Source organism: Neopararhizobium haloflavum, assembly GCF_002750855.1.
Taxonomy (GTDB): Bacteria; Pseudomonadota; Alphaproteobacteria; order Rhizobiales; family Rhizobiaceae; genus Georhizobium; species Georhizobium haloflavum.
Window position 1 is genome coordinate 449,033 of sequence record NZ_NWUC01000001.1, and the last position, 113,607, is coordinate 562,639.

At 63.0% G+C, this 113,607-nt stretch carries 103 protein-coding genes and 2 other RNA genes (2 of these 105 only partly in view); 71 read left to right on the plus strand and 34 right to left on the minus strand.

Going from position 1 to position 113,607, the window contains the following annotated elements:
* The 4 genes from CN673_RS02290 to phnN all read left to right on the plus strand — a co-directional run.
* Window positions 1-1,282, plus strand: partial view of a protein adenylyltransferase SelO gene (locus CN673_RS02290; protein ID WP_099864601.1) — the 3' portion only. It extends 152 nt beyond the left edge of the window; 1,282 of the gene's 1,434 nt are visible here — the last part of the coding sequence; its start codon lies off the left edge, out of view; it ends in the stop codon at window positions 1,280-1,282.
* 131 nt (window positions 1,283-1,413) lie between these two features.
* Window positions 1,414-2,133: a DUF1045 domain-containing protein gene (locus CN673_RS02295; protein WP_099864602.1), complete on the plus strand. Its 720-nt coding sequence runs from the start codon at window positions 1,414-1,416 to the stop codon at window positions 2,131-2,133.
* 14 nt (window positions 2,134-2,147) lie between these two features.
* Window positions 2,148-3,302, plus strand: a complete 1,155-nt coding sequence (locus CN673_RS02300; RefSeq protein ID WP_099865019.1) for an alpha-D-ribose 1-methylphosphonate 5-triphosphate diphosphatase — start codon at window positions 2,148-2,150, stop codon at window positions 3,300-3,302.
* Window positions 3,302-3,889 (plus strand): phosphonate metabolism protein/1,5-bisphosphokinase (PRPP-forming) PhnN, encoded by a 588-nt coding sequence (phnN, locus tag CN673_RS02305; RefSeq protein WP_099864603.1) that lies wholly within the window; start codon window positions 3,302-3,304, stop codon window positions 3,887-3,889. The genes CN673_RS02300 and phnN overlap by 1 nt, the downstream gene beginning before the upstream one ends.
* On the opposite strand, the gene choV is transcribed toward phnN, so the two are convergent.
* The 3 genes from choV to CN673_RS02320 all read right to left on the minus strand — a co-directional run bounded on the left by choV (window position 3,879) and on the right by CN673_RS02320 (window position 6,814).
* Complete coding sequence (gene choV / locus CN673_RS02310) at window positions 3,879-4,922, minus strand: choline ABC transporter ATP-binding protein (protein ID WP_099865020.1); 1,044 nt, start codon at window positions 4,920-4,922, stop codon at window positions 3,879-3,881. The genes phnN and choV overlap by 11 nt on opposite strands.
* A 2-nt stretch (window positions 4,923-4,924) precedes the next feature.
* The gene (gene choW, locus CN673_RS02315) at window positions 4,925-5,761 is read right to left on the minus strand and encodes a choline ABC transporter permease subunit (RefSeq protein WP_099864604.1); all 837 of its coding nucleotides are present in this window, start codon (window positions 5,759-5,761) and stop codon (window positions 4,925-4,927) included.
* 114 nt (window positions 5,762-5,875) lie between these two features.
* Window positions 5,876-6,814 carry a choline ABC transporter substrate-binding protein gene (locus CN673_RS02320; protein ID WP_198585863.1) on the minus strand — a complete coding sequence of 313 codons (939 nt, stop codon included), beginning with the start codon at window positions 6,812-6,814 and terminating at the stop codon, window positions 5,876-5,878.
* Between the two features lie 169 nt (window positions 6,815-6,983).
* Between CN673_RS02320 and betI the strand changes: the two genes are divergently transcribed.
* Genes betI through betA form a run of 4 tightly spaced genes read left to right on the plus strand, consistent with a single transcriptional unit; the run spans window position 6,984 to window position 12,221 of the window.
* Window positions 6,984-7,565 (plus strand): transcriptional regulator BetI, encoded by a 582-nt coding sequence (gene betI, locus CN673_RS02325; protein ID WP_099864606.1) that lies wholly within the window; start codon window positions 6,984-6,986, stop codon window positions 7,563-7,565.
* Entirely contained in the window at window positions 7,562-9,070 is a 1,509-nt protein-coding gene (betC, locus tag CN673_RS02330) for a choline-sulfatase (RefSeq protein ID WP_099864607.1), read from the plus strand. Before betI ends, betC begins: the two co-directional genes overlap by 4 nt.
* Window positions 9,070-10,533, plus strand: coding sequence for a betaine-aldehyde dehydrogenase (gene betB / locus CN673_RS02335; RefSeq protein ID WP_099864608.1), 1,464 nt, complete (start codon window positions 9,070-9,072; stop codon window positions 10,531-10,533). Before betC ends, betB begins: the two co-directional genes overlap by 1 nt.
* Window positions 10,534-10,544: 11 nt before the next feature.
* Window positions 10,545-12,221: a choline dehydrogenase gene (betA, locus tag CN673_RS02340; RefSeq protein ID WP_099864609.1), complete on the plus strand. Its 1,677-nt coding sequence runs from the start codon at window positions 10,545-10,547 to the stop codon at window positions 12,219-12,221.
* Window positions 12,222-12,234: 13 nt separating this feature from the next.
* Here the strand turns inward: betA and CN673_RS02345 are convergent, their stop codons facing one another.
* A complete protein-coding gene (locus tag CN673_RS02345) occupies window positions 12,235-12,681 on the minus strand; it encodes an RbsD/FucU family protein (RefSeq protein WP_099864610.1) in 447 nt (148 codons plus the stop codon).
* Between the two features lie 136 nt (window positions 12,682-12,817).
* Between CN673_RS02345 and CN673_RS02350 the strand changes: the two genes are divergently transcribed.
* Window positions 12,818-13,156 (plus strand): protein tyrosine phosphatase family protein, encoded by a 339-nt coding sequence (locus tag CN673_RS02350; RefSeq protein ID WP_099864611.1) that lies wholly within the window; start codon window positions 12,818-12,820, stop codon window positions 13,154-13,156.
* Between the two features lie 14 nt (window positions 13,157-13,170).
* Here CN673_RS02350 and CN673_RS02355 read toward each other — a convergent pair whose 3' ends face one another.
* Window positions 13,171-14,820, minus strand: a complete 1,650-nt coding sequence (locus tag CN673_RS02355) for a thiamine pyrophosphate-binding protein (RefSeq protein ID WP_099864612.1) — start codon at window positions 14,818-14,820, stop codon at window positions 13,171-13,173.
* Window positions 14,817-15,776, minus strand: a complete 960-nt coding sequence (locus CN673_RS02360; RefSeq protein ID WP_099864613.1) for an alpha/beta fold hydrolase — start codon at window positions 15,774-15,776, stop codon at window positions 14,817-14,819. The genes CN673_RS02355 and CN673_RS02360 overlap by 4 nt, the downstream gene beginning before the upstream one ends.
* A 122-nt stretch (window positions 15,777-15,898) precedes the next feature.
* On the opposite strand from CN673_RS02360, the gene ettA reads away from it, so the two are divergent.
* Complete coding sequence (gene ettA / locus CN673_RS02365) at window positions 15,899-17,548, plus strand: energy-dependent translational throttle protein EttA (RefSeq protein WP_099864614.1); 1,650 nt, start codon at window positions 15,899-15,901, stop codon at window positions 17,546-17,548.
* A 58-nt stretch (window positions 17,549-17,606) separates the two neighbouring features.
* Here the strand turns inward: ettA and CN673_RS02370 are convergent, their stop codons facing one another.
* Window positions 17,607-18,020 (minus strand): hypothetical protein, encoded by a 414-nt coding sequence (locus CN673_RS02370; protein WP_099864615.1) that lies wholly within the window; start codon window positions 18,018-18,020, stop codon window positions 17,607-17,609.
* A gap of 176 nt (window positions 18,021-18,196) precedes the next feature.
* On the opposite strand from CN673_RS02370, the gene CN673_RS02375 reads away from it, so the two are divergent.
* The 4 genes from CN673_RS02375 (at window position 18,197) to CN673_RS02390 (ending at window position 22,522) form a co-directional block, all read left to right on the plus strand.
* Complete coding sequence (locus CN673_RS02375) at window positions 18,197-18,811, plus strand: MOSC domain-containing protein (protein ID WP_099864616.1); 615 nt, start codon at window positions 18,197-18,199, stop codon at window positions 18,809-18,811.
* Between the two features lie 65 nt (window positions 18,812-18,876).
* Complete coding sequence (locus CN673_RS02380; protein ID WP_099864617.1) at window positions 18,877-19,887, plus strand: ArsR/SmtB family transcription factor; 1,011 nt, start codon at window positions 18,877-18,879, stop codon at window positions 19,885-19,887.
* Window positions 19,888-19,890: 3 nt separating this feature from the next.
* On the plus strand, window positions 19,891-20,814 hold the full coding sequence (gene metF, locus CN673_RS02385; protein WP_099864618.1) for a methylenetetrahydrofolate reductase [NAD(P)H]: 924 nt from the start codon (window positions 19,891-19,893) through the stop codon (window positions 20,812-20,814).
* Between the two features lie 487 nt (window positions 20,815-21,301).
* Window positions 21,302-22,522 carry an alanine racemase gene (locus CN673_RS02390; protein ID WP_099864619.1) on the plus strand — a complete coding sequence of 407 codons (1,221 nt, stop codon included), beginning with the start codon at window positions 21,302-21,304 and terminating at the stop codon, window positions 22,520-22,522.
* 13 nt (window positions 22,523-22,535) lie between these two features.
* Here the strand turns inward: CN673_RS02390 and CN673_RS02395 are convergent, their stop codons facing one another.
* The 4 genes from CN673_RS02395 to CN673_RS02410 all read right to left on the minus strand — a co-directional run bounded on the left by CN673_RS02395 (window position 22,536) and on the right by CN673_RS02410 (window position 26,653).
* Complete coding sequence (locus CN673_RS02395; protein WP_099864620.1) at window positions 22,536-23,735, minus strand: lytic murein transglycosylase; 1,200 nt, start codon at window positions 23,733-23,735, stop codon at window positions 22,536-22,538.
* A 119-nt stretch (window positions 23,736-23,854) separates the two neighbouring features.
* Window positions 23,855-24,637 carry a glycoside hydrolase family 25 protein gene (locus CN673_RS02400; protein WP_099864621.1) on the minus strand — a complete coding sequence of 261 codons (783 nt, stop codon included), beginning with the start codon at window positions 24,635-24,637 and terminating at the stop codon, window positions 23,855-23,857.
* A 37-nt stretch (window positions 24,638-24,674) separates the two neighbouring features.
* On the minus strand, window positions 24,675-25,403 hold the full coding sequence (locus CN673_RS02405) for a class I SAM-dependent methyltransferase (protein WP_370852996.1): 729 nt from the start codon (window positions 25,401-25,403) through the stop codon (window positions 24,675-24,677).
* Window positions 25,404-25,405: 2 nt separating this feature from the next.
* Window positions 25,406-26,653 carry a BtaA family protein gene (locus tag CN673_RS02410; protein ID WP_099865022.1) on the minus strand — a complete coding sequence of 416 codons (1,248 nt, stop codon included), beginning with the start codon at window positions 26,651-26,653 and terminating at the stop codon, window positions 25,406-25,408.
* Between the two features lie 202 nt (window positions 26,654-26,855).
* Here CN673_RS02410 and CN673_RS02415 point away from each other — a divergent pair, with 202 nt between their 5' ends.
* The 5 genes from CN673_RS02415 (at window position 26,856) to CN673_RS02430 (ending at window position 31,289) form a co-directional block, all read left to right on the plus strand.
* Entirely contained in the window at window positions 26,856-28,454 is a 1,599-nt protein-coding gene (locus tag CN673_RS02415; protein WP_198585864.1) for a putative bifunctional diguanylate cyclase/phosphodiesterase, read from the plus strand.
* Window positions 28,455-28,615: 161 nt separating this feature from the next.
* A complete protein-coding gene (locus CN673_RS21035; RefSeq protein ID WP_198585865.1) occupies window positions 28,616-28,780 on the plus strand; it encodes a hypothetical protein in 165 nt (54 codons plus the stop codon).
* A 170-nt stretch (window positions 28,781-28,950) separates the two neighbouring features.
* Entirely contained in the window at window positions 28,951-29,661 is a 711-nt protein-coding gene (locus CN673_RS02420; protein WP_099864623.1) for a J domain-containing protein, read from the plus strand.
* Window positions 29,658-30,425 (plus strand): N-acetylmuramoyl-L-alanine amidase, encoded by a 768-nt coding sequence (locus tag CN673_RS02425; protein ID WP_099864624.1) that lies wholly within the window; start codon window positions 29,658-29,660, stop codon window positions 30,423-30,425. The genes CN673_RS02420 and CN673_RS02425 overlap by 4 nt, the downstream gene beginning before the upstream one ends.
* Before the next feature lie 240 nt (window positions 30,426-30,665).
* Window positions 30,666-31,289: a lytic transglycosylase domain-containing protein gene (locus CN673_RS02430; RefSeq protein ID WP_099864625.1), complete on the plus strand. Its 624-nt coding sequence runs from the start codon at window positions 30,666-30,668 to the stop codon at window positions 31,287-31,289.
* Between the two features lie 169 nt (window positions 31,290-31,458).
* Here the strand turns inward: CN673_RS02430 and CN673_RS02435 are convergent, their stop codons facing one another.
* Window positions 31,459-32,085: a class I SAM-dependent methyltransferase gene (locus CN673_RS02435; RefSeq protein ID WP_099864626.1), complete on the minus strand. Its 627-nt coding sequence runs from the start codon at window positions 32,083-32,085 to the stop codon at window positions 31,459-31,461.
* Between the two features lie 98 nt (window positions 32,086-32,183).
* Between CN673_RS02435 and rnpB the strand changes: the two genes are divergently transcribed.
* From rnpB to CN673_RS02550, 23 genes are all read left to right on the plus strand, one after another.
* Window positions 32,184-32,584: RNase P RNA component class A (gene rnpB / locus CN673_RS02440), an RNA gene on the plus strand.
* 360 nt (window positions 32,585-32,944) lie between these two features.
* Window positions 32,945-33,403: a division/cell wall cluster transcriptional repressor MraZ gene (gene mraZ, locus CN673_RS21240; RefSeq protein ID WP_099864627.1), complete on the plus strand. Its 459-nt coding sequence runs from the start codon at window positions 32,945-32,947 to the stop codon at window positions 33,401-33,403.
* Complete coding sequence (rsmH, locus tag CN673_RS02450) at window positions 33,400-34,440, plus strand: 16S rRNA (cytosine(1402)-N(4))-methyltransferase RsmH (RefSeq protein WP_370852997.1); 1,041 nt, start codon at window positions 33,400-33,402, stop codon at window positions 34,438-34,440. The genes mraZ and rsmH overlap by 4 nt, the downstream gene beginning before the upstream one ends.
* A gap of 2 nt (window positions 34,441-34,442) precedes the next feature.
* Window positions 34,443-34,805: a cell division protein FtsL gene (gene ftsL / locus CN673_RS02455; protein ID WP_099864629.1), complete on the plus strand. Its 363-nt coding sequence runs from the start codon at window positions 34,443-34,445 to the stop codon at window positions 34,803-34,805.
* Complete coding sequence (locus tag CN673_RS02460; protein WP_099864630.1) at window positions 34,805-36,508, plus strand: peptidoglycan D,D-transpeptidase FtsI family protein; 1,704 nt, start codon at window positions 34,805-34,807, stop codon at window positions 36,506-36,508. The genes ftsL and CN673_RS02460 overlap by 1 nt, the downstream gene beginning before the upstream one ends.
* Before the next feature lie 76 nt (window positions 36,509-36,584).
* On the plus strand, window positions 36,585-38,048 hold the full coding sequence (locus CN673_RS02465; RefSeq protein ID WP_099864631.1) for a UDP-N-acetylmuramoyl-L-alanyl-D-glutamate--2,6-diaminopimelate ligase: 1,464 nt from the start codon (window positions 36,585-36,587) through the stop codon (window positions 38,046-38,048).
* Window positions 38,045-39,478 carry a UDP-N-acetylmuramoylalanyl-D-glutamyl-2,6-diaminopimelate--D-alanyl-D-alanine ligase gene (locus CN673_RS02470; protein WP_099864632.1) on the plus strand — a complete coding sequence of 478 codons (1,434 nt, stop codon included), beginning with the start codon at window positions 38,045-38,047 and terminating at the stop codon, window positions 39,476-39,478. Before CN673_RS02465 ends, CN673_RS02470 begins: the two co-directional genes overlap by 4 nt.
* Before the next feature lie 22 nt (window positions 39,479-39,500).
* Window positions 39,501-40,604: a phospho-N-acetylmuramoyl-pentapeptide-transferase gene (mraY, locus tag CN673_RS02475; RefSeq protein ID WP_099864633.1), complete on the plus strand. Its 1,104-nt coding sequence runs from the start codon at window positions 39,501-39,503 to the stop codon at window positions 40,602-40,604.
* A gap of 4 nt (window positions 40,605-40,608) precedes the next feature.
* Complete coding sequence (gene murD / locus CN673_RS02480; protein WP_099864634.1) at window positions 40,609-42,015, plus strand: UDP-N-acetylmuramoyl-L-alanine--D-glutamate ligase; 1,407 nt, start codon at window positions 40,609-40,611, stop codon at window positions 42,013-42,015.
* 3 nt (window positions 42,016-42,018) lie between these two features.
* On the plus strand, window positions 42,019-43,170 hold the full coding sequence (ftsW, locus tag CN673_RS02485; RefSeq protein WP_099864635.1) for a putative lipid II flippase FtsW: 1,152 nt from the start codon (window positions 42,019-42,021) through the stop codon (window positions 43,168-43,170).
* A gap of 18 nt (window positions 43,171-43,188) precedes the next feature.
* On the plus strand, window positions 43,189-44,310 hold the full coding sequence (murG, locus tag CN673_RS02490; protein WP_099864636.1) for an undecaprenyldiphospho-muramoylpentapeptide beta-N-acetylglucosaminyltransferase: 1,122 nt from the start codon (window positions 43,189-43,191) through the stop codon (window positions 44,308-44,310).
* Window positions 44,307-45,719 (plus strand): UDP-N-acetylmuramate--L-alanine ligase, encoded by a 1,413-nt coding sequence (gene murC, locus CN673_RS02495; RefSeq protein ID WP_099864637.1) that lies wholly within the window; start codon window positions 44,307-44,309, stop codon window positions 45,717-45,719. Before murG ends, murC begins: the two co-directional genes overlap by 4 nt.
* Complete coding sequence (gene murB / locus CN673_RS02500) at window positions 45,719-46,690, plus strand: UDP-N-acetylmuramate dehydrogenase (RefSeq protein WP_099864638.1); 972 nt, start codon at window positions 45,719-45,721, stop codon at window positions 46,688-46,690. The genes murC and murB overlap by 1 nt, the downstream gene beginning before the upstream one ends.
* A gap of 237 nt (window positions 46,691-46,927) precedes the next feature.
* Window positions 46,928-47,854 (plus strand): D-alanine--D-alanine ligase, encoded by a 927-nt coding sequence (locus CN673_RS02505; protein ID WP_099864639.1) that lies wholly within the window; start codon window positions 46,928-46,930, stop codon window positions 47,852-47,854.
* Window positions 47,842-48,774, plus strand: coding sequence for a cell division protein FtsQ/DivIB (locus CN673_RS02510; RefSeq protein WP_245409742.1), 933 nt, complete (start codon window positions 47,842-47,844; stop codon window positions 48,772-48,774). Before CN673_RS02505 ends, CN673_RS02510 begins: the two co-directional genes overlap by 13 nt.
* A complete protein-coding gene (gene ftsA, locus CN673_RS02515) occupies window positions 48,771-50,102 on the plus strand; it encodes a cell division protein FtsA (RefSeq protein ID WP_099864640.1) in 1,332 nt (443 codons plus the stop codon). Before CN673_RS02510 ends, ftsA begins: the two co-directional genes overlap by 4 nt.
* Before the next feature lie 56 nt (window positions 50,103-50,158).
* Window positions 50,159-51,862 (plus strand): cell division protein FtsZ, encoded by a 1,704-nt coding sequence (ftsZ, locus tag CN673_RS02520; RefSeq protein WP_099864641.1) that lies wholly within the window; start codon window positions 50,159-50,161, stop codon window positions 51,860-51,862.
* Between the two features lie 278 nt (window positions 51,863-52,140).
* On the plus strand, window positions 52,141-53,094 hold the full coding sequence (gene lpxC / locus CN673_RS02525; RefSeq protein ID WP_099864642.1) for a UDP-3-O-acyl-N-acetylglucosamine deacetylase: 954 nt from the start codon (window positions 52,141-52,143) through the stop codon (window positions 53,092-53,094).
* A gap of 150 nt (window positions 53,095-53,244) precedes the next feature.
* Complete coding sequence (locus CN673_RS02530; protein ID WP_099864643.1) at window positions 53,245-54,111, plus strand: outer membrane protein assembly factor BamD; 867 nt, start codon at window positions 53,245-53,247, stop codon at window positions 54,109-54,111.
* Between the two features lie 90 nt (window positions 54,112-54,201).
* On the plus strand, window positions 54,202-55,872 hold the full coding sequence (gene recN, locus CN673_RS02535) for a DNA repair protein RecN (RefSeq protein WP_099864644.1): 1,671 nt from the start codon (window positions 54,202-54,204) through the stop codon (window positions 55,870-55,872).
* Between the two features lie 67 nt (window positions 55,873-55,939).
* Entirely contained in the window at window positions 55,940-58,069 is a 2,130-nt protein-coding gene (gene ligA, locus CN673_RS02540) for an NAD-dependent DNA ligase LigA (RefSeq protein ID WP_099865024.1), read from the plus strand.
* Between the two features lie 144 nt (window positions 58,070-58,213).
* Window positions 58,214-58,954, plus strand: coding sequence for an AzlC family ABC transporter permease (locus tag CN673_RS02545; RefSeq protein WP_245409743.1), 741 nt, complete (start codon window positions 58,214-58,216; stop codon window positions 58,952-58,954).
* Window positions 58,951-59,259 (plus strand): AzlD family protein, encoded by a 309-nt coding sequence (locus CN673_RS02550; RefSeq protein WP_099864645.1) that lies wholly within the window; start codon window positions 58,951-58,953, stop codon window positions 59,257-59,259. Before CN673_RS02545 ends, CN673_RS02550 begins: the two co-directional genes overlap by 4 nt.
* Before the next feature lie 7 nt (window positions 59,260-59,266).
* On the opposite strand, the gene CN673_RS02555 is transcribed toward CN673_RS02550, so the two are convergent.
* Window positions 59,267-61,099 (minus strand): aminopeptidase P family protein, encoded by a 1,833-nt coding sequence (locus tag CN673_RS02555; protein ID WP_099864646.1) that lies wholly within the window; start codon window positions 61,097-61,099, stop codon window positions 59,267-59,269.
* Window positions 61,100-61,314: 215 nt separating this feature from the next.
* On the opposite strand from CN673_RS02555, the gene CN673_RS21040 reads away from it, so the two are divergent.
* A complete protein-coding gene (locus CN673_RS21040) occupies window positions 61,315-61,488 on the plus strand; it encodes a hypothetical protein (RefSeq protein ID WP_198585867.1) in 174 nt (57 codons plus the stop codon).
* 25 nt (window positions 61,489-61,513) lie between these two features.
* Here CN673_RS21040 and CN673_RS02565 read toward each other — a convergent pair whose 3' ends face one another.
* The gene (locus CN673_RS02565) at window positions 61,514-62,392 is read right to left on the minus strand and encodes a 50S ribosomal protein L11 methyltransferase (protein ID WP_099864648.1); all 879 of its coding nucleotides are present in this window, start codon (window positions 62,390-62,392) and stop codon (window positions 61,514-61,516) included.
* A gap of 27 nt (window positions 62,393-62,419) precedes the next feature.
* Entirely contained in the window at window positions 62,420-63,019 is a 600-nt protein-coding gene (locus tag CN673_RS02570) for an SCO family protein (protein WP_099864649.1), read from the minus strand.
* A 352-nt stretch (window positions 63,020-63,371) separates the two neighbouring features.
* On the opposite strand from CN673_RS02570, the gene CN673_RS02580 reads away from it, so the two are divergent.
* Window positions 63,372-64,058 (plus strand): DapH/DapD/GlmU-related protein, encoded by a 687-nt coding sequence (locus tag CN673_RS02580; RefSeq protein WP_099864651.1) that lies wholly within the window; start codon window positions 63,372-63,374, stop codon window positions 64,056-64,058.
* Between the two features lie 12 nt (window positions 64,059-64,070).
* Here the strand turns inward: CN673_RS02580 and CN673_RS02585 are convergent, their stop codons facing one another.
* The 4 genes from CN673_RS02585 to CN673_RS02600 all read right to left on the minus strand — a co-directional run bounded on the left by CN673_RS02585 (window position 64,071) and on the right by CN673_RS02600 (window position 67,741).
* Window positions 64,071-65,570 carry an NAD-dependent succinate-semialdehyde dehydrogenase gene (locus CN673_RS02585; protein ID WP_099864652.1) on the minus strand — a complete coding sequence of 500 codons (1,500 nt, stop codon included), beginning with the start codon at window positions 65,568-65,570 and terminating at the stop codon, window positions 64,071-64,073.
* Between the two features lie 111 nt (window positions 65,571-65,681).
* The gene (locus CN673_RS02590; protein ID WP_099864653.1) at window positions 65,682-65,993 is read right to left on the minus strand and encodes a polyhydroxyalkanoic acid system family protein; all 312 of its coding nucleotides are present in this window, start codon (window positions 65,991-65,993) and stop codon (window positions 65,682-65,684) included.
* An 86-nt stretch (window positions 65,994-66,079) separates the two neighbouring features.
* Window positions 66,080-66,412 carry a c-type cytochrome gene (locus CN673_RS02595; RefSeq protein WP_099864654.1) on the minus strand — a complete coding sequence of 111 codons (333 nt, stop codon included), beginning with the start codon at window positions 66,410-66,412 and terminating at the stop codon, window positions 66,080-66,082.
* Between the two features lie 63 nt (window positions 66,413-66,475).
* Window positions 66,476-67,741, minus strand: a complete 1,266-nt coding sequence (locus CN673_RS02600; RefSeq protein ID WP_099864655.1) for a PQQ-dependent sugar dehydrogenase — start codon at window positions 67,739-67,741, stop codon at window positions 66,476-66,478.
* Window positions 67,742-68,042: 301 nt separating this feature from the next.
* Here CN673_RS02600 and CN673_RS02605 point away from each other — a divergent pair, with 301 nt between their 5' ends.
* On the plus strand, window positions 68,043-68,477 hold the full coding sequence (locus tag CN673_RS02605) for a Ros/MucR family transcriptional regulator (RefSeq protein WP_198585868.1): 435 nt from the start codon (window positions 68,043-68,045) through the stop codon (window positions 68,475-68,477).
* Window positions 68,474-69,088: a glutathione S-transferase family protein gene (locus CN673_RS02610; protein WP_099864656.1), complete on the plus strand. Its 615-nt coding sequence runs from the start codon at window positions 68,474-68,476 to the stop codon at window positions 69,086-69,088. Before CN673_RS02605 ends, CN673_RS02610 begins: the two co-directional genes overlap by 4 nt.
* A 75-nt stretch (window positions 69,089-69,163) precedes the next feature.
* Here the strand turns inward: CN673_RS02610 and CN673_RS02615 are convergent, their stop codons facing one another.
* The 4 genes from CN673_RS02615 to CN673_RS02630 all read right to left on the minus strand — a co-directional run bounded on the left by CN673_RS02615 (window position 69,164) and on the right by CN673_RS02630 (window position 74,214).
* Window positions 69,164-69,523: a hypothetical protein gene (locus tag CN673_RS02615; RefSeq protein WP_099864657.1), complete on the minus strand. Its 360-nt coding sequence runs from the start codon at window positions 69,521-69,523 to the stop codon at window positions 69,164-69,166.
* An 85-nt stretch (window positions 69,524-69,608) separates the two neighbouring features.
* Window positions 69,609-72,143, minus strand: a complete 2,535-nt coding sequence (locus CN673_RS02620) for an ATP-dependent helicase (RefSeq protein WP_099864658.1) — start codon at window positions 72,141-72,143, stop codon at window positions 69,609-69,611.
* A 133-nt stretch (window positions 72,144-72,276) separates the two neighbouring features.
* Window positions 72,277-73,164 carry a PRC-barrel domain-containing protein gene (locus CN673_RS21245; RefSeq protein ID WP_245409744.1) on the minus strand — a complete coding sequence of 296 codons (888 nt, stop codon included), beginning with the start codon at window positions 73,162-73,164 and terminating at the stop codon, window positions 72,277-72,279.
* A gap of 204 nt (window positions 73,165-73,368) precedes the next feature.
* Window positions 73,369-74,214 carry an AraC family transcriptional regulator gene (locus tag CN673_RS02630; RefSeq protein WP_245409745.1) on the minus strand — a complete coding sequence of 282 codons (846 nt, stop codon included), beginning with the start codon at window positions 74,212-74,214 and terminating at the stop codon, window positions 73,369-73,371.
* Window positions 74,215-74,380: 166 nt separating this feature from the next.
* Here CN673_RS02630 and CN673_RS02635 point away from each other — a divergent pair, with 166 nt between their 5' ends.
* From CN673_RS02635 to CN673_RS02655, 5 genes are all read left to right on the plus strand, one after another.
* Entirely contained in the window at window positions 74,381-75,577 is a 1,197-nt protein-coding gene (locus tag CN673_RS02635; protein WP_099865029.1) for an MFS transporter, read from the plus strand.
* Between the two features lie 86 nt (window positions 75,578-75,663).
* Window positions 75,664-76,068: a hypothetical protein gene (locus tag CN673_RS02640; RefSeq protein ID WP_099864659.1), complete on the plus strand. Its 405-nt coding sequence runs from the start codon at window positions 75,664-75,666 to the stop codon at window positions 76,066-76,068.
* Window positions 76,069-76,140: 72 nt separating this feature from the next.
* Window positions 76,141-77,373 (plus strand): S8 family serine peptidase, encoded by a 1,233-nt coding sequence (locus CN673_RS02645; RefSeq protein WP_099864660.1) that lies wholly within the window; start codon window positions 76,141-76,143, stop codon window positions 77,371-77,373.
* A gap of 99 nt (window positions 77,374-77,472) precedes the next feature.
* Window positions 77,473-77,733, plus strand: a complete 261-nt coding sequence (locus tag CN673_RS02650) for a hypothetical protein (protein WP_157928766.1) — start codon at window positions 77,473-77,475, stop codon at window positions 77,731-77,733.
* A 60-nt stretch (window positions 77,734-77,793) separates the two neighbouring features.
* Window positions 77,794-78,981, plus strand: a complete 1,188-nt coding sequence (locus CN673_RS02655; protein ID WP_157928767.1) for a PqqD family protein — start codon at window positions 77,794-77,796, stop codon at window positions 78,979-78,981.
* 6 nt (window positions 78,982-78,987) lie between these two features.
* Here the strand turns inward: CN673_RS02655 and CN673_RS02660 are convergent, their stop codons facing one another.
* Window positions 78,988-80,058 (minus strand): DNA topoisomerase IB, encoded by a 1,071-nt coding sequence (locus tag CN673_RS02660; RefSeq protein ID WP_099864663.1) that lies wholly within the window; start codon window positions 80,056-80,058, stop codon window positions 78,988-78,990.
* A gap of 1 nt (window position 80,059) precedes the next feature.
* Window positions 80,060-80,539 (minus strand): MgtC/SapB family protein, encoded by a 480-nt coding sequence (locus tag CN673_RS02665; protein ID WP_099865030.1) that lies wholly within the window; start codon window positions 80,537-80,539, stop codon window positions 80,060-80,062.
* A gap of 102 nt (window positions 80,540-80,641) precedes the next feature.
* Between CN673_RS02665 and CN673_RS02670 the strand changes: the two genes are divergently transcribed.
* From CN673_RS02670 to CN673_RS02695, 6 genes are all read left to right on the plus strand, one after another.
* Window positions 80,642-80,827, plus strand: a complete 186-nt coding sequence (locus CN673_RS02670) for a DUF3008 family protein (RefSeq protein WP_099865031.1) — start codon at window positions 80,642-80,644, stop codon at window positions 80,825-80,827.
* An 11-nt stretch (window positions 80,828-80,838) separates the two neighbouring features.
* The gene (locus tag CN673_RS02675; RefSeq protein ID WP_099864664.1) at window positions 80,839-81,192 is read left to right on the plus strand and encodes a hypothetical protein; all 354 of its coding nucleotides are present in this window, start codon (window positions 80,839-80,841) and stop codon (window positions 81,190-81,192) included.
* Window positions 81,193-81,277: 85 nt separating this feature from the next.
* Window positions 81,278-82,168 (plus strand): non-homologous end joining protein Ku, encoded by an 891-nt coding sequence (gene ku / locus CN673_RS02680; RefSeq protein ID WP_099864665.1) that lies wholly within the window; start codon window positions 81,278-81,280, stop codon window positions 82,166-82,168.
* 12 nt (window positions 82,169-82,180) lie between these two features.
* Window positions 82,181-84,757 carry a DNA ligase D gene (gene ligD / locus CN673_RS02685; protein ID WP_099864666.1) on the plus strand — a complete coding sequence of 859 codons (2,577 nt, stop codon included), beginning with the start codon at window positions 82,181-82,183 and terminating at the stop codon, window positions 84,755-84,757.
* Window positions 84,758-85,067: 310 nt separating this feature from the next.
* Window positions 85,068-86,315 carry an efflux RND transporter periplasmic adaptor subunit gene (locus tag CN673_RS02690; protein WP_099864667.1) on the plus strand — a complete coding sequence of 416 codons (1,248 nt, stop codon included), beginning with the start codon at window positions 85,068-85,070 and terminating at the stop codon, window positions 86,313-86,315.
* 59 nt (window positions 86,316-86,374) lie between these two features.
* Window positions 86,375-89,566 carry an efflux RND transporter permease subunit gene (locus CN673_RS02695; protein ID WP_099864668.1) on the plus strand — a complete coding sequence of 1,064 codons (3,192 nt, stop codon included), beginning with the start codon at window positions 86,375-86,377 and terminating at the stop codon, window positions 89,564-89,566.
* 57 nt (window positions 89,567-89,623) lie between these two features.
* On the opposite strand, the gene CN673_RS02700 is transcribed toward CN673_RS02695, so the two are convergent.
* Window positions 89,624-91,255, minus strand: a complete 1,632-nt coding sequence (locus CN673_RS02700; protein ID WP_099864669.1) for a chloride channel protein — start codon at window positions 91,253-91,255, stop codon at window positions 89,624-89,626.
* A gap of 26 nt (window positions 91,256-91,281) precedes the next feature.
* A complete protein-coding gene (locus CN673_RS02705; protein WP_099864670.1) occupies window positions 91,282-91,767 on the minus strand; it encodes a thioesterase family protein in 486 nt (161 codons plus the stop codon).
* 102 nt (window positions 91,768-91,869) lie between these two features.
* Between CN673_RS02705 and CN673_RS02710 the strand changes: the two genes are divergently transcribed.
* Both CN673_RS02710 and CN673_RS02715 read left to right on the plus strand, forming a co-directional pair.
* Window positions 91,870-93,282, plus strand: a complete 1,413-nt coding sequence (locus CN673_RS02710) for an FAD-binding oxidoreductase (protein WP_099864671.1) — start codon at window positions 91,870-91,872, stop codon at window positions 93,280-93,282.
* Window positions 93,283-93,418: 136 nt separating this feature from the next.
* On the plus strand, window positions 93,419-97,309 hold the full coding sequence (locus CN673_RS02715; protein ID WP_099864672.1) for an AsmA family protein: 3,891 nt from the start codon (window positions 93,419-93,421) through the stop codon (window positions 97,307-97,309).
* Here CN673_RS02715 and CN673_RS02720 read toward each other — a convergent pair.
* From CN673_RS02720 to ssrA, 4 genes are all read right to left on the minus strand, one after another.
* Window positions 97,304-97,528, minus strand: a complete 225-nt coding sequence (locus tag CN673_RS02720; protein WP_099864673.1) for a ribbon-helix-helix domain-containing protein — start codon at window positions 97,526-97,528, stop codon at window positions 97,304-97,306. The genes CN673_RS02715 and CN673_RS02720 overlap by 6 nt on opposite strands.
* 38 nt (window positions 97,529-97,566) lie before the next feature.
* On the minus strand, window positions 97,567-97,758 hold the full coding sequence (locus tag CN673_RS02725; RefSeq protein WP_099864674.1) for a DUF4169 family protein: 192 nt from the start codon (window positions 97,756-97,758) through the stop codon (window positions 97,567-97,569).
* A gap of 14 nt (window positions 97,759-97,772) precedes the next feature.
* Window positions 97,773-98,336 (minus strand): SspB family protein, encoded by a 564-nt coding sequence (locus CN673_RS02730; RefSeq protein ID WP_099864675.1) that lies wholly within the window; start codon window positions 98,334-98,336, stop codon window positions 97,773-97,775.
* Window positions 98,337-98,417: 81 nt separating this feature from the next.
* Window positions 98,418-98,786, minus strand: a transfer-messenger RNA (tmRNA) gene (ssrA, locus tag CN673_RS02735).
* A gap of 128 nt (window positions 98,787-98,914) precedes the next feature.
* Between ssrA and CN673_RS02740 the strand changes: the two genes are divergently transcribed.
* The 6 genes from CN673_RS02740 to CN673_RS02765 all read left to right on the plus strand — a co-directional run bounded on the left by CN673_RS02740 (window position 98,915) and on the right by CN673_RS02765 (window position 104,418).
* Window positions 98,915-99,709 (plus strand): thymidylate synthase, encoded by a 795-nt coding sequence (locus tag CN673_RS02740; protein ID WP_099864676.1) that lies wholly within the window; start codon window positions 98,915-98,917, stop codon window positions 99,707-99,709.
* Window positions 99,706-100,224 carry a dihydrofolate reductase gene (locus tag CN673_RS02745; protein ID WP_099864677.1) on the plus strand — a complete coding sequence of 173 codons (519 nt, stop codon included), beginning with the start codon at window positions 99,706-99,708 and terminating at the stop codon, window positions 100,222-100,224. Before CN673_RS02740 ends, CN673_RS02745 begins: the two co-directional genes overlap by 4 nt.
* Before the next feature lie 172 nt (window positions 100,225-100,396).
* Entirely contained in the window at window positions 100,397-101,524 is a 1,128-nt protein-coding gene (gene hflK / locus CN673_RS02750) for an FtsH protease activity modulator HflK (protein ID WP_099864678.1), read from the plus strand.
* On the plus strand, window positions 101,524-102,567 hold the full coding sequence (hflC, locus tag CN673_RS02755; RefSeq protein ID WP_099864679.1) for a protease modulator HflC: 1,044 nt from the start codon (window positions 101,524-101,526) through the stop codon (window positions 102,565-102,567). Before hflK ends, hflC begins: the two co-directional genes overlap by 1 nt.
* 10 nt (window positions 102,568-102,577) lie before the next feature.
* Window positions 102,578-102,763, plus strand: a complete 186-nt coding sequence (locus tag CN673_RS02760) for a DUF2065 domain-containing protein (RefSeq protein WP_099864680.1) — start codon at window positions 102,578-102,580, stop codon at window positions 102,761-102,763.
* A 131-nt stretch (window positions 102,764-102,894) separates the two neighbouring features.
* Window positions 102,895-104,418 carry a DegQ family serine endoprotease gene (locus CN673_RS02765; RefSeq protein ID WP_370853002.1) on the plus strand — a complete coding sequence of 508 codons (1,524 nt, stop codon included), beginning with the start codon at window positions 102,895-102,897 and terminating at the stop codon, window positions 104,416-104,418.
* 35 nt (window positions 104,419-104,453) lie between these two features.
* Here CN673_RS02765 and CN673_RS02770 read toward each other — a convergent pair whose 3' ends face one another.
* The gene (locus CN673_RS02770) at window positions 104,454-105,035 is read right to left on the minus strand and encodes a GNAT family N-acetyltransferase (protein ID WP_099864682.1); all 582 of its coding nucleotides are present in this window, start codon (window positions 105,033-105,035) and stop codon (window positions 104,454-104,456) included.
* Window positions 105,032-105,919 (minus strand): phosphoserine phosphatase SerB, encoded by an 888-nt coding sequence (gene serB / locus CN673_RS02775; protein WP_099864683.1) that lies wholly within the window; start codon window positions 105,917-105,919, stop codon window positions 105,032-105,034. The genes CN673_RS02770 and serB overlap by 4 nt, the downstream gene beginning before the upstream one ends.
* Window positions 105,920-105,943: 24 nt before the next feature.
* Between serB and miaA the strand changes: the two genes are divergently transcribed.
* Both miaA and CN673_RS02785 read left to right on the plus strand, forming a co-directional pair.
* On the plus strand, window positions 105,944-106,831 hold the full coding sequence (miaA, locus tag CN673_RS02780; protein ID WP_099864684.1) for a tRNA (adenosine(37)-N6)-dimethylallyltransferase MiaA: 888 nt from the start codon (window positions 105,944-105,946) through the stop codon (window positions 106,829-106,831).
* 84 nt (window positions 106,832-106,915) lie between these two features.
* On the plus strand, window positions 106,916-107,695 hold the full coding sequence (locus CN673_RS02785; RefSeq protein ID WP_099865032.1) for a GGDEF domain-containing protein: 780 nt from the start codon (window positions 106,916-106,918) through the stop codon (window positions 107,693-107,695).
* Between the two features lie 42 nt (window positions 107,696-107,737).
* On the opposite strand, the gene CN673_RS02790 is transcribed toward CN673_RS02785, so the two are convergent.
* Complete coding sequence (locus tag CN673_RS02790; protein WP_099864685.1) at window positions 107,738-109,648, minus strand: ATP-binding protein; 1,911 nt, start codon at window positions 109,646-109,648, stop codon at window positions 107,738-107,740.
* 366 nt (window positions 109,649-110,014) lie between these two features.
* Here CN673_RS02790 and CN673_RS02795 point away from each other — a divergent pair, with 366 nt between their 5' ends.
* The 4 genes from CN673_RS02795 to CN673_RS02810 form a co-directional block, all read left to right on the plus strand.
* Complete coding sequence (locus CN673_RS02795) at window positions 110,015-111,787, plus strand: acetolactate synthase 3 large subunit (RefSeq protein WP_099865033.1); 1,773 nt, start codon at window positions 110,015-110,017, stop codon at window positions 111,785-111,787.
* A gap of 34 nt (window positions 111,788-111,821) precedes the next feature.
* Window positions 111,822-112,787 carry a DMT family transporter gene (locus tag CN673_RS02800; RefSeq protein WP_099864686.1) on the plus strand — a complete coding sequence of 322 codons (966 nt, stop codon included), beginning with the start codon at window positions 111,822-111,824 and terminating at the stop codon, window positions 112,785-112,787.
* Window positions 112,784-113,353 (plus strand): acetolactate synthase small subunit, encoded by a 570-nt coding sequence (ilvN, locus tag CN673_RS02805; RefSeq protein WP_099864687.1) that lies wholly within the window; start codon window positions 112,784-112,786, stop codon window positions 113,351-113,353. The genes CN673_RS02800 and ilvN overlap by 4 nt, the downstream gene beginning before the upstream one ends.
* Window positions 113,354-113,474: 121 nt before the next feature.
* Window positions 113,475-113,607, plus strand: the 5' portion of a protein-coding gene (locus CN673_RS02810) for a LysE family translocator (RefSeq protein WP_099864688.1). The gene runs 461 nt beyond the window's last position; only the first 133 of its 594 coding nucleotides appear in the window; the start codon lies at window positions 113,475-113,477; its stop codon lies off the right edge, out of view.

Genomic DNA, 113,607 nt, shown 5'->3' on the forward strand with positions numbered 1-113,607 from the left:
CGATGCTGAATGGATAGAGCACTTCGCTCGCTTCACGCCTTTGGAGGGGTCGCTGGCACAGCCACTGGCACTGCGCTATCACGGCCACCAGTTCCGCCAATACAATCCCGATCTCGGAGACGGGCGCGGATTTCTGTTCGCGCAGCTGCACGACGACACCGGCCGCTTGCTGGACCTCGGCACGAAAGGTTCCGGACAAACGCCGTGGTCGCGCCAGGGCGATGGCCGGCTGACGCTCAAGGGTGGTGTGCGTGAGGTCCTGGCCACCGAGATGCTCGAGGCACTCGGGGTCAACACGTCCCGATCCTTCAGCCTGATCGAGACCGGCGAGGCGTTGATGCGCGGTGATGAGCCATCTCCGACGCGCTCCAGCGTGCTCGTCCGGCTCAGCCACTCTCATATCAGGATCGGAACGTTCCAGCGTCTGGCCTATCTTCAGGACAAGGAAAAGCTGGTTAAACTGCTCGACTATGCGGTTGCGACATACATGCCGGATTGCGAGCGGCCGGACCAAGCCGCAAAGGCTCTGGCATTCCTGGAAACCGTGTGCCGGCAGGTCGCACGCACCGGGGCGCAATGGATGGCGGCCGGCTTTGTTCACGGCGTGCTCAATACCGACAACATCAATATCACCGGCGAGAGCTTCGACTACGGCCCGTGGCGCTTTCTGCCGGTTCTCGATCCGAGCTTCACCGCCGCCTATTTCGACCAGACAGGGCTCTATGCCTTTGGCCGACAACCCGAAACGCTGTTCTGGAACCTTGCGCGCCTTGCCGAATGTCTGCTGCCCTTGGTCGGTCAACCGGAGCTGGAGCGCGTCCTGTCCGATTTCCCGGACATGTACCGCCGTGCCTTCGACCGGCAATTGCTCGCCCGTCTCGGGCTTGTCGCCACGGACGGGCAATGCGACCGGGATCTCGCCGAAGCATTCTGGCGCTTTCTGGCGGCAAGTGCGCTGCCATTCGAGCGTGTCTTCTTCGACTGGCATGGCGGCGAGGCGAGCGCGGCGCGTGCCGAGCGAAGCCCTCATGCCGACATCTATGCGGGCGCAGAATTTTCCGAGGTGCGGCGGCTGATGGCGCAGTTCGCGACGCGCTCGGTGCCCGACGCTGCGAGCGACTATTTCGACGGCAGTGCGCCCTGCACGATGCTGGTCGATGAAGTCGAGCGCATATGGAGTTTCATTGACGAGAACGACGACTGGACGGCATTCCACGAAAAATGTTCCCAAATCGCCGCGATGCGGAAAGCACTTGGTCTTGAAGGAGAGGCGCTGGGCTAAGACCTCGATTCACATCGTAGCCGGATCATTCTGTTAATGAACGGCTTTTCGATCATTTCGGGGAGGTCGGGCCGGTCTTCAATCTGTCACGCAAATCGACTAGGCCGGGGTTGAAACGGCGGAGATGCCCGATGCGATACGCCCTCTATTTCACCCCGCCCGCGCGACATCCGCTGACCATGGCGGCGGCGCGCTGGCTTGGGCGTGACGCTTTCTCCGGCAAGGCGATCGAGTCGCCAGCAGTGGCCGGCCTGACATCGGATGACATCTGGCATCATACCGCAGCACCGCGGCGATACGGATTTCACGCCACGATCAAGGCGCCGTTCCAACTTGCCGCCGATCGATCCGAATCAGAGCTTCTTGCCGATCTCATGCAATTCTGCGGCAGGCTCGAACCATTCGCAGTGCCACTGGCGATTAACCGCATCGGTCCCTTCTTCGCGCTCACGCCCGAGGTGCCAAGCCCGGCGCTTCAAGATCTTGCCGATGCCGTCGTCCGGCGGTTCGAGCCTTACCGCGCTGCGCTGAGCGAGGCGGATCTGGAGCGACGATCGAGCGGATCGCTGACCTGCCGGCAGTTGGAGTATCTGCAACGGTGGGGATACCCGTTTGTCTTCGACATGTTCCGCTTCCACATGACCCTGACGGGGCCGATCGCGAAGGAGGAGGCACCGCAGGTGGAGCAGGCGCTGGCCGCCTATTTCGAGCCGCTGCTGGGTGAGCCGCTTGACGTTGCGAGCCTGGCGCTTTTCATCGAGCCGGAAAGCGGTGCGCCGTTCATTGTCGATTCGCTCCATCCGATGGGGCGGGTCGATGGCCGAAAGGGGCTTGGTGCAAGGGCGAAATGATAGAGGCGATCGACATGCAAGGCGAGGCGGACGAACGCGTCTATCGAAATGCGCGGCTTGTTCTGGCCGATGAGGTGGTGGACGGGCACCTGGTTCTTCGCGGTGGGTCGATCGTGGAGATCGGCGCGGGCGCCACCAACATCGACGGTGTCGATCTTGAAGGCGATTATCTCGTTCCCGGCCTCGTCGAACTGCATACCGATCACCTTGAGGGACACTACGCGCCGCGGCCGCGCGTGCGTTGGGATCCGAAAGTGGCCCTGCTGGCCCACGACGCGCAGATCGCGGCGGCCGGCATCACCACGGTTTTCGATGCGCTGCGCGTCGGCATGGACGAGGATGCCGAACTTGGCATCGACGACATGATGCGACTTGAAGCCGCCATCTGCGAGGGTGTGGACCGTAACCGGCTGCGCGCGGAGCATTTCATCCATCTCCGCTGCGAGGTGTCCGCGCCAGACTGTCTCGATGCATTCCGCCAGTTCGAGAACCATGGCGGTGTCGGACTGGTCTCCCTGATGGATCATGCGCCGGGTCAGCGTCAGTTCCGACATATCGAAGCCTATCGTGCCTATTATCAGGGCAAGCTGAAGATGCCGGACGACGTGTTCGACCGGTTCTGCGCCAGACGCATCGCCCAATCGGAAGCAAACTCACCGGCCAATCGCAGCGCCATCGCGCGCCACTGCGCCGAGCGCGGCATCGTGCTCGCCAGCCACGACGACGCGACCGATGCTCATGTCGACGACGCGGTGAAGCAGGGCGTGCACATCGCCGAGTTTCCGACCACGCTCGAAGCGGCGAGAGGGTCGCATGAGGCAGGCATGGCGGTGTTGATGGGGGCACCCAATCTGGTGCGCGGCGGCTCCCACTCCGGCAATGTCTCTGCGCGCGAACTTGCCGAAGCCAATTTGCTCGACATTCTCTCATCGGACTACATTCCGTTCAGCCTCATCCAGGCGGCTTTCGTTCTCGGCGACGGGCTCGTTGCCTCTATCGATCTTGCCGCCGCGATCCGCATGGTGACGCTGACGCCGGCAAATCGTGTCGGCCTTACCGATCGCGGCGAACTCGCCATCGGCAAACGCGGTGATCTGGTGCGGGTCCGGCTCGATGGAAACCTGCCCGTCGTGCGCACGGTCTGGCGGCAGGGCAGGCGGGTCATTTGATGACCGATTCCCCCCGAACCCGGAGAGGAGCGTTCATCGTCATTGTCGGTGCAAGCGGTTCGGGCAAGGATACGCTGATTGATTTTGCGCGAACGCGCCTTGCCGAGGCGCCCGATGTTCTTTTCGTGCGCCGGATCGTGACGCGAAGGCCGGATGCGCAGTCGGAAGACCATATCGGCATGGATGAGACCGCATTCGACGCGGCCCGCGATCAGGGGCAATTCGCGTTCGCCTGGCAGGCCCACGGACTGAACTATGCCTTTCCGGCTGCGGTCGATCATCATCTCGAACGCGGTGGGGTCGCTGTCGCCAACGGTTCACGGGCGACATTGTCCGAACTCGATGCCCGCTATCAGGCGTTGCAGGTCGTCCACGTGACGGTCAGTCCACCTGTCCGGGCAGAAAGGCTGCGCCGACGCGGGCGCGAAAGCGAGGCCGAGATCACCGCGCGACTGGCGCGGGCGACCGGCTTCGAGATCAAGGCTCGTAGTTGCCTCACCCTGTCCAACGATGGCCCGATCGAGGAAGCCGGCGAAGCGCTTGTTTCCTGCATCCAGCGCTTTCGGATAGCCGGCGCTAACGTTTGACGAGCGCTGAGAGGATATCGGCCGGATTGACAGCCCCGACGACCTCGCCCTTCTCGATCACCGCGACCGAACTTGGATAGTTCTTCGTCATGAGGCCGATCATCTCGGTCACGGGCGTTTGGCGCTTTACAGACGCGCTAACGGTCTCGTTCGTCCCACCCTTGTCGGTGCGCATGACGTCTTCCGCGCAAAGGACGCTCAGTGGATTGAGGTGGGCGACGAACTCGGCGACATAATCGTTGGCCGGACGCAGAACGATATCTTCCGGCCGGCCGGCCTGGACGATGCGACCGCCTTCCATGATGGCGATCTTGTCACCGATCTTCACGGCTTCCTCGAGATCATGGCTGACGAACAGGATGGTGCAGCGCATCTTTTCCTGAAGCGCGATCAGTTCGTCCTGCAATTTCGTGCGTATCAGCGGGTCGAGCGCCGAGAACGGCTCGTCCATCAAGAGGATCGGCGCGCCCGTGGCGAAGGCCCGTGCAAGGCCGACACGCTGCTGCATGCCGCCCGACAGTTCCTGCACCTTTCGCCCGGCCCATTCGCGAAGGCCGACCGTTTCCAGTTGTGCGGCGACTCGATCCTTTCGCTGCGACGCCGGGACGCCTGCCAGTTCGAGGCCGAAGCCGACATTTTCCTCTACCGTGCGCCACGGCAGGAGACCAAAGTGTTGAAAGACCATCGATACGCGTTCGGTGCGCAACTGGCGCAGCGCCTTGCGGTCGGCGCGCGTCACGTCCACCATCCGGCCGTCGCCGGCATCGACCATCACGGCGCCGCGAACGACCCGGTTCAGGCCGTTGACGGCGCGCAGAAGCGTCGACTTGCCCGAGCCCGACAGGCCCATCAGCACTGCGATCTCGCCCTCCGCGACATCCAGCGAGCAATCGTGAACGCCGAGGACCTGGTCGGTGCGTTTCTGGATCTCGCCGCGCGTGAGGCCATCGTCCATCAACGGCAGCGCCGCCTTTGGATCGTCGCCGAAGACGATGGAAACATTGTCGAAACGAATGAGGGGCTGCTTGTCCATGGTCATGCGCCGCGCTCCCGGCGGAACATGCGGTCGAGGATGATCGCGACGACGACAATGACGAGGCCCGACTCGAAGCCGAGACCGGTGTTGACGGTGTTGAGCGCCCGAACGACCGGAACGCCCAGGCCGCTTGCGCCGACCAGAGCGGCGATCACCACCATGGAGAGTGAAAGCATGATCGTCTGCGTCAGGCCGGCCATGATCTGCGGCAGGGCGTAGGGCAGCTCGATCTTCCACAACATCTGGCGCGGCGTCGCTCCGAAGGCGCGTCCGGCCTCGACAAGGGCCGAGGGCGTCGATGAGATGCCGAGATGGGTCAGGCGGATGGGGGCGGGGATGACGAAGATCGCCGTCGCGATCAGCCCCGGCACCATGCCAATCCCGAAAAAGACAATAGCCGGAATCAGATAGACGAATGTCGGCAGGGTCTGCATGAGGTCAAGGATCGGACGCAATGCCGCATAGAGCTTCGGCCGGTGGGCGGACGCTATGCCGATCGGGACGCCGACGCCCATGCACAATGCGCAGGCCGAAAGAACGAGGGTCAGTGTTTCGGTGGTTTCTTCCCAGTAGCCCTGGTTGATGACAAAGAGCAGACCGACAAGCGTCAGCGCGCCCGCCTTCCATGATTTCTGGAGCCAGAAAGCAAGAAGCGAGAAGACCACCACCACGACCAGCGGGTGCGGTGTTTGCAGCACCCATAAAATGCCATCGATGATCGCTTCCATGACGGTGGCGACCATGTCGAAAAACCAGGCGGCGTTCTGCGTCAGCCATGCCACGGCATCGCTGGCGGTGGCGCCGACGGGTATCTTGTTGTCTTCAAGCCAGTCCATGTGAGTTCCCGCAGGGCTTCGGTGGGAGAGTGCTTCGACTTCACGGCCTGATCGGACCATGTGTCCAGAGCAGAGGCGCCGCCGGCACCGAATGTCCGGCGGCGCGCGTTGCCGTTATTGAATTGCAGACTGAACGGCTTCCAGACCATTGCCGCCGTCAAGCGTCTCGACGCCGTCGAGCCAGCTTTCCAGCACGTCGGGATTGTCCTTGAGCCAGGCGGTCGCCGCTTCTTCCGGCTCGGTACCGTCGTTGAGGATCGCACCCATGATCTCGTTTTCCATCTCCAGAGAGAATTCGAGATTTTCAAGCAATGCGCCAACGTTCGGGCATTCTTCGGCGTAGCCGGCCCGCGTGTTCGTCAGGACGGTCGCGCCGCCGTAGTTGGGGCCGAAGACGTCATCGCCGCCATCGAGATAGGCGATGTCGAAATTGGCGTTCATCGGGTGCGGCTCCCAGCCGAGGAAGACGATGTGGTCTTCCGCGTTAACCGCCCGGCCAACCTGCGCGAGCATGCCTTGTTCGGAGCTTTCGACGATCTCGAATTCGCTGAGGCCGAACTGATCGTTCTCGATCATGTCGAGGATCAGCCTGTTGCCGTCGTTGCCGGGCTCGATGCCGTAGATCTGGCTGTCGAGTTCTTCGGCGAATTCGGCGATGTCGTCGAAGGATTGCAGGCCGGCATCATAGGTGTATTGCGGAACGGCCAGCGTATATTTCGCGCCTTCCAGATTGGTGCGAACCGTCTCGACCGTGCCTTCGTCGGCATAGGGGCGAATGTCGGCCTCCATCGTCGGCATCCAGTTGCCGAGGAAGACGTCGATATCGCCGTTCGCCAGCGAGGTGTAGGTGACCGGGACGGACAGGACGGTGACTTCGGTCTCGTAGCCGAGCGCCTTGAGGATGACGGAAGCTGTCGCGGTGGTGGCGGTGATGTCGGTCCAGCCGACATCGGAGAACCTGACGGTTTCGCATTCTGCCTGCGCGAACGCGGGCGTTGCCAGGGTGGAGGCAAGAAGCGTCGCGCTGAGGAGTGTGTTCATTCGGCGTGTCATGTAATCTCCCTGTTTCGGTTCGTCCCATCAGCGCCGTTTGCGACGTCTGAGGGCTCAAACTATCACCGTCACGCCTCGTGAAGAAGCGCAGGATTTTTGTTGATTGACGCGTCAATCAAAATAAAATAGCCCGAGATTGCAAGTATTTTTTGGTTCTCGGGATTGCGCGATGCCCAAAATCGGCATGGAACCGATCCGTCGACAGGCTCTGATCGACGCTGCCGTCGAGGAGATCGGCGTTCGCGGCGGGCTCGACGTGACCGTCGGGCAGATCGCGCGGCGTGCCGGTGTGTCCGCGGCGCTCGCACACCACTATTTCGGCAACAAGGAGCAGATCCTCATCGCGACCATGCGCCATCTGTTGCGTGAATTCGGCAACGTGACGAAGGGGCGCCTTTCTTCCGATCAGTCGCCGCGCGAGCGGTTGTCGACGATCATATCGTCGAGCTTCGGCAGCGAGCAGTTCCGCGATGCGGCCGTCTCCGCCTGGCTCGCCTTTTACGTCGAGGCGCGCCGGTCCGATGCAGCCTTCCAGTTGCTCCAGGTCTACACCAAGCGCTTGAAGAGTAATCTGGTCTACGCCCTGCGCCCGCTCAGCGACAGGCCAACGGACATCGCCGAGACGATCGGCGCGCTGATCGACGGGCTCTATATTCGCCACGCGCTGAAGAAGGGCCGCCCGGAACCGCGCGAGGCCGTGGCACTGATCGAGGCCTACATCGATACGCAATTGACGGAGAAATCGGTTTGACGCAGCCCAACATCCTCGTGCTGATGGTGGACCAGCTGAACGGTACGCTGTTTCCGGACGGGCCGGCCCCCTGGCTGCATGCGCCGAACCTCAAGGCGCTGGCAGCCCGCTCGGCGCGTTTCGTCAACAGCTATACGGCCTCGCCGCTCTGTGCGCCCGGCCGCGCCAGCTTCATGTCCGGGCAGCTGCCGCGCCGAACCCGTGTCTATGACAATGCCGCCGAGTTCGCGTCCGATATTCCGACCTTCGCCCATCATCTGCGCCGGGCCGGCTATCAGACCGCGCTGTCGGGCAAGATGCATTTTGTTGGCCCGGATCAGTTGCACGGCTTTGAAAGCCGGTTGACGACGGACATCTACCCCGCCGATTTCGGCTGGACGCCCGACTACCGCAAGCCCGGCGAACGGATCGACTGGTGGTATCACAACATGGGCTCGGTTACCGGCGCGGGTGTCGGCGAGATCACCAACCAGCTCGAATATGACGACGACGTCGCGCACCACGCGGTCGCAAAAATCTATGACTACGCTCGCGGCAAGGATCAGCGTCCCTGGCACCTGACGGTGAGCTTCACCCACCCGCACGACCCCTACGTTGCCCGGCGGAAATACTGGGACCTCTACGCCGATTGCGATCATCTGCTGCCGCAGGTGCCGGCCATCCCCTATGCGGAACACGATCCGCATTCAAAGCGCATCTTCGATGCCAATGACTGGCGCAGCTACACCATCACCGACGAGCATATCCGCAATGCGCGGCGTGCCTATTTCGCCAACATCTCCTACCTCGATGAAAAGATCGGCGAGATCTTCTCGGCAATGGCAGCGACGGATCAGGAGGCCATCATCGTCTTCGTTTCCGATCATGGCGACATGCTCGGCGAGCGGGGCCTTTGGTACAAGATGAATTTCTTCGAGGGATCGGCGCGGGTGCCGCTGATGATCGCGGCCCCGGGTATCGCTTCCGCACGCATAGTCGAGCCGGTCTCGACGCTGGACGTCACGCCGACGCTCGCCGCGCTCGCCGGCATTCCGCTCGACGAGGTCGCGCCCTGGACGGATGGCGAAAGCCTTGTCGCGCTGGCCAGCGGCACTGGCAGCCGCGGGCCGGTGCCTTTCGAATACGCGGCGGAAGCGTCGGTCGCGCCGCTGGTCGGCATCCGTGACGGTCGCTGGAAATATGTCCACTGTGAAATCGATCCGCCGCAACTCTACGACCTTGAGTCCGATCCGGGCGAAATGACCAACCTTGCGGCCGACCCCGACCATCGCGATGAGGCCGACCGAATGGCGCAGATGGTCGAGGCGCGATGGGACATGGCCGCCTTCGACGCCGAGGTGCGCGAGAGCCAGGCCCGACGCATCGTCGTCTATGACGCGCTTCGCAACGGCAGCTACTACCCCTGGGACTATCAGCCGCTGCAACGGGCCTCAGAGCGCTACATGCGCAACCACATGGACCTGAACGTGGTCGAATCCGCAAACCGTTATCCGAAGGGCGAGTGATGCGCGCGCAACCCGAAGCTTCTCATTTCATCGATGGCGCCTATGTCGAAGACCCTGCCGGCGCGGCGCTCGACGTCGTTTATTCGGCAACGGGTGAGACGATCGCGCGCCTTCATTCGGCGACCCCGGCGATCATCGACAGTGCCGTGAAATCCGGTCGGCGCGCGCAGCGGGAATGGGCCGCGCTGGCGCCGGTGGAGCGCGGGCGCGTGCTGCGCCGCGCCGCGGACATCATCCGCGCGCGCAACCGGGAGCTTTCCGAACTCGAGACGCTCGACACCGGCAAACCGATCCAGGAAACGCTGGTGGCTGACGCAACCTCGGGCGCGGATTGCCTGGAATTCTTCGGCGGCATCGCAACGACCATCAATGGCGAAACGATTCCGCTCGGACGCGACTGGGCCTATACGCGCCGCGAGGCACTCGGCCTCTGCGTCGGTATCGGCGCCTGGAACTATCCTACGCAGATCGCCTGCTGGAAGGCTGCGCCTGCGCTTGCCTGCGGCAACGCAATGATCTTCAAGCCATCCGAAGTGACGCCGCTTTGCGCACTGAAAGTGGCGGAAATCCTGATCGAAGCGGGCGCGCCAAAGGGGCTGTTCAACGTCGTTCAGGGCTTCGGAGATGTCGGCGCGGCACTGGTCGAACATCCGCTGGTCGACAAGGTGTCGCTGACAGGGTCGGTGCCGACCGGGGCCAAGGTCTATGCCGCCGCAGCCAAGGGCATCAAGCATGTGACGATGGAACTTGGCGGCAAGTCGCCGCTGATCGTCTTCGACGATGCCGACGTCGAGAATGCCATTTCGGGAGCGATGCTCGGCAATTTCTATTCGTCGGGCCAGATCTGCTCGAACGGGACGCGCGTCTTCGTGCACAAGGCGATCAAGGAGCGCTTTCTTGAGCGGCTGGGCGAGCGCACGCGCACCATCGTCATCGGCGACCCGATGGATGAGGCGACGCAAATGGGTCCGCTCGTCTCGCACGACCATCGCGAAAAGGTCGCTGCCTATCTGGAAGCAGGCACCAGGGACGGGGCCCGGCTCGTTGTGGGCGGATCGACGCTCTCTCTGCCGGGACTCGAAACCGGCGCCTATGTCGAACCGACCATCTTCGCGGACGTTTCGGACGACATGACGATCGCGCGCGAAGAGATATTCGGACCGGTCATGTGCGTGCTCGACTTTACCGATGAGGAGGACGTCGTGGAGCGTGCCAACGGCACGGAGTTCGGTCTCTCCGCGGCCGTCTATACCAGCGATCTTGAGCGCGCGCACCGCGTCATCGGAAAGCTGGCGGCCGGGACGTGCTGGATCAACGCCTACAATCTGACCCCGGTCGAGATGCCGTTCGGCGGCGTCAAGCGGTCTGGTGTCGGCCGCGAGAATGCCCGTGCGGCTGTCGATTTCTATACCCAGGTCAAAAGCGTCTATGTGGCCATGGGGCCCCAGGAAACGCCTTATTGAGGCAAGACAGGATGGAAGCGGATTTCATCATTATCGGGTCCGGCTCGGCAGGGGCGGCCATGGCGCACCGTCTCTCCGAGGATGGCCGGCACTCCGTGCTGGTGCTCGAATACGGTGGCAGCGATGTCGGCCCCTTCATTCAGATGCCGGCCGCACTGTCCTATCCCATGAATATGGGCATTTACGACTGGGGCTTTTCGAGCGAGCCGGAGCCCCATCTTGGCAACCGCCGTCTTGCAACCCCGCGCGGCAAGGTGATCGGCGGCTCTTCCTCGATCAATGGCATGGTTTATGTGCGCGGCCATGCGCGCGACTTCGATCATTGGGAGGAGAGCGGGGCTGCGGGTTGGGGGTATGCCGATGTGCTCCCCTATTTCAAGCGCATGGAGCACTGGCACGCCGGTGGGCCATTCGCCGACAGCGGTGCCGGCGATCCGTCGTGGCGCGGCAAGGACGGACCGCTTCACGTCACGCGGGGGCCGCGCAAGAACCCGCTCTATCGCGCCTTCGTCGACGCGGGTCGGCAAGCGGGGTTCGAGGTCACGGACGACTACAACGGCCGCAAGCAGGAAGGCTTCGGCCCGATGGAGCAGACGGTCTGGATGGGTCGACGCTGGTCGACGGCCAATGCCTATCTGCGGCCGGCCATGAAGCGGAAGAACCTCACCTTGTTGCGCTGCTTCGCACGGCGGATCGTGATCGAGCACGGTGCGGCGACGGGCGTCGAGATCGAGCGGGGCGGGAATATCGAGACCGTCACGGCGCGGCGTGAGGTTATCATCGCCGCATCGTCGATCAATTCACCAAAACTGTTGATGCTGTCGGGGATCGGGCCCGGCCGGCATCTTGGCGAACACGGCATCAGCGTTGTCGCCGACAGGCCGGGCGTGGGCCAGAACCTGCAGGATCATCTGGAGCTTTATATCCAGCAGGCGTCCCTGCAACCGATCACGCTCTACAAGCACTACAATCTCCTCGGCAAGGCGCTGGTGGGGCTGCAATGGCTGTTGTTCAAGTCCGGCCTCGGTGCGTCGAACCAGTTCGAGAGTGCGGCCTTCCTGCGCTCGTCGGCAGGCGTCGAATATCCCGACATCCAATACCATTTTCTGCCGATGGCCGTGCGCTACGACGGGAAGGCGGCGGCAGAAGGGCATGGCTTTCAAGCGCATGTCGGTCCCATGCGCTCAGCGTCGCGCGGCTCGGTATCTTTGAGAAGCGCCGAGGCGATGGACAAACCCGTCATCCGCTTCAACTACATGAGCACCGAGCAGGATTGGATCGATTTCCGCCGCTGCATTCGGCTGACGCGCGAGATCTTCAGCCAGGATGCCTTCAAGGAATTCGCGGGCAAGGAAATCCAGCCGGGCGCCGATCTGCAGAGCGATGATGATCTTGACGGTTTCATCCGCGACCATGCCGAAAGCGCCTACCATCCTTGCGGCACCTGCCGCATGGGCCGCGCCGACGATTCGCATGCTGTCGTCGATCCGGAATGCCGCGTGATCGGCGTCGACCGGCTGCGCCTTGCCGACAGTTCCATCTTTCCGCGCATCACGAACGGCAATCTCAACGCGCCGTCGATCATGGTCGGCGAGAAGGCGGCAGATCATATTCTCGGCAAGACGCCGCTTGCGCCGGAAAACCTGGAACCCTGGATCAATCCAAGGTGGCGCGAGAGCGATCGCTGACGAAGGCCGAGGCTCAGTCGAAAACGACGCCTTTCGTCACGATGAAACACCCATACGGCCTGGCTTCGCCTGTCTGAACGACGGCATAGCTCCGGCGCGCGGCTTCATAGAAAGCGTGGCGCTCGATCGACGTCATGGCGACATCGCGTGCTTCGGCCCTGTCGGCCGCCGCCTTGAAGGCGTGATGCACCTCGAGACGGCTGTCAGGTGCATCGACAACCTGCATGTGGGCGATCGGCGCATCGATAAAGGTGTCGAGCGGGAAAAGGGCGAAGATCGCCTCGGCCAGCGCGGTGGTGTCGTGGCCCGCGACCCGTACCAGCCGCTTGCTCGTCGTATGCAGCGCGACCGAAGTTGCCGGGAAGTTGTTGTCGCAGATCGTCAGCGTGTCGCCGTGACCCATCGAGCGAAGCACCCACAGCAGTTCCGCATCGATCATTGACGGTATGGTCTTCAGCATCGCAATGGTCCCGGTTCATGTTCGCTGCACCGTTCTCTCTGGCCGCGGTGCGCGTCAAGACGCGGCGTGCTTGATTTTTGCCGGCAAGCCCGCCTATCACTGGCGACAGTGATTTCAGGCTTGAAAAAGGTGACGCATGGACATCCGCCGGATCAACGACGAGTACTCGGTTTCCTCCCAGATCGCGGTGGAGGACGTGAAAACGGTGAAGGACCAGGGGTTCAAGTCCATCGTCTGCCACCGCCCGGATGGCGAAGCGCCGGAACAGACCGGTTTTGCCGATATCAAGGCGGAAGCGGAGCGCCTCGGACTGGAAATCCGCCAGGTGCCGTTCGGCGCGGAAGGCGTGAGCGCCGATCAGGTCCACGCCTTCGTCGATTGTCTCGACGAAATGCCGCGCCCGATGCTTGGCTACTGCCGCTCCGGTGCGCGGTCGACCAAAATCTACGAGATGACGCGTCACATCCGAAACTAGGTTTTCGCGGCGTTTCAAGAGCCGCCGCGAATATCGCTCAAGGTGCGCGTCGGCGTGATCGCTTCGGGATCGAGCGTGATTTCGATGATCGCCGGCTTGCCGCTTGCACGCGCTCGCTCGAATGCCGGCGCGAAGTCCTCGGTCTGCGCCACGCTCTCGCCATGGCCGCCATAGGCACGGGCGAGCGCGGCGAAATCGGGATTGGTGAGGTCCGTGGCGCTGACGCGGGAGGGATAGTCGCGTTCCTGGTGCATGCGGATCGTGCCGTACATCTGATTGTTGACCACAACAACGATGATGGGAAGGCCGTATTTGACGGCCGTCGCGAACTCCTGGCCATGCATCATGAAGCAGCCGTCACCGGCGAAGCAGATGACGTCGCGTTCCGGGAAAAGCTGTTTGGCCGCGACGGCCGCGGGGAGCCCGTACCCCATCGAGCCGGATGTGGGCGCGGCCTGAGTGGCAAAGCCGCGGAAACGGTGGAAGCGGTGAACCCATGTCGCGTAGTTGCCGGCCCCGTTGGTGATGATCGCGTCCTCGGCGAGGTTGTCCTCCAGCCACGTCATCACCTGGCCCATCTGGACTTGGCCGGGTCCGGAGGAGGGCGGCTTCGACCATTGACGATACCCGGCATGAAGACGCGCTGCGCGGTCGGCACCGGCTGGCGGCGGGTTGTGATCACCCTTTGGCAAGGCAGCGCAGAAGGCGTTCGGGCTGGCGTTGATCGCAAGGTCCGGACGGTAGACCCGTCCGAGTTCGCTGGCATCGGGATGAACGTGAATGAGCGTCTGGCGCGGATAGGGACTTTCCAGCAGTGTGTAGTTCGATGACGGCATTTCCGACATCCGGCCGCCGACGAGCAGGATCAGGTCGGCGTTCCTGATCTCTTCGGCGAGCGCCGGATTGATGCCGATGCCCACATCGCCGGCATAGCAGGGATGGAGATGATCGAAGAGCATCTGGCGGCGGAAAGAGCAGCCAACGGGCAGTTCGTGCCTTTCGGCGAAGCTCGCGAAGCTGCTGACGGCCTGTTCGCTCCAGCGTGAGCCGCCGAGAATGGCGAAGGGGCGCTTGGCTTCAAGCAGCCGGCGTTCCATTTCCTCCATCTGCGCCGCGCCCGGATAGGTCTCCACCCTGGTGTATGCTTTCGGCGCCGGCGCGTCGACGCGGTCACGCAGCACGTCCTCGGGAAGCGTCAGGACGACCGGTCCGGGGCGGCCGGACGTCGCCACCGAAAAGGCGCGCGTGACGAATTCGGGAATGCGCCGCGCGTCGTCGATCTCGCCGACCCACTTGGCGAATTCGGTGAAGGCGCGGCGGTACTCCACTTCCTGGAAGGCTTCTCGCTCGCGCGCCTCGCGCTGCACCTGGCCGATGAACAGGATCATCGGCGTGGAGTCCTGCCGGGCGATGTGGAGCCCGGCCGAAGCATTGGTGGCGCCAGGCCCGCGCGTTACGAAGCAGATGCCTGGCTCGCCGGTCAGCCGGCCCCAGCAGTCCGCCATCATTGCCGCGCCGCCTTCCTGCCGGCAGACTGTGACGCCGATATCGGCGTCGACCAGAGCATCGAGCACGGCGAGGTAGCTTTCGCCCGGTACGCAGAACAGGCGCTTCGTTCCGTTCGCCACCAGGGCGTCGACGATCAGTTCTCCGCCAGTTCTCATGCTCGATTTCCTCGTGATGTCTGTCCTGGAACCGCCTGGTCAAGCCAGGTGGCAAAGTCTGCGATCGCGCGCTCGGCGCCAACCTCGTTCAGCGTCTCGTGCCGCATCGCCGGCTCTATCGTCAAGCTCACGTCAGTGAACCCGGCTTTCCTCAGCCGGGTGGCCAGCCATGCGACGGCCTTTCCGTAGTCCGTGCCGGGGTCTTCGCCGCCACCGCGCAGGTGGATGGGCAGCGCTTTCGGCAAGGCCTGCCAATTGGCTGGATCGCCGCCGCGATAAACGAGTGCGAAGACGTCGCGCCACATGGAGACGCTGGCGTCGAAGCCGCAGCGCGGATCGGCGATGTAGGCATCAACGACAGCGGGATCGTGCGACAGCCAATCGAACATCGTGCGGTGGTTGTTCACCGCGTTGCCCCATGCCTCGAACGTCAGGCGCGGTATGATGGTGCTTGGCACGTCGGAGCCCTTGAAGGCGCGTTCGACCGCGAGAATAGCCTGTGCGGCGCGGCCGGCGATCCCGGCCTTGAAATTGGCGTTCCATATTGCCAGCGCGGCATAGGCGTCAGGCCGCGAAATCGCCGTGTTGAGCGCGATGAGACCGCCCATGGAATGGCCGAAGAGGATCACTGGCAGGCCGGGGTGGCGGTCTGCGGCCAATTGCCGGACGAAGAGGACGTCGCTCACCACTTTTTCCAAGCCGCCGCTCTTGGCGAACTGGCCGAGCGGGGCGCCAGGTGCCCGGGTTTCCCCGTGACCGCGATGATCGTGGGCGAAGACGGCATAACCCTCCTTCGCCATGCGCTCGGAGAATTTGCCATAGCGGCCGGCGTGCTCGGCCAGCCCGTGGCATATCTGGATAACGGCTCTGCAATCGCCTGCCGGTGGGGCATGATGAACGTTCAACACGGCGCCATCGGGCGCAGCAAACGAGCTGGCTGAAAACGTCTCTGTCATCAAATTCCGATGCTGTAAGTGTCCGCAATGGCGATTGCCCCGACTGGCAACATTGCCTACAAGCGGGGCCGACCACACATATCCGGCAAATCCACACTCGATTTCAAGGAAGATCGCGCGCTATGGCACGCCAGTTCATCTATCATATGGCCGGGCTCAATAAGGCCTACGGCAACAAGAAGATCCTCGAGAACATTCACCTGTCATTCTATCCCGATGCCAAGATCGGCATTCTGGGCCCCAACGGCGCCGGCAAGTCGACCGTGCTGCGCGTGATGGCCGGGCTGGACAAGGAGTTCACGGGCGAAGCCTGGCTCGCAGATGGCGCGAAGCTTGGCTATCTGCCGCAGGAACCGCAACTGGACGAGACCAAGACGGTTCTTGAAAACGTGATGGAGGGCGTTGCCGAGAAGCAGGCGATCCTCGACCGCTACAACGAACTGATGATGAACTATTCCGACGAGACGGCGGAAGAAGGCGCCAAGCTTCAGGACGTCATCGATGCCCAGAACCTTTGGGATCTCGACAGCCAGGTCGAGATGGCGATGGATGCGCTGCGCTGCCCGCCCGGCGAAGCGTCGGTCGACAACCTGTCCGGTGGTGAAAAGCGCCGCGTCGCGCTGTGCAAGCTGCTGCTGTCGCAGCCCGACCTGCTGCTGCTCGACGAGCCGACGAACCACCTCGATGCCGAAACCATCGCCTGGCTGGAAAAGCACCTGCGGGAATATCCCGGCGCCGTTCTCATGGTCACCCACGATCGCTACTTCCTCGACAACGTCACCGGCTGGATTCTCGAGCTCGATCGTGGCCGGGGCATTCCCTATGAGGGCAACTACACGGCCTATCTTGAGAAGAAGGCCAAGCGCATGCAGCAGGAAGGCCGCGAAGAGGCGTCCCGACAGAAAGCGCTTGCGCGCGAGGCCGAGTGGATGGCTTCCAGCCCCAAGGCGAGACAGGCGAAATCCAAGGCCCGTATCCGCGCCTATGACGAACTCGTGCAGTCGGCGAGCGACCGCAAGCCGGGCGATGGCGCCATCACGATTCCCGCCGGCGAACGTCTCGGCCAGGTTGTGATCGAAGCCGAGGACATCACCAAGGCCTACGGCGACAAGGTTCTCATCGATGGACTTTCGTTCAAATTGCCGCCCGGCGGCATCGTCGGCGTGATCGGTCCGAACGGCGCCGGCAAGACGACGCTGTTCCGCATGATCACCGGCCAAGAACAGCCCGACAGCGGCGATTTTCGCGTCGGCGATACAGTCCACCTCGGTTATGTCGATCAAAGCCGCGACGCCTTGGCCGGCGACAAGACGGTCTGGGAGGAAATCTCCGGCGGCAACGACATCATCAAGCTCGGCAAGCATGAAGTGAACAGCCGCGCCTATGTCGGCGCCTTCAACTTCAAGGGCGGCGATCAGCAGCAGAAGGTCGGCACGCTTTCGGGCGGTCAGCGCAACCGCGTGCATATGGCCAAGATGCTCAAGTCCGGTGGCAACGTCATCCTGCTCGACGAACCAACCAACGACCTCGATACCGAGACGCTGGCCGCGCTGGAGGATGCGCTTGAGAATTTCGCCGGCTGCGCCGTCATCATCAGCCACGACCGGATGTTCCTTGACCGGCTGGCGACCCATATCCTCGCCTTCGAGGGCGACAGCCACGTCGAGTGGTTCGAAGGCAACTTCGAGGACTATGAAAAGGATAAGATCCGTCGCCTCGGTCCGGACAGTGTCAATCCAAAGCGCGTGACCTACAAAAGGCTGACGCGCTAGGCAAACGCGTGCCTATCCTGGCTGGGGCTCTCCGATCCCGTCAGGATATGGCCCGCGGCTAACGGTTGCTCTCAATCCTGCAGCAGATATCCGGGATCGATCCTGGGAAATCCGGCTGCGCCGTGGTTGTCAGGGTGAAATCGAAGAACCGATCGCTCTCGTCCTGGCACTGACCCGGGGTGAAGGCGATCGTGCCTTCGATGCCGTGGCTGGTGGAGAAGCTCCACGGGTCTTGCGATGTGACCGAGGCGTTGCCTGGAGTCTCGGTTATTTCGTCGCCGCTGAAAGCGTTGATATAGTTCGACGACATGACCGGCTCTTCGCAGATCAGTTCCACGGCCCAGTTGGGTTCGAAGCCGGGGCAGATCATGCGCGACCCCGCCGGCACGAGATTGTTGCAGGAATAATCGGCGGCATTTGCGGGGAGGACACAGCCGCTGGCGAGCAGCAAGACGATCGAGAACCGCGTCATGACGACACTCCTTGGTCGAAGTCGGTCCCAACCCGCCCGGAAACTCTACGTCCATATCATCGATCGGTAAAGTTCGCCGGACTTCAACGTCGTGAACGGCTGGCATGATTTTTTCGAACTGGTCATAACCCCAATTCGTGCGGCACAGTCGCCGGTAAATCGGACAAGGGGGATTGATGAGCCAGACGACATTTCTCGACACCGTCACGGATATTGTGCCCGGCCGCAGGTTGAAGGCAAAGGTCGGCAGTCTGTTCGCGGCTGTCGGCACTGATTTCATCAGCAGTCGCGTCGACAGGCTCACCTTGACGCTGGCCGGCATCGAAGGGGACTTCCACGCCGGGATCAGCCGGCGTTCGGGCGGCCGCGAGCCCTGGTATCCGCGCGGAACCGAGATGCGCAACGAGCGCCAGGTCTCGATCGTCTCCTCGGAGGAACTGGCCGGGGTGGCGCTCGATATGGATATCGACCGGGTGCGCGCGGAATGGATCGGGGCCAATATCGACCTTGTCGGCGTTCCCGCTCTTTCGATGTTGCCGCCACGCACGCTGTTGTTCTTCGAGAACGGCGTCACGCTCAAGGTCGATGGACAAAATGCCCCGTGCCGTCTCTCCGGCAGCGCCATCGCCGACCAGTATCCCGAGCGCGATCACACCACGCTCGCGCTGTCGTTCAAGGACGGGGCCAAGCGCCGTAGGGGCCTTGTCGCATGGGTCGAGAAAGCCGGTACGATCAAGGCCGGGGAGACGGTGAAGGTTCAGATCCCGGAGCAATGGGTCTATCGCGGCTGAGTGTCACGCCTTGACATGCGTCGAAAATGACATAAACATATCTTTATATCATTTTCGAGGTCGTCATGTTGGACCATTACAAACTCGGGCTGGACGAACTGGTCGACCTCTTGAAGGCCGCGGGTGAACACACGCGCATGCGCCTTCTTGCTCTTTTGAGCAGCAGCGACCTGACCGTCACCGATCTGACGGAAATCCTCGGCCAGTCCCAGCCTCGAATCTCGCGCCATCTCAAGCTGCTCGGAGAAGCCGGGCTGATCGAGCGCTATCAGGAGGGGGCCTGGGCCTTCTTTCGACTGACCAGTGAAGGCAGCGGCTCCCATCTGGCAAGGCTTCTGATCGATGCGGCATCGCGCAAGGACCAGATCCTGGCCCGCGATGCAGAGCGCCTGGACGGCGTCAAGCATGCGAGAGCGGAAAGGGCCCAGTCCTATTTCTCGCGCAACGCTGCCTCATGGGATCAGTTGCGCTCGCTGCATGTCAGCGACGACAAGGTCGAAGGCGCTCTGCTCGATCTCATCGGGCAGACGCCGTTCGACTCCATGCTCGACCTTGGAACGGGCACAGGGCGTATCCTGCAGTTGTTCGAGGGGCTCTATCGTCGCGGGATCGGCGTTGACGCGAGCCGCGACATGCTGGCCGTCGCCCGGTCCAATCTCGATCGCAGCGGGCTCAGCCACGCCTCGGTGCGCCACGGCGACATCTTCAATCTGCCGCTTGATCGCGACAGTTTCGATCTCGTGACGATCCATCAGGTGCTGCATTATCTCCAGTCGCCGGATGCGGCAATCGCCGAAGCTGCGCGCATGCTGCGTCCCTCCGGCCGGCTCGCCATCGTCGACTTCGCCCCGCACGTGCTGGATCGTCTTCGCGAGGACCATGCACATATGCGCCTTGGATTCTCTCATGAAACGATCGTCGACGCACTGGAAGCCTGCGGTCTGGACGTCGAGAAGGTCGTCGACCTCAAGCCGGATGATGCGTCCGGCGAAAAACTCACGGTCACCATCTGGCTCGCACGCGATCCCCGTCTTCTCATCGCCGATGACCAGACGGCTCAAACAGGATTGGCTTAACCCATGTCGCTGCTCAGACGCTCCAGCCCCTCGCTCACGGCCGACCGCATCAACGTCTCTTTCGAATTCTTCCCGCCGAAGTCGGGAGACATGGAGACGCAACTGTTTGAAAGCGTTTCGCGGCTCGCCCCGTTCAATCCGGATTTTGTATCGGTGACCTACGGCGCCGGCGGCTCGACCAAGCAGCCGACGCTCAACACCGTGCGGCGCATCCACGAGGAAACAACCCTTTCGACGGCGGCTCATCTGACCTGCGTCGACGCGAGCCGGGATGACGTCGACGCCGTGGTGCGGGAATTCTGGTCAGCCGGAGTTCGCCATTTCGTTGCATTGCGCGGCGACCCCTCCGGCGGCATCGGTACACGCTTCAAGCCGCATCAGGACGGCTATGCCAACGCGGCCGAACTCGTTGCCGGTCTCAAGGCATTCGCCGATTTCGAGATTTCCGTGTCCGCCTATCCCGAAAAGCATCCTGAAAGCCCGGATTTCATGACCGATATCGACATGCTGAAACGCAAGGTCGACAATGGCGCGACGCGGGCGATCACCCAGTTCTTCTTCGATAACGACAGTTACGAGCGCTATGTGGAGCGGGTACGCCGCGCCGGCATCTATGTGCCGATCGTCCCGGGCATCCTGCCGATCCATAATTTCAAACAGGTCTCTCGGTTCGCCGGCATGTGCGGCGCCTCGATCCCTGGCTGGCTCGCCGAGCGCTTCGATGGGTTGGATGACGATCCACAGACCCGGTCTCTCGTCGCCGCCGCCCTTGCCGCCGATCAGGTGATGGACCTCGTGGAGCGCGGCGTCCACGACTTCCACTTCTACACGATGAACCGGGCCCAACTGGTCTACGCGATCTGCCATCTGCTCGGGCTGCGGCGCCGGGGTCATGCCGCCGACGAGGCTCAGGTGGCGGCAGCCTGAGCGGTGCCATGGACCTGACCGTCATCAAACCGACAAAGAGAAAGGGGATGGTCCGAAAACCATCCCCTTTCCGATTCTTGCTGGGGGTCTTTGTTGTTAAAGTCTACGCCCTTACGGGTGCCATTCAGATGAACAGCATGCTCCCGACGAAGGCGAACGCTGCACAGATCATGAGAACGTTGAGCTGCTGCGTCAGTCTCATGGTCACCTCCTTGCAGTTAACCTCTTGATAATAGGTGTTAACGCGAAAGGCGGAAAGCAAATTCGTTGTTGCAGTGCGAAAACGATGCGCAAGTTTTGACCCGGACTCACCCCTTAAGAAACTGTTTTGTTTCTCGCTTCGGCCAGCGGCGCGCGTTGGACGAACAGTGGAAAAATACCCCTTTTGGTGGACGCGGCCATTGCACTCCCGCGGCTGCCTCGCCGGCAAAGGCTTTACCGCGCCGGCCAAGCTGATAGCGTCGCCAATCCATTCAAGGAGCGTGGAATGCAGCGATTCGCCACTGGTACGGAAGCCGCTCTGGCCCTGAGGCCCGACGCACCGCTCTACTGTTTCCGTCCGCAGGTGCTTCGTGAGGATGCGCAGCGCTTCATGCGGCTCTTCGCAGGCGAAACGGCTTACGCGGTCAAGACCAATGGCGAGCCCATGGTCCTGTCGGCGCTGGTCGAGGCCGGCATCGAGACGTTCGATGTCGCCTCGCCAGCCGAATTCGCCGCCGTGCGGGAGGCGAGCGGGACCGCGCGGATGCTCTACATGCATCCCGTCAAGGCACAGTCCGACATCCGGCTCGCCCTTGAGACATACGGTATTCGGATACTCTCGCTCGACCACGAGGACGAAATCGCCAAGCTGCTGCGCATCGTGCGCGCGCTCGATCTCGACCCGGCTGATTTCACCATATTTGTCCGCCTGCAGACCAAGGGTCACGCGGCATACGAATTGTCCAAGAAATTCGGCGCAGCGCCAGGCCATGCCGTCGAACTCGTCCAGCGGCTGGACCGCATCGGCTTCAAGGTGGGACTATGCTTCCATGTTGGAAGTCAGATTGCCGAATCGGAATCCTATGAGCGTGCGCTCGCCTCGGCCGACTGGATCCGCAACCGGGCCGGGGTGCAACTTGCGGGCCTGGATGTCGGCGGCGGATTTCCCGCCGAGTATGGGCATGATCCCAACCGCAAGAAGCCGGATGTGCCCTCGCTCGATGTCCTGATGGCCAAGCTCGATGCCAATCTGGACGAATGGGACTTCAAGGGGTTGCCGCTGGTTGCCGAGCCGGGGCGCGCCATCGTCGCGCGTGCTTTCTCGCTGGTGGTCCGCGTTCTGCTGCGCAAGGGCAGGCGGCTTTACATCAACGACGGAATATGGGCATCGCTGTCGGACTCGTGGACCGGCAAGATCACCCTGCCGGCCCGCTTCATCCCGGACCCGGCCCGCAAGAGCCGCAATGGCGATGCGGACAAGATCGTGCCATTCAAGGTCTGCGGCGCGACCTGCGATTCCGTCGACATTCTGTCTCGGCCGTTCTGGCTGCCCGAGACCGTTGACACCGGCGATTGGATCGAGATCGGCCATATCGGCGCGTACTCATTGTCCCTGAGGACGCGCTTCAACGGCTTCTATCCGAACGATTTCGTCGAGGTCACGACCGCATTCGGCGAGGAAGGCGCGCCGGAAGGCTTCGCCAGCCTCGAAACGATGGCCTCCTGAAGGCCGCCGCGGCTCAGAGTTGGCTGAGCAGCGACGGTGTCGGCCAACCATCTGCGGGAAGACCGAGACGCATCTGTTCGGCCCGCACGGCAGCGCGGGTGCCGCCGCCGAGGATTCCATCGATCTTGCCGACGTCGTGACCGCGCGCCTGCAGTCGCTGCTGCAGCGCCATCATCTGGTCGTCCGACAGACCGGGATCGGGATTGCCGGCGCTATAGCGGTCGGCACCGGCCAGGCGCGTCGCAAAATAGGCCGCCGATGTCGTGTAGATGAAGGACTGGTTCCACTCCAGATAGACGTCGTAATTCGGGTAGGCGAGGAAGACGGGGCCGTTGCGTCCCTGCGGCATGATCAGGCGTGCTTCCAGGCCCGGATTGGGAAAGCTGCCATTGCGTGGCTGTACGCCCATCTGCTGCCATTCTCCGACGGTCGTTCCTGGCTGTAGGCCGGTTCGCTCCCAGGGAAGGGTCTGCGGGATCGTGACTTCCTGCAGCCACGGTTCGCCAGCCCGCCAGCCGAGGCCGCGAATGAAGTTGGCCGCTGTCATGATCGCGTCGGGGGCGCTGTTCTTCATGTCGACATGGCCATCGCCATCACCGTCGACGCCATATTCGATGATGTCGGCGGGCAGCATCTGCACCTGGCCGATCTCGCCGGCCCAGGCGCCGGTCATGCTCGCCGGCTCGAGATCGCCGCGTTCAGCCATTGCGATGGCGCCGATGAGGTGGGGGCGGAACAACTCCGGGCGCCGGCAGTCATGGGCGAGCGTCGCCAGCGCGTTGACCGTGTTGATGTTGCCCTGCACGGCACCGAAATCGGTTTCAAGCCCCCAGAAAGCGGTGATGACGGCAGCGGGCACGCCATATTGCTGCTCGGCGCGCGCAAAGGTGTCGGCGTAGCGCTGCATGTTCGCCTGTCCGTTCTGCATCCGGTTGGCGCTGATCATGCGTTGCGAGAATTCAAGGAAATCCTGTTTGAAGACGCTCTGGCCGCGATCATGAGCAAGGATCTGCTGATCCTGTCGTGCAGCCCCCAGAACGCGGTCGGCCGCCTGTTGCGACAGTCCCTGCGCGAGCGCTTCCTGACGGACGCCGTCCAGGAACTGGCCGAAATCACCGCCGCATTGCTGGGCGAGCGCGGCCGGCGCGGTGGCCGTTGCCACAATCGCCGTCAACGAGAGTGCACGCAGGCGGGCCTTCAGATGTCCAGTCATGGTTTTGCTTCCCCTTGGATTCGCAGAAAATCGTCCGCTCCGGTGTGGCGGTCGCTGTGGTCCGGCTTTGCCGGTCGATCATGTCCGTCTTGTGGCACCTCGACGCGCGGAGCCGCCGGTCAGCTCGTCAGATCTTCCACCCAAGCGCGCCATTGATCGGCCGTGCCGCGAAAGACGTTGATGTCCGTGTTGCCGTCGATGCCGGGAACGATGCCGGTTCCGGTATATTGCCAGAAATGCCAGTCATGGCCCGGATAGAGTGTGTCCGGGTGTTCCGCCACGGCCCGCAGCCACATCGGGTAGTCGGTGAAGTGGCCTTCGATGTTCTGACGATGAAAGTCGATGGTCGTGTAGATGATCGGCCGCTTGCCGTAGTGGCGCTCGATCGCGCCGAGGAAGATTCGCATTTCCCGGCGCACCGTTTCCGGTGAAGGACGGAGCTGGCAGGTGGGCGAATGGTGATTCCATTCCATGTCGAGAACCGGCGGAAGCGTATCGCTCTCACGGGGCACATTGCGGATGTACCATTGCGCCTGCTCGATTGCCGGACGGCAGAAATAGTAGAAGTGATATCCGCTGCGGGGAATGCCGGCTTCGCGGCTCGCCCGCCAGTATTCGTGGAACCGGTCATCGACACGGTCGCCGCCTTCCGTCGCCTTGATGAAGGCGAAGGAGACGCCGGCCGCGCGCGCCTCGGCCCAGTCGATGTCGCCCTGATACTTGGACACGTCTATGCCGTGCACGGGATAGGTGGACGGGCTGCGTGCGAAATCCTGGGGGTCGCGATCGCCGAAACGGGGTGGCGGGATGGCCCCGACATTGAGGACATCGTAGGTCGTCGCGCTGCAGGCGCCAAGTGCCATCGTCAATGCCGTCATGAGCGCGAAGACGGTCGCCCGCATGCATCCCCCTGCCAATCCGAATCGTCAGGCACCATGCTTACGCGGGCAGGGGATCGCGGCCAATGTCATTTTGCATTCGGGCTGCATCGGCGGGCGGCTGTGGTGGCAAGGTCACTATGATGTGCAATGCATAGTCGCGATAGAGACTTCGGGCGACAAGGTGCCCCTTGTGCGCATGGGCGAGAGCGCCGGCGACATCGATCAGATCCACGCGCGGCGTGACGTGAAACCGGGCGAGCCAAGCCCGCAAGGTCCTGCCGAAAAGATCAGGAAATCCCGACTGGTCCGCGAAGTCGACGATGTGCAGCGATCCGCCCGGTGCCAGGTTGGCCAGAGACGTGCAAAGCGCCGCCTGCCAGTCGGGGATCATTGAAAGCGTGTAGGAGAGGAATATCCGATCCACCTTCGACATGCCGAACAATGCCCGACACTCGAACCGGGTCGCATCGCCCCTTGCTAGGCGCACGCGATCGTCGAGGTTGGCGCGCGCGACGGAACGAGCGGCCGTTTCCAGCATCCTTCGAGAGATATCCAGACCGAAACAATGCGCGTGAGGGTAGCGCTTTGCTGCGAGCGTCAGATTGCGACCGGTGCCACAGCCGACTTCCAGGACGCTGCCGCCTTCGGGCACGTCGAGCGCTGCGATCAATGGGTCGCGGCCGAGCAGGAAATATTTGCGCGTTGCGTCATAGAAGTGTCGTTGATGGCGATAGACGCCATCCATCAGGCCGCCGTGATCGCCTGTCAGTCTGTTCTGACCCGCCACGTTCAATCCCGCCTTTCGTAGACATGGAACCCGCCGTAGATCGCCGAGCGGTCCAGTCGGGTGCCGCGCTCGCTTTCCTCGGTGTCGTAGCGCCACTGGTCAAGCAGGGAAGGTGCAAGTCGCGCCGGCAGGATCGTCTGCGTCCCCGCGGTGCGGAAGATGACGCGAGCGCCGCGGTCGGCGGTGCGGCTGATTTCCGTCCAGAGCGCGTTCAACTGCGCATCGCTCATCCAGTCCTGGGCGTCGAGCAGCACGTAGCGATCGATCGATCGTGCAGGTTTGGCGGCGAGAAGTCCGGTGATGTTCTGATGGTGAAGATGAACCTTTCCGGCGTCTTCGCGCATGTGCTGGAAGTGCTCGGCGCGAAGGTAGAGCGGCAATGCGCCGTTCTCGGTGATCGGATATCGACGTGCAAAGGCCTGCCAGGCGAAATAGTTTTCGTTGATCGGGAAATGGCACGCCAGCTTCTCCAGGCGCGCCTTGAGCACCTTTGCGACCTGACGCTCGCGATCTTCGGCTGCCAGTTCATCATATTGCGCCGGCGGAATACCGAGCCCGAACAGAGAGGCGCGGCGCGCCAGCATGAAACGGATGGTGGGCCGGTCGAAAAGTGGCGCCAGACGCTCGTCAAAGAAGCGACGCTGTTCGCGCAGCGACTTCGAGTGGACGATGGCGCGCGGATCGACCCCGTGCAGGCGGGCGACCAGGTGGGCCGTGGCTATGAACCAGCCGAGCAGACCCTGTCGGCGGAAATTGCCGTTGAACGCGGCGATCCGGCGTCGCCCGTTCGCCATGCGCGCGTTCCAGTAGCGGCGTGTCGGCTCGTCGAGAGATGCTGCAAGAAAGATGTCGTAGGCCAGCGTGTTGTGAACCTGATCGTCTTCGGCAAAGAACCTTCGGAAATCGGCGTGGCCCGGCAGACGGGCAAGGCCTGCGAGCTTCAGCCGGTTCAATGCGATATGAGCCTCGTTCAGATCGACGGCGTCGATCCGCGCCGGCCGGGCGGTCAGATAGGACAGGACGTTGCAGCCGCCGGACGCGATCGTGACGACGCGGTGTCCGGGCGAAAGTCGCATCGCGGCGACGTCGACCTCGGGGTCCTCCCATATCTGCGGATAGACGAGCCCGGAAAACAGCCAGGCGAAAAGTCGCTCCGACACCCCGGCGCTGGACAGTGCCCCGTGTTGCAGCACAGCGTCCCGAATCTTTGCGTTCTTCCGGGACCGCAGCCCCGCAGCCAAACCCGCCATCGACATTCTCCGTCAGAACGATATTTCGATCGGGATAGCGAAACCGGGTAACAGGCGGATGACATTGCGGCGCCGCCGACAAGCGTCAGATTTGAGCGCCGGTGGTAACGGAATATTAACTTCAGCGCTTCGATGCTGCTAAGGAATGCTTAAGCCGGCAATGGTATCGCTATCATCAGCGGAACCATCAGGGCTGGCGTTAATGCTATCCAATGTCATCACCAGCATCAGGATGCGGTACGCCTTTGCCGGTGCCGCTTTCGGCTCGGTGTTCACGTCCTGCGCGCTGGCCTACGACGCCGCCTTCGTCAATCCGCAGATCCAGTCGCTCACCGGTCTCGTCCAGAACAATCCCGCTCATGTTGCCATGGCACTGATGCCGGCGATTCTCGGGTTCACCTTCTATAAGGTCGGGGAATCGCGAACCAAGCTTGTCGAGGAACTGGAGCGACGCGAGACCGCCGAACGCTCGCTTGAGCACAACGCATTCCACGATTCGCTGACGGGCCTGAAGAATCGGCACGCGCTGGAGCGCGACGTCGCAGCCCTAATCGCACGCGGCATCGATGGCGATAGCCGGCCGGCGATGATGCTGCTCGATCTCGACAAGTTCAAGTTCATCAATGACACGATGGGCCACAATGTCGGCGACGAGATTCTGCTGGCCTTGTCGCGCCGCCTGGTAGAGGCGATTGGGCGCCGGCAGACGGTCTACCGGCTCGGCGGCGACGAATTCGTCATCTTGTGGTCCGGCGCGCCTTCAAGCGAGGTCATCTGCGAATTCTGCCACGCGCTCGTCAAACTGATCTCCTTTCCGTTCGAATTGGCGAAGATTCGCCTGACCTCGGGCGGCAGCGTCGGGGTTACTTGGATCGAGGACGGCGACACGTCCATGTCGGATGCGCTCAGACGCGCCGATCTGGCTCTCTACCGCGCGAAGGAAGTGCCGGGGAGCCACTTCATGCTTTACGACCGTGCGGTGGCGCACGAGGCCGAGCAACGCATGCAGATGGAAAGCGATCTGCGTCTGGCGATCGAGGAAGACCGGTTCTTTCTGGAATACCAGCCGATCGTTCATCTCGCGACCGATCGGATCAAGGGCTTCGAAGCCCTGGTGCGATGGCGCATGGGCGATCGGGTGATCCGGCCCGACATGTTCATTCCCATCGCCGAGAAGTCGGGATTGATCATACCGCTCGGCAAATGGGTGCTGACCGAAGCCTGCCGGCAGGCTGTCACCTGGCCTGATGACATCGGCATTTCGGTCAACATCGCCGGAGAGCAGTTCAAGGACGGCGACTTCGTGCCGTTCGTGCGCAATCTCCTGGAAACGTCCGGTATCGCGCCGCAACGGGTGACACTGGAGGTGACTGAATCGCTTTTCAGCGTCGATGTGGCGGTCGTGCGCAAGAGCCTGACACGGTTGCGCGAGCTCGGCGTCCATCTCGCGCTCGACGATTTCGGAACGGGCTTCTCATCGATCAACCATCTGCGCACCTTTCCTATCGACACGCTCAAGATCGACCGGTCCTTCACCGAGATGATGCTGGAGAACGAGCGCGAAGCCGAGTTGGTGGGTGTCATCATGAAACTCAGCAAGGCCTTTGGCATGGCGACGACGGTTGAAGGCGTGGAGACGCACTCACAGCTCGACTTCATTCGCCGTGCCGGCGCTGGCAACGTTCAGGGCTTTCTGATCTCTCGCCCGGTACAAGAGGCGATGGTGCCGGTGCTGCTACGCGAGCAATCGCGGCTTGGCGGCGGCACGCCTGAGAAGATCGTCCATCGGCTTCGCGCCTGAAGACGGCCCGGACGTCATGTATATTCCGTGTTCACGCTGAGTTAAACGTTCGAAATATTTCGTATAGTAACGCCTGTTGTTTGCTCCCTTCTTCAATCGGAGGAACCGACATCCCAATTACCCGTTGTAGCGATGTCGAATTTATAGAAGGAGCAAGAACAATGCGTAAGTTTCTGATCTCTGCAGCCCTCGTTGTTTCCACTCTGGGCCTTGCCGCCTGCAGCGACAACGTCGATGAGAACGCGACCGGCTCGGTCGAAGAGCCCGCAGCACCGGCAGGTGATCCGATGGCTGCTCCGGAGCCCGCACCGGCCCCGGCTGAATAAGTCAGTAGCCTTATCGCCCGCTGATCGCGGGCGAGTGGAAAGGCCAGTCCCTTGGGGCTGGCCTTTTCTGCGTTTAAATCGCGCAAGCGGAGCACGACAGTTCTGTGCTGCGCGCATTTCACGCAACAAACGCTCTCGCCATGCCCTTTGAAATCGCATAGCGTTTTTCCATGTCATTTCTCGCCCGGATATTCGAGCTCGTCGGTGAAACGGCTTCGGACGCGTTCTCGCGCATCATTGAGGCCATTCGCACCGTGTTCGAAGGCGACCCGGCAACGCGCCGCAAGGTTGCGTTCTCCGTTGCGATGATCGCGTTGTCAGCCAAGATGGCCAAGGCCGATGGCATCGTCAGTGACGCCGAGGTCAGAGCGTTCCGCCAGATTTTTGCGATCCCGCCCGAAGAGAGCGAAAATGTCGCCCGGCTCTATAACCTTGCGAAACAGGATGTTGCGGGCTTCGAATTCTACGCGAGCAAACTGGCCTCGCTCTGCGGTTCCGGCGAAAACAATTGTCTGCTGCTGGAGGATATCCTCGACGGACTTTTTCATATCGCAAAGGCTGACGGCGCCATCCACCGCAGCGAGATGGCATTCCTGGAGGCCATCGCGCGGATCTTCCGGATAGACGAAAGTCATTTCGAACAGATCATGGCGCGGCACGTTCATATCGGCGGCTTCGATCCCTACAAGGTCCTCGGCGTCAGCCGCGACGCAGATTTTCAGGACATCAAGCGTCGGTATCGCCAGGCCGTTGCCGCCAATCATCCCGACCGGCTGATCGCCCGTGGTGTGCCGCAGGAATTCCTGGCTATCGCGACCGATCGGACGGCACGGCTCAACGCCGCCTATGAGGCGATCGAGAGGGACCGCATCGCGGCATGACAGCGTCCGGTTCCGAGGACTTTTCACCCGATTTCGCCGGTGCAGACGAAATTCGGCCTGCGGTGAACCGCGACGAGCGTGCGGCGGGGACGTCGATCGATATCCTGCTTCTGCACTACACCGGAATGGAGAGCGAGCGCGCCGCGCTGGACTGGCTGACGTCGGCGGAAAGCCGCGTGTCGTGCCACTATTTCGTACGCGAAAACGGGCAAGTCGTTCAATTGCTGCCGGAACGGGCGAGGGCATGGCATGCCGGTGCTGGCTCCTGGCAGGGCGCAAGCGACATCAACAGTCGCTCCATCGGCGTCGAGATCGCCAATCCCGGCCATGACAATGGCTATCGCGACTTCACCGAGCGCCAGATCGAGGCGGTTATCAGCTTGTGTCTCGATTGTGGCGAACGCCGCCTTATTCCAGCTGCCCGTATTCTTGCGCACAGCGATGTGGCACCTGGTCGCAAGCAGGACCCGGGGGAGCTTTTTCCCTGGGCGCGCCTTGCAAATCATGGCGTCGGGCATTTCGTCGAGCCAACGCCGATCCGCAGTGGCCGCTTCTTTCAGTTCGGTGATCGAGGGCAGCCGGTTGAAGCCTTGCAGTCCATGCTGAAGCTTTACGGCTATGGAATTGAGATAACGGGCGAATTCTGTGAGACGACGCGCAGCAATGTTGTCGCATTCCAGCGACATTTTCGCCCGCAACGTGTCGATGGTGTGGCTGATGTTTCGACAATTGACACGTTGTATCGTCTGCTATCGCAACTATAGGGACGTTGCCCGATCACACGATCGGAATTTGCTAATACTTAGCTGTAACATATCGTAACTTTTCTTTATTTCGCTGCCTTAAACTAGCCTTTCGAAATCCTATACCTCACCAGCCATGTCACTGGCCGCGCCGATCGCTCGGGGCACGTTGCGACGGACCGGTCACTATCAAGGGTGTTTCGAGGGGGCCTCCCGATCCGCGCGGTCGTTGGCTCCTCCAACTGGTGGAGTGGATTTCTGATGCATATTGGAATGACCGCCGCGTCGGCGGTTTTGTTCAGCCTTGCCGTGACCTTCGGCGGAACGGCATTCGCGAAAACGAGTGCGCTTGATTTCGTCCAGGCGAAGGTTTCGGAATCGGCCAAGGAGGATGAGAAAGCCTCCAAGGAAGAGGTTGAGGGTTCAGGCGAGAAAGCCGAAGAGGCTTCTGCCGGCGATGACGCGCCGAAAAAGCATGAAAAGGAACTCGAGGTTGAAGAGCGGGTGAGCGGTTATGCTGCCAATCCGTATAGCTCTCTGATTTCGGCCTACGCAGAGGCTAATGGCGTTCCTGAAGGTCTGGCGCATGCCGTCGTGCGTGTGGAAAGCAATTTCCGGCCCGGCGCCACTGGCGCGGCCGGCGAAATCGGCCTGATGCAGCTCAAGCTCTCGACCGCACGGCTGATGGGCTATGAGGGCAGCGCCAAGGCTCTTTACGATCCGGAAACCAATATCAAGTATGGAATGAAGTATCTTGGTCAGGCGCGGTCACTCGGCGATGGGTCGACCTGCGGAACGATCCTGAAATACAATGCCGGGCACGGGGCAACGAGCATGAACCCGATCTCGGCGAACTACTGCAACAAGGTGGCCGCGCTGCTCTGAGCGGCGCATCCCCAGCAAGCAATCCTCGATCCCGGCCGGCGGTTTAGCCACCATCGGTCCGGATGTCTGAGGCGACCGGGCCGGGCTCTTCGCAAGAAGGGCCCGGTCTTGCTTTATCTGCTTGGTCAACTGGGCGACGAACCATCGGCCCGTCATTTCACATGATGCCTCAGCCTGCCGACGGACGACGGTGGAGGACGATCTTCCTCCAGCGCGGCTTTATTCCCGGCACCAGGCTTTGCGCGTTGCGGAAGCTGTAAACTGGCTCGGCTGCCATGCTGAAGGGTTCCAGGCGCAGATCGACCGGCCGGAAGTCGCCGTCTGCGATATCGGAATTCTGGCTCAACCCGTCAGGTGTCACGCAATTGGTGATAAGGGCGTGGCGATATCGCTGCAGCACCGGCAGGAAGTCGAGAATGGACGCGTTCGACCAGTGCTGAAGGACATCCTTCGCGATGATGAGGTCGGCTTGCGGGAGGTTCTCGAAGTCTGGTGCAAGCTCGAACCTGATGGTGTCGGAGCCGTAACGCCGTTGGTTCGCCTCGACGACCATTGGGACCACGTCGAAGCCCTGATAATCGATGCCGCGCCAGTCGATGCGCCGTGAAAACTGCCAATCACCGCAGCCGAGATCGACCACCGAACGGATGGCGTTCTCGCGAAGAAACCGGCCGAGGAAGCGCCTGTACCCGAATGTGTGAACCGGATGCGAGCCTTCGCCCGAGCCGCCGCCTTCCCATTCGGCGGTGCGATAGATCTCTTCGAAGCGGTCGCGCATCGTCTTGGTCTGGGTCATGCCGGTTTCATACGACAAAGCCGCTTCGCCGCCAAGGACGTGTGCAGCAGCCGGCGTATCTATGGACCTCGGCCTTCCCGCGCGCTAATGGAAGCCCGCCAGTCGGCCGGGCAGCCGCGCTCCGCACTCGCCGAAAGGCCGCGGGGTGAGGAAAGTCCGGGCTCCACGGAAACACGGTGCCGGATAACGTCCGGCGGGGGCGACCCTAGGGAAAGTGCCACAGAAAGCAAACCGCCCCTTCTCGAAGGGGTAAGGGTGAAAGGGTGGGGTAAGAGCCCACCGCGCGACCGGCAACGGAAGCGGCACGGTAAACCCCACCGGGAGCAAGACCGAATAGGGATGACGTGGCTTCGCGCAAGCGGGCCGGTCCGTTTCCGGATCAGTCATCCGGGTGGGTTGCGCGAGGCAAGGCGCAAGTCTTGCCCAAGATGAATGGCTGCCGCGTCAGGCCCTTCGGGGTCAGGCCATACAGAACCCGGCTTATAGGCCGGCTGGCACTTTTTCTCCCCGGACAAGCGCTTCGCGAGCGCTCGATGTCGTGCTCCGCAGCGCCGTGTCGGGGCGTCGGCGTAACGCTTCCTTAAGCATAATCCACGATGCTCTGAGGCTGGCGAAGTGGATGCTTCGCAACCCGATTAAGGGGAGCAATCCCATTGACGCCCAAATTGTCCCATGGTATCCCAAATTCATAGATTCAGTGGGCGCGTCGTCGCCACTTTGCCGTCCCGAGTAAGCCCGGTTGATCTGTTGGGTCCGGTGGTCGATTGCGCCGCCGACGGGGGTGCGGCGTGGCTTCGGCATTCTGGTTTCGGGGGCTTGATGGCATGGGCCGGGTTGGGGAACACGGCGGTACGGCTTTATGAACCGGTTCCTTTCGAGCGCGACGAAGAAGATCGACGCCAAGGGCCGCGTGTCGGTGCCGGCCGTGTTTCGCACGGTGATGAGCCGTCAGGGGATCGAGGAGCTCTACGGGTTCCAGGACTTCGTGTTCCCCGCATTCAGTCTTGGCGGTCCGGACATTCTGGACCGCTACGAAAAGCAGATCGCGACGCTCGATCCGTTTTCGAGCGAGGCCCACAGCATGTCGCTGCTCATTCATGGCGGCGGATCATTTCTCAAGCTCGACGGAGAAGGGCGGCTGACGATCACGGACTTCATTCGGGACTATGCGAACCTGCAGGACGAGGTGGCCTTTGTCGGCCGGTCGGATCATTTCCAGCTCTGGAACCCGTCGGCCTTCGAGGAAATGCAGCGAAATGCTCGCGAGGAGCGGATGCGCGGGGCGCCGCGTCCCGCTCGCAATGGAGAAACGGGGTGATGGCGAACCCCGGTGACGCCGCCGCGAATGGCGGAGAAGGCACCGGTGGCGGACTGGTTCGCCACATCCCGGTTCTTCTTCATGAGGTTCTCGCCGCGCTCGATCCTGCGCCCGGCAAAAGCATCCTGGACGGCACATTCGGGGCGGGCGGCTATAGCCGTGCGATCCTTGAGGCCGGGGCTGCCGTCATCGCCCTTGATCGCGATCCATCGGCGATTGCGGCCGGGCAGGCGATGGTCGAGGAATTCGCAGGCCGTCTCGCGCTTCACCAGGCGCGCTTTTCCGACCTCGCCCGCTATGCGCCGGAGGGTGGGCTCGACGGCGTGGTCCTCGACATCGGCGTGTCGTCCATGCAGATCGATGAAGCGGATCGCGGCTTTTCCTTCCAGAAGGACGGCCCGCTCGACATGCGCATGGAGCGCGACGGTGTCAGCGCGGCCGACGTGGTCAATGGGCTGAAGCCCGGCGATCTTGCCCGGATCTTCGGATTTCTGGGCGAAGAGAAGCAGGCAGGACGCATTGCGCGCGCCATCGAGAAGCGGCGGGCCGAACGGCCGTTCGCCACCACGCGCGATCTGGCCGGCCTGATCGAGACGGTCGTGCCGCGCAAGGCTAAGGACAAGATCCATCCTGCGACCCGCGTCTTCCAGGCGTTGCGCATCTTCGTCAATGACGAACTCGGCGAACTGGCCGATGCGTTGAGCGCGTCGGAGCGTGCGCTCAAGCCTGGCGGGCGTCTCGTCGTCGTCACCTTCCATTCGCTCGAAGACCGCATGGTCAAGCGCTTCCTGACTGAGCGAAGCGGGCGAAAGCAGGGCTCTCGGCATCTTCCGGTTCTGGAGGAGCAGCCGGCGACCTTCGTGCCGATAGGCAAAGGCATGCAGGCGGCCAGCCCTGCCGAGGCGGAGGCCAATCCGCGCGCGCGATCCGCCAAGCTCAGGGCGGCCACGCGAACCGACTTTTCAGCCGACGGGATCGACCGTTCGATCTTCGGGCTGCCCGATCTCGCCAGTCTCGATCAAATCCGGGGACGATGACAATGCTGCGGACATTCGACATGCTTCTGATCGCGCTGATGATCGCTGCGGCGACCATCACCTATCAGATCAAGCATCACGCCGAGGAAAAGCTCGCCCATGTGCGCGACCTTCAGGCGAAAATTCGGCTGGAGGAGCAGACGATCGATCTCCTGAAGGCCGACTGGGCGCTGCTCAACCAGCCCGCCCGGTTGCAGCGCCTCACCGAGCGCTTCGAAGAGACGCTTGAGCTTGGTACGATCGATCCCGAGCAGATCGCCACGCTCGACGAACTGCCCTCCAAGCTTCTCCAGATCGAGGAACTGATCGCGCAGCCGCTTGAAGGCTTCACCGATCCCACGATCACCGGATCGGTGGTGCGCTGATGCGAATCCTCAAGCGCATTGCGGCGAAGGCCAATCGGAACGACACCCAGATCGCCGCAAAGAAGGGCGCCGGTCGTCAGGCGAAGTCGCGCATCATCATCACCATGGCGTGCTTCTGCGCCGTTTATGCCGTGATCGGTGGTCGGCTCGTTCAATACGGCATCGCCGATGACCAGGTCACCGCCAGTATTCCGCGTGGTGACGCGTTGCTTGCCTCTCGTCCCGACCTCATCGACCGCAACGGAGAGGTGCTGGCGACCGACATCCGGACGGTCTCGCTCTACGCTGAACCGCGCCGCATCGTGGATACGGACGAGGCGATCGAGCGACTGATGACGGTGCTGCCTGATCTCGATGTGCGCACCACCTATAGAAAGCTGTCTTCCAATTCCGGGTTCCAGTGGCTGCGCCGTCAGCTCACGCCCAAACAGCAGAGCGAGATCATGGCGCTTGGAATCCCAGGCATCGGATTCCGTCCCGAAAAGCGCCGCTTCTATCCAGGCGGACCAACCGCGTCGCACATCGTCGGTCACGTCAATATCGACAATCGCGGCATCGCCGGCATGGAGAAATACGTCGACAGCCAAGGGCTTTCCGACCTTTTCGAACTCGGCATGACGATCGACGAGGAGATGGAGCCGTTCAAGCTGTCGATGGACCTCAGGGTCCAGCATATCGTGCGTGACGAACTCTCCGCGGCGATGGACCGCTACAGGGCGATTGCGGCCGGCGCCGTGATCCTCGACATCCATACGGGCGAAGTGTTGGCGATGTCGTCATTGCCCGACTACAACCCCAACAACCCCGCCCAGGCGCTGGAAAAGGACCGCATGAACCGCATGTCGGCCGGCACCTACGAGATGGGGTCGACATTCAAGACCTTCACCACCGCCATGGCGCTGGACAGCGGACTGGTCGACATGGGCGACAGCTTCGACGCCTCTCGTCCGATCCGCATCGCTGGCCATACGATCAGCGATTTCCACGGCAAGCACCGCGTATTGAGCGTCCCGGAAATCTTCATCTATTCGTCCAATATCGGCACGGCCAAAATGGCCGACGTCGTCGGGATCGAAGGCCATCAGGAGTTTCTGACGCGGATGGGTCTTTTGACCCGCATGCAGACGCAACTGCCGGAAGTGGCGATGCCGCTGCAGCCGAACGAGTGGAAGAAGATCAACTCGATCACGATCTCCTTCGGCCACGGCGTCACGACGACGCCGCTGCAGACCGCTGTTGCGGCCGCAGCGCTTATGAATGGCGGCAAGCTCATCTCGCCGACATTCGTTCCGCGCACCCAGGAACAAGCGATGGCAACCGCCAAGCAGGTGGTCAGCGCAGAGACCAGCGCCGACATGCGCGAATTGTTCCGTCTCAACTCGATTGATGGATCGGGGCGCCGCGCCGATGTCCCGGGATTCCGGGTTGGCGGCAAGACCGGCACGGCGGAAAAGGTCGTCAACGGGCGCTATTCAAGCGACGTGCGATTCAACGCCTTCCTCGCTGCCTTCCCGATGGACGATCCGCAATATGTGGTGCTCGTCGTGATCGATGAGCCGAAGCCGGAAGAGGGGCAATATTCGGCAACGGCCGGTCTCAACGCCGCACCGACGGTTTCCGCCATCATCCGGCGCTCGGCCGCGCTGCTCGGCGTCGATCCGAAATTCGGGCCGGACGGCTCCGCCTTGCTCGTGTCGTATTAAGGCAGAATGAGGATGCGGGGCCGCGCGGGGGCGTGTCGGCGACGGAACGGCGACGCAGGATAATCGGACGGGGACTATGAAACTTTCACATCTCGCCGCGGTCGATGCCGGGGCGACCATATCGAACAAGGGTCATGACGATATCGAGATCGTCGGCCTTACCGCCGACAGCCGCATGGCCGCGCCGGGCTATCTGTTCGTCGCCCTGACCGGCAGCAAGGCTGACGGCGCGCACTACGTGGCGGATGCGCTGGCGCGCGGCGCCGCCGCCATCGTCGCTTCCAGAGACGCCGTTGTGGATGCCGGTCAGGCGTCTTTGATCCGGGTCGATGATCCGCGGCTGTTTCTTGCCCGCGCGGCGGCGCGCTTTCATGGGCGCCAGCCCGACACGATGGTGGCCGTGACGGGCACGGCCGGCAAGACATCGGTCGCCTCCTTCACCCGCCAGATCTGGGCCCATGCCGGGCATTCCGCGGCGATGATCGGGACGACCGGCGTTGTTGCGCCCGGACGTCAGAGCTACGGATCGTTGACGACGCCCGATCCTGTCGCACTGCACCGCCTTCTTGGTGAACTGGCGGACGAGGGCGTGACCCACGCGGCGATGGAAGCGTCCAGTCATGGCCTCGACCAGCGCCGGCTCGACGGCGTGCGGCTCGCCGCGGGCGCCTTCACCAATCTTGGCCGGGACCATATGGACTATCACCCAACCGTGGATGATTATCTCGGGGCCAAGCTGCGGCTTTTCGATACCCTTCTCGACGAGGGCGCTCCGGCGATCGTCTTTGCGGACGATGTCTATTCCGACCGCGTCATCGCAGCGGCGCGGGCCGTCCGCCTCGATGTCCGAACCGTCGGTCGCCACGGCACCTATCTCACCGTCAAGCGCGTCGAGCATCACCGTCAGCATCAAAAGGCCGAGGTGCATCACGACGGTACGATCTTCGAGATCGATCTGCCGCTGGCCGGCGACTTCCAGCTCTCCAATGCGCTGACGGCGGCCGGACTTGCGATGTCGACCGGCGTTGCGGCTGAGACGGCGATGGTCGCGCTTGCGCGGCTACAGGGTGCGTCCGGTCGTCTGGAACTGGTCGGAACGACAAGCAGCGGTGCGCCAGCCTATGTCGACTACGCCCACAAGCCGGATGCCCTGGCCAATGTGCTGGCGTCGGTTCGGCCGTTCACCACCGGGCGCATCGTCGTCGTGTTCGGCTGCGGCGGGGACCGGGATCGGGGCAAGCGCGCGATCATGGGCGAGATCGCCACGCGGCTTGCCGACGTCGTCATCGTGACCGACGACAATCCACGGTCGGAGGAGCCGGCGGCCATCCGCGGCGAGATCATGGCCGCGGCCCCGGGTGCGCGCGAAATCGCCGACCGCGGCGAGGCGATCGATACCGCCGTCGCGATGCTGGCAACGGGCGATACGCTGATCGTTGCCGGCAAGGGACACGAGGAAGGCCAGACGATCGGCGATCAGACGCTGCCCTTTTCCGATCATGAACAGGTGAGGACCGCGCTGGCGGCTTATGGACGATGAGCGATCTATGGACCATCGATGATTTCCTGGCGGCCACCGGCGGGCGCCCGCTCGAACAGCTGCCGGACGGCATTTCGGGAATTTCGATCGACAGCCGCGCGGTCAGCCAGGGCGATGCGTTCTTCGCAATCAAGGGCGATCGGTTCGACGGTCACGATTTCACCAGCGCCGCCATGGCGAACGGCGCGGCGCTGCTGGTCGTCTCCGAAGCCAAGCTGCCGGCGCTCGGCCGTGTGTCCGCCCCGATGGTGGTGGTCGACGATGTGCTTGACGCGCTCGGAAGACTGGCGGTCGCGGCGCGAGCGCGCACCAAGGCGCAGATCATCGCCGTGACGGGGTCCGTCGGCAAGACGACGACCAAGGCGATGTTGCGTCATGTGCTGTCGACTTGCGGCAAGACGCATGCCGCGGTGGCCTCGTTCAACAATCATTGGGGCGTGCCGCTGACACTTGCCCGGATGCCGGCTGACGCGAAGTATGGCGTGTTCGAGATTGGCATGAACCACCCCGGCGAGATCACGCCGCTCGTCAAGCTGGTGCGTCCCCACGTGGCGATCATCACCACCATCGCCCCCGCGCATCTCGGCAATTTCAAGAACATCGGCGAGATAGCTGCTGCAAAGGCGGAGATATTCGACGGGCTGGTCCCCGGTGGACACGCGATCCTGAACCGCGACAACGAAAAATTCGCGGTGCTGAAGAAGGCAGCCAAGGCAGCCGGCATCGAGCGCATCCACGCCTTCGGGGCACACAAGCAGGCCGATTTCCGCCTGGAAAAGCTGAAGCTTCACGGGGCTTGCTCCTGCATGACCGCGCGGGTCGATGCGGATGAAGTCGTCGTCAAGATCGGCTCGCCGGGCCGGCATATTGCCGAGAACGCGCTTGCGGTGATGGGCGCGGCTCACCTAGTGGGAGCCGATCTGGCCAAGATCACGGCCGCATTGGCGGACTTCAAGGCGGAGAAGGGGCGCGGCGCCCAGTACAAACTGAGAAACGGGTCGGGCGAGTTCGTCCTGATCGACGAAAGCTACAATGCCAACCCGGCTTCGATGCGCGCCGCGATTTCTCTTCTGTCCAATGCGCCGCTGGGCGCGTCCGGCCGGCGCATCGCCATCCTCGGCGACATGCTGGAGCTCGGCCGTTTTTCGGCCAAGCTTCATGCCGAACTGGCCGGTCCGCTGGCTGAAGCCAAGGTGGATCGCGTCTATCTTGCCGGACCGGAGATGCGCGCGCTTGAAGCGGCCCTGCCTGGTGATATCGAGCGTGAATATCGCGAATCCACGGCGGCACTCATTCCCCTGATCACGCGCAGCGTCCATGCCGGCGATGCCATCATGGTCAAGTCCTCGCTCGGCATCGGTTTCGGCGCGGTGGTTTCGGCCTTGCTTGACAAGTTTCCGGCCGTGCCCGAAGCGGAGGCGGGGGACTGATGCAAACGAAGGACGCCAACTGATGCTCATGTGGCTCGTGGGGCTTGCGGAGGAACTGCAGGTCTTCAACCTTTTCCGCTACATAACCTTTCGTACGGGCGGCGCCCTTTTCACATCCGCTCTCATCGTCTTCCTCTTCGGCCCGCGAATCATCGCTTCTCTGCGCATCCGGCAGGGGCGGGGCCAGCCGATCCGCGCCGACGGACCTCAGACGCATTTCAAGAAGGCCGGCACGCCGACGATGGGCGGATTGATGATCCTTTCAGGAATCATCGGCAGTTCCCTGCTCTGGGCCGATCTTTCGAGCATCTATGTCGTGGTGACCCTGATCGTCACGCTGAGTTTCGGTGCGATCGGATTCTACGACGATTATCTCAAGGTCACCAAGCAGTCGCATATGGGCTTTTCGGGAAAGGCCCGCCTCGGAATCGAATTCCTTATCGCCGCCATCGCGGTCTTCTTCATCATGCAGGCGACGCTGACATCGACAGCGGAGAACAGCGCCACCTTCGGTTCCTCGCTCGCCTTTCCCTTCTTCAAGGACTTCTTCATTGATCTGGGGCTTTTCTTCGTCGTTTTCGGCGCATTCGTGATTGTCGGTGCCGGCAATGCGGTGAACCTCACGGATGGACTCGACGGGCTCGCCATCGGTCCGGTGATGATCGCGGCCGCGGCTTTCGGCACGATCGCCTATCTCTCCGGCAACGCCATGTTCGCCAACTATCTGCAGATCAACTTCGTGCCGGGGACGGGTGAGCTTTCCGTGGTGCTCGGCGCCGTCATCGGGGCGGGTCTCGGTTTTCTCTGGTTCAACGCGCCGCCAGCCGCGATTTTCATGGGTGACACGGGGTCCCTCGCGCTGGGTGGCCTGATCGGTACCGTTGCAGTCGCAACCAAGCATGAGATCGTCATGGCGATCATTGGCGGACTTTTCGTCATGGAAGCGCTTTCGGTGATGATCCAGGTCGGCGTCTTCAAGATGACCGGCAAGCGCGTCTTCCTCATGGCCCCGATCCACCATCATTTCGAGAAGAAGGGCTGGACCGAGAGCCAGGTCGTGGTGCGCTTCTGGATCATTGCCATCATCCTTGCCCTTCTCGGGCTCGCGACGCTCAAGCTGCGGTAGGGCCATGATCCCGGCGACCACCTTCAAGGATCAGCGTGTCGCTCTCTTCGGCCTCGGCGGATCGGGTCTTGCAACGGCGCGTGCGCTCAAGGCGGGCGGGGCAGACCTCGTCGCCTTCGACGACAATCCCGACAGCGTGGCGCGGGCGGCGGACGAGGGGATCGAGACGGGCGACCTTCACAGTATCGACTGGCAGAAGCTTGCCGCCTTCGTCCTGTCGCCCGGCGTACCGCTGACCCATCCAAGGCCGCACTGGACCGTCGACCTGGCGCGCGCGGCCGCGGTGCCGATCATCGGCGATGTCGAGATATTCTGCCGCGAGCGGCGCGCCCATGCGCCGGACTGCCCGTTCATCGCGATCACCGGAACCAATGGCAAGTCGACCACTACGGCGCTCATCGGTCACATTCTGAAAGAGGCAGGATTGGACGTCGGCATCGGCGGCAACATCGGCACGGCGATCCTGTCTCTAGACGCACCCGCCGAAGACCGGTTCTATGTCGTCGAATGCTCGTCCTACCAGATCGATCTCTCGCCCTCTCTCGATCCGACGGCCGGCATCGTGCTCAACTTGAGCCCGGATCACCTCGACCGTCATGGAACGATGGAGGCCTATGCCGACATCAAGGCGCGGCTGGCGATCGGTGCGCAATCCGCGATCGTCGGCGTGGACGACGCCCACAGCGCCGCGATCGCCGATCGAATCGACCGCAGTGGACGGCCGCTCGTCCGCATCTCAAAGCAATTGCCCCTGGCACGAGGACTTTATCACCAGGATGGCATGATCATAGCGGCCGGCGACGAGGCGCATCGTTTCTCGCTTCATGCGGCGAGCGCGCTGCGCGGGGCGCACAATGCGCAGAATGCGGCTGCGGCGATTGCGGCCTGCCGTGCGGTCGGTGTCGATGATGATGCGATCCAGGCCGGCCTGGACAGCTTTCCGGGCCTGAAGCACCGCATGCAACCTGTTGCCCGGCGGGGGAAGGTCCTCTTCGTCAACGATTCCAAGGCAACCAATGCAGATGCGGCGGCGCCGGCATTGTCGACATTCGAGGCCATTCACTGGATCGCCGGAGGGTTGCCGAAGGAAGGTGGTATCGCGTCGCTCGCACCGCTGATGCAGCACGTGAAGAAGGCCTATCTCATCGGCGAGGCAGCGCCCGCCTTTGCGGCGACGCTTGGCGATGCCGTTCCCTATGAGATTGCCGGTACGCTGGACCGTGCCGTCGCGCACGCGGCCGCCGATGCCGGGTCAAGCGCCGCCGAAGCGCCGGTCGTCTTGCTTAGTCCGGCTTGCGCAAGCTTCGATCAGTACAGGAATTTCGAGGTGCGGGGCGACGCGTTCGTCTCAGAGGTCGCCGCACTCGCCGATATCGACATGCTCGTCCCGACACCTGCAAGGAGCGATTGAGCCATGGTAAGCCGAGCTGAACGCGGGCCAGTCGCCGAATGGTTCTGGACCATTGATCGCATCTTCCTGTTCGCCTTCGTGTTCCTGATGGGATTGGGGTTCATGATGTCGTTCGCCGCCAGCCCTTCGGTGGCCGAGCGGATCGGGCTCGAGAGCTTCTATTTCGTCAAGCGCCACGCCGTCTTCCTCTTCCCGACCCTTGCGGTCATGGTCGCCATCTCGTTCGCCTCGCCCCGGCAGGTCCGGCGCATGGCGCTGGTGATCTTCGCAGGTTCGGTCTTCCTCATGCTCGTGGCCCTGTTCTTCGGCGTCGAGGTCAAGGGATCGCGTCGATGGGTCTCGATCGCGGGCCTTTCGGTTCAGCCATCGGAATTCATGAAGCCGGCCTTCGTCATCATCTGTGCCTGGCTCTTCTCGGAACACGCCCGCCAGCCGGAGATTCCCGGCAATCTCTTCGCCATCATCCTTTTCGGCATCGTCGCTGCGCTGCTGGTCGCCCAGCCGGACCTGGGGCAGACCGTGCTGGTGACGGCAATCTGGGGCGGCATGTTCTTCATGGCCGGGATGCCGTGGCTCTGGATCATCGTTCTTGGCGGGCTCGGCGCGGCAGGGTTCGTTTCTGCCTATTTCGTCTTCCCGCACGTGGCCGGCCGCATCGATCGATTCCTGACCGGCGAGGGCGACACCTATCAGGTGGATACGGCGCGAGAGGCCATCGTTCGCGGCAATTGGTTCGGCCAGGGTCCGGGCGAGGGAACAATCAAGCGCATCCTTCCAGACAGCCACACGGACTTCATTTTCGCCGTCGCGGCAGAGGAATTCGGGATCATCTTCTGCATGGTTCTCGTCGCCATCTTCGCTTTCATCGTCCTTCGCGGGCTGTCGCATGCGAGCCGTGAGCGAGACGATTTCACCCGTCTCGCCATCGCAGGCCTCGTGCTCCTCATCGGTTTTCAGTCCATGATCAACATCGCGGTCAATCTCGAACTCATGCCGGCCAAGGGCATGACGCTGCCGCTGATCTCCTACGGCGGATCCTCGATGGTGGCGATCGCAATCTCGGTCGGGTTTCTCCTGGCCCTCACGCGTCGGCGACCGGAAAAGCGGGCGCATGAGCGCCGGCTGTTCCGAGGCAATTTCGTGCCCGCCGAATAGACTGCCGGAGTCCAATACGTGTCAGATCTGATCCTGCTATCGGCCGGCGGCACCGGCGGCCATCTGTTTCCCGCTGAAGCGCTGGCGCATGAACTGCGTCGGCGGGGCCATGCCGTCGATCTCGTGACCGACGAACGCGCGGCGCGCTATGCGCAGAGCTTTCCGGCGGACCATGTTCACGTGGTCCGTTCGGCGACGATCTCGTCGAAAAACCCGATCGCAGCTGCGCGGTCGCTGCTGACGCTCGTCTCGGGTATCCGGCAGTCCGGCAAACTGATTCGTCGTCTGCGCCCGGCAGCGGTCGTCGGCTTCGGCGGATATCCGACACTGCCGCCCGTCTATGCCGCGACCCGCGCGGGCGTGCCAACGATGATCCACGAGCAGAACGCCGTGATGGGTCGCGCCAATCGCCTTCTGGCTTCGCGGGTCGATGCCATTGCCGGCGGATTTCTGCCCGAAGGGTCCGGCGCGCACCAGGCCAAGACGGTGACGACCGGCAATCCCGTGCGCCCCGCCGTTCTTGAAGCCGCCGCTTCGCCTTATCGCGCCGCGCACGGCAGCGAGCGGTTCAATCTCGTCGTGTTCGGCGGCAGCCAGGGCGCGCGCTTCTTCTCCGAATCGATCCCCGCTGCGCTGGACCTTCTGACGGATGAGGAGCGCTCGCGCCTCGTCGTGACCCAGCAGGCCCGCCGCGAGGACGAGGCGGAGGTCACCGCGTTCTACCGCACCCGTGGCATCGAAGCGGACGTCTCGCCGTTCTTTGCCGATATGGCGGCACGAATCGGCGCGGCACAACTGGTGATCAGCCGCTCTGGTGCTTCCACCGTTTCGGAGATTTCGGTTATCGGGCGGCCAGCCATTCTCGTGCCCTATCCCCACGCCCTCGATCACGATCAGGCTGCCAACGCCGCCGCCCTGATGGCAAAGGGTGGCGCTGAAGTCATCGCCCAGAGCGCGCTTTCCAGCACACGTCTTGCCGATCTTATCGGTTCGGCAATGCGCGAGCCGGACCGGTTGGCAGAAACGGCGGGCCGGGCCAGGGCAGCGGGGAAGCCGGATGCAGCGGCCTTGCTCGCCTCGATGGTAGAAGCTATTGCGGACGGCATGAGCATCACAGCGTTCAAGGATAATCGTGCATGAAGATGCCGCAGACCATCGGCCTCGTCCATTTCGTCGGCATTGGCGGCATCGGCATGAGCGGCATTGCGGAAGCACTGCACACGCTTGGCTACAGTGTGCAGGGCTCGGATCAATCCGACAGCGCCAATGTGCAGCGACTGCGCCAGAAGGGCATCGACGTTCATGTCGGCCACCGCGCTGAAAACATCGGCGCGGCCGAGGTCGTCGTGGTTTCCACAGCGATTCGCAAGGACAATCCCGAGTTGATCGCCGCGCGCGAGAAGCTTCTTCCGATCGTGCGGCGCGCCGAGATGCTGGCCGAGCTTATGCGTTTTCGCAATGCGGTCGCGATCGGCGGCACCCATGGCAAGACGACGACCACGTCCATGGTCGCGGCGCTTCTCGATGCCGGCGACCTGGATCCGACGGTGATCAACGGCGGCATCATCAACGCCTACGGCACCAATGCGCGGATGGGCGCGGGCGACTGGATGGTCGTGGAAGCGGACGAATCAGACGGCACGTTCCTCAAGCTTCCCGCAGATGTCGCTGTCGTTACCAATATCGATCCGGAGCATCTCGACCACTACGGCTCCTTCGAGGCGGTGCGCGCAGCCTTCGCGCAGTTTGTCGAGAATGTCCCGTTCTACGGGTTCGGGGTGATGTGCCTCGACCATCCGGAAGTGCAGTCGCTTGTCGGTCGTATCGAGGATCGGCGGGTCGTGACCTATGGTGAGAATCCACAGTCGGACGTGCGTTTCATGAACCACCGCATGGACGGCCCGGTGTCGGTCTTCGACATCGCGATCCGCCGGCGCCAGCGGGACGACGGCGTGGAAATTCGCGATCTTCGATTGCCGATGCCAGGACGCCACAATGTTTCCAACGCCACCGCTGCAATTGCCGTCGCAACGGAGCTTGGCGTCAGCGCCGAGCAGATCAGGCAGGGCCTTGCATCCTTCGGCGGCGTCAAGCGCCGTTTCACGAACACGGGCACCTGGAAGGGCGTCGAGATATTCGACGATTACGGCCATCACCCGGTCGAGATAAAGGCCGTGTTGTCGGCCGCGCGCGACGCCTGCAAGGGTCGCATTCTTGCGGTCGTCCAGCCGCACCGTTTCACGCGTCTCCAGAGCTTGTTCGACGACTTCGCCGCCTGCTTCAACGATGCAGACACGGTTATCCTCGCACCGGTCTACACTGCAGGTGAACAGCCGATCGAAGGAATCGATTCGACCTCGCTCGCCGCGCGGATGCGCGCCGGGGGGCACCGGGACGTGCGCCTCGTCGAGGGACCGGAGCAGCTTGCGCCGATCATCGCCGCGAGTGCAGAGGCGGGCGACTACGTCGTCTGTCTCGGCGCCGGGTCGATCACCTACTGGGCCGCCGCGCTGCCTCAGGAACTCGCTGAACTCGGGGGAGAGACCTGATGCGCGAGGACCGAGGCGCCAGATTGCTCGAACGTCTGCAGGACCGTTTCACAGAAATCCGTGGCCGGCTGACGCCGGATGCCGGGATGGACAAGATCACCTGGTTTCGGGTCGGCGGCACGGCGGACATTCTTTTTCAGCCGGCCGATAGCGAAGACCTTTCGAGCTTCCTGCGCGCTTTGCCCGAGGATGTCCCGCTGATGGTCGTCGGCATCGGGTCGAACCTGCTGATCCGCGACGGCGGCATTCGCGGTGTCGTCGTGCGGCTGTCGGCGAAGGGCTTCGGCGAGGTTCGGCAGGCCTCCGATACCCGGCTGGTGGCCGGTGCCGCCACGCCCGACAAGCGTGTCGCTGCAGCCGCGCTTGAGGCGGGGATCGGCGGACTTCATTTCTATCATGGTATTCCCGGCGGCATCGGAGGTGCCTTGCGCATGAACGCCGGCGCAAACGGGGTCGAGACCAGAGAAAGGGTCGTCGAGGTCCATGCGATCGATCGCAAGGGCGACGGCCACGTCTTCTCCAAAGCCGATATGGGCTATGACTACCGGCACTCGTCCGCGCCGCGCGATCTCATCTTCACCCATGCCGTGTTCGAGGGTTTTGCAGCCGATCGCGACGAAATCCGCTCGCAGATGGACGCCGTGCAGCATCACCGGGAAACGGTGCAGCCGATCCGCGAAAAAACGGGTGGCTCGACCTTCAAGAATCCGCCCGGTTCATCGGCCTGGAAAGAGATCGACAAGGCCGGCTGCCGTGGCCTGACGATCGGCGGCGCGCAGATGTCGCCCATGCATTGCAATTTCATGATCAATACGGGGCAGGCGGGCGGTTACGAGCTGGAGTTTCTTGGCGAGACCGTGCGCGAGCGTGTGCTGGAGGCCTCCGGCATCAAACTCGATTGGGAGATCAAGCGTCTCGGCGAGTTCCAGCCCGGCAAGATGGTGCAGGAATTTCTCGGGCAACTGATTTGACCGGGCGAACCGGCGCATCCGCGATTTGCCAACCCCTGTGAAATCACATGTGATTCCGCGGAGTCATTGAGGGGTTGCCACCGAATCCACTCTCTGATTCTTTGGCCAAAAGCGTTTCCGTTCACTGAGTCGCGGCGTCAGGGCCGCACGGTCCGTCGGCAAGGGGCTGGCGATGAGACTCGGACTCAATCCGGCGGTTCGTTGCGGGCGACCAGTAGTGCGTGAGAGGGGATCGGGATGTCGAGAAGCCATGTGGCGGTGCTGATGGGCGGATTCTCTTCCGAGCGTCCCGTCAGTCTGTCCTCGGGCAAGGCCTGTGCGGATGCGTTGGAGGCGGCGGGCTACAGGGTCACGCGCATCGACGTCGACCGGGATGTGTCCTCCGTTCTTGCCGATCTGCGCCCCGATGTCGTTTTCAACGCGCTCCATGGTCCTTTCGGCGAAGATGGCACCATCCAGGGGGTGCTGGAATATCTGGGAATCCCCTACACGCACTCCGGCGTGCTGGCTTCGGCCCTGGCGATGGACAAGGAGCAGTCCAAGAAAGTCGCGAAGGCGGCCGGGGTTCCGGTGGCCGAATCGAAGGTCATGGACCGGTTCGAATTCGGCTCTTCCCACCCCATGCCTCCACCCTACGTCGTCAAGCCGGTCAACGAGGGGTCGAGCTTTGGCGTCGTGATCGTCCAGGAGGGGCAGTCGCATCCTTCACAGGTGATCACTTCTGACGAATGGAAGTATGGCGATCGGGTCATGGTCGAGCGATTCGTCGCCGGACGCGAATTGACCTGCGCGGTCATGGGTGACGTGGCACTTGGCGTTACCGAGATCATTCCGGTTGGCCACAGCTTCTATGATTACGATTCAAAATACGTGGCGGGACAGTCAAAACACGAACTGCCGGCAAAAATTTCACCAAATATTTACCAAAAAATACAGACACTGGCGCTCAAGGCACACAGGGCAATCGGATGCCGCGGCGTCAGTCGATCAGACTTCCGGTACGACGACCGCTTCTCCGAAGATGGCGAAATAATCTGGCTGGAAATCAATACGCAGCCGGGCATGACGCCAACCTCTCTCGTGCCGGAAATCGCCCTGCATGCCGGTCACGGCTTCGGCGAATTGTTGACCTGGATGGTGGAGGACGCTTCTTGTTCGCGTTGATCGGTAAGGGTGCGTTGAGACGGGCATCGGCCGCAGCAGCCGGTGTGGCGGCTGGCCGCGATGCTGTTGTCCTGCCGCGCCCGCTGCGCCGGGTCGCGCGCTTCCTTTCAGCGCCCGGCATCAGCGATTGGCCGATCCCGCGCCACATCGGGGCTGTCGCGGCCCTGTCATTCCTTTCGGCGACCGGGGTCTACGGCATGGTCCTCGGCGGTCACACCGATCATGTGCTGAGCATGGGGACGGCGGCTGCCGGCTTTGCGCTCGAGGACGTCGCGATCGTCGGCAACCGCGAGACATCGGAAATCGACGTACTTCAGGCGATCGGCCTTGATGGTGCCCGCTCGGTCGTGGTTCTCGATGCCGCAGCTGCACGCGAGGCGCTGCTGGCGCTGCCCTGGGTCGCGGACGTCAAGGTGCGCAAGATCTATCCAAGCAAGCTGGAGATCGACCTTCAGGAACGCGAGGCTTTCGCCATCTGGCAGAACGGCAGCGATCTCCTGCTGATCGAGAAGAACGGCAACGTCATCGCCAAGATGGACGAACGCAAGTTCATCAATTTGCCATTCTATGTCGGTCTCGGAGCCGATCAGCTGGCTTCTCGGTTTGATCGGTTGTTCGAGGGGTATCCGGAGCTGAAGCAGCGGGTCCGGGCGAATGTGCGGGTCGCTGACCGCCGCTGGGATCTTTATCTCAAGAACGGCGTCGTCGTGCGCCTTCCGGAATCCGATCCCGCGGCGGCGGTCGCAGAGCTGGCAAAGCTCGATCGCGAGCGCGACCTGCTCTCGCGTGACCTCGCTGCCGTCGACATGCGGCTTTCCGATCGCATCACGATCCAACTGACGGAGGAATCGCTGGAGCGTCACCAGGCTGCCGTCGAGCAGCGTGCGAAAGACATCAAGGCGATGGAGCGGCGCATATGAGCTTGTTCGGTTCATCTTCTTTCGGGGTGCCCCGCATGCGGCCGCTCTCCTCCAAGCGGGCCAGCGTCGTGTCGGTTCTCGACATCGGCTCCTCCAAGGTCGTCTGCATGATCGGCCGACTGACGCCGCGTGAGGAAAGCCAGCTCCTGCCGGGACGGACCCACCGCATTGAGATCATCGGCATCGGCCACCAGAAATCACGCGGGATGAAGGCCGGCGTCATCGCCGATCTCGACGCTGTGGAAGGGGCCGTTCGCCTCGCCGTCGAGGCGGCAGAGCGCATGGCGGGGCTGACCGTCGAATCGCTGATCGTCAACGTTTCGGCCGGTCGGCTGAAAAGCGACATCTATTCTGGCACGATCGAGCTCGGCGGGCACGAGGTGGACGCCTCGGACCTGAAGCGGGTTCTCGCTTCGGCCAGCCAGCAGTCGATGGCGTCGGACCGGGCGATCATTCATTCGCTGCCGACAGCCTTCACGCTGGACGGCGAACGCGGCATAGCCGACCCGACCGGCATGTATGGCGACGATCTGGGCGTCGACATGCACGTGCTGTCGGCCGAACGCGCGCCGCTGAAGAACCTGGAACTGTGCATCAACCGCGCGCATCTGTCGGTCGAGGCGATGGTTGCAACGCCCTATGCAAGCGGGCTTGCGGCTCTGGTCGACGATGAAGCGGAGATGGGCTGCGCGGCCATCGACCTTGGCGGTGGCACCACGACGATCTCGCTCTTTTCGGAAGGCAAGCTCGTGCATGTCGATGCGATCGCGCTCGGCGGCCATCACGTGACGATGGATCTTGCACGCGGACTTTCGACGCGCGTCGAGGATGCCGAGCGGCTGAAGGTCGTTCACGGCTCGGCGTTGGCAAGCGGCTCGGACGACCGCGACGTGATCTCGATTCCGCCGATCGGCGAGGACGAACGGGACCTGCCGACGCAGGTGCCGCGTGCTCTCGTGGTGCGCATCGTGCGTGCACGGGTAGAGGAGACTCTGGAAATGATCCGCGACCGGCTGAACAAGTCCGGGCACGGCGGCTCGATCGGCAAACGCATCGTCCTGACCGGAGGTGCCAGCCAACTGACGGGGTTGTCGGAAGTCGCGCGGCGGGTTCTCGCCCGCAACGTGCGCGTCGGCCGCCCGATGGGCGTGGCCGGACTTCCGGCCGCGGCGAAGGGCCCGGCCTTTTCGACGGCCGTGGGGCTGATGATCTACCCGCAGGTCGCGGGAATGGAAAACCATGGCGGCGGACTGAGTGTCTTCGGCGCCGCGGGTGGAGCGGGTGGCCGGATCGCCCGCATGGGCCAGTGGCTCAAGGAAAGTTTTTGAACAGCGAAGCTCAGGCCGAGGCGGCAATCGGCCGAAACTGAAAGGGAACGGGTGCCATGACTATTAAACTTCAAAAGCCGGACATCACCGAGCTTAAGCCACGGATCACCGTTTTCGGTGTTGGTGGCGGCGGCGGTAATGCCGTCAACAACATGATCAATGCCGGCCTCGAGGGCGTCGACTTCGTCGTCGCCAACACTGATGCCCAGGCTCTTTCGATGACCAAGGCAACGCGTGTCATCCAGATGGGTGTCGCCGTGACCGAAGGTCTCGGTGCGGGCTCGCGGCCGGAAGTCGGCCGTGCGGCGGCGGAAGAGTGCATCGACGAGATCGTCGATCATCTCTCCGGCACGCACATGTGCTTCGTCACTGCCGGCATGGGCGGTGGCACCGGAACGGGCGCTGCTCCCGTCGTCGCCCAGGCGGCGCGCGAAAAGGGCATTCTGACCGTCGGCGTCGTCACCAAGCCCTTCCATTTCGAGGGCGGCCGGCGCATGCGCGTCGCCGATGCGGGCATTGAAGAACTTCAGGCCTGCGTCGACACGCTGATCGTCATCCCGAACCAGAATCTCTTCCGCATCGCCAACGAGAAGACGACCTTCGCCGATGCCTTCGGCATGGCCGACCAGGTGCTTTATTCGGGTGTTGCCTGCATCACCGACCTGATGGTCAAGGAAGGCCTGATCAACCTCGATTTCGCCGACGTCCGTTCGGTCATGCGCGAAATGGGCAAGGCGATGATGGGCACCGGCGAAGCCTCGGGCGAGGGCCGCGCAATGGCCGCTGCCGAAGCCGCAATCGCCAATCCTCTGCTCGATGAAACGTCGATGAAGGGCGCGCAGGGCCTCCTCATCTCGATCACCGGCGGGCGTGACATGACGCTCTTCGAAGTCGACGAGGCAGCAACCCGCATCCGCGAGGAAGTCGATCCGGACGCCAACATCATTCTCGGCGCAACCTTCGACGAGGAGCTGGAAGGCCTCATCCGCGTTTCGGTCGTGGCCACGGGCATCGACAAGTCGGCCGCCGAGATTGGCGGCAACGCGGCCCAGGCACGGGTCAGCGAACAGCGCGCCCAGCCGGCTCAGCCAAAGCCCGCCCAGCGTGAAGTTGCGGCCGCGCGCCCCGCCGTTTCGGCTCAGCCTGCGCCGCAGCAACCGTCAGCCGATCGCCTGGCCGAGACGGTCCGTCGTGCGGAAGCTGATATCGAACGTGAACTGGCAATCGCACCGAAGACCCAGGCCCCGGCGGACGACTTCATGCCGCAGAGCCGTCTCTTCGCTGCCGCCCAGCCTGTCGAAGCCCAGCAGCAGCGTCCAATGGCTGGCTACCATGTGCCGCCATCCCGTCCTGCGCCTCAGCCGGAGGCTGTTGTGACACAGCCGGAACCTGCTGCGGAAGGCATGGAGCCGATGGAGCCCGTGCGCATGCCTCGCGTTGAGGATTTCCCGCCGGTCGTTCAGGCGGAGATCGAGCACCGCCACGCGCGCCAGGAACCGAGCCACGAAGAGCGTGGACCGATGGGCCTTCTGAAGCGCTTGTCGAGCAGCCTTGGCCGGCGCGATGAAGAAGAGGCTCCGCGTCAGCAGGCCGAACGGCCCGCGCAGGCGGAACGCCGGCAGCTCTCGCCGGAAGCCAGCCTCTATGCGCCGCGCCGCGGACAGCTGGATGACCAGGGCCGTCAGGCACCAGCAAAGCGTATGCCGGGAGAGGACGAGCAGCTGGAAATTCCGGCCTTCCTGCGTCGCCAGGCAAACTGACCCGAAGCGGTCACAATTGATGCAACGCGCACAGAATACGTGCGCGTTGCTATACGTCCAAATTGCTGAATTCATTAATTTAATTATTGTTTCTCCGTTTGCTCATTTATTAATATTTCGAAAAGAACCGTGATTTTGCGATGCGCAACGGCGCACGTATCTTGCGGAAATACCGCGGGGGGAGCGGGGCCGCAGAGACGCACGTATTGCGCGTTGCCCTTGATTGACCGCAGGGCGTGACCAGCGTCGCGCCGCTTCGAAGAATTGGGCAGCTGTTGATGACATCATCATGGAACGTGTTTCAGACCACTATCGCGCGACCGGTGTCGCTCGCCGGGATCGGCGTTCATAGCGGCAAGGATGTTCACGCGACCTTCCTGCCGGCAGATCCCGATAGTGGGGTCGTGCTGCGGCGGGTGTTCGACAATGGACGCACACACGATATTCGGGCCGTCTCGGCTCAGGTCGCCTCCACCGACCTTTCGACCGTTCTTTCGCGCGACGGCATTACGATCGGAACGGTTGAGCATCTCATGGCCGCATTCGCCGGGCTTGGCGTCGACAATGTCGTCGTCGAACTGGATGGCGGCGAGGTGCCGATCATGGACGGGTCGGCCGAGGCCTTCGTCGAAGCGATCGATTCCGTTGGTCTCAGCGAACAGGACGTGAAGCGCCGTTTCATTCGTGTGCGCAAGCCGGTGCGCGTGGAGATGGGCGGCTCGTGGGGCGAGTTCGTGCCCCATGACGGGCAGCGCTTCGAGATCGAGATCGATTTCGACAGCCCGGTGATCGGCCGCCAGAATTTCGAGAGCGATCTCGATCCGGCAACATTTCGCAGCGCGCTGGCTCGCTCGCGCACATTCGGCTTCATGCGCGATGTGGAGCGGCTTTGGGCCGCCGGCTATGCGCTTGGCGCGTCGCTGGAAAATTCGGTGGTGGTCGCCGATGATGACCGTGTCATCAATGTCGAAGGTCTTCGTTTCAAGGATGAATTCGTTCGCCACAAGGCGCTGGATGCGGTGGGGGATCTCGCCTTGGCCGGCGCTCCGTTCATCGGCTGTTTTCGATCCTACCGCGGCGGCCACAAGCTGAATGCGCTTGCGCTCAAGGCATTGCTGGACGACCTGTCCGCCTACGATGTCGTCGAAGCACCGGGGCGACGGGACGTTCGCCGGCGGCGCGGCGACGTGGTTGCGATCAATGCACCGGCTTTCGCTCCCTGGACTCTTTGACCTCATGGGACGAACCGGTCGGTAAAACGACGGTCGGTCATAAAAAAGCGCCATTGGCTGATGATTACGCCCCCTGGACATTGCGGGGCCCCCGCATTTGCGGCTAGAAGGCGCAGGTGCGAGGCAGAACGGCACACGAGGTTATTGCATATGACAGGCGCAGTTCGGCAATTGCAGCGTAAGCGCGCGCGCAACGTTCTTGTTGCCATCGGTATCGGCTTGGCCGGTGCCGGGCTTGCCGGTTGCCAGACCGATCCGGACATTGATATCAGCGCTTACGCTGCCGAGACCGATCCGCCGGACGTGCTCTACAATCAGGGGCTCGCCAATCTGCAGGGTGGCCGCCTGCAGGAAGCGGCCCGCAAGTTCGAGGCCATCGACAAGCAGCACCCCTATTCGGAATTTGCCCGGCGCGGCATGGTCATGGGCGCGTTCGCGCGTTATCGCAGCGGCGACTACGAAGAAGCGATCTCGGCAGCCAACCGCTATCTCAGCCTTTATCCCGGCGAAGAAGATGCGGCTTACGCGCAATATATCGTCGGCCTGTCCTATTTCCGTCAAATCCGCGACGTGACACAGGACCAGCGCGAATCAGCGCGGGCGATCCAGGCGATGCAGGAAGTCGTCGATCGCTATCCCGACAGTGAATATGTCGAGGATGCACAGGCCAAGGTGCGCTTCGCCCGCGACCAGCTCGCCGGCAAGGAAATGCAGGTAGGGCGCTATTACCTGGAGCGCCGGGAGTATGTGGCGGCGATCAACCGCTTCCGCAACGTTATCGAGCGCTATCCCCAGACCCGGCAGGTCGAAGAAGCGCTGGCCCGTCTCGTCGAGGCCAACTACGCGATGGGCCTGACGGATGAGGCCCAGACGGCAGCCGCCGTGCTTGGACACAACTTCCCTGACAGCCAGTGGTATGCGGATTCCTTCACGCTCCTCCAGTCTGGCGGACTCGAGCCGCGCGAGAATCGCGGGTCGTGGATTTCGCGTGCCGGTGCACGCATCCTCGGTGCTTGATCTGACGGCTGGCCTGTTCCAAACATGGAAAGGTTTGGGTTCCGGCGCGACGAGTCGTCGGCTGGCGCGGGGCGTTAGGCTCTAGGATCAATGCTTTCACAGCTTTCCATCCGCGATATCGTGCTGATCGAGCGGCTGGACCTCGTATTTGATGCGGGCATGTCCGTGCTGACCGGCGAAACGGGCGCCGGCAAATCCATCCTCCTCGATGCGCTTTCCCTTGCGCTTGGTGCGCGCGGCGACGGCTCGCTCGTGCGCCAGGGCGCCGAGCGCGGCCAGGTGACGGCCGTGTTCGACGTTCCGGTGGCCCATCCGGCTCGTCAGTTCGTTCGCGACAGCGGCCTTGATGACGAGGGCGACCTCATCTTGCGCCGCGTTCAATCCGCTGACGGGCGTACCCGAGTCTTCCTCAACGATCAGCCGACCAGCGTGGCGACGATGCGCGAGCTGGGCCGTCATCTCGTGGAGATTCACGGACAGCACGACGATCGCGCGCTCATCGAGACCGACATGCACCGTATCCTGCTCGATGCGTTCGGTGGCATGGGCGAGGAGGCGCGGTCGGTCGCGGGCCTTCATGCGGCCTGGCGGCAAGCATTGCGGGCGCGCGATGCGCACCGCGCCAAAGTGGAGGAGGCGGCGCGGGAGGCCGACTATCTTCGCTCGTCCTTTGCCGAACTCGACCAACTCAGTCCACTCGACGGTGAAGAGGACGAGCTGGCCGGGCGCCGCGCAGACATGATGCGGGCGGAAAGGCTGGCCAGCGACATCAAGGAAGCCGAGGAGGTGCTTGCCGGCCCTGGGTCGCCTGTGCCGCTCATCAGTTCGCTCGTCCGCAAGCTGGAGCGCAAATCGGCGGAAGCGCCGGGCCTTCTGGAAGAGACGGTCGAGGCGCTGGACGGCGCGCTGCGGCAGCTCGGCGATGCGCAGATGGCCGTGGAAGCGGCGATGCGCAAGGCCGACTTCGACCCACACGAATTGGAACGGACCGAAGAACGCCTTTTCGCGCTGCGCGGGGCCTCCCGGAAGTTCAACGTGCCTGTCAGCGAACTGCCGGCGCTCGCCCAGCGGATGATGGACGACCTTTCCGACCTCGATGCAGGCGAGGAGAAGCTGAAAGCGCATGAGATCGCTGTCGGCGAAACGCTTGCCGCCTTCAATGCCGCGGCCCGTGCCCTGTCGGACAAGCGTCATCACACAGCGAACGCCTTGACAGAAGCGGTGATGACGGAGCTCCCCGCGCTCAAGCTGGAGCGGGCCGCTTTCATGGTCCATATCGAGACCGATCAGGATCGCCCATCGCCGGACGGCATCGACAAGGTCGAGTTTCATGTGCGAACCAATCCGGGGACGCGCGCCGGACCCATAATGAAGGTCGCTTCCGGGGGCGAACTTTCCCGTTTCCTGCTGGCGCTCAAGGTCGCGCTCGCCGATCGCGGTTCGGCCCCGACCCTCGTCTTCGATGAGATCGACACAGGTGTCGGTGGCGCGGTGGCCGATGCGATCGGACAGCGTCTCAAGCGACTTTCGGACAGGGTACAGGTGCTCTCCGTCACCCATGCGCCGCAGGTTGCTGCGCGCGCCGCCACCCATTTCCTGATCGCCAAGGGTCCCAACGATGCCGATGCGATCGCGACGAAGGTGACGGCTATCGACGCTGCGGGACGCCGCGAGGAAATCGCAAGGATGCTGGCCGGTGCCACGGTCACCAGCGAGGCACGGGCGGCAGCCGACAGACTGCTTTCGGAAAATGCGCGTTGATGCGGTGATTTTCGCCGCGCCCTGACGTATCAAGGTGCAATTGCCGACGCGAACCCCGGACATCATCATGGCCCTTGAAAAGCCACGCCCCGTGCGCGAAACGCCTGTCAAGGAAATGGACGACGCTGAAGCGGGCGAGGTTCTGCAAACGCTCGCCGCCGAGATCGCGGAACACGACAAGCGCTATCACCAGCAGGACGCGCCGGTCATCTCGGATGCCGACTACGATCGGATAAAGCAGCGCTATCTCGCGATCGAGGCGCGTTTCCCGCATCTGAAGCCTGTTGATGCACCGTCGGACAAGGTGGGGGCCGAGGTCGCATCCGGTTTCGGAAAGGTCGTGCACCGCGTTGGCATGCTGTCGCTCGACAACGCCTTTACCGATGAGGATTTCGTCGATTTCGTCGAGCGCGTCCGCCGGTTCCTGCGCATACCGGGCGGCGATGAACTGGCGTTTACGGCAGAGCCCAAGATAGATGGTCTTTCGCTGTCGCTGCGCTATGAAAAAGGCGCGCTGGTAACGGCGGCGACGCGCGGCAACGGCGCGGTCGGCGAGAACGTCACGGCGAATGCGCTGACCATCCGGGATATTCCCCACACACTGCCAGCGCATGCGCCCGAGGTGCTGGAAGTGCGGGGCGAGGTTTATATGACGCGCGAGGATTTCGTCGCGCTGAATGAACGCCAGGCCCAGCTCGGAAAACAGACCTACGTCAACCCACGCAACACCGCCGCAGGCTCTTTGCGCCAGCTCGATGCCGCGCTGACCGCAGAGCGGTCGCTCAAGTTCTTTGCCTATGCCTGGGGCGAAGTCTTGCCCGAATTGCCTGCGGACACACAGAGCGAGATGGTGGATCGGCTGGGTGAGTACGGCTTCAAGACCAACGACCTGATGCGACGCCTGACCACGGTGGAGGCGCTTCTGGCGCACTATCGCGAGATCGAACGCGTGCGCGCCGAACTGCCCTATGACATCGATGGCGTCGTCTACAAGGTCGATGATCTGCGGCTGCAGCAGCGGCTCGGATTCGTCTCGCGCTCGCCGCGCTGGGCCATTGCCCACAAATTCCCCGCGGAAAAGGCGTTCACGATCCTGAATGCCATCGATATCCAGGTGGGGCGCACCGGCGCTCTGACGCCGGTCGCCCGGCTAGAGCCGGTCACCGTGGGCGGCGTCGTGGTGACGAACGCCACGCTTCACAATGCCGAGGAGATCGAGCGGCTCGGCGTCAGGATCGGCGATACGGTCGAAATCCAGCGTGCCGGAGATGTCATTCCGCAGGTGCTGCGTGTCGAAAAAAGCCCGCCGGACGCCATTGCATTCGTCTTTCCGAGCATCTGCCCCTGCCACTTGAAGACCCCGATCGTGCGCGACGAGACGGCCGGCGGTGCGGAGGGCGTCGTGCGCCGCTGTTCGGGCGAATTCGCCTGTCCCTATCAGCGCAAGGAACACCTGAAGCATTTCGTTTCGCGCAAGGCGTTCGATATCGACGGCCTCGGCGACAAGCAGATCGAGTATTTCTACGACGACGCCACGCTGGCCATCCGTCAGCCGGCCGACATCTTCACCCTGAAGTCGCGCGACGATGCCCAGGACCTGCAAAAGCTCAAGAACCGCGATGGCTACGGCGACACGTCAGCCAGCAAGTTGTTTGATGCGATCGAGGCCAGGCGGACGATCACCCTGGACCGCCTGATATTTGCACTTGGCATTCGCCATGTCGGCGAGACGACGGCGAAGACCCTCGCACGGGCTTATGGCAACTGGGCGGCATTCGACGAGGCGGCGAAAGCGGTCGCAAAGGGGAATGAAGCGGCGCGGGAGGAAATGGATGCGCTGGATGATATCGGCCCGGCTGTGATCGAGGCGGTCGGACGTTTCTTCGGAGAGGCGCACAATCTGGAAATGGTCGAAGCCCTCGTGTCGCAACTGACGGTCATGGATATGGAGCGGCCCACCTCGGATTCGCCGGTTGCCGGCAAGACTGTCGTGTTTACGGGCTCGCTTGAGCGAATGACCCGCGAAGAGGCCAAGGCCATGGCGGAAAGGCTCGGCGCCAAGGTAGCCGGCTCCGTGTCGAAAAAGACCGATCTGCTCGTTGCCGGACCGGGCGCCGGATCGAAATTGAAGAAGGCGGCCGAACTCGGCGTGGAAACGATGGATGAAGACGGCTGGTTCGAGCTCGTCGGAACGTGACGCGTGCTGCGAGCCAAGGATCAGCACCGCTGACTGTCCGTTCACCCGTTTTCATTTGACTGGTCAGCAGTGCTGACCGAAATTGGCTGAGCGCGCATCTCGCGTTTCGCAAAGCCGCCAGCGTGGGTCGCACCGACGGGCGGGATGATCCTTCCGATTGGGTTCTTCATGGCAAGCTCTTCCAGGAGCGACTTCCTGTCCGGCATCAGAGACAGCGTACCCGTCATCGTCGCGGCGGCGCCATTCGGCGTTCTTTTCGGCGCGCTGGCAGTCGATAACGGGTTGAGCCTTTTCGAGACCGTACTGATGAGTGCCTCGATATACGCCGGTGCCAGCCAGATGGTCGGGATCGAGCTTTTCGGCGGCACCGTCGCCCCCTGGCTGGTCGTGCTGTCGATCTTCGCCGTCAACTTTCGCCACGTCCTCTATTCGGCCGCTGTCGGGCGGCGCATCACGCATTTCACGCCGCTGCAGAAGGCATGTGCGTTCTTCTTCCTCATCGATCCGCAATATGCCGAGACGGAACGCCGGGCCGAACAGGAAAAGCCGATCACTGTCGCATGGTATTTCGGCATGGGCGTGCCGGTATATCTCTTCTGGGTACTGGAAGGGTTCCTCGGCGGGGTCTTCGGGGGGCTGATCAGCGAGCCGGAGACCTACGGGATCGATTTCCTGCTGCCGCTCTACTTTCTCGGCCTGGTGCTCGGCTTTCGCACGCGTCGCAACTGGACGCCGGTCGTCATCGCCAGCGCGATCGGATCGATCATCGCGTTCCATTTCATCGGATCGCCGTGGCATGTGAGCGTCGGTGCGCTCACCGGCATCGCCCTTGCCGCCGTGATCGCGCCTCCGGTTCGGCCGGGCAGGGAGAGGGCATCACAATGACCGATCCCTTCACCGTCAATGTCTGGATCATCCTGTTCGGCGCGCTGGCCACCTACGCCACGCGTTTCGGCGGCCATGTCGTGCTGTCGCGCTTCGAGAAGATACACCCGCGCGTGGAGGCCGCTCTCAATGCCGTGCCGGCCGCGGTCCTGACGACCCTCGTCGCACCGGCCGCCGTCTTCAACGGTCCGGCCGAGGCCATCACCATGGCGCTCGCGCTCATCGTCGGTTGGCGCGCACCGATGCTCGTCGTTGTCTTCCTCGGTGCGGCCACCGTTGCACTGCTGCGCAGCCTGATCGGCTGATCGTCGGCTAGACGAGCGGCGCCGTCGCGGCCTTCATCCATGCCCGTGTCGCGTCGTTATCGAGCAGGGGCGTGATCTCCTGCGCCACTCGCTGATGGTACGCGTCGAGCCAGGCAAGCTCGTCGGCAGCAAGAAGCGAGGTTTCGACGAGGCGGCGGTCGATCGGGCAGAGCGTCAGCGTGTCAAAGCCCATCATCTCCTTGTCGCCGCCTTCGATCGTTTGAGGCGGCGTCACGACAATCAGGTTTTCGATGCGTATGCCGAACGCGCCCTCGCGGTAATAACCCGGCTCGTTGGAGAGGATCATGCCCGGTTCCAGCGTCTGCTGGCCACGTCGGGAAATGCTTTGCGGCCCTTCGTGCACGGAGAGGTACGAGCCGACGCCGTGTCCCGTGCCATGGCCGAAATCGGCGCCAGCCTTCCAAAGGGCTATGCGGGCGAGGGGGTCGAGTTCGCTCCCACGGGTGCCAGCGGGAAAACGCGCCGTCGATATGGCGATCATGCCCTTCAGCACGAGCGTGAAAAAGCGGCGCATCTCCTCGGTCGGTGAGCCGATGGCGACGGTGCGGGTGATGTCCGTCGTCCCGGACACGTATTGCCCACCCGAGTCGATCAGAAACAACTCGCCCGCACCGAGTTTGCGATTGGTTTGCTCGTTGACACGGTAGTGAATGATCGCACCGTTCGGACCGGCACCGGAGATCGTTTCGAAGGACACATCCTTCAAGGGAAGCTGATGCTTGCGCCCGGTCTCCGAACGCACCGCTTCCAGTCTGGTCGCAACCGTGATCTCATCGACCGAGCCGGGTTGCTGCGCGTCGAGCCAGGCGAGAAACGCCACCATAGCAGCACCGTCGACATGGTGGGCATGCGCCGCACCTTTCAGTTCGGTCTCATTCTTGATCGCTCGAGCAAGCCGGGCCGGATCCTCGGCCTCGACCAGCTTCGCTCCGCCAGAGGTCAATTGCGCGGCAATGGCATGCGGGGTGAGCGCAGGGTCGATCATCACCGCTTCACCGGTGCCGGCGAGCGCCTGAAGCGCGGCATCGAAGGTCTCGGGTTCGGCTAGGTCGGTCAGCTGCGCCAGGTAGGCCTTCTCTTCAATGCCCAGCTTCTCGCTGTGGATGAAAAGCGTCGGCAGTCCCTCGGACCGCAGGACGGCGCGCGCCAGCGGATGGGGCGTGTGCGGCACGTCGCTGCCACGAATATTGAAAGTCCATGCCACGGAGGAGGGATCCGTCATGACAAAGGCGGATGCCTTGTTGTTGCCGATGGTCCCGGCGATCGATGCGATCTTGTCGCTGGCGAGCCGTCCGGCGTGGGAGTGGCCCTGGATAGCCACCTTGCCGCGCGGTTCGGCGGGCCGATCATGCCAGATCGCATCGATCGGATTGGCCGCCAGCAGAACGATTTGGGCGCCGACCTTCGATGCCGCCTTTTCCATGCGGGCGACCTCGCCCATCGTGTGCAGCCAGGGATCGACACCAATCCGCATGCCGTCGCGCCCGTTCTCTGCGATCCAGTGCGAGGGGGGCGTCTCGATGAGATCGACAGGCGTGAAAACCGTCATGTCGCTCTGGGCGCGCACCTGCGTCTTGTAGCGGCCATCGACGAAGATATAGGCCGCCTCACGCGTCACCAACGCCGCCCCCGCCGAGCCCGTGAAGCCGGACACCCACGCCAGGCGCGTTGCCGACGCCGGCACATATTCGCCCTGAAATTCGTCGGCGCGCGGAACGAGGACCGCATCGACACCAAGCGCATCGAAGGTGGCGCGCAGATCTGCGACGCGTGCCTTGCCGGTTTCGGGCGAAGAGAGAACAGCGAAACTCTGGAACATCGACAATGCCTTTCGTGAATCGTGCGCAAGCTACCTGAAGAGCACGACCAGTGAAATCGCCTTTGCCCTTTCGTTAATTTTGCGTTGCAACATAACTGTTCGCGTGTGCAACAATTGCATTGCTCCCATGCGCTTGCCCCTCTGCCACAAGCGGCACGAATCTCTATCTTCGAGATCAAGGGAGGGCCAACACTGACAGGACAAGGATGACCGTCATGGCCAAGAACATTTTCCGCACTGCTTTCGACCGCGTGATTGAAGCCCGCGAACGCCAGGTTCGCCGCTATGTCAACGGCGCTCTGCTGTCGTTCGACGACACCACGCTGAAGTCGCTCGGCCGTCGCCGCGAAGACATGATCAAGGAAGGCGCTTCGACGTTCCCGTTCTAAGGACGTCGATGACCGTCGGGTGGCGCTATCCCAGACAAAGCGTCACCCATCCGTTGCGCCAGAGTGTGCGGCGGTGATGCAGACCCGCTGCATTGAAGGCTGACAGCACCTTCCATCGCTGCTCGGCCAGAATGCCGGAAAGAATGACGCCGCCACCGGCTCGCCGATGTCTGGCGATGTCGGGTGCCATCGCCATCAGTGGACGCGCCAGAATGTTGGCGACGATCAGGTCGAAAGGCCCATTCGCTGCGAACGTATCGGAGTGAAAGCCGGCGGCGACCGCCAGCTTTATCCGGCCCGGAAAGCCGTTCGAGGCGACATTGGTTCGCGCAACGGCGATGGCGACCGGATCGATATCCGTCGCGAGAACACGCGCCGGCGCGAGCTTTGCCGCCGCAATCGCCAGGACGCCACTTCCCGTGCCGAGGTCGAGGACCCGGGCAGGGCGCCGGCGCCGCATGACCCATTCCAGCATCTCCAGGCAGCCCGCCGTCGTGCCGTGATGGCCGGTGCCGAATGCTTGTCCCGCATCGATCTCGATCGCGAGGTCATTTGCGCGCACCTTGTCGCGGTCGTGTGAGCCGTGCACCAGGAACCGCCCCGCGCGCACCGGCTTCAGTCCTTCCAGGGACTTCGAGACCCAGTCGATATCCGGCAGCTCCTCGATGTCGATCGTGAGCGTGCCGAATTCGGCCGCCAAGGCCTCTTCCATGCGCGCTCTGACCGCATCGACCGCATCGTTGTCGGTATAGACCGACGCTTCCCATCGATCGGCCTTCTCATCGATTTCCATCGTTGCGAGCGCGAGGCCGTCGTCTTCAAAAACGTCGCCGAGCAGTTCCAGCACCCGCGCGCATGCGCGCTCGGTTCCGGTAATGAAAAGACGCGTTTGTTGTGTGGCCATGCCCTGATTGTCCGAGAAGCGGAAAGCTCAGCCTTCGATCAGGTTCTTGAGCTTTTGTACAGCCGTATCCCCGTTTTCGCCGTAGGCGATCGTCGAGCGGAACTGTCCGTCTTCATCGAGCAGGAACACCGAGGCGGTGTGGTCCATCGTGTAGTCGCCCTCCGGATCGTTCTCATCCAGGGGCACCTTGCGGGCGTAGATGTTGAAGCCCTTGACCATGTCCGCCACGGCCTGCGGGTCTCCGGTGATGCCATGGATGCGGTCGGAGACGTTGGAGACGTAGGTGTCGAGAACATTCGGCGTGTCGCGTTCCGGGTCAACGGAAACCATATAGGCGGCCATGTCGTCACCGTCCGGATCCACTTCCGCCATCCACCGGTCGAGCTCGTAGAGGGTGGTCGGACAAACGTCGGGGCAGTGGGTAAAGCCGAAAAAGAGGGCGGTTGGCCGTCCCTGGAACGCAGCCTGCGTGATGACTTCGCCATTCTCGTCGACCAACTCGAACGGCACGCCATAGGGGCCATTAGAGCCCGCCGGGTCGTTTCGGGTGAATTCGTATGTCAGGAATGCGAGCACGCCGGCGAAGACGACGACAAGAACCCACAATGCTCCGCGAAAAAAAGCCATCCCGATATCTCGCTCCAAAGCGTGTACCGTTGCGACATAGGCGGCTTGGCGCGGCGTGTCATCGTGATAAATGCGCGCAGCCCGATTTCGGGAGGGTTGATGTCAAAGACACCAGGCAAGACCGGTGGCGGCCATGCTCACGAACATGTCGACGCCATGGTTGGCCCACCCTGCGAAGGCGGCTCCGGTTGCCAGCCCGCCGGCGACCAGCGCGACAATCATGAGCCACGCGGGACGCTGCTTTCCTGGAGTTTGTGCGCTGGGTGAAGACATGAGCTGATTCTAGCGGCAACCGCACGGCCGCGCCAGTTGCAATGTTGCGGTCGCTTCGCCGCCGGCCTATTGCGATCTTATGGACGATCCATTCGACCCCGACACGAGACTGACCGATCCGACGCCAAGGGTTCATGGCAGCGCGCTCGTGCAGAATTGCCAGCTCGGCGGCCATGTCGCCGTGGCCGAGAGGGTCGTGCTGCGCGAGGTGACCGTCGGCGCCTTCTCCTATTTCGAGCGGCACGGCGAAGCGATCTATGCCGATATCGGCAAGTTCTGCTCGATCGCGGCCAATGTGCGGATCAATGCGCTCGAACACCCGATGGAACGGGTGACGACGCACAAGATCAGCTATCGGCCCAACGAATATTTCCGCTATCTGGGCATCGATCAGTCTCTTCGCGAGCGCAGGCGGTCGCGGCGCGTCACGATCGGCAACGATGTGTGGATCGGCCACGGTGCCGTCGTTCTGCCGGGCGTCATGATCGGCAATGGCGCCGTGATCGGTGCCAATGCCGTGGTCAGCCGAGACGTCGCCGCTTATGCGGTCGTTGCCGGCGTGCCGGCCCGGCGGCTGAGGATGCGCTTTTCGCAGGCTGTGGTGGACCGGCTTCAGGCACTCATGTGGTGGGACTGGCCCCTTGGCGTGCTCCACGAGGCGATCGCGGACATGCAGTCCTTGTCGGCCGAAGCGTTCCTCGACAAATGGGAACGGCTTCGACCGGTCAGTCGTCCGCAAGAAGGGTCGGAGGGCGACGGACTTTAGGCTCCGGACATCTCAGGACCAATCGCGGCAGACATATTTGACGTCGGAAAAGGCCTCGATGCCGTGGCGCGAGCCCTCGCGGCCAAGGCCGGATTGTTTCATGCCGCCAAACGGAATAGGCGCGCCGGTCACCTTGGTGCGATTGACCCCGATCATGCCGTATTGCAGCGCCCGAGACAGCCGATAGATCCGTGCCGGCTTGATCGTGTGCAGATAGGCGATAAGGCCGTATTCGGAGTCATTGGCAGCCTTCAGCACCTCTTCCTCCGTATCGAACGGCACGATGGCGGCGACGGGGCCGAAGGTCTCCTCGTGCATGATCTTCGCGTCGAGCGGGACATCGCCGAGCACCGTCGGCTCGAAGAACAGTTCGCCCATCGCGTGACGCTTGCCCCCGGTTAGGACGCGTGCGCCTCGCTCGACGGCGTCGGCGACCTGTTCTTCCTGCTTTCTGACCGCATTTGCGTTCATCAACGGCCCGATGTCCGGGTCGTCCATGCCGTCGCCGACCGTCAGCGCCGCGGTTTTCTGCGCGAACCTTTCGCAGAACGTCTCATAGATGCTCCGCTCCACATAGAAGCGATTGGCGCCCAGACAATCCTGACCAGACGTCGCGAATTTCGCCTTGATCGCCTCGTCGACGGCGGTGTCGAGGTCGGCGTCGGCAAAAACGATGAAGGGCGCATGCCCGCCAAGCTCGAGGCTGAGTCGCTTTATCGTGGGCGCGCATTGTTCATAGAGCAGGCGCCCGATTTCGGTTGAACCGGTGAAGGAAAGCGCACGGACACGATTGTCTTTCGTCCATTCTCCGACGATCGGCGCCGGTTCTCCGACGGCGACGTTGAATACGCCCTTGGGGAAGCCTGCGCGCTCGGCAAGCACGGCGAGAGCGAGCGCGGAAATCGGCGTTTCCTTGGAGGGGTGGACGACCACCGTGCAGCCGACGGCGAGGGCCGCCGCCGCCTTGCGCGTGATCATCGCGATCGGGAAGTTCCATGGCGTGACCAGCGCGGCGACGCCGACAGGTTCGCGCCAGACCTCGACTTCCGCGGAGGGCAGATGCGAGGTGACGCTCATGATGTCGGGCCGGCGTGCCTCCTCGGCAAAGAATTCGATGAAGGAGGCGCCATAGTCGATCTCGCCGCGGGCCTCCGAAATGGGCTTGCCCTGTTCCAGCACCATGATGCGCGCAAGATCTTCCTTCGCCTCGACCACGAGATCGTACCAGCGCCTCAGGATATCCGTGCGTTCCTGGGGAAGCAGCGCGCTCCAGCCATCAAAGGCCTTGTCGGCGGCATCCACCGCCTTGCGGGCGCCTTCAGGGCCAAGCACGGAGAAAGTCGCGATCACCTGGCCATCGGCGGGATTCTTTACCTCAAGACGGTCGCTGCCGGTGCCGTCGATCCATTCGCCGCCAATGAAGGAGCTGTCGTGATAGAGCGCCGGATCGGAGAGCGTGAAACCCTTGGGGGTGATGTCGTGCGTGCCGGTCGCGGCCGAAGCGGTCGTCATGGTCTACCTCGTCTCATCAGAATTGGATGAATGGCGTCTCTTGCCCGACAACCTGACGGAAGCACCTGTGCCGTTCAACCCCGGATGGACGCAGTGCGAGGGAACCGGAGGCTACTTCTTTTCCAGAAGCAGCGTGCCTTCCTTCTTGAGGCGGCCCTTGAGCGAGTTCGCGATGGAGGCGAGAAGCCAGGGCAGGTCGAGTTCGAGACGCACGACGCTGTCCTCGATGTCCAGTCGTCCAGTGATGGTCTGACCCATCATGCCGGCCTTGAAATCGAGATGGTCGCCGCTCCATTGCTGCTCCAGTGACACGGCTCGGCCTGCGACCTGTTCGTGGACACGCTGCAGGCCGCCTTCCAGGCGCTGGCGCGCTTCCAGGCGGGTCAGGCGATGGGGGATCTCGACGTTGATGGTCTCGGCCATGCGGGATGCTCGCGTCTTTCGCTCGTCAGTAGCCGCCATGTGGCCATCCAGTGCCCCAAAAGCAAGACGTGTCTGGAAATCCCAGTCTATTCGGGAACTTCTACGGTGACCTTGATCGATTCGTACCAGGCGGCGACATCCGATATCTGCTCGTCGGTGAGGTTGGCCGCAACGACGCTCATCATTTCATTCTCGCGTTCCCCGCTGCGAAATGCCTTGAGCTGGGTCTCCAGATAGATGCGGCTCTCGCCGGCAAGGTTGGGCGCGATCGGTATCTTGGCGATGCCGTCGATGCCATGGCATGTCTGGCACTGGCCGGCGATCTGGCGTCCGGCCGTCGCGTCCTGGGCATGAACCGCGCCGGCCCAGCCGATCACGACACCGGCCATGATGGTTCCAACCGTCAAAAGCACCTGCATTGCCTGTCCTCGTCAAAGCGGCCGGGGCCGGTCAGCAGGCCCCGGCTCCGGCCATTCTCGATGTTACTGAGCCTGCGGTTCGTCGTAGGAGATGCGATAGATCGCCCCGGCCAGATCGTCGGAGACGAGGATCGAGCCGTCGCGAAGTTGCGCGACATCGACGGGACGGCCGAGATATTCGCCGTTCTCGTCGAGCCAGCCTTCCGCGAACGCAACGGTCTCACCCACCGTTCCGTCTTCGCCCACGGGTGTGAACATCACCCGGGCGCCAACCGGTTCCGTGCGGTTCCAGGATCCGTGCTGGGCGGAGAAGATCCCGTTGCGATACTCGTCAGGGAACATGTCTCCAGAATAGAAGACCATGCCGAGATCGGCAGCGTGCGCCTCCATCTCGACCGCCGGCATCACGACGTCGGCCGGTACCTCTTCGTCCTTGTACTCGTTGGTGCGGATCGAACCACCACCGTACCAGGGGAAGCCGAAATTCTGGCCTGCCTCGGTCTGGTGGTTGATCTCGCCAGGGGGAATGTCGTCGCCCATGCCGTCCACCTGGTTGTCGGTGAACCACAGATCGCCCGTCTCCGGGTGAAAGTCCTGTCCAACGGAGTTTCGCACGCCGTAGGTGTAGACCTCGCGATCGCTACCATCCTGGTTGACCCGGATAATCCCGCCAATGCCCTGCTCTTCATAAAGGTCACGCTTTTCGGCCGGCGGCACGTTGTAGGGCTGACCGAGCGAAATGTAGAGCTTGCCGTCCGGGCCGATGTCGCAGACGCGCGCGGTGTGGTTGTAGCTGACTTCCTCTTCCGGCACGAGTTCGCCGCCGGCGATGACGGGCACAGCCACGACGTCGGGGCTTTCATAGAAGAATTCGGCTGCCGGATACTGAAGTACGCGGTTCTGCTCGGCGATGAAAAGCACGCCTTCGGGCGAGAAGCAGGGGCCATTCGGAATGGCCTTGGCCAGCGATGGCGCGAAATTCTTCACCTCGTCGGCAACGCGGTCCTTGTCGCGGTCCGTGACGGCCCAGACCTCGGTCTTGCGTGTGCCGACAAAGACGACGATCCCCTGCGGCCCGACTGCCATGTGACGCGCATCGGGGACCAACGCGTAAAGGTCGATGGAAAAGCCGTCGGGCAGCTCGATCTGTTCCAATGTCCGGCTGATCGCCTCGGCGCTGTCGGAGTCCTGATCGATAACGGTGAACTCGGTCGTGCCGGTTGTCTGGAAGTTGCCGAGGCGTTCCAGCGCATCGTCATTCTGGGCATGCGCTGGCGCGCACAGCATCGTTCCGGCGGCAAGTGCCGCCAGTGTCAGTTTCGTCCTCATGGTTGTCCTCCCGTACTGCTGGCACTCCACCGCCAGCGGGAAGATTAAATGCAGTGCACGCTTTTGCCGTCAAGCGATTCCCTCTGTCCTTTGGTCCTAGAGCGCGTCGCCGCCTGCCACCTGTGCCGAAAAAAGACGGCATAGTTCATCCATCCTAGATTGCGTTAAATATTTGTTAACCCGTAATTTTTAACAGCTGTTCATATTCGAGGGGTGGTGCTAGATTTTCCTGCATTGGCGCTGGGGCTAAGCTAATGTCGCGACACGTTTTTTAGGGCGGCGACATATTGGGAGTCCCGGAATGACCGAGTTGCATGATGCACAGAAGCTGAAACTGACAGGCGCGATCGTGAGCGCTTATGTCAGCAAACATTCTTTGCCCGCAGGCGAATTGCCTGGCCTGATTCACAACGTCTATTCTTCGCTCGAACAACTCACGAGCGATGCGCCGGTTGAGGAGCCGCTCGTGCCCGCCGTTCCGGTCAACAAATCCGTGACGGCAGACTACATCATATCGCTTGAGGACGGGCGGCGGCTGAAATCCCTGAAGCGCCATCTTGCAGCGCAATACGGCATGTCACCCGACGATTATCGCGCCCGCTGGAACCTGCCATCCGACTATCCGATGGTCGCGCCGAACTATGCGGCGAAACGTTCTCAACTCGCGAAATCGATGGGCCTCGGTCGTGAGACGGCAAGGCCGTCAGGCACCTCGGCTCACGCAGGCGACGAATGAGCGACCGGCTGATCTTCTATTTCAATCCGAGAAGCCGCGCCGTCATGGCACGCTGGATGCTGGAAGAAGTCGGCGCCGACTATGACCTGCGATTGATCGATTTCGAAAAGGGCGACAACCGCAAGCCCGAATTCCTCGCGATCAATCCGATGGGCAAGATTCCGGCCATCGTCACAGCGGCGGGAGCCGTGATCACCGAAACGCCGGCCATCATCGCATGGCTGGCCGATGCCTATCCCGACGCCGGACTCGCGCCTCCTGTCGGAAGCGATGCGCGCGGTGCCTATTATCGCTGGCTGTTCTTCGGTGGGAGCTGCTTCGAACCGGCGCTGTCCGAACAGATGTTTCGCGGCGATGGAGAGCCGCTCAAGCGCTCGGCCGTCGGCTGGGGCAGTTATGACGACGTGATCGACACGATCGAGGCCGGTCTTGCCGGTCGCGACTATTTGCTCGGCAGCGCATTTTCGGCGGCAGACGTCTATATCGGAGCGGAGCTTTCCTGGGCCTCGTCGTTCAAGGCGCCGCGGCTTGGCGAGAGCAAGGTCATCCAGGATTTTGTGGCGCGCGTGACGTCCCGTGAAGCCTTCGGACGCGCGATGAAACCGAACTGACTTAAGCGGAAACAGGCGGCCACGCCTCAAGGCCGGCCGCCCATTTCGCTTGCCTTGCACCAGAACCGGCGGCGCTCAGCAGTTGGCTTCGATGCCTTCCTGATCCTCCGCGGCGCGGGCGGTCTGGCAGGCAGCGGTGCGGGTTGCATCATTCAGGCCTTCCTCGGCCGAATCCAGCATGTCGTCGGCGAGGTCTCCGGCGCGGTCAAGGGCGGGACCTACGGCTTCTCCAACATCTTCTGCGGCCGAACGTGCCGCTTCGCCCGTCTCGCGGGCTGCGTCACCGATGGCATCGGCAGCTTCACCGGCCTGGCGCGAGGTGTCGTTGTCCTCGACGGCCGGAGCGCCAGCTTCACCGGTCGTCGTCTCGGCGTCATCGCCGCATGCGGCGAGGCCGAGCAGGGCGGCCAGAAGAAGGGGCAGGGCGCGGTTCATGGGCATTCCTTCGAAGTTGCGTTGTTACGGACGTGCTCAACAACGAGCGAGGTCGCTCGCAGGTTCCGCTCGCCCATCATCGGCATCACACCCTCGTGACGAAACCGTCCAGCACCCGTTTCTGTCCGGCCTTGTCGAAATCGATCGTCAGTTTGTTGCCATCGATTGCCGCAACATAGCCATTGCCGAACTTCATGTGGAACACGCGCTCGCCCAGCGAGAACGCGCTCGGTGCATCGGTGCTGGATTTGGCGACCAGTTCGCCCTCGATCGTGCGGATGCCGCGGGGCCCGCTTTCGCCGTAGCCGACGCGTTCGACCTGATGGCCCGACCGGCTGCCCCAATTGGCGCGTGTCGCATCGGTCGCATTGGCCTTGGCACGCTTCCAGCCGGGGGTCTGATATGTCGAGGCGAAGACATCGGGATTGTCGAACCTCGACGCGCCGTAGGGATTGGCCCGGCCCGGTCCTGACGCCGCCCCGCCATACCGGTTGTAACCGCCATAGGACATATCCGCTTCGGCCACCTCGACATGCCCGTCAGGCAGTTCGTCGAGAAAGCGCGACGGGATCGTCGACTGCCAGAGCCCGTGAATGCGCCGGTTCGACACGAACCAGATATGGGCGAACTTCTTGGCGCGGGTGAGCCCGACATAGGCGAGGCGGCGCTCTTCCTCCAGCCCTGCGCGACCGCCTTCGTCCAGCGCGCGCTGGTGCGGAAAGAGACCTTCTTCCCAGCCGGGCAGGAAGACGGTCTCGAATTCCAGGCCCTTGGCCGAGTGCAGCGTCATGATGCTGACGGCGTCCATGTCTTCCTGCTGCTCGGCATCCATGACCAGCGCGACATGTTCCAGGAAACCGCGCATGGATTCATAGAACTCCATGGAGCGCATCAGCTCCTTGAGGTTCTCCAGCCGTCCGGGCGCCTCGGCCGACTTGTCGTTCTGCCACATCTCCGTATAGCCGGACTCTTCGAGGATGCGTTCGGCGAGTTCGGTATGCGGAGTCGATTCAAGGGCTTGCGACCACCGGGTGAAGTTCTCCACGACGTCGGTCAGCGATTTTCGCGGCTTGGGCTTCAGCTCTTCGGTGTTCACCAGATCGCGCGCGGCGGCGAGCATCGGGATGTCGCGGGCGCGGGCATAGTCGTGCAACTGCCGTATCGTCGCATCGCCTAGCCCGCGCTTGGGCACGTTGACGATGCGCTCGAACGCCAGATCGTCGGCAGGCTGACAAACGGCACGGAAATAGGCAAGCGCATCGCGGATTTCCTGGCGCTCGTAAAAGCGCGGACCGCCGATCACGCGATAATTGAGCCCCATCGTGACGAAGCGGTCCTCGAATTCGCGCATCTGAAACGATGCGCGTACAAGGATCGCCATGTCGGAAAGGTTCCGGTCGTCGCGCTGGAGGGTCTCGATCGTCTCGCCGACGGCGCGGGCTTCCTCTTCGGAATCCCATGCTGCATGAACCTTGACCTTGTCGTGCTCGGGGTCGGCCTGTTCGGTGAACAGCGTCTTGCCGAGCCGGCCTTCATTGTGGGCAATCAGATGGCCAGCGGCGCCCAGAATGTGCTCGGTCGAACGATAGTTCCGCTCCAGCCGGATGACGGTGGCTCCGGGGAAGTCCTTTTCGAAGCGCAGGATGTTGTCGACTTCGGCGCCGCGCCAGCCATAGATCGACTGGTCGTCGTCGCCGACGCAGCAGACATTGATCTCGCTCGCACCGGGTGCGGGTTCGCTGCGCCGGGGCGCCGCTTCCGCCCCGGCCTCGATGGCTTCCTTCCGTTTCGGCCTCTGCGCCAGAAGACGGAGCCACATGTACTGCGCCGTATTGGTGTCCTGGTACTCGTCGACGAGGATGTACCGAAATTTGCGGTGATAGTCGGCCAGCACGTCGGGATGGGCGCGCAGAAGGCGGATCGGGTGACACAGCAGATCGCCGAAATCGCAGGCATTCAGCGTCTTCAGCCGGTTCTGGTAGGCCTCGTAGAGTTCGCGGCCCTTGCCGTTGGCGAATGCGCGCGCATCACCCTCGGGAATTTCATGCGGTGCCAGGCCCTTGTTCTTCCAGCCATCGATCATCTGGGCGAACTGGCGTGCCGGCCAGCGCTTGTCGTCCAGCCCCTCGGCCTGGATCAGCTGCTTCAGCAGGCGGATGACGTCATCGGTATCGAGGATCGTGAAGTCGGAGCGGAGCCCGACCAGTTCGGCGTGCCGGCGCAAGAGCTTGACGCCGATGGAGTGAAACGTGCCGAGCCAGGGCATCCCTTCGACCGCGCCGCCCACCAGCACGCCGACACGTTCCTTCATCTCCCGTGCCGCCTTGTTGGTAAAGGTGACGGCGAGGATCTGCGACGGAAATGCCTTGCCGGTGGCAAGGATGTGGGCGATGCGCGTCGTCAATACGCGGGTCTTGCCCGTCCCGGCGCCAGCCAGAACCAGCAAGGGCCCCTCGGTAGTCAGTACGGCCTGGCGCTGCTCTGGATTGAGTCCGTCGAGATAGGTGGGTTGCGGTTGGGCCTTGTTGCGCGCCGCCATGGCGCGGGCAGCAAGACCGGATGGCGCTCGCGGCGGCTCGCTGTCGCCGAAGAACGGGATGTCGTCGTCGGGTTCGATCATGGGGCTCAATGTAATGATTCGGTGCGCCAAGACCAGAACCAGCCAGCGATCTCCAAGGTTAGCCGGCAAGCGAAACGCCCGGCAGGAAACTGCCGGGCGTCTCGATAGGTCGGGTGCTCAGACCCAGAGGCTATTATTCAGCCGGGGCCGGCGCTGCTGCCGGGTCCATGGCGCCGCCACCGGCCGGTGCCGTCGTTGCGGCTGGCTGGTTGGCCTGTTCCTCGGCGACCTGAGCGTCCTTGTCCATGTAGTCAGGCGCGCTTTCCAGCTCTTCGCGGGTTGCTTCGATGACCAGACGAACGTCGGCCGAGTCGGGCTGCTGTTCGATCGTGATCATGTCGAAGTTCACGCCGACCGACTTTTCGCCGATGCCAAGGAAGCCGCCGACGCCGACGATGGCCGTCGTGACGCCACCGTCTTCGGAGAACACCAGGTCGCTGATGTTGCCGATCGACTCGTCTTCCATGTTGTAGAGCGACTGGCCGATGTAGGTATTGGCCGACACTTCGTCTTCAGCCTGCATGTCGATGAACATTTCGCCTTCGCCAGCGGCGGCATCGTCGCCTGCTGCGGCATCATCGGTAGCGCCTTCTTCAGGCGTGTCCGAAAGCATCTCGTCGGCTTCTTCCTCTGCGGCGCCAGCATCCACATCGTCGCTGGTCGCGTCGTCGGTGTCGCCAGTCGTCGTCACAGGCGATTCTTCGTCGCCATCTTCGATATCGTCAGCAGATTCTTCGGCTTCAGGCGCGCCTTCGGCAGCATCGTCTGCGGTCGCGTCGTCACCTGAACCCGCATCGTCGGTCGCACCGGCGTCAGAACCAGAATCCGCGCCGGAACCGGCATCCATTTCCGCGTCAGGCGCAGCTTCGTCCGAACCTTCAGCCGGCATCTCTTCCGTCTGAGCAGGCTCTTCCTGCGCGTTGGCAGGTGTAACGAAGCCCGATGTCATGACAGGCCCGGTGAATGAGGCGCCGACCAGCATGGCACTGAAGGCGACGGATGTCATAAGAGCGCGTTTCATTGTTCGTTCTCCTGTTCTGACCACGCTTCGGGGGTTTCCTCAGAAATTCACGTTGTTGTTACCGCGCGGTCACTGGCAGAAGAACGAAAACGCACACTCATGGTTCGCCGGATGGACGATCAATTAGCAGTAACGTAATGAAACCATTTGTCATGGAACTTGACTGCCGATCGAGCGTTCGGATGCGTCGATTCCTCGGCGATATCAAAGTCCGCCCTTCGCGTATCGCCGTGGCGATACGCCGATCGTGCGGCGAAACATCGTGATGAAGGCAGGAACGCTCTCATAGCCAAGGTCCAGGGCGACACTCGTCACGCTTTCTCCGTGTGACAGCCGCGGCAGGGCCGCGAAGAGGCAGGCCTGCTGGCGCCAGCGCATCAGCCCGAGCCCGGTTTCCCGCTGAAACGCGCGCGTGAACGAACGTCGGCTCATACCCGCCCGGCGTGCGAAGTCGTCGATCGTCAGATGTGGCGATGGTGCCAGGACATAGGCCCTGCACAGCGCGGCAAGGCGCGGATCGGTGGGGAAGGGCAGCGCCAGCGGGACTTCCACCAGCTGCGGCACCTCATGCATGACGAGGTTCATCAGATGGTCGGCCCGGCTGGCCGGTTCATACACGGTTGGCAGGGACACTGCCTCGACCACCAGTGCATTCATCAGCGGGCTCATGGCGACAACACGCAGGGACGGCGGCAGGCCGGCCACCGCGCCCGGCTTGATATAGACCGAATACATGCCGACATCGCCGAACATCTCGACGGAATGGTCGATGCCGGCGGGGATCCACACCGCATGGTCGGGCGGGACCATCCATCGGCCGAGCGCAGTGGAGATCATCACGACACCCGACAGGGCGTGAAGCAGTTGTGACCGGCTGTGGCGATGCAGGGGAACAGTGAAGCCGTCGGGATAGAGCGTCGAAAGCGCCACGATCGGCCCGTCCGCGGTCTCGAGCCAGTCAAGGCGCGCGTTCAAATCCCGGGTCGTCACCGTATCGTCCGGGTGCGCTACTGGCGCCGGATGATCCGGCATGACGCTGCGGTGTTGCATGGCTTTGGCCCAGACGCGAATTTCATCGACCAAACCACGAAAGCGGGCCGCAGGCAATCGGCCTATATGGTCGGTGGAGACGCAAGGTACGTCCGCTCCATCCGGGCGGCTTGATGCGCGGCGGGGACCAATGTCACAGGCAGGCCTTTCACATACGGTCGGCACGATGGATGCGGAGAGACGTCCGACATCCGTCGAGCAGACGACCTATTCCATCATTCTGGCGGTGAGCTTCTGCCATTTTCTCAATGACATGATGCAGGCATTGCTGCCGGCCATTTACCCGATGCTCAAGGCCGATTACGGCCTTGCCTTCTGGCAGATCGGCTTGCTGACGCTGACCTTCCAGGTCACGGCGTCTATCCTTCAGCCGCTGATCGGATTCTATACCGACAAACGCCCGATGCCCTATTCGCTGCCGGTCGGCATGGCCTCGACGCTGATCGGCCTGGTTCTTCTCGCGCATGCGGCGAGCTATCCGTTTCTTCTCGTCGGCGCGGCGCTGATCGGTTTCGGGTCTGCCGTCTTCCACCCTGAATCGTCCCGCATGGCACGCTTCGCGTCCGGCGGACGTTTCGGTCTTGCGCAGTCCCTGTTCCAGGTCGGGGGAAATGTCGGGACGGCGATCGGTCCGCTGCTCGCGGCGTTCATCGTCGTGCCGCGCGGGCAGGGCAGCGTGGCCTGGTTCTCGGTCGCGGCGATCACTGCGATGGTCATCCTCTGGCAGGTCGGCAACTGGTACAGCCGGTACCGCATCGCCAACGCCGGCCGGCCGGTTGCCAGCCGCGTCATGCCGTTCTCCAGAAACAAGGTCGTCGCCGCGCTGGCCATTCTGGCGCTGCTGGTCTTCACGAAGAACATCTACATGGCGAGCATCACCAGCTACTACACCTTCTATGTCATGGCCCGATTCGGGGTCGACATCAGCCAGGCGCAGGTGCTGCTGTTCGTCTTCCTCGGTGCGGCGGCGCTCGGTACGGTGCTGGGCGGCCCGATCGGTGACCGGTACGGCTCCAAATTCGTGATCTGGTTCTCCATCCTTGGCGTCCTTCCGTTCACGCTAGCGCTGCCCTATGTCGACCTTTCCTGGACGCCGTTTCTGACAGCGGCGATCGGCCTCATTCTCGCCTCAGCGTTTCCTGCGATCGTCGTTTTCGCCCAGGAACTCCTTCCTGGACGTGTCGGCCTTGTCGCTGGCCTCTTCTTTGGCTTTGCCTTCGGCATGGGCGGCATCGCGGCGGCGGTACTCGGCGTTGTGGCGGACGCGCGCGGGGTCGAGTTCGTATTCCGGATCTGCTCCTACCTGCCGCTGCTTGGCCTCCTGACCATCTTCCTGCCGACGATGGGCGACAAGGCCGGCTGACAGCGCAGTCGTGCTTCCTTGTCCGGCCGGCATGCTCTACGGTCCGCAGCCTGACCGGCCGTTTCGGCTTCGATGATGGAGGGGGCATGGCGCGTGCGCGATCCTCGATGGGTTTTTTCGGCATGTTCGGCCGTTCCAGTGACCTCAGGCAGTTGGACAGCGCACTGCGCGCGGTCGACGTCCATCCTGCGCTGGTGCCCGAAGGCGCGAAACTTGCCGTCGTCAACCTGATGAAGGACGAGGCAGGAGGACGCATGCCACCACCGCAGGCATTCGCTCCGGTTGCCGAACTGCTCGGCTATTGCATGCTCGGGCGCGAGGCATTCGCACGCGCACACGGGGAAGCGCGCAGGCTCGCAGTGGAAACGCGGGTGGAAAGTGCCCTCGATGAACCCGCTCATCGGGATGCGCCCTATCTTCTGCTGATGATCCATTCAAAGCTCATCCAGCCAAGCGTCGTCGATGATTTCGATCTGCGTGCGGAGGAATAAGCACGTCTGTCGTGCGTTCTCCCAGGGAATGGCAGTCGACGGCAATTGCGTCAGGAGCGGGCAGAGGCGGGAATGACGAACGAAACACGGCGAAAATTTCTGACGCGGCTTGGTCTGACATCCGGCATGCTCTACGCAGCGCCGGTGCTGATGCAGCTTTCGACGGCCCGCGCCTCTGGAAGTGGCGGCAGCTTTTCGGGCAGTTTTTCGGCGCCTGCGCCATCCGCGCCGCCACCACCGCCGCCTCGACCCGAAATCGTCGTCGCGACGCCCGATGCCGGCGACCTCGATCTGATCGTTCAGCAAGGCTACACGCTGCTTGATCAGGAATCGCTTGGCATCGTCGATTTCGAGCTTGCCCGCTTCGAGGTGCCGGCAGACTTGACTATCGAGCAGGCGCGCACCGCGATACTCGATGCGGTGCCGGGCGCGCTGTTCGATCTCAATCACATCTACGAGCCTGGAGAGCTCGCCTGTTCCGACGGAACATGCGCGGCATTCGATCTCGTCGGATGGAGCCCTGAGGCGCGCAATTGTCCGGCCGGGACCCTCGTCGGCATGATCGACACCGGCGTCAATGTCGAGCACGCGGCCTTGCGGGACGTCGCGGTTGAAACTTTGGCCGTGATCGGCGAGGGCCGCGAGGCCGCATCCGCCATGCACGGCACGGCCATCGCCGTCATGCTGGCAGGTCGGGCCGATACCCGAACGCCGGGCCTCATGAGCGGCGTCGAACTTATCGCCGTCGAGGCCTTTCACCAGAGCGCCGAAGGCGTCGACATGGCCGACAGCTTCGACATCGCGCGGGCGATCGACCGGTTGGCGGGGCGTGACGTCAAGGTCATCAACATGAGCTTTGCCGGTCCCGCCAATGCGATCCTTGAGGCCGTCATCGAAGCAGCCCGTGCGCGCGACGTCATCCTGGTGGCTGCGGCAGGCAATGCCGGCCCGCAGTCCGAGCCGCTCTATCCGGCTGCATATCGAGATGTCGTAGCGGTCACGGCCGTCGACGCCAAAGCCAATGTCTATCGCCGCGCCGTCAACGGCGACCACATCGATTTTGCCGGACCAGGCGTTGATATCTGGACGGCGGCGTCGATCAGCGGCGGGCGGTTCCGTTCCGGCACATCCTATGCCGCGCCATTCGTATCAGCGGCGCTCGCCGTCGCACGCGCCCGCGCACCCGACAAGCCGGCTGCCGAGCTGGTTGCCGAACTGGCCGAGAAAGCCCTGGACCTTGGAGAAACGGGCCGCGATGGCGTCTATGGCTGGGGCCTTGTTCAGGCCGATGCCATCTGCGGCTGAAACTCGAATTTCTCTTTCCCGACGGCGGAATAAATCGGCGCTGCCATCGTTGTCCAACACGGAAGGGACGCTTCGGGACGACCGAGAAGAGGAGCCATCATGGCCAACGACAGCACCAGACCGACCAACATCTCAAGGCGTGCCATGCTGACGAAACTCGGCCTTGGCGCAGCTGCCGCCTACGCCGCGCCGGCGCTGTTGCAATTGAGTGAGGCGCGTGCCTCCGGCTATAGCGGTGGCGGCAGCTTCAGCGGCGGAGGCGGGCGCCGGCACTACCGGTACGATCGCGGCTATTGGGGTCACCGTCCGCCGCGCCATCACCGACGCATTCGCCGCTACGGCAGCGGCAGCTTCAGTTGATCATATCCCTACTCGGGCCGCATCTGCGGCCCGAGCGCTATTTCGGACAGACCGATGCGGATGGCATTTGACGACACGGGTGAAGTGGCCGAACTGCCCGATTGTCCGGAACTCCTCGCCGCGGTCGACGCGGCTTTCGGCGACTGGCCGCATGAGCGCGTCGATCGCGAACAGCGTCCCTTCGTGTCGATCCGCCGAACGGGCGCTCTTTACGCCATCACGACCGCGAGCGGCGATGAGCTGACCTTGAATGCCGTGGGAACGGCGAACCGGCTCGTCGTCGAGGTTCTTGGCGCGTCGATCGCGGCCAACCCGGAGCGCTTGTGCTTTCACTGTGCGTCCGTGCGGATTGGCGGACGCCTGGTCCTGTTCCCGAGCGAAGCGCGAGCCGGCAAGAGCACGCTCGCCGCCTATCTTGCCTCGCAGGGCCATGAGATTTTCGGCGATGACGCCCTTGCCCTGGCACCGGGCGATCGCGAGGGAGTGGCGCTTGGCCTTGCGCCGCGTCTGCGGCGTCCGCTGCCGCCAACGCTTGGCGGTGCCGCTCGCGACTATATCGAGCGCGCCGGCCGTATCGACGATCGGCGCTACAGCTATCTCGATCTGCCGGGCGGTCGCCTGGCGAAAAGGGGGGAACAGGCTCCGCTCGGCGCGCTGGTGCTGCTCGACCGCCGCGATGACGGTCCGGTCGAGTTCTTCTCGGCCGAACGGCCAGCCATGCTACGTGCATTGATCGCGCAGAACTTTGCCCGCGCCGCGCCGGCAAGCACTCTCATCGACAGGTTGCACGCCGTCGTCGAACGCCTGCCACGCTATCGGCTTTGCTACAGCGATCTCGAAGAAGCGGCCGCGGTCCTTGCTTCGGCGTTTGCATCATGGCCGCCGCGCATTGCCGTTGCCGAGAAGCCGGAAACCCTCGGCGACGGCAGTGATCGATCGATCACTTCCTCGTTCAGCTACGCGGACATACCGCCGAACCTTGCCTTTGCCCGCAGCACGGATGTCCAGTTGCGCACCGTCGACGGCGAGATGTTCCTGGCCGATGACAGCGAGTGCGCGATCTATCATCTGAATGCGGTCGGGGTGGGCATCTGGAATCTGCTGGATCAGCCAACGAGCCGCGACGAGGCGGCGTCCATCCTTGCGGAGGCATTTCCACATGTTGAACGGGCCGTCATCCGCGACGACGTTGCAGCCGTCTACGCGGCATTGCTGGATGCCGGGTTCATCGCTCCGCTTCAAAGGTGAAGGGGCTCAGCTCTTCTTGGACGCCGTCTGGACCGGCTCGGTCTCCAGCCATCGCATCAGGCGGCGCTCATCGATGTCCATCCAGTCCTCGCATGCGCCGCGGGCAGGGCGGGTTTCCGCCAGCTCGCCGCGCAGATCGCCTTCCTCGAAGGTGCTGATGATGCGGGGGTGAATATAGCAACGGCGGCACACCGCGCGGGTGTTGCCGAGGCGCGAGGCAACGGCATCGACGGCCTCGTTGATCTTGCGTCGTCCGTCGGTCTTCGATGACGGCGGCTCAAGCTCGGTAAGCGCAATTGCCGCCAGGCGCGTGCCGGCCCAGGTACGAAACAGCTTCGAACTCAGCTCCGCGCCGCTCGCCTCGCGAAGATAGGCATTGATGTCCTGCGAGCGCACCGGATGACGCGCACCGTCCTCGTCTTCATACTGAAACAGATGGTGCCCCGACAGTTCGTGGATCGAGCGGATGACGCGAGCAATGCGGCGGTCGGTATGGGTCAGGTTCCATTCCTTGCCCGATTTGCCCTTGAAGCGGAACCGCATCACCGAGCCGCTGATTTCGAGATGCTTCTTTCGCAGCGTCGTCAGCCCGAAGCTCTTGTTCTGCTGGGCATAGACGGTATTGCCGATGCGGATCAGCAGGTTGTCGAGCAGCCACACAACGGAGGCGAAGACCTTCTCGCGCGAGAGGCTGCGCCGGCGCAGATCGCGGTCGACCGCCTCGCGAATGTCCGGCAGGAGGCGGGCGAACTCGGCCAGCTCACCGTATTTGGTGTCATCGCGAAAGGCGCTCCACTGGGGATGATAGCGATATTGCTTGCGCCCGCGCTGATCGCGTCCGGTCGCCTGCAGGTGCCCGCGCGGCTCGACCGTGATCCAGACGTCCTCATAGGCAGGTGGTATCGCCAGCGATCGAATTCGGTCGATATGGTCGCCCGAGCCCAATTTCTCTCCATCGGGCGTCAGATAGTAGAAGCCGCGGCCGGCCTTGCGCCGTCGAAAACCCGGTTCTTCGTCGCTGACATAGACGAGGCGGGCGGCGCGGGCGTGGTCTTCGGCGGTCGGTGTGTCGGACATGTCATTCCTTCAGCGACGTGATCGTCTCGAACTTGCGCAACAGGGTCAGGACAAGGACGCCGAGCACCGCGGCGGGAACGGCGATCATCCAGTAGCCGAAGCCGATCGAAAGCCCGATTGCGGCTGCGAGCCATACCCCGGCGCCTGTGGTCAGGCCCTTCACCTCACCCTTGGCGAAGACGATGAAGCCGGCGGCGAGGAATGCGACGCCGGCTGTGACCGCCTCGATGACGCGCAGCGGATCGATCCGCACTTCGTTGTCGCCAAGGCTGTCGGAATGGATCACTTCGGTCGCCAGCAGCGCGAAGGCCGCCGCGGCGGTCGACACCAACGCGTGGGTGCGCAGGCCCGCCGGCCGTGATTTCATTTCCCGTTCGAATCCGATGATGGCGCCGAAGAGCAGCGCACCGAAGAGCCTAGCCCACACGACCGGAGCCGGCAGGTAGGTGGTTTGCGTGATGTCGGCAATGATACTGTCCATCGCGCGATGAAATTCTCCATGAAGACTTTTGTTCCGACGGAACATTCGCCGTCTCATCCGATTTTTTGTGAATGGGGCTGCGATTCAGTTGGAGAGATGACCATGCCTGCAAAATCGAAGGCACAGCAGAAAGCAGCCGGCGCGGCACTTTCGGTCAAACGCGGCGAGACCAGGAAATCCGAACTCAAGGGCGCATCGAAACAGATGGTCGAGTCCATGAGCGAGAAGGAGCTGGAGGACATTGCCGAAACCAAGCGCAAGAACCTCCCAAAGAAGAAGTCATCGTGAGGAGCGCAGAAATGCCGGAACTGGGAAGGACAGGAGCCGACAACGCGATTGGTCTTTATCGTCTGGTGCCGATCGCGCGAGCCGACGACCCCAATTGGGACCGCGCACCGGGCCATGGCGAAATCGTCGTGGCGGCGCGCTCGCCAGCCGATGCGCGGCTTGTCGCAGCCGAGGCGGAGGGCGACTTTCTCGGTTCGGGCGCCAAGCCGGGCGACGGCAATTCCACGCTGATGGCGAGCGCGTTCCGGGACGACAAGCTCTATACCGTTATCGAAGAAGGTGAGGCGGATGGCGACATACGCCGCGGTGTCGTGTCCGGCCGCATCGGCTCGTCCGTCATCAAGCCCGATCAACTTCGCGATTGAGTGCGGGAACGACGGACCCACATTAGCGTTCGATTGATTATGACCGCGCCGATGCTGGTGCGGTAACCAGCGTCAGGAGCTTTCAATGGCTGCGCGTGCGATGTGGAAAGGGCAGCTGAGGCTGTCGCTCGTTTCGATCCCGGTCGAACTTTACAGCGCGACCCGGACGGGAGCGAGGGTTAGCTTCCGGCAGATCCACGAACCAACCGGCAAGCCCATCCGCTACGAGAAGGTCGTTGAAGGCCATGGGCCGGTCGACGCGGACGAGATCGTGAAGGGGTTTGAATACGAAAAGGGCAACTACGTCCTGCTTGACCCCGACGAGATCGAGGCGGTGAAGCTGGAGACGCGCAAGACGCTGGAACTCGTGCAGTTTGTCGGCGCGTGCGAGATACCGCCGCTCTATTACGACAAGCCCTACTATGTCGTTCCGACCGACGAGTTGGCGGAGGACGCCTATCGGGTCGTGCGAGATGCGCTACGCAACGCCGAGAAGGTCGGGCTGGGCCAGTTGGCAATGCGCGGCCACGAGTATCTGTGCGCCATTCGCCCCTGTGGCGACGGGCTGCTTCTGGAAACGCTCCATTACGCCGACGAAATCCGCAAGGCCGATCCGCTTTTCTCGGAGATCAGCGGCAAGGCGGCGGACGAGGAATTGCTGGAAGTCGCGACGGCGCTTATCGACCGGAAGACCGCCAAGTTCGATCCCAAGACCTTCAAGGATCATTATGCGGACGCCTTGCGCGACCTGATCGACGCCAAGACGAAAAACAAGAAATCGAAGCGGGTCGAGTCGGATGCGGATGAGCGCAAGCCACGCGGCGGCGACAACGTGGTCGATCTGATGTCGGCTCTGAAGAAGAGCCTTGAAACCTCGGACGGCAAACGCAAAACAACGTCTTCTACCCGAGGAAAATCCGCCGCCAAGGGAACGGCCGGCCGGTCCAAGGCGGCGCCCCGAAAGAAATCGGCCTGAGGTCCGATTGTCATGGCGCGGGCCGACCCGCTCACCACCTACAACGCCAAGCGCGACTTTTCGAAGACACGCGAGCCGAAGGGCAAACGTGGCCGCGCGCGCAAGTCGGGTCTGATCTTTCTCGTCCAGAAGCATGACGCGACGCGGCTGCACTACGACCTGCGCCTGGAATGGGGTGGTGTCCTCAAAAGCTGGGCGGTGACCCGTGGACCCAGTGTCGATCCGGGCGACAAGCGGCTGGCTGTCATGACCGAGGACCACCCGATGTCCTACGGCGAATTCGAGGGTGTCATCCCCCGGAAGGAATATGGCGGAGGAACGGTGATGCTGTGGGACAGCGGCACCTGGGAGCCGCTCCACGACCCGGAAGAGGGGCTCAAGGAAGGCAAACTGCATTTCCGGCTGCATGGCGAACGGATGACCGGCGGCTGGGCGTTGGTCCGCATGCGCGCGCGCAAATCAGAAAAGCGCGAGAACTGGCTGCTGATCAAGGAGCGCGACGAGGTCGCCGACAGCTATGACGGCAAGGATGGCGATGTCCTGACGAAGACGAATGTCACCAGCGTCAAGACCGGGCGCGGGATGAAGGAGATCGCCGCAGAGAAGGATGCGGTCTGGTCTTCGAAGGACAAACCCGCCGCCAGGACTGCCAAGGCCGAGGCTCAAAAGCCGAAGCAAATGCCAAAGCGTTCGGCGCGCGCCGCGATGCCTGATTTCGAGAGCCCGATGCTGGCGACGCTCGTTGATGAGGCTCCCGACGGCGGCGACTGGCTCCACGAGGTGAAATTCGATGGGTATCGGCTGCTCGGAGCGATCGGCGGCAAGGGTGTTCGTCTCTACACTCGCAACGGACTGGACTGGACAGAGAAGTTCCCCGATGTGGCGGCGGCGCTCGAAACGCTCGACTGCCGGAACGCGCTTGTGGACGGCGAGGTAATGGCCGCCGCGATCGATGACGGCGCCTCCGCGTTCTCGGCGTTGCAGAAGGCGATCAAGGCGCACGATCCTATGCGCTATTACGCCTTCGACCTGTTGTCTCTCGACGGAAAGGACCTGAAGTCCAAACCGTTGAGAGAACGCAAGGAAATGCTTCGCGATCTGCTTGAACGCTCGAAGTCCTCACCGGCTCTGCAATACAGCGAGCACGTGCGCGGGAAGGGCCCGGAGGTATTCCGCTCACTCTGCGCTGCCGGGCAGGAGGGCATCATCGCCAAGCGGGCGGATGGGGCCTATCGAAGTGGGCGCGGACGCGACTGGCTGAAGATCAAATGCACCAGGCGCCAGGAATTCGTCATCGGCGGCTATGCATCCTCGGACAAGCGCGGGCGCGCCTTCGCCTCCCTGCTGCTCGGCACGATGGAGGACGGCGAACTGATCTATCGCGGCCGCGTCGGAACGGGGTTTTCGGAAGACACACTGGCCGATCTTGGCGCCAGGCTGAAGAAGCGGGCGCGCAAGTCCATGCCTTTCATCAGCGTGCCGAAGGAATTCCAGCGCGGCGCGCGCTGGGTGACGCCCGATCTCGTTGCCGAGATCGATTTTGCCGAATTCACCGATGACGGCCATGTCCGCCATGGTTCCTTTCTCGGCCTGCGCGAGGACAAGCCGGCAAAGGCGGTGACGCTCGAGACAAAAGCGAAAGAAGGGAACAGGACCGTGGCCGCGGACGAACCATCTTCTGCCAAAAAGGGCGACGCCGCCGAGGTCATCGGCGTCAGGATCAGCAGTCCCGATCGGATCGTCTTTCCCAACCAGGGCGTTACCAAGATCGCCTTGGCCCAGTACTATGCGGTGGCAGCAGAACGCATGCTGCCGTTCGTCGCAAAGCATCCGGTGTCGCTGGTGCGTTGTCCACAGGGCAGGGCAAAGCAATGCTTCTTCCAGAAGCACGCAAGCGATGGCTTCCCCGAGGCGATCAAGCGCGTGCCGATCAAGGAGAATTCGGGCGAAACGGAAGAGTATATGGTGGTCGACGATGCTGCGGGCCTCGTCGCCGCCATACAGATGGGCACGATGGAATTTCATATCTGGGGCGCGACCACCGACGATCTCGAAAAGCCCGTGCGCATGGTCTTCGATCTCGATCCCGATGAACAGCTCACCTTCGAGGACGTCAAATCCGCGGCCGTCCTGATCCGCGATCGCCTTGCCGATCTCGGACTGAAGAGCCTTCCCATGGTCACCGGCGGCAAGGGCGTGCACGTCGTGGTGCCGTTGCAGCGCCGTGCCGCCTGGCCTGAGGTAAAGGCATTCGCCAAAGCCTTTGCTTCGGCGTGTGCCGGCGCAGAGCCGGGTCGCTTCGTCGCGACGATGTCGAAGGCGAAGCGCAAGGGCAAGATATTTATCGACTGGCTACGCAACGAGCGCGGTGCGACGGCCATCGCCCCGTATTCCACCCGGTCGCGCACAGGCGCGCCGGTTTCCGTGCCGGTCTCATGGGACGAACTTTCCGATCTGGCATCGGCCGATGCCTTCCAGATTGCCGACATGCCGGAACGGCTGGAGGCGGAAGATCCCTGGTCCGATGCAAAGTCGTGGCGCCAGTCCCTGACCAAGGCGATGCTCAAACGCATCGGCGCCGACGTTTGAAGCATCGAGAATTGCGGCCATCCTCATCACGATTGCGTCAACGTGGTCCTGGCCTCACCGCGCCCGCGCGCGCCAGATCTGCGGCTTTCGAGGCGCAAATTCTGGCCTTTCCGCTCTGATGTGGCGGGTCTATGCTTGAAGTGTGGAACTGCAGCTGCGCCGGTCACGGCGATAGCGGCCTCTTTCAGCTTGCGTTCAGGTAATGTTGCGTAATTGTAATCCAATATGAGATTGGCGGCGTGTTAAGCTGCCGATCAGGGACATTCGTTTCAGCCGCTGTCCGGCAGACGCGCATAGTTTGAGGATTTCAATGTCGGCATTCAAACAGAGCGTCAGCGCGCTCGTCATACTCGGCGTCGCTGGATTTGCCTGGATCAAGCTGGACCCCAATGCGGTCGCCACGCTTGCGAGCTACAATATCGACCATCCGATGCTGACGGCTTTGGCACCGTCGAATGCCAGCGAGACCCCGCAGGAAGGCGCCGGATCGGGCGGCGGTCCCGCAGCCGCAGGCCCGGGCGAGGCGCGCATGGTGGTGGTTGCCCCAGCGGGCACGGCGGAAGTCAACGACCGGCTGACGGCGATCGGCGACGGCGAGGCCGTCAACTCGGTCAATGTCACACCGTACGTTACCGGCAATCTGGACGAAGTCCTCGTTCAATCCGGCCAGCGTGTGGAAGCAGGCGATGTTCTGGCACGCCTTGCCTCGGAAGAGCAGACGATAGCGGTCGAGCGGGCTCGTCTGGATCTTGAGAACATGGAGAACACGCTGCAGCGCAGACAGACGCTGCGCGACAGTTCGGCGGCCGCGATCTCCAATGTCGAGGTGACGGAGGCGGAGCTTGCGGTCCAGACCGCGCAGCTTGAGCTGCGCGAGGCTGAGCTCAATCTGTCGCGCCGCGCGATCACTGCGCCGATCTCGGGGGTCATCGGTATCGTGTCGGTCAATCCGGGCGACTATGTCACGACCGATGCCGAAATCGTCCGCATCGACGACCGCTCCGAATTGCTCGTCGACTTTTGGGTGCCTGAGCGCTTCGCAAGCATGATCGAGGTCGGGCAGCCGGTCTCAGCGCGCGCCATTTCCAACGCCGATCGGCAATATGACGGCGAAATCTACGCCGTCGACAACCGGATCGATCCGGAAAGCCGGACGCTGTGGGTGCGGGCGGCCATTCCCAATGAAGACGATCGGCTGCGCGCCGGCATGGCGTTCTCCGTGGCGATGACCTTTGACGGCGATACCTATCCGACCGTCGATCCTCTGTCGGTGCAATGGAGCGCGGACGGCTCGTTCGTCTGGCGTATCGACGGCGATCGCAGCGAGCGTGTGCCGGTCCGCATCGTGCAGCGCAACTCCGATTCCATTCTGGTCGATGCCGATATCGAGGCTGGCGACCGGATCATCACCGAGGGGCTGATGCAGTTGCGTGACGGTGCGACCGTCATGGTCGCCAATGAGAGCGAAGACCAGGTCGGCCAGATCCCGATGCCGGTCGCCGAGAATCTGGTGACGCGCACCGACACACTGCCTGCACGCCGGCCTTCCGGCTCCTGAGCGTCACCGCGCCGGTCTGCGTTCATTGGCCGGTCCAGAGATTTTGGGGATATTGAGCGATGAGCCCAACGGAAGTCGGACCGAAGAAGGACGGGCAGGACGCCTTGCCGCCTGACGGCCATGACGACGACGCCGTCCTCGCCGACCGTTCCACCGGCGGCATCGCGATTTTCGTGCGCCGTCCGATCTTCGCCTTCGTGCTCAACGCGCTGATCATCGTCGCCGGTCTTGCCGGCTTTTTCGGCATCGAAGTGCGCGAACTGCCGGATGTCGACCGGCCCGTCATCTCGATCCGTACCGAATTCACCGGCGCCGCACCCGAGACGATCGACCGCGAGGTCACGGAGGTCGTCGAAGGCGCCGTCGCGCGTGTCTCGGGCGTCAAGTCGATCTCGTCGTCTTCCGAATTCGGCGACAGCCGCGTCACCATCGAGTTCAACGACAATGTCGATCTGAACGTCGCCGCCTCGGATGTGCGTGACGCGATGGGGCGCGCCGCCTTCCAGTTGCCCGAAGATTCGGACGATCCGATCATCATCAAGGCGGACGCCGACGCGCAGGCCATCATGCGCCTGGCGGTGACGGCCGACAGCATGAACATCGAGGACCTGACGGTGCTCGTGGAAGACGAGGTCGTCGATCGTCTTGCGGCTGTGGAAGGGGTCGCAGACGTTCAGGTCTATGGCGACCGCGAGAAGATTTTCCAGGTCGATGTCGATCAGTCGAAGCTCGCCAGCCGCGGCCTGACCGTCGCGGATTTGCGGCAGGTGCTGGATTCGGTCTCCTATGACGTTCCGGCCGGCTCGCTCTCCAGCGCCAATCAGGATCTCGTGGTGCGGGCAACCGCCGAGGTGACGAGTCCGGCCGAATTCGAGGCGCTTTATATCGATGGCCGCGTGCGCGTTGCCGATGTCGCCGTCGTCACGCTCGAGGCCGATGACGCCGCCAGCGGTCTTCGCTCCAACGGGCGGACCGGGATCGGCATGGGCATCATCCGGCAGGCCCAGTCCAACACGCTCGACATTTCCTCCGGCGTGGAGGATGCGGTCTCGATGCTGCGCAGCGAGGTGCTGCCGGAAGGCACCGACATCCGGATCACCAGCGACGACGCCGTTTTCATCCAGGGGGCGCTGCATGAGGTCGAGATCGCGCTCGCCGTTTCGGTCGTGGCCGTGCTGATCGTGATCTTCCTCTTCCTGGGAGACTGGCGCGCAACGCTGATCCCGATGCTGACGTTGCCGGTCGCGCTGATCGGCACGCTTGCGGCGATCTACCTCGCCGGCTTCTCCCTCAACATTCTCACCATGCTCGCCATCGTCCTTGCCACGGGGCTCGTTGTGGACGACGCGATCATCGTGCTCGAAAACATCGTGCGGCGCCGCGCGCAGGGCGTCGGGCGACGTGCTGCGGCAGTCGTCGGCACGCGCGAGATGTTCTTTGCGGTCGTCACCACCACCGCAACGCTTGCTGCCGTCTTCGTTCCCATCTCCTTCCTGCCTGGCCAGACGGGGGGACTTTTCCGCGAATTCGGGTTTGTCCTGGCGTTCTCGGTCGGCCTGTCGTCGCTCGTCGCGCTCACCCTTTGCCCGATGCTCGCGTCGATCATGCTGACCAAGGATGCCGTGCGCCATCATGGACAAGGAAAGCAGTCGCTGCTCGGTCGGTTCGGTGGGGGCATCGCGTCGCTTTACGGACGTGCGCTCAGCGTATGTCTCGGCGCGCCTTTTGTCGTTGTGCTCATTGCCGGGCTTTTCCTTGTCGCCGGCTTTCTCGCGGTCGGGACCGTGCGCCAGGAACTGACGCCGCGGGAGGATCGGTCCTTCGCGCTGATGCGCATCTCCGCGCCGCAGGGTGTCAGTCTCGATTACATGAACACCCAGGTCCGCGCGATCGAGGCACAGTTGCAGCCGCTCGTCGAGAGCGGCGAGATCATCAATATCTTCACCAACACGGGCTCGGGCGGCGAGCCGAACAGCGCCTTCGTCGTCATGACGCTGGCACCGTGGGGCGAGCGCGAGCGCTCGCAGGCCGAGATCGTCGAGGATATCAATGCGGCGACGGCGCAGGTCCCCTCGGTTCGCGCCTTCGCCATCCAGCCGAACAGTCTCGGCATTCGCGGCGCGGGCAACGGGCTGCAGTTCGCCATTGTCGGCAACACCTATGAAGGCATTGCCGCTTCGGCGGAAACGATCGTCGAGCGGCTCGAAAACGATGCACGCTTCAATCAGGTGCGTCTGTCCTATGAGACGACCCAGCCGCAGCTGTTCGTCGCGATCAACCGCGAACGCGCGCATGATCTCGGTATCGACATCACCGGTCTTTCCGACACCATTCAGGCGATGGTCGACGGGCGCGAGGTCGGCGAGGTCTTCGTCGAAGGCCGTGCGGTGCCGGTCATGATCGAATCGACGACCAATCCGATCAACGATCCGACGGATCTGGAGAACATCTTCCTGCGGACCGCCGACGGGCAGAATGTGCCGATGTCGACCATCGCCACCGTCGAGGAACGCGCCATCGCGCCGGAACTTGACCGCGAGGAACAGCTGAGGTCGGTCACCATCAATGCGGCCCTCGTCGGCGAATTCGCGCTCGGCACCGCGCTCACCGAAGTCGAGGCGATGGCCGCGGAGGTGCTGACGGCCGATCAGCGCATCATCCCGCTCGCCGAAGCGGCGACGCTGGAAGAAAACGCCAGCGGCATGATCGTCACGTTCGGTTTCGCCGTCCTGATCATCTTCCTGGTGTTGTCGGCCCAGTTCGAAAGCTTCATCGGCGCTGTCATCGTCATGGCAACCGTGCCGCTCGGATTGGCCTGCGCCATATTCGCGCTGATCCTCACCGGCGGGACGCTGAACATCTACAGTCAGATCGGGCTCGTGCTCCTCGTCGGGATCATGGCCAAGAACGGCATTCTCATCGTCGAGTTCGCCGATCAGTTGCGCGATCGCGGCAAGTCCGTGCGCGAGGCAATCGAACAGGCCTGCGCCATCCGTCTGCGGCCGGTCATGATGACGATGATCGCCACCATCATCGGCGGGGTTCCGCTGGTGCTGGCATCGGGTGCTGGCGCGGAGGCGCGCATTGCACTCGGCTGGATCATCGTCGGCGGGCTTGCGCTTGCCGTTCTGGCAACGCTTTTCGTCACGCCCGTGGCCTATCTGCTCTTGGCGCGGTTCACGAAGCCGCGCGCGAGCGAGGAGGCCCGGCTGTTGCAGGAGCTGGACGAGGCGGCTGCCCTGAGATCTTAGCGCGCAAGGGCTCCGGCGAGCTGCGAGGCACAGAGGCGAAGCGCCGGGCGGCAGGTCTCAGCGGTGCTCTTCTTCACTCGCTGCGATCAGGCGGCGGTTGTAGTGCTCAAGTGCCTTGATCTGCGTCGCCCAGGCGATGATGCGCCGGCTGTCCCTGTCATCGAGAACGGGGAGGCGGGAATGTCCGCCCGTGTCGAACAGGCGCAGGGCCTTGTCCAGCGTGTCGCCGGCCTTCAGCGCAGCCTCGCCCTTTTCCTCGTCGAAGATTTCCGCCTCGCCTTCGACCGGTTCCATGAAGTCCATCACGCGGATATTGCGCTTCAAGGCGTTGTGGGGTCCGTCCTGAACGAAAAGGCCGCGCAATTCGAGTTGCCAGTGGAAATAGGAGCGGCCGTGGATCGCCTGATTCATGCCGTGGGCGATGGCGACGCTGAGCAGCAACGCGACGGACAGCGCATAGCCGCCGGTAAGTTCGAACACGATCATCGTCGTGGAAATCGGGGCGCCAAGCACGGCACCTGCGACCGCACCCATGCCGAGGATGGAATAGAGCGCCTGGCTCGAGGCGAGGTCGGGAAACAGCGATGCGGCGATGATGCCGAAAGCGCCGCCGGTCATTGCGCCGAGATAGAGCGAGGGCGAGAAGATGCCTCCACCGAACCGCGAAGCCAGCGTGATGGCGGTCGCCGCCGCCTTGACGACAATGAGCGTCAGCATTGTGACGAGCGACAGCTGTCCCCAAAGCGCCATGTCGGTGACCTCGTAGCCGACCCCGAGTATCTGCGGGAAGAAGACCGCGATCGCACCGATGATCATGCCGCCGACCACCGGGCGCAGCCACAACGGTATGGTGACGAGACGTGCCAGGTAGTCGGCGGAAAACAGGGCGAACTGGAACCCGACCGCCACGATGGCGGCCACGACGCCGAGAAGAGCGAAGGCGGGGAATTCCCAATAGGACGTCACGTTGTAGGCCGGCACGAGGAAGGCGGCCGAATCACCGAAATGCAGGCGCGACATGACGCCGGCGACGCTCGACGCGATGACGATCGGCACGAAGGAACGCATCGCGTAGTGGCCGAGAATGACCTCGTGGGCAAACAACACGCCGGCGATCGGGGCGTTGAAGCTCGCCGAGATCGCCGCAGCCACGCCGGCCCCCAGCAAGGTGCGGCGGTTCCATTCGGGCAGGGCGAGATGTCGCCCGATGCCGCTTGCAAGGGTCGCGCCGAGATGGACCACCGGGCCTTCACGGCCGGCGCTGGCGCCCGCTCCGAGCGAGATCACCGTAGCGATCGACGACAGGATGCCTTCGCGAAAGCCGATCTGGCGACCGGTGATGGCGCGCGTTTCGATGACATCCGCCACTCCCTGGGGTCGTCGGGAGGGAAGCAGGAACTGCAGCATGAGGCCGACGACGAGTCCGCCCGCGGCCGGCGCGGCCAGAATCACGTACCAGGGCACCCTGCGCGTTGCGCTGAGGACGTGCTCGGTGCTGTCGCCCAGCCATAGCAACTGGACGAGCCCGATCCCCTCGCGAAACGCGATTGCCGCAATGGCAACGCCGATGCCGACCGCAAGGGACAGGACCCAGAGCCGCATCCGCTTGTCCTGGCGGAAGGCACGAACGTTCGGTGCGATCCAGGATCGCAATAGGGCCGGAAGTTGCAGCAGATAGTGCGACGGCATTGCGCCTCTCGGGGTCGATCGGCGGATCAGGCGGTCTTGCGCGTGAGCGCGATTGAGCGTCCAGCCCGCTCGGGCATCGGCAAGGCGGCATGCGCGTCCTGCAGATCAGCGAAACGCTGTGCGACGTCCGGCGGAAAAGGCACGACCTTTGGCCCGTTCATGTCGACATGCAGCAGAACGCTCTCACTGGTCGCGGACAGCCAGCCATCGGCATGAAAAAGCTCCTGATAGAAGCGGGTCTTGCGATCGTCGTGCTCCAGAAGCTGGACGGTGGTGCGGGTCTCTGCGCCAACCTTGAGTTCGCGCAGATAGCAAATATGCGTTTCGGCCGTGAAGAAGCTGAGGCCGCGCTCCTTGACGTAGCTCGCTCCGCAGCCGAGCGCTTCGAACATATGATCGATCGCGTGATCGAACAGCACGTTGTAGTAAGCCATGTTGAGATGGCCATTATGGTCGATCCATTCCTGCCTGACGATTTCAGGCGGGGCTCGGAACGGAGCCTCGAATTGCATGGGCATTCCTTCGCATCATGGGTGGACAGCACATAGCGGTTCGTCACATTACCGGATGACGACGGGGCGGCAAGGGCGTCTCGGGAAGCAGGGAGGCGAGGAATGGCCATAGCCGACATCAGGACCGGTGAACGCAACGATGCCGGCATCCGGCAGGTGGTGGATATCCTGAAACAGCAATTCGGTGAACGGCTGCAGACCGGCGAGGCGTTTCGGGCGCAGCATGCCCACACCACGACCTATATCGCGCCGCAATTGCCCGACGCCGTGGTATTTGCCGAAACCGCCGACGAGGTGAAGGCAGTCGTGCGGCTGGCCGCCGCGCATCGCGTCCCGGTCATTCCCTTCGGCGTCGGCACCTCGCTGGAAGGCCAAGTCAATGCGCCGAGCGGCGGCATCTCGATCGACTTGTCGCGTATGGACAAGGTGCTTCAGGTCAACGCCGAGGACCTCGACTGCACGGTGGAGCCCGGCATCACGCGGGTCGCGCTGAACACCTATCTGCGCGACACCGGCCTTTTCTTTCCGATCGACCCGGGCGCCAACGCCTCGATCGGCGGCATGACCTCGACCAGAGCGTCCGGCACGAATGCGGTGCGCTACGGGACGATGCGCGACAACGTCATCGCGGTGACGGCGGTCACTGCGACGGGCGAGGAAATCCGCACGGGACACCGGGCACGAAAGTCATCGGCCGGGTACGATCTGACGCGCCTTTTCGTCGGGGCGGAGGGGACACTTGGCGTCATCACCTCGGTGACGCTCAAGCTGTCGGGCGTGCCGCAGGCGATCTCGGGAGGCGTTTGTCCGTTCGGCAGTGTGGAGGATGCCTGCAACGCCGTCATCATGACGATCCAGATGGGCATCCCCGTCGCCCGGATCGAACTGCTCGATGCGCTGCAGATGAAAGCCTGCAACGCGTATTCCGGGCTCGACTATCCTGATGCGCCGGCGCTCTTCGTCGAGTTTCACGGCACGGAAGCGTCGGTGCGCGAACAGGCGGCGACCTTCGGCGAGATCGCCGCGGAGTGCGGGGGCGGTGCGTTCTTGTGGGAGACCGACCCGGAGGCGCGCAATCGCCTCTGGAAGGCGCGCCACGACGCCTACTTCGCCGCGCTCCAATTGAGGCCGGGCGCCGGCACCTTCGCCACGGATGTGTGCGTCCCGATCTCCAGGCTTGCCGAATGCGTGCGCGAGACGCAGGAGGATATCGCCGCAAACGGACTGATGGCGCCGATCGTCGGGCATGCCGGGGACGGCAACTTCCACGTCATGGTCCTGATGGATATGGCCGATAGTGGAGAGATCGACAGAGCCGAGGCCTTCGTCGAGCGGCTGAATGCCCGCGCGCTTGCCATGGACGGCACCTGCACCGGCGAACACGGCATCGGCCAGGGTAAACAGCGCTTTCTTGGCGAGGAGATCGGCGACGGCGTTGATCTGATGCGCGCCATCAAAACAGCCCTCGACCCGCAAAACATCATGAATCCGGGTAAAATCTTTGCGCTTTCGTGATTCTGTGACTATGCCTCACGAGGGTGGGGCTCGGGGCCCATGCCGGTCTTGCCATCGCTCCGGCATCCCGACGCTTTAGAAAAGCCAAGCATCGCGGCGGCCAAAACGGTCCGTCGCCCTCATCCTGGCGGAGGATATGACGCTGGCGCGCGTATTTGTGTTTATCGGAGGGTTGGTCGTTGTCGCGCTATTTGCTGCGCTGATCGGGCCGCTCTTCATCGATTGGACGAGCTATCGCGAGGATTTCGAGCGCGAGGCCAGCCGTATTCTTGGCCAGGATGTCGTCGTGCACGGCAGCGCGGATGCGCGCCTTCTCCCGTTTCCATCGGTAACGTTCAACGACGTTGAGGTCGGCACGCGCGCAAGCGGTGATCCGATGATGCGCATCGAGCGCTTCTCCATGGACGCCGAACTGGCGCCATTCCTCAGCGGCGAAATCCGGATCTTCGACATGCGGATCGAAGAGCCTGTCCTGAATATCGAACTGGCCGAGGACGGCTCGCTCGACTGGGCGCGGCGCCCGACTGCCGGCCTGCCGGGCGGCACGGTGGTCTTCGAGCGTATCCGTGTCAGCGACGCCGTTGTCGTCATCGACGACCAGCAGAACGGCAGGACGCATCGGATCGACGATCTCGACACTGTCGTGTCGGCCTCTTCACTCGCCGGTCCGTGGCGGCTGGAAGGTACGGGCACGGTCGACGGCGAGTCCGGGGCCTTCTCGATCTCCACAGGCGCGCTCGACGCCGACGGCTCCATCCGCATCCGCAGTCGTCTGCTGCCCGACGGTCATCCGATTTCGCTGGAACTGGACGGCAGTGCCGAGATCGACGACATGAAGCCGCGCTACGCCGGCAATTTCACGGTTCAGGTGCTCGACCTGCCCGAGGAAAGCGCGCCCGATGCGACCCCTGCCGGCACGACGGTACGCGGCACCGGTCTGTTCGAGGCCGACAGCAAGCGGCTGCGCGTGAACGAGTATCGACTTGAAGTCGGTGCCAGCGCCGATCCCTATGTCGTGACCGGCGAGGCAACGATCGACACCGGCGAGCAACCGGAGTTCCTGCTGATCGCCGACGGACAGCAGATCAATGTCGACCGCCTCCAATCGGGCGCCGAGGCGACGGCCGAAGACGAATCGCAAACCGCGCCGCTTTCGGCCGCGGAGCGGATCGCGACGTTCCGCCGTATCGTGGAGCGGATTCCCATTCCCGACCTTCCCGGCCGAGTCAGCGTCGTGCTGCCGGCCGTGATCTTCGGCGAGACGACATTGCGCGAGGTCAGCATCGATGCGCGCCCGGATGGTCGCCGCTGGCGGGTCGACCGTTTCGCCGCCGCGTTGCCGGGACGCACGCAGTTGGAGGCAAGCGGCGAGCTCGGCCTTGGTGATGCCTTCGGCTTTCACGGCGATCTCGTCCTGGCGTCCAACCAGCCGAGTGGCTTTGCGGCCTGGCTCAGCGACGACGTCAATCCCGCCATTCGTGGCTTGGACGCGGCAGGTCTGGAGGCGCGTGTCGACCTGACCGAGCGCATGCAGCGCTTTCGAGATCTCGAACTGGTTGTCGGCGAAGCCACGCTCAACGGACGGTTTGAACGCGTCGTGCAGGATCGGGGACCCTCACTCAGCTTCGACATGGCAGGCGATCGCTTCGACCTGACGGCATTGAGGGCGCTTGTCGACCTCTTCGCCGGACCGGACAATGCCCGCCGGCTCGTCGGCCACGACGTGGCGGCGCGTCTGCGTGCCGAGCGCTTCTCCGCATATGGCGTTGAGATGGGCGGCGTCGACACGGCCTTTACGTTCCAGGACGGTATCCTCGATGTCGATCGTCTGGAAATCGCCGATCTTGCTGGCGCGGCGATCGACGGCGGCGGCACGTTCAGCGAGCTGATCTCCGATCCGCAGGGCGAGGCGTCCTTCACCATCACTGCTGAAGAACCGGCTGGCTTCCTCGCTCTTGTGGAGCGTCTGGGCGGATCGGGCCTCGACCTTGGCTCGCTCAGCAGCAATGCCGATCTGTTCGGCCCGGCCGCGCTCGAGGTCGCGATGCGCCTCGGCAGCGCGCGTGAGAGCGCTTCGGCATCGGCGTCGGGCTACGACCTTGTCGTCGGCGGCGAGGCCGGCGGCAGCACGATCGACTTTCGTGCCGAAAGCGATGCGCCGCTGGGTGCGTGGCGCGATGCGCCGCTGGCGCTCGATATGCGGCTCGTCAATCCGCGCACGGAGCGTTTGCTGGCACAGATGGGTCTGCCGGTGCTGCCCTTCTATGTGGGTGGGCCCGGCGAACTGTCCGCCACGTTCGATGGGCCGCTTTTCGAAATGGCCAATGTCGCGTTGAATCTGAGCACGGCAGATGCGTCGTTGTCTGCCAGCGGCCGCATGCGGATGGCGCAAGAGCGTATCGAGGAAGGTGCTTTCGACGTCGCGCTCCAAGCCGGCGACCTCGAACCCTATCTCCTGCTGGCCGGCGTGGGTCTGCCCGGTTTCGGCACCGGCCTGCCAGTCGACCTTTCTGCCGGTGTAGCGTTGGATTCCGAGCATTGGCGCTTTTCCGCCCTTGAGGGCACGCTTGCCGACAACGCCGTCTCGGCCGATCTGACGATGAGCCGGGAACCTTCCCCTGAGATTGAGGGAAACCTGGCTCTCGATACTCTCGATCTCGAATGGCTTGCCGAAAGTCTTTATGGTCAGCCCTTGCGTTCCCTTCAGGATGAAGGCTGGTCGACCCGCGAATTTCCAACGGTTGCCGCGCTGCCTTTTTCAGGTGAGATCTCCGTTCGCGCCGACCGGGCCTATTTCGGGATTGCCGAAGCGGCCGAAAGGTTTTCCGCCGATCTTGCCTATGGAGACGGCGAACTCAGATTCGCCAATCTCGCCGCCGATTGGCTCGGGGGTACCCTTGCGGGCAATCTCACCCTTGCCAACCGGGCAGGCTCCGGCGTCTTGCAGATGCAGATGCAACTCGCCGACAGCTTCCTGACGCGCCTTCTCGGCACCGGTGAGGAGCAATCGCCCGTCAGCGGCCGGGCCGATCTTGCACTTTCGCTGGAAGGCAGCGGCAAGTCTGCCGAGGCGCTCGCCGGATCGTTCACAGGCTCGGGCGCCCTGACGCTTACCCAGTTGCAGATCGCGGGCCTGCGCAGCGAAGCCTTCGCCGACATCCTTGCTGCCGCAGATGAAGAGAACTTCGAGATCGAGGCGCCGGCGATTGCCGAGCTTGCCCGCGGCGCGATTGCCGATGGTCTGTTCGCCGTCGATCAGGCGACCGTTCCCCTGACGATCGCCGGAGGCGTGGCGCGGGCCTCCAACATCGTTCTGGAAAATCCCGACCTGTCGTTGCGCGGCGGCGGCTCGGCCGACATTGCGGCGGGCACGATCGAGGCAAGCTTCACGGCGGCCTTCGATGCGGGGGAAGAGAGCCTGCCGGGCGCCACGCCGGCGCTGCGGTTGTCGTTCAGCGGACCGGTTGCGTCCCCGCAGCGAACGATCGATGCGACCGAGATGGCCAATTTCCTTTCGTTGCGCGCTTATGAGCGCGAACGCCGCCGTGTCGAGCGAGTTCAGGCAGCCGTCCTTGAAAAGCAGCGGTTGCGCCGGGAGGCGGCGGAACTGCGTGCCACTATCGAGGCGCGGGCCGAGGCACGCGCGGCAGAGGCTGCGCGGCGCGAACGCGAGGAAGCCGCGCGCCGGGCCGCCGAAGAAGCCCGCATTGCCGAAGAGGCTGCGCGCGCGGAACGGCAGGCGGCGGAAGACGCGGCGCGGGCGGCCGCCGAGGCGGCCCGCCAGGCGGCGGAGGAAGAGGCGCGGCAGCCTGTGCCACCCCCGGCGGTGGACGTTCCCATTCCCGGCCAGTTTCCCATCGCGCCCGGCGAAGCTGTGGAGGAGGGCGCTCCCCTTGCGCCTCCGCAATCGACGCCGACACCTGCCGAGCCGACGCCGGCCCCTGCGCCTCAGCCCGAGCCGCTGCCGCAGCTCAATTTCGAAGATCTTCCGGGTGTTTCGCCCGATGATGGTCTCGGCAATCTATAGCGCTTTGCCGGATCTTGCCCATTCGAGCACGTAGAGCCTGATCGCCGAGGATAGATTTCCGCCGCGTCCGATGCGCGCCTCGTCTATTTCGCGAATGAGGGCTGCAAGGCTGAGGCCGCGCTGCGTGGCGATCGACGCCGCCCCGTCCCAGAAAGCATCCTCCAGAGACAGGCTTGTGCGATGGCCGGCGATGGTAACGGAACGCTTCCTGATCACCATCTGCGCGCCTCGCTGCTTGCGTGTAGAGACGAAGGACCCTAGCGCTTGTCGTCCGTGTCGAGGCGTCCGGCTTCGTGGCGGCGTGCTTCAAGCGTGTTTTCAGCGTCGGTCCGGCGCCGTTCCGCCTTGGTCCGACCGTGGCTGATGCGGTTCTGTGCTGCCGCCGCATCGTCCTCGGCCCGCTTCTTGCGCTTGCGCATGGTCCGCAAATTGACGATCTCGGCTGCCATCGCGCCGTCGCCGCTCAGTTCTTCTTGCGGAAGGAGTCGAGAGAAACGACGTCTGCTCCGGATTTCTTGTCGCTCTTGGCGCCGTTGCCGGCGCCAGCATCGCCGGTCACCTTGTCGAGGTCGACATTGCCGTCATCCTTGAGATGATCCTCGACAAGCGCATCGATCGAATCCGAAACGGTGTCGGCGTAATCGTCCTCGCCGTCTTCGCCTTCACCCATCGCCGTGTCGAATTCGAGTTCGAAGTTCACGGAAGGGTCATAAAAGCCGCGCACTGCGGAGAAGGGGACGACCAGCTTTTCCGGCGTATCGGAGAATGACAACCCGATCTCGAAATGGGTTTCGGTGACCTTCAGTTCCCAGAATTGATGCTGGACGACGATCGTCATCTGGTCCTGGTACTTCTGGCGCAGATGCGCCGAGATGCGAACGCCCGGCGCGTTGGTCATGAATGTGATGAAGAAATGGTGGTCCCCCGGCAGCGATCCGGTGGCCGCGACTTCCGTCAAAACCTTGCGGATCACGCCGCGCAGCGCATCCTGCGCCAGAATATCGTATCGGATGTGATCCTGCACCATGGACGTCAATTCTCTCCGGTCAACGCAACTGCCGACAAACGAGTCGGTATGGAAATCGTGTATAGAGCAAATTCTGGATTAGGTGGAGGCTTCTGTTGCCAGGTGCCTCCGGACCCCGCCTAGCCGAGCATACCGACTAGGGCTTTAATTGAAACTGTCGCGCTGCCCTTAGGCGGCGAGACGAGCTTCTGCATAGTTGTCGTTTGCAACTACAAGTTTGACCCGATAACGGTGGTATCATGCCGGGCAAAAAGTCGATCTTTACACCCCCGTCGATCCTATTTCGCCCCCAGCAGCAGCCGGCCGGGACATCGCTGTCCGCGCCGGTTCCTGGTGGAGGCGCCGGGTACCGCCCCCGGGTCCGAAGAGCTTATTGCATCGCCCGTTTATTGCCATAGTCGCCGAAGCGACAGGCCAGATATAGGACGTTGCCCCGCAGAATGAAAGGGCATCGCCTTGTTCTCACGCATGGATTCGTCGCAAGTCATATCGCGATCTGTGGGGAACCGTTTCGCCTTGGTGCACTTTGCGCGCCGAAGGCCTAGGATCGCGCGGATTGAACCGAGGAATGGGCGGCGATGAAGCAGTATCAGGATTTGTTGGAACATGTGTTGGAGACCGGTGCCGACCGCTCCGACCGGACGGGCACCGGCACGCGATCGGTCTTCGGCCATCAGATGCGGTTCGACCTCGCCGACGGTTTTCCGCTGCTGACGACCAAGAAGCTGCATCTCAAATCCATCATCCATGAGCTGCTCTGGTTCTTGAAGGGTGACACCAACATCGCCTATCTCAAGGCCAATGGCGTTTCCATCTGGGATGCCTGGGCGGATGCCAACGGCGACCTTGGACCCGTCTACGGATACCAGTGGCGCTCCTGGCCCGCGCCGGACGGCGGGCATATCGACCAGATCGCCAATGTGGTCGAGCAGATCCGCATCAATCCCAATTCGCGCCGTCTGATCGTCACGGCATGGAATCCCGCGCTGGTCGACGACATGGCGTTGCCGCCATGCCACTGCCTATTCCAGTTCTACGTCGCAGACGGCCGACTGTCCTGCCAGCTCTATCAGCGCTCGGCCGACATATTCCTCGGCGTCCCGTTCAACATCGCTTCCTATGCCTTGCTGACCATGATGGTCGCGCAGGTGAGCGGCCTGAAGCCGGGGACGTTCGTCCATACCCTTGGCGACGCCCATCTCTACGCCGATCATTTCGAGCAGGCTCGCCTGCAGCTGACGCGCCCGCCACGCCCGCTGCCGAAGATGGCGATCGATCCTAAGGTCGACGATCTCTTTGCTTTCACCATCGAGGATTTCGAATTGCGCGACTACGACCCGCACCCTCACATCAAGGCGAAGGTCGCGGTATGATCGACCCAGCGGTTTCCATCATCGTGGCCGTCGCGGCCAACGGCGTGATCGGGCGGAAGGGCGACATGCCCTGGAAGCTGTCGACCGACCTGAAGCGCTTCAAGGCGCTGACGATGGGAAAGCCCATCATCATGGGGCGAAAGACCTTCGAGGCGATTGGCAAGGCGCTGCCGGGACGCAGCAATTTCGTTCTGACGCGCGATACCAGCTTCACGGCAACCGACGTCACCGTCGTCAGCGACATCCGCGAAGCGCTTCGCCGGGCCCGAGACCAAGCCCGCAGCGACGGCAAGGACGAGTATTTCATCATCGGCGGCGGCGAGATCTACCAGATGGCGCTGCCCTATGCGGACCGGCTCCACGTCACCCACGTCGAGGCGATGCCCGACGGCGACACGCATTTTCCCTCGATCGATCCGAGCGACTGGTCGCTGATGGAGGAAGTGTCGATTCCGGTCAGTGCCAAGGACAGCGAGCCGACACGGTACGCGGTCTATCGCCGCAGCGGGCCGTGAATGGGCTATTGCGACGCAAAATCATCCATGGCCGTCTCCTGCATGCGTTGAAAGGCAGGGCCGTCACACCTATAACGCAATTACGACATAACGATAAGAATGCGTGTACTGGTGACCGGTTCCGAGAGTATTTCCGGTACAGCGGCGGCGCTTCCAACAGGATGAGGACTGAATGCCCTGGAGTAACCAGAACGGCGGCGGCGGCCCTTGGGGCGGCGGTGGAGGCAACAATCCCGGCCCTTGGGGCCAGGGACCGCAGCGCCCCAGCGGCGGTGGCGGTGGCGGCAATCGGCCGCCCGATCTAGAGGAAATCATCCGGCGGGGACAGGACCGTCTGAAGAATGCATTGCCCGGCGGTGGCGGTGGCGGCAGCCCGGCCATGCTGGGTCTGATCGGCATCGCCTTGGTGGGCCTTTGGGTGTTCCAGTCCGTCTACACCATTCAGCCGGACGAGCGCGGCATCGAACTGCGCTTCGGTCAGCCGAAGGAAGAAGTCTCGATGCCGGGCCTTCATTTCCACTTCTGGCCGTTCGAGACGGTCGAGAAGGCGACGATCGTCGAGCGCCAGATCAATATCGGCGGCGGCTCGCAGCAAGGAGCCAACCAGGGCCTGATGCTGACCGGCGACCAGAACATCGTCGACGTCCAGTTCTCGCTGCTTTATTCCGTCACCGATCCCGCAGCCTATCTGTTCAACGTCCAGCGTCCGGAAGACACGCTGCGCCAGGTTGCCGAGAGCGCCATGCGCGAGGTCGTCGGTCGGCGCCCTGCGCAGGATGTGTTCCGCGACAACCGCGAGGCGATCGCCGGCGAAGTCAACGATACCATCCAGAATACGATGGACAGCTACGGGGCCGGCATCGCGATCAACACCGTCTCGATCGAGGACGCTGCGCCGCCGCGCGAAGTGGCGGATGCGTTCGACGAGGTCCAGCGCGCCGAGCAGGACGAGGACCGCTTCGTGGAAGAGGCGAACCAGTACGCCAACCAGCAACTTGGCCAGGCCAGAGGTGAGGCGGCACAGGTGCGTGAGGCGGCGGCGGCCTATCGTGACCGCGTCGTCAACACCGCAGAGGGTGAATCGCAGCGTTTCGTTTCGATCTACAACGAATATGCAGCGGCGCCCGACGTCACGCGCAAGCGCATGTTCCTGGAAACGATGGAAGGCGTCTTCCGCGATTCCAATAAATTCATCGTCGAACAGAATGGCGGGCAGGGCGTCGTGCCTTACCTGCCGCTGCCCGAGATCAATCGCCGTGCTCAGGACCAGCAGGCGCGTACCCAGGAAGGAAGCCAATAATGGGGAGCCGACTTCCAATCATCATCATCGTTCTCGTTGTTGCGATCTTCACGGTCTATTCGTCGATTTTCGTCGTCAACGAGCGCGAGCAGGCTATCGTCGTCCGCTTCGGTGAGATTCAGGACGTGAAGACCGAGCCGGGGCTCTATTTCAAGCTGCCGTTCACTTTCCTCGACGCCGACCGCGTTCAGAAGGTCGAAGACCGCAATCTGCGCTTCGATCTCGACGACATCCGGGTTCAGGTTTCGGGTGGCAAGTTCTATGACGTCGACGCCTTCGTGGTCTACCGCATCGCCGATGCGGCGCGGTTCCGCCAGGCCGTCTCCGGCGATATCGTCTCGGCCGAGGCACGGTTGCGCACACGTCTCGATTCGGCTCTGCGCCGGGTCTACGGCCTTCGCGGCTTCGAGGCCGCGCTTTCCGACGAGCGTGAATCCATGATGGCCGAGGTTGGCAACCAGTTGCGTCAGGATGCGGAAAACCTTGGTCTTCAGATCGAGGACGTGCGCATCCGCCGCACGGATCTGACGCAGGAAGTCTCGCAGCAGACCTATGAGCGCATGATCGCCGAGCGTCTGGCCGAGGCAGAACTCATTCGTGCCCGCGGTCGTGAGGGTGCGGCGCGCCTTCGCGCCGTCGCCGACCGTCAGGTCGTGGAGATCGTCTCGGAAGCGACCCGCGACGCCGAGATCATCCGAGGTGAAGGCGATGCCGAACGGAACCGCATCTATGCCGAAGCCTATTCGCGTGACGAGGAGTTCTTCGACTTCTACCGCTCGATGAGCGCCTATGCGGAAGCACTCAGCCAGTCGTCGGAAACGACGATGGTCCTGTCACCGGATTCGGAGTTCTTCCGGTTCTTCAGCAATGCGACCGGTGGCAGCATTCCGAGCGTCGTCGACAACACGCCGTCACAGCCGCAGACGGATACGGCCGACAACGGCGAGGACGTCGAAGTGGCACCTGGCGAAGAAGCAACGCCGCCGCTCGCTCCGGGCCAGCCGCCAGTGGCAAGCGAGCCGTCGACGGGCGCCACACAGTAGTCCGGGCACGATGACCGACATACTCGTCGCAATCGGACTGTTTCTGGTTATCGAGGGGCTGGTGTACGCACTGGCCCCTTATTTCGTGCGGGCGATGGCGGCGCGTCTGCCGGAACTGACCGATCAGCAGTTGCGAGGGTTCGGGCTGGCATCCGTCATGTTCGGCGTATTCCTCGTATGGCTGGTCAAGGGATAGCGTCCAGCGGCGTCGCGGCACTCGCCTTGCCGCGCGCGAGCCCTAATTCGGGTTTAGCGCTTGACGCAGATCGTATCTGCTGCTGCCCTCCGGCAGTGAGCCGGATCCAAAACGAGGGAGAACGCATGACAATGATACGCAACGGGCAACGCTTTTGTGCTTCCCGTCTGATGCTGACGGCGGCCATTGGGCTTGCGTTCGGCCTGCCGACGACACTGCCGGCCGGGGCTCAGGAAATGGCGGATCCCGCTCCGCAAACGCCGATGGCCGGACCCTCCTCGGTTGCCGACCTCGCCGAGGGCCTGCTCGATTCCGTCGTCAACATCTCGACATCGCAGCAGGTCGACCAGAGCAACAACACCCCGATGCCGCAGATACCGGAAGGCTCGCCCTTTCAGGATTTCTTCGACGAGTTCTTCGGCGAGGAAGGCGGCCCGACGCCGCCCGTGCCGCGCTCGCGGCGTGTCAATTCGCTGGGTTCCGGCTTCGTGATTTCCGAGGATGGCCTGATCGTCACGAATAATCACGTGATCGAGCAGGCCGACGAGGTGGAGGTCAATTTCGCCGATGGCTCCTCGCTCACGGCTGAAATCGTCGGCACCGACCCGAAAACCGATCTCGCCCTCTTGCAGGTCGATCCGGCGGAACCGCTCGATCATGTCGAGTTCGGCGATTCCGAAACGATGCGGATCGGTGACTGGGTGATGGCGATCGGCAACCCCTTCGGCCTCGGCGGCTCGGTATCGATCGGGATCGTCTCGGCGCGCGGGCGCAACATCAACGCGGGTCCCTACGACGACTTCATCCAGACCGACGCGGCGATCAATCGCGGCAACTCCGGTGGTCCGCTCTTCAACATGCGCGGCGAGGTCATCGGGATCAATACGGCGATCATCTCGCCCACGGGTGGCTCCATCGGCATCGGCTTTTCGGTCCCTTCGGAGCTGGCAATCAACGTCATCGATCAGCTGCGTGAATTCGGCGAGACGCGGCGCGGCTGGCTCGGCGTGCGCATCCAGCCCGTCACCGACGAAATTGCCGAAAGTCTCGACATGCAGCGGGCGCGCGGCGCGCTCGTTGCCGGCGTCATCAATGGCGGCCCGGTCGATGACGGCACGATCGAGCCCGGCGACGTCATCCTCGAATTCGACGGCACGCCGATCGACGACATGCGTGACCTGCCGCGGATCGTCGCGGAAAGTCCCGTGGGCGACGAGGTCGACGTCCTGATCCTGCGCAATGGCGAGGAAACCACGGTGAAGGTGACGCTCGGCCGGTTGGAAGACGGTGAGGACCTGGCGGAAGCCACCACATCCGATGACGGCGGCGAAGCGGGCGAGGCGCCGGAAGATTCGGCTGTCGAGCTTCTCGGCCTGTCGCTCGACGAACTCACCGAGGACCGGCGCACCGAGTTTTCCATCGGAGAGGATGTCGAGGGCGTGCTGATCGCCGAGGTCGATCCGGAGTCCGAAGCGGCGGACAAGGAGATCGCGGCCGGCGAAGTCATCGTCGAAATTGCGCAGGAAAGCGTCAGTACCCCCGATGAGGCGCAGGCGCGCATCGATGCTCTGCGCGAAGAGGGGCGCCGCAACGCGCTGTTGATGATCGCAAATGCCTCCGGCGAGCTGCGTTTCGTCACGCTGCGCATGGACTGACTGCGGCGATTTTCAGATCGGCGGCTGCGGACGGCTCACCCGTTCGCAGCCGCAGAGCCGTGGCGGTCCGCCAGCCATTGTTCACGCGTCAGTTCGTAGAAGACATGGCGCCGCAGATCGGGCCGCGCCTCGTCGACGAGAGGGTGGTCGAAGTCGAGTTCGGCCCTTGGACGCAGACCTAGCCTATGCATGACGGCGATCGACCGCGCGTTTCCGGCCACCGCGAAACAGATGACCCGCGGCAGTTTCAGGTCTTCGAAGCCCCAGCGCAGCAATTCGCGGCCGGCCTCCGTGACGTAACCCTTGCCCCAATGGCGCACTGCGAGACGCCAGCCGATCTCGATCGTTTCAGGCGGAAAGATGTCGAGGGCATCGCGGTGCAATCCGGCAAAGCCGATCGTTTCGCCAGTTTCCTTCAGTTCAAGTGCGGTGAACCCCATCCCGCGCTCTTCGATCTGGTCGCGCAGTTCATCCATCTTGGCGTCCGATGCGGACCGGTCGCGGCGGAACGGGAAATATTGCATGACCTGCGGATCGGAATTGATCTCGTGGAACAGATCCCGGTCGCCTTCCTGCCAGTTGCGTATGACCAAGCGATCGGTCTTGAGCGGGATCATGTGACGAAATCCGTCCGGCGATACCCTTGCATGTACAGCAGCGCCGTCAGGTCGCCATAGTCGATGCGAAACCCGGCACGTGCGGCAACTGCCGGTTTGGCATGCAGCGCAACGCCAGCTCCGGCGCGCTCGATCATTGCCAGGTCGTTGGCGCCGTCGCCGACGGCCATGACCTCGTCATGGGCAATGCCCCGATCGGCGCAGAGCGCGATCAGCGCGTCGAGTTTGGCCTGCTTGCCGAGGATAGGTTCCTGCACCGCGCCGGCCAGCACACCGCCCTCCGATATCAGCGTGTTCGCCCGGTGTTCGTCAAAGCCGAGCTGGTCCGCGACCTTCTCGGTAAACGCGGTGAAGCCGCCCGAGACGAGGGCGGTGTAGGCCCCTTGTTTCTTCATCGTGGCGACGAGTTCGCGCCCGCCCGGCGTCAGCGTGATGCGCTCGGCGATCACCTTGGCGATGACGGAAAGGGGAAGCCCCTTGAGAAGACCGACCCGTTCGCGAAGCGCCGGTTCGAAGGCGATCTCGCCATTCATCGCGCGTTCGGTGATCGCCGCCACGTGTGCCTTCACGCCGATCTCGTCGGCCAGTTCGTCGATGCATTCCTGGCCGATCATCGTTGAATCCATGTCCGCGATGAGCAGCCTGCGCCGCCGCGTTTCGGCCTCCTGGATCACGCAGTCGACAGGCGCCTCGCCGATGTGTTCGGCAATCTCGCGCTGCACCGCGGCCTTGTCGGTCCCGTCTTTCAGTGCGATATCGCAGGCCACGCCGTCGGCCAGCCAGGAAAGGCCGGACGCATCAAGCGCTTCCGCCGTGCCTTCGGCAAGATCGGAGGATACGGACGGATTGGCGGGATCGGCGATAAGCGTGGCGACAAGGGCCATGGGCGGCACTACTCCGGAGGTCAGATGGATGCGATCGTGATAGCGGGACCGACTGCCAGCGGCAAGTCGGGGCTTGCCGTGCGCCTGGCACACCGGCTCGGGGGCGCGGTCGTCAACGCCGATTCCATGCAGGTCTACGATACGCTCCGCATTCTGACCGCTCGACCGGCGCAAGAGGACATGGGCGGCATCGCGCATCATCTCTACGGCCATGTGTCGGCTGGCGAGGCCTATTCCACCGGGCGCTGGCTGGCCGACATGAAAACGACGCTTGACGCACTGCGGGCCGACGGCGCCCTGCCGATCATCGTCGGCGGAACAGGACTTTATTTCGAGGCGCTGTTCGGCGGCTTGTCGCAAATGCCCGCCATCCCGGATAACGTGCGGTCCGACTGGCGCGCGAGACTGGCAGCGGAAGGCGCAGCGAGCCTTCACACGCTTTTGACCGCGCGCGATCCGCAAACAGCTGCCACACTGTCGGTCAATGACGGTCAACGCATCGTGCGCGCGTTGGAGGTCCTCACGGCGACGGGTCGCTCGATCAGAAGCTTCCAGCGAACATCCGGCCAGGCGCTGCTTCAACCCGATCGCACCCGGCGCCTCCTGCTGATGCCGGAACGCAATGACCTCAACGCGGCGATCGCGGCGCGTTTTGCGGCGATGGTGGACCAGGGGGCTTTGGAGGAGGTGCGCGCCTTGCGCTCTCTCCATCTCGACCCGGCCTTGCCGGTGATGAAGGCGATCGGCGTGCGCGAGCTTGGCGATCACATCGCCGGCGTTGCCAGCCTCGCCGACGCGATCGAGCGATCGAGCGCGGCCACCAGACGCTACGCGAAGCGGCAGTCGACCTGGTTTCGCAATCGCTTCGATGCGGGTTGGGAAACGGTCCCGGGCCCGGATGCGATCAAATGAGACGGCCGGGTTAATCTGACGACAATAATATCGATCTAAACTGCCCGTACTGCAATCAGCACGCGATTACACATGACCAGATCGATGCGGCTTCATAAGGCTGAGCTGTTCTTCTTCTTGCTGGTGGTTTTCATCGGCCTGACGGGCTTTTACAGCTGGGGCGCATTTCGCGTCATCGATGCGTCGATGCAGGATGGCGGTCGCGTCGCTCTCGACGGGATCTACCGTCAGACCTTTCTCAGCGCGATGTTCGCCGGTCTCTCGATCGTGTGCAGCGTCTTTCTGGTCTATCCGATGATCTGGCGCGGTCTTCGGGAACAAGGCGAATTGCGGCGCATGACGGCGACGCTCAGCGCCCGGTCCGAAACGCTGGAATATGCGGCGGTCACCGATCCGCTGACGGGTCTGTTCAATCGCCGTTATTTCGACGATGCGCTGGCCGAGTATCTTAACGCGTTCCACCGCATCGAAAAGCCGCTCGGCATGATCCTGATCGATATCGACCACTTCAAGCAGGTCAACGACACGCATGGCCATGACATCGGCGACGAAGTCCTTCGCCAGATCGCGGCCTGTCTGGCCGAGTTCACACGATACCATGATGTCGTCGCCCGTCTTGGCGGCGAGGAGTTCGCGGTTCTCTCGCCTAATGTCTCCAATGCCCAGCTCTACGGACTGGCGGACCGGATCCGCAATGCCATCGGCACGCTGACGGTCCGGACCGGCAACGTGACGCTTCGCATCACCGTCAGTGCGGGCGTCGCATTGTGGGATGGCAAGGAGGATGGCGATCAGCTCTACAAGCGCGCCGACAGCCAGCTCTATGAGGCCAAGCGGCAGGGCCGCAACCGCGTCTGCGCTTGAGGCAGCCCATCGCCCTCGCGCCAGCGGCGGCTGCAGGGCGTCCTATTTCAAAATGCTTCCGAGGGGCTTCTTGAACAGCGAGGCACGCACGGCGGGATCGCGTGCCGGCGCCGGCGCTGTGTCGGGAAGCCTGTAGCCGGTGCGCGTCGCATGTTCGCCGGCGATCGATTGTTGCCGGTCGCTGAAGCGTCGCTGCGGCAACGGGCCATCGCCCGGCTGAGGCTGCGGCGCTGTCGGTGCCAGGGTCTCCGAGCCAGCCTGCGGCAGCGCTGTCGGGGCTGCCTCATTGGCGGCGATGTGGCGCATCTTCTGCACGATGGAGCGAAGGTCGAGATCGACATCGGCATTCGTCTCGCCCTTCACGAAGCCGTTTGCCTTGGGCAGCATCTGCTCGGGGATGGTCTCGAACATCATGCGCATCGGCACGGCCACCGCTTCGCCGAAGGCGATCGCCTCGCGATTGCCGATCGCGGACAGGAAGCTCGTCGTCGATGCGGACGAATCGGGGATCGCCGAGCGGATGATCTCCTGGTCCTGGTCGTTGGCCAGCCGCATGGCGAAGACCGTCGAGCATTGCGACAGGATCGTGGGATCAAGTTCGCCGGGCCGCTGGGTGACGACGCCGAGGCATACGCCGTATTTGCGGCCTTCCTTGGCGATGCGGGAAATGGCCTGGCGTGTCGGCACGAAACCGAGGTTGGGATCGGCCGGGACATAGCGGTGCGCTTCCTCGCACAGGACGAGGATGCGCACGCCGCCATTGCTCCACAGCGCGATCTCGAATGCCATGCGGCACAGAACCGAAGCGACGGAATCGACGACTTCCGACGGTATGCCGGCTAGTTGGAAGCAACTGATCGGACGTCCGTTGCACGGAATGCGGAAGATGTGGCCGAGCGTCTCCACGATCGTGTCGTTGATCGTGTTGGACGAAAACATGAAGTGGAAGCGCGGATCGTTGATCGCCGACATGATGCGCACCTTGAGCGCGCGCAGATGTGGCTTCTCGGTGCGTCCCTCCAGACGGCCAAGTCGCTCGTCGACCAGTGCCAGAAGATCGGCCATGCGATAGGGGACGGGGGTATCGGCCGTCAGCGAGGACTTGTCCGTACTGCGGCGGAAGAGCGCGTTGTCGGCCGCACCGCGAAATGCGCGCTTGGCTTCTGGTATCAGGTCGCGCAGCGCATCGATTTCCTCCGGCACGCCCGGACGGCCGCGAAACAGCACCTCGACGAATTCCTCCAGCCGGAAGAGCCAGAAGGGCAGGTCGAGCGTGTCCGTCTCGATGACGATCGATGTATCGGGAAAGGCTGCGGCGAATTCGTTGTGCGGATCGAGGATCAGAACCCGCAGGTCCGGGCTCGACGCGATCGCTTTCTTCAAGATCAGCGACACGGCGGTCGACTTGCCGACGCCTGTGGTGCCGACCACCGCGAAATGGCGCGTCAGCAGCGAGGGGATATGGATGCGCGCATCCATCGTATCGTCCTGCGTCAGCTTGCCGATCACGGCATTCTCGTCCCGTCCGGTGTCGTAGATCGCCGACAGGTCGGCAGTGCGGATGCGGTGAGCGATCGCACCGAGATGGGGATATTGCGATATGCCGGAGCTGAAGACGGGCTTGTTATCGGCGCCATTCTTGATCTCGCCGACCAGCTCGACCTCGAAATGCATCACGGTGTCGTTGGCGTCCTGCCAGTCCTGGCCCTGCGTTCCCATGGAATAGACGAGGGCGACGACACGGTTCTCGCCAACCTTGATGGAAATCAGCCGGCCGACCGACCAGAGTTCTGCCAGCGCGACATCGCCTTGCTCGGCCAGCGCACAGATCGTGGCGCGCGACCCGCTGCACGCGACGACGCGGCCGAGCAGCCGTTCGCGCGGATTTCGCCCCGCCCGGCGGTCGGGCGTGGTGCTCTCGTCGACGCGCGGCGTGCGGCTGAGGTCGGTCACGGAAGCATCCCGGTTTTGTCCAAACTCGACAGTAGAGCGGGCAGCCTTAAGAATTGGTTGTGGCAGTGGCGCAGACCGCCCGGCTCGGGCGAAGCTTCAAATCGTTCGCCAAGAGTTGACCGCCACGCAGTTTGCGTTTACGAGACGGGCATGATCGGAAACATTCTTATCGTGGTGGGACGGCGCATGGGCAGGATGGTGTAACCATCCGGCGTCAGCCACCCATGCGCGACCCAAGGCTCCTCAGGAGCCTTTTTTTATGCCTTGAGCCCGGCCCAGCGGCCATCGAACAGACCTTGAAGACACGGAATGCAAGCCATGACAGCGACGATGACAGAAACGAAAGCCAAACCGGCCGGCCGTGCCATGGCGGGTCAGCAGATGACGGGCGCGGAAATGGTGATCCAGGCGCTCAAGGACAATGACGTTCAGCATGTGTTCGGGTATCCGGGCGGCGCGGTTCTGCCGATCTACGACGAAATCTTCCAGCAGGAGGATGTCCAGCATATCCTCGTGCGGCATGAGCAAGGGGCAGGGCACGCGGCCGAGGGCTACGCGCGCTCGACCGGCAAGGTCGGCGTGATGCTCGTGACGTCGGGGCCGGGCGCCACCAACGCCGTCACTGCGCTTCAGGATGCGTTGATGGATTCCATTCCGCTCGTCTGCATCACGGGGCAGGTTCCCACCACGCTCATCGGCTCCGACGCGTTCCAGGAATGCGATACGGTCGGCATCACGCGGCCCTGTACCAAGCACAACTGGCTGGTTCGCGACGTCAATGAATTGTCGCGGGTCATGCACGAGGCATTCCGGATTGCGAAATCGGGCCGTCCCGGCCCCGTCGTGGTCGATATTCCGAAAGACGTCCAGTTCTCCACCGGCACCTATCACGCGCCGTCGCCGGTGATCGAACAGAAGAGCTACCAGCCGCGCGTCAAGGGTGATCTTGCCAAGATCAAGGCTGCCGTCGAACTCTTGGCTTCGGCCAAGCGGCCAATGATCTACAGCGGCGGAGGCGTCGTCAATTCGGGGCCGGAAGCGTGCCACCTGTTGCGCGAATTCGTGAAGCTTTCCGATTTTCCCATCACCTCGACGCTGATGGGGCTCGGAGCCTATCCCGCTTCCGGCAAGAACTGGATGGGCATGCTAGGCATGCACGGAACTTACGAAGCCAACATGGCGATGCACGATTGCGACGTGATGCTGTGCATCGGTGCGCGGTTCGACGATCGCATCACTGGGCGGCTCGACGCCTTCGCGCCGCATTCCAAGAAGATTCACATCGATATCGATCCGTCCTCGATCAACAAGAACGTTCGGGTCGACATCCCCATCCTCGGCGACGTCGAACACGTTCTGGAGGATATGGTGCGGCTATGGCGGGCGCAGTCGCAGAAGAACGATGCCGAGGCGATGAAGGGGTGGTGGTCGCAGATCGCCAAGTGGCGTGGGCGCAATTCGCTTGCCTATGCGGAGAACCGCGACGTCATCATGCCGCAATACGCCGTTCAGCGTCTCTACGAGCTGACAAGGGACCGCGACACCTACATCACCACGGAAGTCGGCCAGCATCAGATGTGGGCCGCCCAGTTCTACGGGTTCGAAGAGCCCAACCGGTGGATGACGTCGGGAGGTCTTGGAACCATGGGCTACGGCCTGCCGGCTGCTCTCGGGGTCCAGATCGCCCATCCTGAAAGTCTGGTGATCGACATCGCGGGCGATGCGTCGGTTCTCATGACCATGCAGGAAATGTCGTGCGCGGTGCAGTACGAGGCGCCGATCAAGATTTTCATCCTCAACAATCAATATATGGGGATGGTGCGCCAGTGGCAGCAGTTGCTCCACGGCAACCGTCTGTCCCATTCCTATACCGAGGCACTGCCCGATTTCGTCAAGCTGGCGGAAGCCTATGGTGGCGTCGGGATCCGTTGCGAGAAGCCGGGCGAACTCGATGACAAGATTGAGGAGATGATCGACGTCAAGCGTCCGGTCATCTTCGATTGCCGGGTGGCCAATCTTGCCAACTGCTTTCCGATGATCCCGTCCGGCAAGGCGCACAACGAGATGCTCCTGCCCGACGAGGCGACCGACGAAGCTGTTGCCAACGCGATCGACGCCAAGGGGCGGTCGCTGGTTTGAGGCGGATTGCGGCATCGGTAGCGGAGGCGTCGACATGAGTGCCCGAACGGCATCGCCCGGCACCATCGACTATGGCCTCCTGCTGTTGCTCGCATCGCTGTGGGGCGGATCGTTCATACTGATCAAGATCGCCCTTTCAGAGATGCCGCCGGCGACGATCACCGCCGCGCGCCTTGTGCTCGGTGCGGTCTTTCTCGGCCTCATCGCGCGTGTCACGGGGGGCGGGCGCCTGTCGCGCGACGGGTCGACGATCGCCTTGATCCTGCTTGTCGGTCTCGTCGGCAATGCCGCGCCGTTCGGTCTTATCGCCTGGGGCGAGGAGTTGGTCGACGCCGGCCTCGCTTCTATCCTCATGGGTATCATGCCGATCGCAACGCTGGTCATGGCGCACGTCTTCGCGAATGAGACGCTGACATTTCGCAAGCTGATCGGCGTTTCCATCGGTTTCCTCGGTCTGGTGGTGCTCGTCGGCCCTGCCTTGCTGCGCGATCTCGGGCAGGACGGCATTCGCCAACTGGCCATACTGGCGGCTGCCATATGCTACGGCATCAGTGCCATCCTGACGCGCCGGCTCATCGGCCAGCCCCGGCTGGCGCTCGGCGCCGCGATCCTCGGTGCCGGCGCGCTCGGCATCGTGCCGATCGCACTCGCTTTCGAGCAGCCATGGCTGCTTGCGCCCGGCGGCCAGACGCTGCTTGCCGTCCTGCTGCTCGGCATCTTCCCCACCGCCGTCGCGGCATTGCTCGTCTTTCAGGTGATCGATCGGCAAGGCGCCGGCTTTTTCGGACAGGTCAATCTGCTGGTGCCGATCATGGGCGTCTTCTGGGCGATCGTCATCCTCGGCGAAATGCCCCAGCCCCGGGCCTGGCTCGCACTTTTCCTCATACTCGTCGGCATAGCGGTGGCGCGGGGCGCATCGCGCGCGCCTGCCACGGTCCGGCTTGGCCTTCCGGCCGCATCCGCAACATCACCCACAAACGAAGAGACTTCGAGACCATGAACGCACAGCATCAACCCACCGGCTCGGCCTATTTCATCGAGAAGGAGACGGAGACCCGCGAAACCCACACGCTCTCCGTCCTGGTCGACAACGAGCCCGGCGTGCTGGCGCGCGTCATCGGGCTGTTCTCCGGCCGCGGCTACAACATCGAAAGCCTGACCGTCTCGGAAACCGAGCATGAGGAGCATCTCTCGCGCATCACCATCGTGACGCGGGGCACGCCGCACGTGCTCGAGCAGATCAAGTCCCAGCTCGAGCGCATCGTTCCGGTCCACAATGTCCGCGACCTGACGGTGCGTGCACGTGAACTCGGGCACGACAAGCCTCTGGAGCGCGAACTGTGCCTCCTAAAGGTTCGCGGCAAGGGCGAGCATCGCATGGAAGCGCTGCGCCTGGCCGATGCCTTCCGTGCACAGGTGATCGACGCCAATATCGAACATTTCATCTTCGAGATCACCGGACGCGTCTCCAAGATCGAACAGTTCATTGCCACCATGAAGCCGCTCGGCCTGATCGAAGTCTGCCGCACCGGCGTGGCGGCCATGAATCGCGGCATCGACAGCTGATCGCCCGATCAGCCTTACTGATGTTCGATTGAACAAATGCGATTGGACGGGAGGGGTCATTTTAGGTCAAGGATGCTGACCTAGAGTCCTTCATCCTGAAGATCCGTCACCCCGAGTTGGCATGACCGCTGAATCCGCACTGGCATTGACCGTTCTGGCGCTGGTTTCGTCGATGACGCCCGGCCCGAACAATTTCATGCTGATGGCGTCAGGGGTCAATTTCGGTTTCCGGCGGACGGTGCCGCATATGTGCG

Excerpts from the sequence above, each read along its gene's own strand:
- CN673_RS02295 (WP_099864602.1), top strand. The coding sequence starts at position 1,414 with ATGCGATACGCCCTCTATTTCACCCCGCCCGCGCGACATCCGCTGACC.
- CN673_RS02300 (WP_099865019.1), top strand. The coding sequence starts at position 2,148 with ATGCAAGGCGAGGCGGACGAACGCGTCTATCGAAATGCGCGGCTTGTT.
- phnN (WP_099864603.1), top strand. The coding sequence starts at position 3,302 with ATGACCGATTCCCCCCGAACCCGGAGAGGAGCGTTCATCGTCATTGTC.
- choV (WP_099865020.1), bottom strand. The coding sequence starts at position 4,922 with ATGGACAAGCAGCCCCTCATTCGTTTCGACAATGTTTCCATCGTCTTC.
- choW (WP_099864604.1), bottom strand. The coding sequence starts at position 5,761 with ATGGACTGGCTTGAAGACAACAAGATACCCGTCGGCGCCACCGCCAGC.
- CN673_RS02320 (WP_198585863.1), bottom strand. The coding sequence starts at position 6,814 with ATGACACGCCGAATGAACACACTCCTCAGCGCGACGCTTCTTGCCTCC.
- betI (WP_099864606.1), top strand. The coding sequence starts at position 6,984 with ATGCCCAAAATCGGCATGGAACCGATCCGTCGACAGGCTCTGATCGAC.
- betB (WP_099864608.1), top strand. The coding sequence starts at position 9,070 with ATGCGCGCGCAACCCGAAGCTTCTCATTTCATCGATGGCGCCTATGTC.
- betA (WP_099864609.1), top strand. The coding sequence starts at position 10,545 with ATGGAAGCGGATTTCATCATTATCGGGTCCGGCTCGGCAGGGGCGGCC.
- CN673_RS02345 (WP_099864610.1), bottom strand. The coding sequence starts at position 12,681 with ATGCTGAAGACCATACCGTCAATGATCGATGCGGAACTGCTGTGGGTG.
- CN673_RS02350 (WP_099864611.1), top strand. The coding sequence starts at position 12,818 with ATGGACATCCGCCGGATCAACGACGAGTACTCGGTTTCCTCCCAGATC.
- CN673_RS02355 (WP_099864612.1), bottom strand. The coding sequence starts at position 14,820 with ATGAGAACTGGCGGAGAACTGATCGTCGACGCCCTGGTGGCGAACGGA.
- CN673_RS02360 (WP_099864613.1), bottom strand. The coding sequence starts at position 15,776 with ATGACAGAGACGTTTTCAGCCAGCTCGTTTGCTGCGCCCGATGGCGCC.
- ettA (WP_099864614.1), top strand. The coding sequence starts at position 15,899 with ATGGCACGCCAGTTCATCTATCATATGGCCGGGCTCAATAAGGCCTAC.
- CN673_RS02370 (WP_099864615.1), bottom strand. The coding sequence starts at position 18,020 with ATGACGCGGTTCTCGATCGTCTTGCTGCTCGCCAGCGGCTGTGTCCTC.
- CN673_RS02375 (WP_099864616.1), top strand. The coding sequence starts at position 18,197 with ATGAGCCAGACGACATTTCTCGACACCGTCACGGATATTGTGCCCGGC.
- CN673_RS02380 (WP_099864617.1), top strand. The coding sequence starts at position 18,877 with ATGTTGGACCATTACAAACTCGGGCTGGACGAACTGGTCGACCTCTTG.
- metF (WP_099864618.1), top strand. The coding sequence starts at position 19,891 with ATGTCGCTGCTCAGACGCTCCAGCCCCTCGCTCACGGCCGACCGCATC.
- CN673_RS02390 (WP_099864619.1), top strand. The coding sequence starts at position 21,302 with ATGCAGCGATTCGCCACTGGTACGGAAGCCGCTCTGGCCCTGAGGCCC.
- CN673_RS02395 (WP_099864620.1), bottom strand. The coding sequence starts at position 23,735 with ATGACTGGACATCTGAAGGCCCGCCTGCGTGCACTCTCGTTGACGGCG.
- CN673_RS02400 (WP_099864621.1), bottom strand. The coding sequence starts at position 24,637 with ATGCGGGCGACCGTCTTCGCGCTCATGACGGCATTGACGATGGCACTT.
- CN673_RS02410 (WP_099865022.1), bottom strand. The coding sequence starts at position 26,653 with ATGGCGGGTTTGGCTGCGGGGCTGCGGTCCCGGAAGAACGCAAAGATT.
- CN673_RS02415 (WP_198585864.1), top strand. The coding sequence starts at position 26,856 with ATGCTATCCAATGTCATCACCAGCATCAGGATGCGGTACGCCTTTGCC.
- CN673_RS21035 (WP_198585865.1), top strand. The coding sequence starts at position 28,616 with ATGCGTAAGTTTCTGATCTCTGCAGCCCTCGTTGTTTCCACTCTGGGC.
- CN673_RS02420 (WP_099864623.1), top strand. The coding sequence starts at position 28,951 with ATGTCATTTCTCGCCCGGATATTCGAGCTCGTCGGTGAAACGGCTTCG.
- CN673_RS02425 (WP_099864624.1), top strand. The coding sequence starts at position 29,658 with ATGACAGCGTCCGGTTCCGAGGACTTTTCACCCGATTTCGCCGGTGCA.
- CN673_RS02430 (WP_099864625.1), top strand. The coding sequence starts at position 30,666 with ATGCATATTGGAATGACCGCCGCGTCGGCGGTTTTGTTCAGCCTTGCC.
- CN673_RS02435 (WP_099864626.1), bottom strand. The coding sequence starts at position 32,085 with ATGACCCAGACCAAGACGATGCGCGACCGCTTCGAAGAGATCTATCGC.
- mraZ (WP_099864627.1), top strand. The coding sequence starts at position 32,945 with ATGAACCGGTTCCTTTCGAGCGCGACGAAGAAGATCGACGCCAAGGGC.
- ftsL (WP_099864629.1), top strand. The coding sequence starts at position 34,443 with ATGCTGCGGACATTCGACATGCTTCTGATCGCGCTGATGATCGCTGCG.
- CN673_RS02460 (WP_099864630.1), top strand. The coding sequence starts at position 34,805 with ATGCGAATCCTCAAGCGCATTGCGGCGAAGGCCAATCGGAACGACACC.
- CN673_RS02465 (WP_099864631.1), top strand. The coding sequence starts at position 36,585 with ATGAAACTTTCACATCTCGCCGCGGTCGATGCCGGGGCGACCATATCG.
- CN673_RS02470 (WP_099864632.1), top strand. The coding sequence starts at position 38,045 with ATGAGCGATCTATGGACCATCGATGATTTCCTGGCGGCCACCGGCGGG.
- mraY (WP_099864633.1), top strand. The coding sequence starts at position 39,501 with ATGCTCATGTGGCTCGTGGGGCTTGCGGAGGAACTGCAGGTCTTCAAC.
- murD (WP_099864634.1), top strand. The coding sequence starts at position 40,609 with ATGATCCCGGCGACCACCTTCAAGGATCAGCGTGTCGCTCTCTTCGGC.
- ftsW (WP_099864635.1), top strand. The coding sequence starts at position 42,019 with ATGGTAAGCCGAGCTGAACGCGGGCCAGTCGCCGAATGGTTCTGGACC.
- murC (WP_099864637.1), top strand. The coding sequence starts at position 44,307 with ATGAAGATGCCGCAGACCATCGGCCTCGTCCATTTCGTCGGCATTGGC.
- murB (WP_099864638.1), top strand. The coding sequence starts at position 45,719 with ATGCGCGAGGACCGAGGCGCCAGATTGCTCGAACGTCTGCAGGACCGT.
- CN673_RS02505 (WP_099864639.1), top strand. The coding sequence starts at position 46,928 with ATGTCGAGAAGCCATGTGGCGGTGCTGATGGGCGGATTCTCTTCCGAG.
- ftsA (WP_099864640.1), top strand. The coding sequence starts at position 48,771 with ATGAGCTTGTTCGGTTCATCTTCTTTCGGGGTGCCCCGCATGCGGCCG.
- ftsZ (WP_099864641.1), top strand. The coding sequence starts at position 50,159 with ATGACTATTAAACTTCAAAAGCCGGACATCACCGAGCTTAAGCCACGG.
- lpxC (WP_099864642.1), top strand. The coding sequence starts at position 52,141 with ATGACATCATCATGGAACGTGTTTCAGACCACTATCGCGCGACCGGTG.
- CN673_RS02530 (WP_099864643.1), top strand. The coding sequence starts at position 53,245 with ATGACAGGCGCAGTTCGGCAATTGCAGCGTAAGCGCGCGCGCAACGTT.
- recN (WP_099864644.1), top strand. The coding sequence starts at position 54,202 with ATGCTTTCACAGCTTTCCATCCGCGATATCGTGCTGATCGAGCGGCTG.
- ligA (WP_099865024.1), top strand. The coding sequence starts at position 55,940 with ATGGCCCTTGAAAAGCCACGCCCCGTGCGCGAAACGCCTGTCAAGGAA.
- CN673_RS02545 (WP_245409743.1), top strand. The coding sequence starts at position 58,214 with ATGATCCTTCCGATTGGGTTCTTCATGGCAAGCTCTTCCAGGAGCGAC.
- CN673_RS02550 (WP_099864645.1), top strand. The coding sequence starts at position 58,951 with ATGACCGATCCCTTCACCGTCAATGTCTGGATCATCCTGTTCGGCGCG.
- CN673_RS02555 (WP_099864646.1), bottom strand. The coding sequence starts at position 61,099 with ATGTTCCAGAGTTTCGCTGTTCTCTCTTCGCCCGAAACCGGCAAGGCA.
- CN673_RS21040 (WP_198585867.1), top strand. The coding sequence starts at position 61,315 with ATGGCCAAGAACATTTTCCGCACTGCTTTCGACCGCGTGATTGAAGCC.
- CN673_RS02565 (WP_099864648.1), bottom strand. The coding sequence starts at position 62,392 with ATGGCCACACAACAAACGCGTCTTTTCATTACCGGAACCGAGCGCGCA.
- CN673_RS02570 (WP_099864649.1), bottom strand. The coding sequence starts at position 63,019 with ATGGCTTTTTTTCGCGGAGCATTGTGGGTTCTTGTCGTCGTCTTCGCC.
- CN673_RS02580 (WP_099864651.1), top strand. The coding sequence starts at position 63,372 with ATGGACGATCCATTCGACCCCGACACGAGACTGACCGATCCGACGCCA.
- CN673_RS02585 (WP_099864652.1), bottom strand. The coding sequence starts at position 65,570 with ATGACGACCGCTTCGGCCGCGACCGGCACGCACGACATCACCCCCAAG.
- CN673_RS02590 (WP_099864653.1), bottom strand. The coding sequence starts at position 65,993 with ATGGCCGAGACCATCAACGTCGAGATCCCCCATCGCCTGACCCGCCTG.
- CN673_RS02595 (WP_099864654.1), bottom strand. The coding sequence starts at position 66,412 with ATGCAGGTGCTTTTGACGGTTGGAACCATCATGGCCGGTGTCGTGATC.
- CN673_RS02600 (WP_099864655.1), bottom strand. The coding sequence starts at position 67,741 with ATGAGGACGAAACTGACACTGGCGGCACTTGCCGCCGGAACGATGCTG.
- CN673_RS02605 (WP_198585868.1), top strand. The coding sequence starts at position 68,043 with ATGACCGAGTTGCATGATGCACAGAAGCTGAAACTGACAGGCGCGATC.
- CN673_RS02610 (WP_099864656.1), top strand. The coding sequence starts at position 68,474 with ATGAGCGACCGGCTGATCTTCTATTTCAATCCGAGAAGCCGCGCCGTC.
- CN673_RS02615 (WP_099864657.1), bottom strand. The coding sequence starts at position 69,523 with ATGAACCGCGCCCTGCCCCTTCTTCTGGCCGCCCTGCTCGGCCTCGCC.
- CN673_RS02620 (WP_099864658.1), bottom strand. The coding sequence starts at position 72,143 with ATGATCGAACCCGACGACGACATCCCGTTCTTCGGCGACAGCGAGCCG.
- CN673_RS21245 (WP_245409744.1), bottom strand. The coding sequence starts at position 73,164 with ATGAAACGCGCTCTTATGACATCCGTCGCCTTCAGTGCCATGCTGGTC.
- CN673_RS02630 (WP_245409745.1), bottom strand. The coding sequence starts at position 74,214 with ATGCAACACCGCAGCGTCATGCCGGATCATCCGGCGCCAGTAGCGCAC.
- CN673_RS02635 (WP_099865029.1), top strand. The coding sequence starts at position 74,381 with ATGGATGCGGAGAGACGTCCGACATCCGTCGAGCAGACGACCTATTCC.
- CN673_RS02640 (WP_099864659.1), top strand. The coding sequence starts at position 75,664 with ATGGCGCGTGCGCGATCCTCGATGGGTTTTTTCGGCATGTTCGGCCGT.
- CN673_RS02645 (WP_099864660.1), top strand. The coding sequence starts at position 76,141 with ATGACGAACGAAACACGGCGAAAATTTCTGACGCGGCTTGGTCTGACA.
- CN673_RS02650 (WP_157928766.1), top strand. The coding sequence starts at position 77,473 with ATGGCCAACGACAGCACCAGACCGACCAACATCTCAAGGCGTGCCATG.
- CN673_RS02655 (WP_157928767.1), top strand. The coding sequence starts at position 77,794 with ATGGCATTTGACGACACGGGTGAAGTGGCCGAACTGCCCGATTGTCCG.
- CN673_RS02660 (WP_099864663.1), bottom strand. The coding sequence starts at position 80,058 with ATGTCCGACACACCGACCGCCGAAGACCACGCCCGCGCCGCCCGCCTC.
- CN673_RS02665 (WP_099865030.1), bottom strand. The coding sequence starts at position 80,539 with ATGGACAGTATCATTGCCGACATCACGCAAACCACCTACCTGCCGGCT.
- CN673_RS02670 (WP_099865031.1), top strand. The coding sequence starts at position 80,642 with ATGCCTGCAAAATCGAAGGCACAGCAGAAAGCAGCCGGCGCGGCACTT.
- CN673_RS02675 (WP_099864664.1), top strand. The coding sequence starts at position 80,839 with ATGCCGGAACTGGGAAGGACAGGAGCCGACAACGCGATTGGTCTTTAT.
- ku (WP_099864665.1), top strand. The coding sequence starts at position 81,278 with ATGGCTGCGCGTGCGATGTGGAAAGGGCAGCTGAGGCTGTCGCTCGTT.
- ligD (WP_099864666.1), top strand. The coding sequence starts at position 82,181 with ATGGCGCGGGCCGACCCGCTCACCACCTACAACGCCAAGCGCGACTTT.
- CN673_RS02690 (WP_099864667.1), top strand. The coding sequence starts at position 85,068 with ATGTCGGCATTCAAACAGAGCGTCAGCGCGCTCGTCATACTCGGCGTC.
- CN673_RS02695 (WP_099864668.1), top strand. The coding sequence starts at position 86,375 with ATGAGCCCAACGGAAGTCGGACCGAAGAAGGACGGGCAGGACGCCTTG.
- CN673_RS02700 (WP_099864669.1), bottom strand. The coding sequence starts at position 91,255 with ATGCCGTCGCACTATCTGCTGCAACTTCCGGCCCTATTGCGATCCTGG.
- CN673_RS02705 (WP_099864670.1), bottom strand. The coding sequence starts at position 91,767 with ATGCAATTCGAGGCTCCGTTCCGAGCCCCGCCTGAAATCGTCAGGCAG.
- CN673_RS02710 (WP_099864671.1), top strand. The coding sequence starts at position 91,870 with ATGGCCATAGCCGACATCAGGACCGGTGAACGCAACGATGCCGGCATC.
- CN673_RS02715 (WP_099864672.1), top strand. The coding sequence starts at position 93,419 with ATGACGCTGGCGCGCGTATTTGTGTTTATCGGAGGGTTGGTCGTTGTC.
- CN673_RS02720 (WP_099864673.1), bottom strand. The coding sequence starts at position 97,528 with ATGGTGATCAGGAAGCGTTCCGTTACCATCGCCGGCCATCGCACAAGC.
- CN673_RS02725 (WP_099864674.1), bottom strand. The coding sequence starts at position 97,758 with ATGGCAGCCGAGATCGTCAATTTGCGGACCATGCGCAAGCGCAAGAAG.
- CN673_RS02730 (WP_099864675.1), bottom strand. The coding sequence starts at position 98,336 with ATGGTGCAGGATCACATCCGATACGATATTCTGGCGCAGGATGCGCTG.
- CN673_RS02740 (WP_099864676.1), top strand. The coding sequence starts at position 98,915 with ATGAAGCAGTATCAGGATTTGTTGGAACATGTGTTGGAGACCGGTGCC.
- CN673_RS02745 (WP_099864677.1), top strand. The coding sequence starts at position 99,706 with ATGATCGACCCAGCGGTTTCCATCATCGTGGCCGTCGCGGCCAACGGC.
- hflK (WP_099864678.1), top strand. The coding sequence starts at position 100,397 with ATGCCCTGGAGTAACCAGAACGGCGGCGGCGGCCCTTGGGGCGGCGGT.
- hflC (WP_099864679.1), top strand. The coding sequence starts at position 101,524 with ATGGGGAGCCGACTTCCAATCATCATCATCGTTCTCGTTGTTGCGATC.
- CN673_RS02760 (WP_099864680.1), top strand. The coding sequence starts at position 102,578 with ATGACCGACATACTCGTCGCAATCGGACTGTTTCTGGTTATCGAGGGG.
- CN673_RS02765 (WP_370853002.1), top strand. The coding sequence starts at position 102,895 with ATGATACGCAACGGGCAACGCTTTTGTGCTTCCCGTCTGATGCTGACG.
- CN673_RS02770 (WP_099864682.1), bottom strand. The coding sequence starts at position 105,035 with ATGATCCCGCTCAAGACCGATCGCTTGGTCATACGCAACTGGCAGGAA.
- serB (WP_099864683.1), bottom strand. The coding sequence starts at position 105,919 with ATGGCCCTTGTCGCCACGCTTATCGCCGATCCCGCCAATCCGTCCGTA.
- miaA (WP_099864684.1), top strand. The coding sequence starts at position 105,944 with ATGGATGCGATCGTGATAGCGGGACCGACTGCCAGCGGCAAGTCGGGG.
- CN673_RS02785 (WP_099865032.1), top strand. The coding sequence starts at position 106,916 with ATGCGGCTTCATAAGGCTGAGCTGTTCTTCTTCTTGCTGGTGGTTTTC.
- CN673_RS02795 (WP_099865033.1), top strand. The coding sequence starts at position 110,015 with ATGGCGGGTCAGCAGATGACGGGCGCGGAAATGGTGATCCAGGCGCTC.
- CN673_RS02800 (WP_099864686.1), top strand. The coding sequence starts at position 111,822 with ATGAGTGCCCGAACGGCATCGCCCGGCACCATCGACTATGGCCTCCTG.
- ilvN (WP_099864687.1), top strand. The coding sequence starts at position 112,784 with ATGAACGCACAGCATCAACCCACCGGCTCGGCCTATTTCATCGAGAAG.